The sequence below is a fragment of the Nonomuraea sp. ZG12 genome (genome assembly GCF_052068115.1).
GTDB lineage: Bacteria > Actinomycetota > Actinomycetes > Streptosporangiales > Streptosporangiaceae > Nonomuraea.
The window spans coordinates 1-114,492 of sequence record NZ_JBQHCW010000012.1; the positions used below are offsets into that span (position 1 = coordinate 1).

General features: G+C 70.1%; 100 protein-coding genes, 1 tRNA gene and 1 pseudogene (1 of these 102 only partly in view). 49 read left to right on the forward strand and 53 right to left on the reverse strand.

The genetic code is table 11. The features are described from left to right. Positions 1-949 precede the first annotated feature (949 nt). Positions 950-2,275 carry a TIGR02710 family CRISPR-associated CARF protein gene (locus ACTMTF_RS28610; protein ID WP_441113456.1) on the reverse strand — a complete coding sequence of 442 codons (1,326 nt, stop codon included), beginning with the start codon at positions 2,273-2,275 and terminating at the stop codon, positions 950-952. A 126-nt stretch (positions 2,276-2,401) separates the two neighbouring features. Beyond that, positions 2,402-3,055, reverse strand: coding sequence for a hypothetical protein (locus ACTMTF_RS28615; protein ID WP_441113457.1), 654 nt, complete (start codon positions 3,053-3,055; stop codon positions 2,402-2,404). Positions 3,056-3,328: 273 nt separating this feature from the next. Here ACTMTF_RS28615 and ACTMTF_RS28620 point away from each other — a divergent pair, with 273 nt between their 5' ends. Both ACTMTF_RS28620 and ACTMTF_RS28625 read left to right on the forward strand, forming a co-directional pair. After that, positions 3,329-9,637 carry a DNRLRE domain-containing protein gene (locus ACTMTF_RS28620; protein ID WP_441113458.1) on the forward strand — a complete coding sequence of 2,103 codons (6,309 nt, stop codon included), beginning with the start codon at positions 3,329-3,331 and terminating at the stop codon, positions 9,635-9,637. Between the two features lie 66 nt (positions 9,638-9,703). Continuing rightward, the gene (locus ACTMTF_RS28625) at positions 9,704-10,783 is read left to right on the forward strand and encodes a hypothetical protein (RefSeq protein ID WP_441113459.1); all 1,080 of its coding nucleotides are present in this window, start codon (positions 9,704-9,706) and stop codon (positions 10,781-10,783) included. Between the two features lie 94 nt (positions 10,784-10,877). Here ACTMTF_RS28625 and ACTMTF_RS28630 read toward each other — a convergent pair. Then, positions 10,878-11,603, reverse strand: a pseudogene (locus ACTMTF_RS28630) (IS5 family transposase); the annotation flags it as partial. A 278-nt stretch (positions 11,604-11,881) separates the two neighbouring features. Between ACTMTF_RS28630 and ACTMTF_RS28635 the strand changes: the two are divergent. The 6 genes from ACTMTF_RS28635 (at position 11,882) to ACTMTF_RS28660 (ending at position 16,462) form a co-directional block, all read left to right on the forward strand. Beyond that, on the forward strand, positions 11,882-12,724 hold the full coding sequence (locus ACTMTF_RS28635; protein ID WP_441113460.1) for an IS5 family transposase: 843 nt from the start codon (positions 11,882-11,884) through the stop codon (positions 12,722-12,724). 122 nt (positions 12,725-12,846) lie between these two features. Continuing rightward, a complete protein-coding gene (locus ACTMTF_RS28640; protein WP_441113461.1) occupies positions 12,847-13,716 on the forward strand; it encodes a DNA methyltransferase in 870 nt (289 codons plus the stop codon). Further along, on the forward strand, positions 13,713-14,567 hold the full coding sequence (locus ACTMTF_RS28645; protein ID WP_441113462.1) for a TRM11 family SAM-dependent methyltransferase: 855 nt from the start codon (positions 13,713-13,715) through the stop codon (positions 14,565-14,567). The genes ACTMTF_RS28640 and ACTMTF_RS28645 overlap by 4 nt, the downstream gene beginning before the upstream one ends. A 253-nt stretch (positions 14,568-14,820) precedes the next feature. Further along, complete coding sequence (locus ACTMTF_RS28650) at positions 14,821-15,111, forward strand: hypothetical protein (RefSeq protein ID WP_441113463.1); 291 nt, start codon at positions 14,821-14,823, stop codon at positions 15,109-15,111. Then, positions 15,108-15,311, forward strand: coding sequence for a helix-turn-helix domain-containing protein (locus ACTMTF_RS28655; protein WP_441113464.1), 204 nt, complete (start codon positions 15,108-15,110; stop codon positions 15,309-15,311). The genes ACTMTF_RS28650 and ACTMTF_RS28655 overlap by 4 nt, the downstream gene beginning before the upstream one ends. Beyond that, positions 15,308-16,462 carry a tyrosine-type recombinase/integrase gene (locus ACTMTF_RS28660; protein ID WP_441113465.1) on the forward strand — a complete coding sequence of 385 codons (1,155 nt, stop codon included), beginning with the start codon at positions 15,308-15,310 and terminating at the stop codon, positions 16,460-16,462. The genes ACTMTF_RS28655 and ACTMTF_RS28660 overlap by 4 nt, the downstream gene beginning before the upstream one ends. A 76-nt stretch (positions 16,463-16,538) precedes the next feature. Here the strand turns inward: ACTMTF_RS28660 and ACTMTF_RS28665 are convergent. The 7 genes from ACTMTF_RS28665 to ACTMTF_RS28695 form a co-directional block, all read right to left on the reverse strand. After that, positions 16,539-16,610, reverse strand: a tRNA-Val gene (locus ACTMTF_RS28665). Positions 16,611-16,627: 17 nt separating this feature from the next. Then, entirely contained in the window at positions 16,628-17,575 is a 948-nt protein-coding gene (locus ACTMTF_RS28670; protein ID WP_397003310.1) for an ROK family protein, read from the reverse strand. Positions 17,576-17,625: 50 nt separating this feature from the next. Beyond that, positions 17,626-17,880, reverse strand: a complete 255-nt coding sequence (locus ACTMTF_RS28675; protein WP_441113466.1) for a hypothetical protein — start codon at positions 17,878-17,880, stop codon at positions 17,626-17,628. A gap of 80 nt (positions 17,881-17,960) precedes the next feature. After that, positions 17,961-18,413: a peroxiredoxin gene (locus ACTMTF_RS28680; protein ID WP_441113467.1), complete on the reverse strand. Its 453-nt coding sequence runs from the start codon at positions 18,411-18,413 to the stop codon at positions 17,961-17,963. Positions 18,414-18,450: 37 nt separating this feature from the next. Next, positions 18,451-18,879, reverse strand: a complete 429-nt coding sequence (locus ACTMTF_RS28685) for a DUF3052 domain-containing protein (protein WP_397003316.1) — start codon at positions 18,877-18,879, stop codon at positions 18,451-18,453. Between the two features lie 117 nt (positions 18,880-18,996). After that, positions 18,997-19,404, reverse strand: a complete 408-nt coding sequence (locus ACTMTF_RS28690) for a secondary thiamine-phosphate synthase enzyme YjbQ (RefSeq protein WP_397003318.1) — start codon at positions 19,402-19,404, stop codon at positions 18,997-18,999. Positions 19,405-19,413: 9 nt separating this feature from the next. Next, positions 19,414-19,596 (reverse strand): DUF1918 domain-containing protein, encoded by a 183-nt coding sequence (locus tag ACTMTF_RS28695; RefSeq protein ID WP_397003320.1) that lies wholly within the window; start codon positions 19,594-19,596, stop codon positions 19,414-19,416. A gap of 527 nt (positions 19,597-20,123) precedes the next feature. Between ACTMTF_RS28695 and aceE the strand changes: the two genes are divergently transcribed. The 3 genes from aceE to ACTMTF_RS28710 all read left to right on the forward strand — a co-directional run bounded on the left by aceE (position 20,124) and on the right by ACTMTF_RS28710 (position 25,267). Beyond that, positions 20,124-22,871: a pyruvate dehydrogenase (acetyl-transferring), homodimeric type gene (aceE, locus tag ACTMTF_RS28700; RefSeq protein ID WP_397003322.1), complete on the forward strand. Its 2,748-nt coding sequence runs from the start codon at positions 20,124-20,126 to the stop codon at positions 22,869-22,871. A 148-nt stretch (positions 22,872-23,019) separates the two neighbouring features. Further along, positions 23,020-24,516, forward strand: a complete 1,497-nt coding sequence (locus ACTMTF_RS28705; protein WP_441113468.1) for an alpha/beta hydrolase — start codon at positions 23,020-23,022, stop codon at positions 24,514-24,516. A 10-nt stretch (positions 24,517-24,526) separates the two neighbouring features. Then, positions 24,527-25,267: a maleylpyruvate isomerase family mycothiol-dependent enzyme gene (locus ACTMTF_RS28710; protein WP_441113469.1), complete on the forward strand. Its 741-nt coding sequence runs from the start codon at positions 24,527-24,529 to the stop codon at positions 25,265-25,267. A gap of 171 nt (positions 25,268-25,438) precedes the next feature. Here ACTMTF_RS28710 and ACTMTF_RS28715 read toward each other — a convergent pair whose 3' ends face one another. Together ACTMTF_RS28715 and ACTMTF_RS28720 are read right to left on the reverse strand one after the other, a co-directional pair. Then, positions 25,439-26,164: a helix-turn-helix transcriptional regulator gene (locus tag ACTMTF_RS28715; RefSeq protein ID WP_397003328.1), complete on the reverse strand. Its 726-nt coding sequence runs from the start codon at positions 26,162-26,164 to the stop codon at positions 25,439-25,441. Between the two features lie 55 nt (positions 26,165-26,219). Next, positions 26,220-27,239: a PHP domain-containing protein gene (locus ACTMTF_RS28720; RefSeq protein WP_441113470.1), complete on the reverse strand. Its 1,020-nt coding sequence runs from the start codon at positions 27,237-27,239 to the stop codon at positions 26,220-26,222. Between the two features lie 154 nt (positions 27,240-27,393). Between ACTMTF_RS28720 and ACTMTF_RS28725 the strand changes: the two genes are divergently transcribed. The 9 genes from ACTMTF_RS28725 to ACTMTF_RS28765 all read left to right on the forward strand — a co-directional run bounded on the left by ACTMTF_RS28725 (position 27,394) and on the right by ACTMTF_RS28765 (position 35,503). Further along, on the forward strand, positions 27,394-27,744 hold the full coding sequence (locus tag ACTMTF_RS28725; RefSeq protein ID WP_397003332.1) for a hypothetical protein: 351 nt from the start codon (positions 27,394-27,396) through the stop codon (positions 27,742-27,744). 3 nt (positions 27,745-27,747) lie between these two features. Further along, complete coding sequence (locus ACTMTF_RS28730) at positions 27,748-28,896, forward strand: glutathionylspermidine synthase family protein (RefSeq protein ID WP_441113471.1); 1,149 nt, start codon at positions 27,748-27,750, stop codon at positions 28,894-28,896. Further along, positions 28,893-29,327, forward strand: a complete 435-nt coding sequence (locus ACTMTF_RS28735; RefSeq protein ID WP_397003336.1) for a DUF350 domain-containing protein — start codon at positions 28,893-28,895, stop codon at positions 29,325-29,327. The genes ACTMTF_RS28730 and ACTMTF_RS28735 overlap by 4 nt, the downstream gene beginning before the upstream one ends. Before the next feature lie 71 nt (positions 29,328-29,398). Next, positions 29,399-30,523 (forward strand): PucR family transcriptional regulator, encoded by a 1,125-nt coding sequence (locus ACTMTF_RS28740; protein ID WP_397003867.1) that lies wholly within the window; start codon positions 29,399-29,401, stop codon positions 30,521-30,523. 103 nt (positions 30,524-30,626) lie between these two features. Beyond that, complete coding sequence (locus ACTMTF_RS28745; RefSeq protein ID WP_441113472.1) at positions 30,627-31,523, forward strand: ACP S-malonyltransferase; 897 nt, start codon at positions 30,627-30,629, stop codon at positions 31,521-31,523. Then, positions 31,520-32,476, forward strand: coding sequence for a beta-ketoacyl-ACP synthase III (locus ACTMTF_RS28750; protein WP_441113473.1), 957 nt, complete (start codon positions 31,520-31,522; stop codon positions 32,474-32,476). The genes ACTMTF_RS28745 and ACTMTF_RS28750 overlap by 4 nt, the downstream gene beginning before the upstream one ends. Before the next feature lie 89 nt (positions 32,477-32,565). Continuing rightward, the gene (locus ACTMTF_RS28755) at positions 32,566-32,805 is read left to right on the forward strand and encodes an acyl carrier protein (protein ID WP_049565669.1); all 240 of its coding nucleotides are present in this window, start codon (positions 32,566-32,568) and stop codon (positions 32,803-32,805) included. A 41-nt stretch (positions 32,806-32,846) separates the two neighbouring features. Next, a complete protein-coding gene (gene fabF, locus ACTMTF_RS28760) occupies positions 32,847-34,079 on the forward strand; it encodes a beta-ketoacyl-ACP synthase II (protein ID WP_441113474.1) in 1,233 nt (410 codons plus the stop codon). Beyond that, the gene (locus ACTMTF_RS28765) at positions 34,079-35,503 is read left to right on the forward strand and encodes an acyl-CoA carboxylase subunit beta (RefSeq protein WP_441113475.1); all 1,425 of its coding nucleotides are present in this window, start codon (positions 34,079-34,081) and stop codon (positions 35,501-35,503) included. Before fabF ends, ACTMTF_RS28765 begins: the two co-directional genes overlap by 1 nt. Before the next feature lie 176 nt (positions 35,504-35,679). Here the strand turns inward: ACTMTF_RS28765 and ACTMTF_RS28770 are convergent, their stop codons facing one another. Continuing rightward, the gene (locus ACTMTF_RS28770; protein WP_397003346.1) at positions 35,680-36,174 is read right to left on the reverse strand and encodes a DUF3145 domain-containing protein; all 495 of its coding nucleotides are present in this window, start codon (positions 36,172-36,174) and stop codon (positions 35,680-35,682) included. Positions 36,175-36,349: 175 nt separating this feature from the next. On the opposite strand from ACTMTF_RS28770, the gene ACTMTF_RS28775 reads away from it, so the two are divergent. The 4 genes from ACTMTF_RS28775 to ACTMTF_RS28790 all read left to right on the forward strand — a co-directional run bounded on the left by ACTMTF_RS28775 (position 36,350) and on the right by ACTMTF_RS28790 (position 41,143). Then, positions 36,350-37,363, forward strand: a complete 1,014-nt coding sequence (locus tag ACTMTF_RS28775) for a S8 family peptidase (RefSeq protein WP_441113476.1) — start codon at positions 36,350-36,352, stop codon at positions 37,361-37,363. A 74-nt stretch (positions 37,364-37,437) separates the two neighbouring features. Then, positions 37,438-37,971 (forward strand): RNA polymerase sigma factor, encoded by a 534-nt coding sequence (locus tag ACTMTF_RS28780; RefSeq protein ID WP_397003350.1) that lies wholly within the window; start codon positions 37,438-37,440, stop codon positions 37,969-37,971. Continuing rightward, positions 37,968-38,414: a hypothetical protein gene (locus ACTMTF_RS28785; RefSeq protein WP_441113477.1), complete on the forward strand. Its 447-nt coding sequence runs from the start codon at positions 37,968-37,970 to the stop codon at positions 38,412-38,414. The genes ACTMTF_RS28780 and ACTMTF_RS28785 overlap by 4 nt, the downstream gene beginning before the upstream one ends. A 62-nt stretch (positions 38,415-38,476) precedes the next feature. Further along, a complete protein-coding gene (locus ACTMTF_RS28790; protein WP_441113478.1) occupies positions 38,477-41,143 on the forward strand; it encodes a CHAT domain-containing protein in 2,667 nt (888 codons plus the stop codon). Here ACTMTF_RS28790 and ACTMTF_RS28795 read toward each other — a convergent pair. The 4 genes from ACTMTF_RS28795 to ACTMTF_RS28810 all read right to left on the reverse strand — a co-directional run bounded on the left by ACTMTF_RS28795 (position 41,083) and on the right by ACTMTF_RS28810 (position 46,904). Beyond that, the gene (locus tag ACTMTF_RS28795; protein ID WP_441113479.1) at positions 41,083-41,895 is read right to left on the reverse strand and encodes a sulfurtransferase; all 813 of its coding nucleotides are present in this window, start codon (positions 41,893-41,895) and stop codon (positions 41,083-41,085) included. The genes ACTMTF_RS28790 and ACTMTF_RS28795 overlap by 61 nt on opposite strands. After that, positions 41,892-43,007, reverse strand: coding sequence for an alkaline phosphatase family protein (locus ACTMTF_RS28800; RefSeq protein WP_441113480.1), 1,116 nt, complete (start codon positions 43,005-43,007; stop codon positions 41,892-41,894). The genes ACTMTF_RS28795 and ACTMTF_RS28800 overlap by 4 nt, the downstream gene beginning before the upstream one ends. A gap of 112 nt (positions 43,008-43,119) precedes the next feature. Beyond that, positions 43,120-43,704, reverse strand: a complete 585-nt coding sequence (locus ACTMTF_RS28805) for a DUF5998 family protein (protein WP_441113481.1) — start codon at positions 43,702-43,704, stop codon at positions 43,120-43,122. Between the two features lie 410 nt (positions 43,705-44,114). Next, positions 44,115-46,904 carry a bifunctional acetate--CoA ligase family protein/GNAT family N-acetyltransferase gene (locus ACTMTF_RS28810; protein WP_441113482.1) on the reverse strand — a complete coding sequence of 930 codons (2,790 nt, stop codon included), beginning with the start codon at positions 46,902-46,904 and terminating at the stop codon, positions 44,115-44,117. A 169-nt stretch (positions 46,905-47,073) separates the two neighbouring features. Here ACTMTF_RS28810 and ACTMTF_RS28815 point away from each other — a divergent pair, with 169 nt between their 5' ends. Beyond that, a complete protein-coding gene (locus ACTMTF_RS28815; protein ID WP_397003364.1) occupies positions 47,074-47,970 on the forward strand; it encodes a carbohydrate kinase family protein in 897 nt (298 codons plus the stop codon). A gap of 98 nt (positions 47,971-48,068) precedes the next feature. Here the strand turns inward: ACTMTF_RS28815 and ACTMTF_RS28820 are convergent, their stop codons facing one another. Together ACTMTF_RS28820 and ACTMTF_RS28825 are read right to left on the reverse strand one after the other, a co-directional pair. Beyond that, on the reverse strand, positions 48,069-50,156 hold the full coding sequence (locus ACTMTF_RS28820; RefSeq protein WP_441113483.1) for a RecQ family ATP-dependent DNA helicase: 2,088 nt from the start codon (positions 50,154-50,156) through the stop codon (positions 48,069-48,071). Positions 50,157-50,206: 50 nt separating this feature from the next. Next, on the reverse strand, positions 50,207-51,028 hold the full coding sequence (locus ACTMTF_RS28825; protein WP_441113484.1) for a TauD/TfdA dioxygenase family protein: 822 nt from the start codon (positions 51,026-51,028) through the stop codon (positions 50,207-50,209). A 119-nt stretch (positions 51,029-51,147) separates the two neighbouring features. Here ACTMTF_RS28825 and ACTMTF_RS28830 point away from each other — a divergent pair, with 119 nt between their 5' ends. Next, positions 51,148-53,652, forward strand: a complete 2,505-nt coding sequence (locus tag ACTMTF_RS28830) for a DNA gyrase/topoisomerase IV subunit A (RefSeq protein WP_441113485.1) — start codon at positions 51,148-51,150, stop codon at positions 53,650-53,652. Positions 53,653-53,747: 95 nt separating this feature from the next. Here ACTMTF_RS28830 and ACTMTF_RS28835 read toward each other — a convergent pair whose 3' ends face one another. Beyond that, positions 53,748-54,122 carry a VOC family protein gene (locus tag ACTMTF_RS28835; RefSeq protein WP_441113486.1) on the reverse strand — a complete coding sequence of 125 codons (375 nt, stop codon included), beginning with the start codon at positions 54,120-54,122 and terminating at the stop codon, positions 53,748-53,750. 42 nt (positions 54,123-54,164) lie between these two features. Here ACTMTF_RS28835 and ACTMTF_RS28840 point away from each other — a divergent pair, with 42 nt between their 5' ends. After that, entirely contained in the window at positions 54,165-54,728 is a 564-nt protein-coding gene (locus tag ACTMTF_RS28840; RefSeq protein ID WP_441113487.1) for a thioredoxin family protein, read from the forward strand. Positions 54,729-55,439: 711 nt separating this feature from the next. Here the strand turns inward: ACTMTF_RS28840 and ACTMTF_RS28845 are convergent. After that, positions 55,440-55,799: a hypothetical protein gene (locus ACTMTF_RS28845; RefSeq protein ID WP_441113488.1), complete on the reverse strand. Its 360-nt coding sequence runs from the start codon at positions 55,797-55,799 to the stop codon at positions 55,440-55,442. Between the two features lie 143 nt (positions 55,800-55,942). On the opposite strand from ACTMTF_RS28845, the gene ACTMTF_RS28850 reads away from it, so the two are divergent. Next, positions 55,943-56,434 (forward strand): beta-class carbonic anhydrase, encoded by a 492-nt coding sequence (locus tag ACTMTF_RS28850; protein ID WP_397003380.1) that lies wholly within the window; start codon positions 55,943-55,945, stop codon positions 56,432-56,434. A gap of 446 nt (positions 56,435-56,880) precedes the next feature. On the opposite strand, the gene ACTMTF_RS28855 is transcribed toward ACTMTF_RS28850, so the two are convergent. Then, positions 56,881-58,947 carry a DNA gyrase/topoisomerase IV subunit B gene (locus tag ACTMTF_RS28855; RefSeq protein ID WP_441113489.1) on the reverse strand — a complete coding sequence of 689 codons (2,067 nt, stop codon included), beginning with the start codon at positions 58,945-58,947 and terminating at the stop codon, positions 56,881-56,883. Positions 58,948-59,195: 248 nt separating this feature from the next. On the opposite strand from ACTMTF_RS28855, the gene ACTMTF_RS28860 reads away from it, so the two are divergent. Next, positions 59,196-59,429 carry a DUF7455 domain-containing protein gene (locus ACTMTF_RS28860; protein WP_225277535.1) on the forward strand — a complete coding sequence of 78 codons (234 nt, stop codon included), beginning with the start codon at positions 59,196-59,198 and terminating at the stop codon, positions 59,427-59,429. A 611-nt stretch (positions 59,430-60,040) separates the two neighbouring features. On the opposite strand, the gene ACTMTF_RS28865 is transcribed toward ACTMTF_RS28860, so the two are convergent. Next, on the reverse strand, positions 60,041-60,739 hold the full coding sequence (locus ACTMTF_RS28865) for a GNAT family N-acetyltransferase (RefSeq protein WP_441113490.1): 699 nt from the start codon (positions 60,737-60,739) through the stop codon (positions 60,041-60,043). Positions 60,740-61,164: 425 nt separating this feature from the next. On the opposite strand from ACTMTF_RS28865, the gene ACTMTF_RS28870 reads away from it, so the two are divergent. Continuing rightward, positions 61,165-61,878 carry a YaaA family protein gene (locus ACTMTF_RS28870; protein WP_441113491.1) on the forward strand — a complete coding sequence of 238 codons (714 nt, stop codon included), beginning with the start codon at positions 61,165-61,167 and terminating at the stop codon, positions 61,876-61,878. Positions 61,879-61,928: 50 nt separating this feature from the next. Here ACTMTF_RS28870 and ACTMTF_RS28875 read toward each other — a convergent pair whose 3' ends face one another. The 3 genes from ACTMTF_RS28875 to ACTMTF_RS28885 form a co-directional block, all read right to left on the reverse strand. Beyond that, the gene (locus tag ACTMTF_RS28875) at positions 61,929-63,575 is read right to left on the reverse strand and encodes an RNA polymerase sigma factor (RefSeq protein ID WP_441113492.1); all 1,647 of its coding nucleotides are present in this window, start codon (positions 63,573-63,575) and stop codon (positions 61,929-61,931) included. Between the two features lie 242 nt (positions 63,576-63,817). Next, a complete protein-coding gene (locus ACTMTF_RS28880; RefSeq protein ID WP_441113493.1) occupies positions 63,818-65,911 on the reverse strand; it encodes a SpoIIE family protein phosphatase in 2,094 nt (697 codons plus the stop codon). Between the two features lie 194 nt (positions 65,912-66,105). Further along, on the reverse strand, positions 66,106-66,675 hold the full coding sequence (locus ACTMTF_RS28885) for an HhH-GPD-type base excision DNA repair protein (protein ID WP_397003392.1): 570 nt from the start codon (positions 66,673-66,675) through the stop codon (positions 66,106-66,108). 152 nt (positions 66,676-66,827) lie between these two features. On the opposite strand from ACTMTF_RS28885, the gene ACTMTF_RS28890 reads away from it, so the two are divergent. From ACTMTF_RS28890 to ACTMTF_RS28915, 6 genes are all read left to right on the forward strand, one after another. Beyond that, a complete protein-coding gene (locus ACTMTF_RS28890) occupies positions 66,828-67,052 on the forward strand; it encodes a hypothetical protein (RefSeq protein WP_397003394.1) in 225 nt (74 codons plus the stop codon). A 123-nt stretch (positions 67,053-67,175) separates the two neighbouring features. Next, positions 67,176-68,675 (forward strand): hypothetical protein, encoded by a 1,500-nt coding sequence (locus ACTMTF_RS28895; protein WP_441113608.1) that lies wholly within the window; start codon positions 67,176-67,178, stop codon positions 68,673-68,675. Between the two features lie 10 nt (positions 68,676-68,685). Beyond that, a complete protein-coding gene (locus ACTMTF_RS28900) occupies positions 68,686-69,444 on the forward strand; it encodes a thioesterase family protein (protein WP_441113494.1) in 759 nt (252 codons plus the stop codon). Positions 69,445-69,467: 23 nt separating this feature from the next. Next, complete coding sequence (locus ACTMTF_RS28905; RefSeq protein ID WP_441113495.1) at positions 69,468-70,223, forward strand: LamB/YcsF family protein; 756 nt, start codon at positions 69,468-69,470, stop codon at positions 70,221-70,223. Positions 70,224-70,332: 109 nt separating this feature from the next. Then, complete coding sequence (locus tag ACTMTF_RS28910) at positions 70,333-70,959, forward strand: 5-oxoprolinase subunit B family protein (protein ID WP_441113496.1); 627 nt, start codon at positions 70,333-70,335, stop codon at positions 70,957-70,959. Then, positions 70,956-71,861, forward strand: a complete 906-nt coding sequence (locus tag ACTMTF_RS28915; protein WP_441113497.1) for a biotin-dependent carboxyltransferase family protein — start codon at positions 70,956-70,958, stop codon at positions 71,859-71,861. The genes ACTMTF_RS28910 and ACTMTF_RS28915 overlap by 4 nt, the downstream gene beginning before the upstream one ends. 83 nt (positions 71,862-71,944) lie before the next feature. Here ACTMTF_RS28915 and ACTMTF_RS28920 read toward each other — a convergent pair whose 3' ends face one another. The 9 genes from ACTMTF_RS28920 to ACTMTF_RS28960 all read right to left on the reverse strand — a co-directional run bounded on the left by ACTMTF_RS28920 (position 71,945) and on the right by ACTMTF_RS28960 (position 85,108). Further along, positions 71,945-72,772 (reverse strand): PhzF family phenazine biosynthesis protein, encoded by an 828-nt coding sequence (locus ACTMTF_RS28920; RefSeq protein WP_441113498.1) that lies wholly within the window; start codon positions 72,770-72,772, stop codon positions 71,945-71,947. 132 nt (positions 72,773-72,904) lie between these two features. Next, positions 72,905-74,008 carry a DNA glycosylase AlkZ-like family protein gene (locus ACTMTF_RS28925; RefSeq protein ID WP_441113499.1) on the reverse strand — a complete coding sequence of 368 codons (1,104 nt, stop codon included), beginning with the start codon at positions 74,006-74,008 and terminating at the stop codon, positions 72,905-72,907. A 127-nt stretch (positions 74,009-74,135) separates the two neighbouring features. After that, entirely contained in the window at positions 74,136-75,821 is a 1,686-nt protein-coding gene (locus tag ACTMTF_RS28930; RefSeq protein ID WP_441113500.1) for an ABC transporter family substrate-binding protein, read from the reverse strand. A gap of 18 nt (positions 75,822-75,839) precedes the next feature. Next, positions 75,840-77,960, reverse strand: a complete 2,121-nt coding sequence (locus ACTMTF_RS28935) for a dipeptide ABC transporter ATP-binding protein (protein WP_441113501.1) — start codon at positions 77,958-77,960, stop codon at positions 75,840-75,842. Next, the gene (locus tag ACTMTF_RS28940) at positions 77,957-78,871 is read right to left on the reverse strand and encodes an ABC transporter permease (RefSeq protein ID WP_441113502.1); all 915 of its coding nucleotides are present in this window, start codon (positions 78,869-78,871) and stop codon (positions 77,957-77,959) included. The genes ACTMTF_RS28935 and ACTMTF_RS28940 overlap by 4 nt, the downstream gene beginning before the upstream one ends. After that, positions 78,868-79,872, reverse strand: coding sequence for an ABC transporter permease (locus ACTMTF_RS28945; RefSeq protein WP_441113503.1), 1,005 nt, complete (start codon positions 79,870-79,872; stop codon positions 78,868-78,870). The genes ACTMTF_RS28940 and ACTMTF_RS28945 overlap by 4 nt, the downstream gene beginning before the upstream one ends. Positions 79,873-79,956: 84 nt before the next feature. After that, complete coding sequence (locus ACTMTF_RS28950; protein ID WP_441113504.1) at positions 79,957-82,299, reverse strand: AAA family ATPase; 2,343 nt, start codon at positions 82,297-82,299, stop codon at positions 79,957-79,959. Between the two features lie 64 nt (positions 82,300-82,363). Next, the gene (locus tag ACTMTF_RS28955; RefSeq protein WP_441113505.1) at positions 82,364-83,260 is read right to left on the reverse strand and encodes a haloalkane dehalogenase; all 897 of its coding nucleotides are present in this window, start codon (positions 83,258-83,260) and stop codon (positions 82,364-82,366) included. A gap of 15 nt (positions 83,261-83,275) precedes the next feature. Next, on the reverse strand, positions 83,276-85,108 hold the full coding sequence (locus ACTMTF_RS28960) for a tetratricopeptide repeat protein (RefSeq protein ID WP_441113506.1): 1,833 nt from the start codon (positions 85,106-85,108) through the stop codon (positions 83,276-83,278). 262 nt (positions 85,109-85,370) lie between these two features. Here ACTMTF_RS28960 and ACTMTF_RS28965 point away from each other — a divergent pair, with 262 nt between their 5' ends. After that, the gene (locus ACTMTF_RS28965) at positions 85,371-86,909 is read left to right on the forward strand and encodes an MFS transporter (RefSeq protein WP_397003422.1); all 1,539 of its coding nucleotides are present in this window, start codon (positions 85,371-85,373) and stop codon (positions 86,907-86,909) included. A gap of 26 nt (positions 86,910-86,935) precedes the next feature. Further along, positions 86,936-87,679, forward strand: a complete 744-nt coding sequence (locus ACTMTF_RS28970; RefSeq protein ID WP_441113507.1) for a DoxX family protein — start codon at positions 86,936-86,938, stop codon at positions 87,677-87,679. A 25-nt stretch (positions 87,680-87,704) separates the two neighbouring features. Here the strand turns inward: ACTMTF_RS28970 and sthA are convergent, their stop codons facing one another. The 9 genes from sthA to ACTMTF_RS29015 all read right to left on the reverse strand — a co-directional run bounded on the left by sthA (position 87,705) and on the right by ACTMTF_RS29015 (position 97,370). Further along, the gene (sthA, locus tag ACTMTF_RS28975) at positions 87,705-89,111 is read right to left on the reverse strand and encodes a Si-specific NAD(P)(+) transhydrogenase (protein ID WP_397003426.1); all 1,407 of its coding nucleotides are present in this window, start codon (positions 89,109-89,111) and stop codon (positions 87,705-87,707) included. A gap of 26 nt (positions 89,112-89,137) precedes the next feature. After that, a complete protein-coding gene (locus tag ACTMTF_RS28980; protein ID WP_441113508.1) occupies positions 89,138-91,837 on the reverse strand; it encodes a fumarate reductase/succinate dehydrogenase flavoprotein subunit in 2,700 nt (899 codons plus the stop codon). Then, entirely contained in the window at positions 91,838-92,593 is a 756-nt protein-coding gene (locus ACTMTF_RS28985; protein WP_441113509.1) for an ABC transporter ATP-binding protein, read from the reverse strand. It lies immediately after the preceding gene. Next, on the reverse strand, positions 92,590-93,375 hold the full coding sequence (locus ACTMTF_RS28990; protein ID WP_441113510.1) for an ABC transporter permease: 786 nt from the start codon (positions 93,373-93,375) through the stop codon (positions 92,590-92,592). Before ACTMTF_RS28990 ends, ACTMTF_RS28985 begins: the two co-directional genes overlap by 4 nt. Continuing rightward, complete coding sequence (locus tag ACTMTF_RS28995) at positions 93,375-94,793, reverse strand: ABC transporter substrate-binding protein (RefSeq protein WP_441113511.1); 1,419 nt, start codon at positions 94,791-94,793, stop codon at positions 93,375-93,377. The genes ACTMTF_RS28990 and ACTMTF_RS28995 overlap by 1 nt, the downstream gene beginning before the upstream one ends. 11 nt (positions 94,794-94,804) lie before the next feature. Then, complete coding sequence (locus tag ACTMTF_RS29000; RefSeq protein ID WP_397003436.1) at positions 94,805-95,032, reverse strand: ferredoxin family protein; 228 nt, start codon at positions 95,030-95,032, stop codon at positions 94,805-94,807. Then, on the reverse strand, positions 95,023-95,775 hold the full coding sequence (locus ACTMTF_RS29005) for a GntR family transcriptional regulator (protein WP_441113512.1): 753 nt from the start codon (positions 95,773-95,775) through the stop codon (positions 95,023-95,025). Before ACTMTF_RS29005 ends, ACTMTF_RS29000 begins: the two co-directional genes overlap by 10 nt. Before the next feature lie 158 nt (positions 95,776-95,933). Next, the gene (locus ACTMTF_RS29010) at positions 95,934-96,185 is read right to left on the reverse strand and encodes a hypothetical protein (RefSeq protein WP_397003440.1); all 252 of its coding nucleotides are present in this window, start codon (positions 96,183-96,185) and stop codon (positions 95,934-95,936) included. Positions 96,186-96,236: 51 nt separating this feature from the next. Then, complete coding sequence (locus tag ACTMTF_RS29015) at positions 96,237-97,370, reverse strand: MFS transporter (protein ID WP_441113513.1); 1,134 nt, start codon at positions 97,368-97,370, stop codon at positions 96,237-96,239. Positions 97,371-97,444: 74 nt separating this feature from the next. On the opposite strand from ACTMTF_RS29015, the gene ACTMTF_RS29020 reads away from it, so the two are divergent. The 3 genes from ACTMTF_RS29020 to ACTMTF_RS29030 all read left to right on the forward strand — a co-directional run bounded on the left by ACTMTF_RS29020 (position 97,445) and on the right by ACTMTF_RS29030 (position 98,977). Further along, positions 97,445-97,894 carry a hypothetical protein gene (locus ACTMTF_RS29020; protein WP_441113514.1) on the forward strand — a complete coding sequence of 150 codons (450 nt, stop codon included), beginning with the start codon at positions 97,445-97,447 and terminating at the stop codon, positions 97,892-97,894. A gap of 79 nt (positions 97,895-97,973) precedes the next feature. Further along, positions 97,974-98,420: a carboxymuconolactone decarboxylase family protein gene (locus ACTMTF_RS29025; RefSeq protein ID WP_441113515.1), complete on the forward strand. Its 447-nt coding sequence runs from the start codon at positions 97,974-97,976 to the stop codon at positions 98,418-98,420. Positions 98,421-98,809: 389 nt separating this feature from the next. After that, positions 98,810-98,977, forward strand: coding sequence for a hypothetical protein (locus ACTMTF_RS29030; protein WP_441113516.1), 168 nt, complete (start codon positions 98,810-98,812; stop codon positions 98,975-98,977). 46 nt (positions 98,978-99,023) lie between these two features. Here the strand turns inward: ACTMTF_RS29030 and ACTMTF_RS29035 are convergent, their stop codons facing one another. Beyond that, positions 99,024-99,647 (reverse strand): pyridoxamine 5'-phosphate oxidase family protein, encoded by a 624-nt coding sequence (locus ACTMTF_RS29035; protein WP_441113517.1) that lies wholly within the window; start codon positions 99,645-99,647, stop codon positions 99,024-99,026. A 32-nt stretch (positions 99,648-99,679) separates the two neighbouring features. Further along, complete coding sequence (locus ACTMTF_RS29040; protein WP_441113518.1) at positions 99,680-100,195, reverse strand: winged helix-turn-helix transcriptional regulator; 516 nt, start codon at positions 100,193-100,195, stop codon at positions 99,680-99,682. Between the two features lie 46 nt (positions 100,196-100,241). Between ACTMTF_RS29040 and ACTMTF_RS29045 the strand changes: the two genes are divergently transcribed. Beyond that, the gene (locus ACTMTF_RS29045) at positions 100,242-101,585 is read left to right on the forward strand and encodes an MFS transporter (RefSeq protein ID WP_441113519.1); all 1,344 of its coding nucleotides are present in this window, start codon (positions 100,242-100,244) and stop codon (positions 101,583-101,585) included. A gap of 37 nt (positions 101,586-101,622) precedes the next feature. On the opposite strand, the gene ACTMTF_RS29050 is transcribed toward ACTMTF_RS29045, so the two are convergent. Both ACTMTF_RS29050 and ACTMTF_RS29055 read right to left on the reverse strand, forming a co-directional pair. Continuing rightward, on the reverse strand, positions 101,623-102,720 hold the full coding sequence (locus ACTMTF_RS29050; RefSeq protein ID WP_397003454.1) for a PrsW family intramembrane metalloprotease: 1,098 nt from the start codon (positions 102,718-102,720) through the stop codon (positions 101,623-101,625). A gap of 64 nt (positions 102,721-102,784) precedes the next feature. Then, complete coding sequence (locus ACTMTF_RS29055; RefSeq protein WP_441113520.1) at positions 102,785-103,984, reverse strand: amidohydrolase; 1,200 nt, start codon at positions 103,982-103,984, stop codon at positions 102,785-102,787. Between the two features lie 63 nt (positions 103,985-104,047). On the opposite strand from ACTMTF_RS29055, the gene ACTMTF_RS29060 reads away from it, so the two are divergent. Both ACTMTF_RS29060 and ACTMTF_RS29065 read left to right on the forward strand, forming a co-directional pair. After that, positions 104,048-104,446, forward strand: coding sequence for an ester cyclase (locus ACTMTF_RS29060; RefSeq protein WP_441113521.1), 399 nt, complete (start codon positions 104,048-104,050; stop codon positions 104,444-104,446). 82 nt (positions 104,447-104,528) lie between these two features. Further along, entirely contained in the window at positions 104,529-105,047 is a 519-nt protein-coding gene (locus tag ACTMTF_RS29065; RefSeq protein ID WP_441113522.1) for a TIGR03618 family F420-dependent PPOX class oxidoreductase, read from the forward strand. Between the two features lie 138 nt (positions 105,048-105,185). Here ACTMTF_RS29065 and ACTMTF_RS29070 read toward each other — a convergent pair whose 3' ends face one another. Further along, complete coding sequence (locus ACTMTF_RS29070; RefSeq protein ID WP_441113523.1) at positions 105,186-105,755, reverse strand: TetR/AcrR family transcriptional regulator; 570 nt, start codon at positions 105,753-105,755, stop codon at positions 105,186-105,188. A gap of 89 nt (positions 105,756-105,844) precedes the next feature. Here ACTMTF_RS29070 and ACTMTF_RS29075 point away from each other — a divergent pair, with 89 nt between their 5' ends. Then, the gene (locus ACTMTF_RS29075) at positions 105,845-106,585 is read left to right on the forward strand and encodes an SDR family oxidoreductase (RefSeq protein WP_441113524.1); all 741 of its coding nucleotides are present in this window, start codon (positions 105,845-105,847) and stop codon (positions 106,583-106,585) included. A 162-nt stretch (positions 106,586-106,747) separates the two neighbouring features. On the opposite strand, the gene ACTMTF_RS29080 is transcribed toward ACTMTF_RS29075, so the two are convergent. The 3 genes from ACTMTF_RS29080 to ACTMTF_RS29090 all read right to left on the reverse strand — a co-directional run bounded on the left by ACTMTF_RS29080 (position 106,748) and on the right by ACTMTF_RS29090 (position 110,726). Continuing rightward, positions 106,748-109,564, reverse strand: coding sequence for a vitamin B12-dependent ribonucleotide reductase (locus ACTMTF_RS29080; RefSeq protein ID WP_441113525.1), 2,817 nt, complete (start codon positions 109,562-109,564; stop codon positions 106,748-106,750). After that, positions 109,561-110,016: a transcriptional regulator NrdR gene (nrdR, locus tag ACTMTF_RS29085; protein WP_397003467.1), complete on the reverse strand. Its 456-nt coding sequence runs from the start codon at positions 110,014-110,016 to the stop codon at positions 109,561-109,563. Before nrdR ends, ACTMTF_RS29080 begins: the two co-directional genes overlap by 4 nt. Before the next feature lie 377 nt (positions 110,017-110,393). After that, entirely contained in the window at positions 110,394-110,726 is a 333-nt protein-coding gene (locus ACTMTF_RS29090; RefSeq protein WP_441113526.1) for a hypothetical protein, read from the reverse strand. A gap of 45 nt (positions 110,727-110,771) precedes the next feature. Here ACTMTF_RS29090 and ACTMTF_RS29095 point away from each other — a divergent pair, with 45 nt between their 5' ends. The 4 genes from ACTMTF_RS29095 to ACTMTF_RS29110 all read left to right on the forward strand — a co-directional run bounded on the left by ACTMTF_RS29095 (position 110,772) and on the right by ACTMTF_RS29110 (position 114,057). Then, a complete protein-coding gene (locus ACTMTF_RS29095; protein WP_441113527.1) occupies positions 110,772-111,812 on the forward strand; it encodes a hypothetical protein in 1,041 nt (346 codons plus the stop codon). A 685-nt stretch (positions 111,813-112,497) separates the two neighbouring features. After that, the gene (locus tag ACTMTF_RS29100; RefSeq protein ID WP_441113528.1) at positions 112,498-112,749 is read left to right on the forward strand and encodes a hypothetical protein; all 252 of its coding nucleotides are present in this window, start codon (positions 112,498-112,500) and stop codon (positions 112,747-112,749) included. Positions 112,750-112,777: 28 nt separating this feature from the next. Then, a complete protein-coding gene (gene lexA, locus ACTMTF_RS29105; RefSeq protein WP_441113529.1) occupies positions 112,778-113,485 on the forward strand; it encodes a transcriptional repressor LexA in 708 nt (235 codons plus the stop codon). A 233-nt stretch (positions 113,486-113,718) separates the two neighbouring features. After that, positions 113,719-114,057, forward strand: a complete 339-nt coding sequence (locus ACTMTF_RS29110; RefSeq protein ID WP_441113530.1) for a DoxX family protein — start codon at positions 113,719-113,721, stop codon at positions 114,055-114,057. Between the two features lie 73 nt (positions 114,058-114,130). Here ACTMTF_RS29110 and ACTMTF_RS29115 read toward each other — a convergent pair whose 3' ends face one another. Next, positions 114,131-114,492, reverse strand: partial view of a serine hydrolase domain-containing protein gene (locus tag ACTMTF_RS29115; RefSeq protein ID WP_441113531.1) — the final stretch only. It continues 730 nt past the right edge of the window; 362 of the gene's 1,092 nt are visible here — the last part of the coding sequence; the start codon falls outside the window, past its right edge; its stop codon occupies positions 114,131-114,133.

Sequence of the window (114,492 nt, forward strand, 5' to 3'; positions counted from 1 at the left end):
GGGAGGGTAGGGGGACGGACGTGCCATGACTCGATCCTCTCAAGGAATCAAGTCTCCATCAGACCCGGCGCGGTTCACTGGGTAACAGGTGGGTGGCTCTGGCACTGTCAGGTGGGCGGTACTGGTTTCGAACCAGTGACCCCTCGCTTGTAAGTCAACTCGGATAGTAGCGAAATAAGGGAACCTTGGTCCCTGACCTGCGGTTTCGGTCCAAGCGCGTCCTGACGGATCCACGGGTGGCCGGGGCGATTGTCACCCAGATAGTCACCCAGAACTGCGGTTCCGGCCGCACATAGCCTCACCGCCCCGCTGGACTGCCCTTCTCCGGGACCATGCATTACCGAACTAAACACCGGGAATGCACGAAGACGGACAATCATCACAGGCCACACATGACCCACCGTTACCCTCGGTATATACCCAGCCATGCGCCCGGTCGAGTAATCGGCAGGGCACTGACCTCTACTGGGCGGCATGGACGCAGGCGGTCGTGGCCCTCGACCATTGGGTGAATCAAGAGATCATCGATCGGGCACTGGCGCAGCGGCCGAGGGTTCCACGTCTCAACAATTCAGCAAACTGTCCATTCCGGTCGAGTTGGTGGAGAAGGTACACGGTTCTTCGAGTTCAAGACCTTCCAGCATCCGGACAAGATCACGGAAGGCCTCTCCCATGCCAGCACGGTCAGGCTATGGAAGACCATCGCCAGGGAGCTGACTGATCAAGACCCGAGCAAGCCAATCGAAGCCGACGAGATACACACGCAGTCAGTTCCGATCTCTATCGAGACCGAATTATGTCCAACCCTGGGATCGGCTCCCTGCGCCATGGGCAGCGCTCGAGGGGCGAACGGTGCCCTCGAGCCGCTTCAGGATGTTGAACTCGACGTCGCGGCCCCCATGGAAACCATCCCTAATGGCTGGCCCCGGCTACGCCGCCGATGCCCGAATCACCGGTCGGTGTCCACGAAACGGAGCCTCTGGCACAGAGTCTGCACGTCAGCGGGCGGGCCGTGCAGCTTCCAGAAGACCGTCAGCAGGTGCTTGGCCCGAGCGCTGAGCTTGTCCGACTGGGCGGGAGAGATCGTGCGGTAGCCATGGGCGAGCACCGAATCATTCCGGACCGCGGCGAGGTCGCGCAGGCTCTTGACCGATGACGGCGTGTGCAACCCCGCCTGGCTCATGAAGTCGTCGCCGAGAGCGTATAAGAGCAGCACGGCCGTCTTCAGGTCGACGTCGGTGGGCAGCTCCGCGCTGCCCCGACCGCCGGTGTCGGACATCGCCCTGCGGTAGGCCCGGGTGAGATCGTCGATGTCACCGATCAACCGGTAGTCAGCCTTCTTGCAGCTGAAGCCGGGGAAACGCAGCTCCAGGCGGCGGGCCAGGCAGCCCTCGACGGTCCGGTAGAACAGCAGCGCCGCGAAGTCGTGCCGTCCGATGGCCTGGTAGTGCATGCCCAGGACGTAGAAGCAGACCAGCAGCCTGGTGAGGTCAGGTGGCTCGGTGGTGAGCGAGCGAAGGAACGCCAGTTGCTCGTTGATCCGGTCGTAGGTCTCCGACGTGAGGTCCCGATAGGTGACGAGCGCGCTTTCGACCGTCGCGATCCTGTCGGGCAGGGCTGACAGGTCCAAATCGCACCATGCCCGGTACAGCTCACTGAGCGCACGCATGAAGCGGGCGCGTACGGGTTCGGCGATCTGCTCGCACAGGTCCTGGTACTGAGCGTGGGCGCTGCCGAAGGCCCCGTTCCTGAAGGTCTCCAGCGCGGCCGCCATCTCCTGCTCCCCGAACAGGGCCGTCGGGTTGTCGAGGAGCAGCGGTCGCTCGTCCCCGGGAACGACGCGGCGGAACTCCTGGTCATACTCGCCGTCGAGGTAGCAGATGCCGAGGTTGAGCTGCCAGGCCGCCAGCGCGGCCGCGGCGCTCATGACCTTTTTGCCGCCGGTGATGTCGATCACCGCGGACAACCGCCTGTCGTCCGGCGTCGCGGAGCGGTCCAGCTCCGCTTTGACCTCCCGGTAGACGCCTTGAGGGTCAGTGGGCTCAACGGAGCGGTGTGAGAAGTCCTGGTAGCGAAGCCGCCCAGGGCCGATGACCCGGCTCGCGATGAAGTCCACGCTCGCGTTTGCCTGCTCGGAGTAAATGACGAGCAGGCGACGGGGCCGGATCAGCTCGTAGGCGAGGATCGTGGTGAGCGGTGAGAAGCCGCTCATGCTGATCAGCAGATCGACCGGGCGGCGCAGTGCGCTGTTGCGTCGGCGAACCCGCGTCACCATGTCGTCGAGCATCGTGTCGAGGAAGAAGGCCGTGGCCTGATCCGAGGGGGAACCCCACCCCAGGTTTCCTCGCCGCGCAGGATCTCGCGAATCTTGACGTCCGCCTCGGTGGAGTTCATGTCTTTCCTATTCGCTGTCGGAGGGATCGGCCGGAGAGACGTCCACATCGCATCGCTGGCACGGCCCTTCGGCGCGGCCGCCCTCGTTTCCGCACCTCCCGCAGTTCGGACAGATGTAGACGGTGAACTGACCCGTACGCTGGCAGGAGATGGCGAGAATGCCGTGACCTGGCGCTTCGACTGGGCCGGGATAGCTGCTGAGCTGGGTCCTGCGCAGCTGAACAGTGGGGAATGCGGCCTGGCACCATCGGCAGGTCTGTGTCCCCCAGTCGTTTCTGCACCGGGCGCAGACGATTCGGAACGTGCTTTCTCTCGCGTTGAACTGATGCCCCGCTTCCTCTTTCTCCCCGCACACCGGACATGTGCTGAGCCGGTCCAACAGGCCGAGGGCAATCTTGAGATCCTTGCGGAAGGTCGCCGCCGCGCGTTCTCGCTCCCGCCGCCTGGCCAGCGCCGCCGGCTCGTCCGACCACGCCTTCAGTAGGCCGGAGACCTGCTCCAACTCAGCCTGAGTTGGCGGCCGGCGCAACGTCACCCGATCACGTTCGTCGCCGCCGAGCCACGCACCGCGCCCTCTTAAGATCTCCTCCCTCATCTCCGCCGGGCACCGGACCGCAGGCGGATAGGCGGCCGCATCGGGCGCGATCAGCGCCCACTGCACTGCCCGCACACTTTCACGTGGCCGGATACACCAACCCAGGCCTGTCGCTACAGCGCACCCTTGCCATCTCCACAGATCCGATGCTCACGGAAACCACCTTTCCCGTCACCGAAAAGGATCTTTACAGAGATCACGACACGTGTGATGATCACTCCGTTTTGCACATCTGTTCGAAAGGCTGGAGTGAACACTTCACGAACAGCGTCCGGCTTATCCAGCCAGACGCGCCGCCGCGCTGCCCTGATCGCGGCTCTAACGCTGCCGCTCTCACTGATGAGCGCGCCGGCGATCGCCCAGGACCCCACGCCATCCCCCACCGCCACAACACCGCCGCCAAGCACCCCCACCACGCCCACCGACAAGGCGCTGGCGCAGGCCAAAAAGGACAACCGGCGCGTCGAGATCGAGCCGCTGCGCTCGGAAAGCGCCACGTACTACGCCAACCCGGACGGCAAGACGGTCCGGATGGAAATGCACACCCAGCCGATCCGCGTCAAGGACGCCGACGGTAAGGGCTTCGCCCCGATCGACACCACCCTCGTGGAAGCGGACGGTTCGATCAAACCCAAGGTCGCGAAGGGCGATCTCGTCCTGTCCGCGGGTCGAAACAAGACCCTGCTCAAAAGCCGGACAGCGGACGCCACAGCGAAGATCGCCACGCCGTCGGCCCTACCCGAGCCCAAGCTGAACGGCAACACCGCCACCTACCCCGACGCCTACGGCAAGGGCCGCGACCTGGTGGTGACCGCGAACCCGACCGGCTTCCGGCAGCAGATCACCATCGCCGAACGGCCCACCGGTCCAGTCTCCTTCCGGGTGCCGGTGGACCTGCCGTCGGGCCTGTCGTTCAAGAAGAACGCCGCCGATCAGCCCCTCATCGTGAGCAAGGACGGCAAGACACTCACCGAGGTGCGGCCGACCCTGCTGCAGGACGCCACCGCCTCCGACGCAGGCGCCCCGATCGACGCGGGCAAGATCGGCAAGGCCGCCGTCACCCTCGGCGAGGACGGCAAAACCCTGGTGTTCACACCGGACACGGCATTCCTGGCCGACCCGGCGGTCACCTACCCGGTGACGATGACCGCCGCCGCGGACGACTGGTGGGAGACCGACACCAGCGAATCGAACGGCATGGACACCTTCATCAACGACGTTGACTACCAGGACAGCTGGGCCGGCTTCACCCTCGACCGGATCCTGGCCGGCAAGTCCTACGCCTCCAACGTCGCCAAGCGCTGGCGCAGCTACCTCAAGTTCCCCGACGTGCCCGACGAGTTCGCCGGCAGCACGGTGGAGAACGCCGACCTGATCCTGTGGAACCACCTGTCCAACGACTGCGGGCCGCAGGTCGGCTCCGGCATCACGGCGCGGCAGATCACCTCCTTCTGGGACGAGACATCGCTTCACTGGGACGACCAGCCGTCCGTCACCAACGTGGGCGCGGACACCGAGTACGGCGCATACAGTCCCGACTGCTCCGGCTCGATGGCCTACGAATGGGACCTAATCCATTCGGTCGACGACATCGTCCAAGCGTGGGTCGACGGCGAAACCAACTACGGCATCCGGCTCACCGCCGGCAACGAATCGGACCTCAGGAACTGGCGACGCTACCGGACCTACGAGGCCGGCGGCTGCACCACGGAACCGCGGGAAGAATGCAAGGGCACGCTCCACCCGCCCATCCTCACGGTCGACTTCAAGCTAGCTAAGAAGCCCCAACTCGGCGTTTTGATGCTGGATGCTGGCGAATCCTTCCCTGCCACTCATGGGGAGTTCAACCAACTGGTCGCCGACGGACGAGTAGGCAACACCCTTCCTGAGCCTGAGCCCGTAAGTCATCCTCAGGCTCAGGATTACCTGGTCAACAGTGACCAGGATTACGTCGCTCCTCCCGAAGAGGTGGAGACGCCGCTCCCTCCGCCGGAGGACGAGGTGACAGCACGCTGGTCGTTCGACGAAGGCAGTGGCACAGCAGCCGCTGACAGTTCAGGAAACAATCATCATGCGACCGTCAACGACGGCATCGCGTGGACTCCGGGAGTCAGTACCTCCGCGCTCACCAACGTCGGTGTCAGCAACCCAACCGCAGCCGAACCGATCGCTCAAAGCCTGCTGCCCGCCCGCGTTATCGCCTCCCGTAAGGCTGCAGTTCAGGGAGTAAAGGTCGAGGTTCCGGAAGAGACAACGGAGACCAGCATTACGTACGCCGACCCTGGCGGAAAGTCGTTTACGACTGAGGTCCGCTCAGGGCCAGTCCGAACTAAGCGCAACGGCACTTGGATACCGATCGACACCACCCTGAGCGAGCAGGGCGGAATACTGAAGCCTAAAGCAATGGTGGTCGGTGCCACTCTCGAAATCTCCTCGGGAGGTATGGACCCGTTCGTGACGATGACCGCCGACGGGCGCTCATACGCGTTGAGCTGGCCGACGCCACTGCCCAAGCCGACGGTCAAGGGCAGCGTGGCCACCTACACCGATGCCGCCGGTGTCGGGGCTGACTTGGTGGTGACGGTGTTGCCGACCGGGTTCCGGCATGACGTGGTGCTGCGGCAGCGGCCGTCGAAGCCGCTGGAGTTGCGCATCGGTGTGCAGACCGGCGGTTTGACCTTGTCGGAGGGCAAGGGCGGGCGTCTGCTGCTCACCGCCGGTAAGGGCAAGAAGCCGGTAGCCTCGGCGCCGCAGCCGGTGATGTGGGATGCCAGCGCCAAGGGCCGGCGGCTGCCCAAGGCCAGGCACGCGAAGATCGCCACCGACGTGGTCACCAAGGACGGCCGCACCGAGCTGGTGCTCAAGCCCGACCACGCCTTCCTGACCGACCCGGCCACCACCTATCCGGTGCGCGTGGATCCGACCACCACGCTGCCGTTCAACGATGACATCGAGCTCTACTCCGAGATGGACGCCGGCCAGACGGCCGACCCGACCCTCCCGTACATGCTGGCCGGACGACTGGGTAGCGGCCTGTTTCGGGTACATCTGCGCTTCGACACCACAGCGCTGGCGGGCACCACGGTCACCGACGCCAAACTGTCGCTGCTCAACATCGACGCCCCCACCTGCGGCCCCCAGGTCGGCGCGGGCATCCAGGTCCGCCGCCTGACCTCGGCGTGGGACGAGAACAACCTGCACTGGGCCAACAAACCGACCTCCACCACCGAAGACGCCCAGATCAACAGGGCAGCCTGCGAACCGACACCGATGCAATGGCCCGTCACCGCCATCGCCCAGGACTGGGCAGGCGGCGCCGCCAACCACGGCCTCGTGCTGCAACACCCCAACGAGGCCAACACCAGCGACAACTACCGGCTCTTCCCCTCCTCCGAAGAGACCGACTTCAACTCCCCGCCCACGTTGACCATCACTACCAGCGGCCCCGCCTCCACGCCCACTTTGAGCGGCCTGGGAATCTCTCCTGCGCAGAACGTGGATGGCACCACCGTGGCCACCTCGCTCATTCCGCAGCTGTCCGCAACCGTTGCCGACGCCATTGGCGGTACGCTCACCGGCGAATTCGAGGTCGAGCACGATCCCGCCGCACCTGCCGGACAGGGCAGCGGACAGATCTGGGCAGGCAGTTCGTCTGCGGTCGCATCTGGCACGCAGACGACAGTAGCCGTGCCCGCAGGGAAACTGGCCGACGGATGGATGATCCGCTGGCGAGCTCGCGCCGTCAACGGCAGCGCTTTGACAAACTCGGCCTGGACGGCATGGCAGCTGGCCACCGTGGATGTACCAAATCCGACCGTGAATGCGTTGCAGGTTACGCCTGCGCAGGTGGTGGACGGTACAACAACCACCACAAGCCTCACACCGGCATTGCATGCGACGGCTAACGACCCCGCTGGTCAGCCGCTGCGAGTCGAGTACGAGGTTGACCATGATCCCGCCGCGACCGGCCAGGGCAGCGGACAGATCTGGACCAGCGGTGTCGACAATGTCGCATCCGGTGCGCAGGCCACCATTACTGTCCCGGTCGGAATGGTGACCGACGGATGGAAGATACGCTGGCGTGCTCGGGCCGTCAATGCGGCCACAACCGTCAGTTCGCCTTGGGCTCAGTGGCAAAATCTAACCATCGACATCCCAGACCCGGTGTCCGAACCAACCGTTGGCGCGCTCCAGGTCACCCCATCTACACAGGTGGACGGCAAGACCATCACCAACACACTTACTCCAGCGCTGCTCGCGCAGGTCAACGACGCGGTTGGCGGCAATCTGCGGGGCGAGTTTGAGATCGAGCACGACCCGGCCGCACCCGCTGGTCAGGGCACCGGGCAAATCTGGATCGGAGGTGTTGACAACGTTCCGGCTGGAACCCAGGCCAACCTCTCTGTTCCTGCTGACAAACTCACTCATGGATGGCTGGTGCGGTGGCGTGCTCGTGCCGTCTCGGCCAGCGCGGCGTCTCCGTGGTCGGGCTGGCAGCATCTGACTGTCAATGTGCCCAGCCCCACGGTAACTAACATGTCGCTTACTCCATCAGTGGTAATCGACGGTACGGTGACCACCACACTGATCCCCACGTTGAAGGCCACCTTCACGCACCCGGATGGTCAGTCCATGCGGGCCGAGTTTGAGATCGAGCACGACCCGGCCGCACCCGCTGGTCAGGGCACCGGCCAAATCTGGGCTGGTGCTCTCGACAATGTCGGCTCCGATACCATCGGCGAACTTGCCGTCCCGCCAGGAGAGCTGACAGAAGGATGGAAGGTTCGCTGGCGTGTAAGAGCAGTGACAGCTGACCGCTCCTCGGATTGGGTGGCTTGGCAGCAGGTCACGGTTAAGACGACTCTGCTGGAAGGCGGGCCGTTCGCGCAGACGAATGGTTCGGTTCTTTCCAGCGGCTCGGACTTCACTGTGGCAGCCTGGCTAAGGGTGAGCGACAAGGACGGCACCTACACCGTTCTAGAGCAGAGGGGCGTCCACCAGGCTCCCTTCCACCTCGGCAACGACCCCGAACATGGTCTGGTGTTCACCTTCACCAGCGCCGACGATCCGGCAGCAGCGGTTGAGGGGGTGAGGTCCGCGGTTGAGCCGCCGGTCGACAAGTGGTTCCACGTGGCTGCCACGTACACAAATGGCTCACGCATGGCCAGCCTCTACCTGAACGGGCAGAGTATCGGCAGCACATCCCTCACCTTCACGCCTTGGCACGCCTCCAGCGCAATGACACTGGGCACCGCGATCACCGGCACGTTGGACGAGGTCTGGGTGTACGGCAGGGAACTTCTCGCTGATGAGGTGTTCGCCCTCATGGACGGGAGCGCAGTTGTCCCAGAAGCATCCGATGGCGACTCGACTGCAAGGATCGCGGCCGATCCTCCGTGGACCTACGACAGGATCAATGCGGCAACGTGCAAGAAGGACTGGGGGGGTGGTAAGCGTGAGTACGGTTTGTTGAAGAACCGGTTCAGCGGCTGCTTCCGCAACTCCGTCTTCGTCTATGAGCCGGATGAGTCGGATCAGCCGGCCGACCTTTACGACAACGAAGGCGGCTGGCAAGGTAGTTTAATGTTCATCGCCAAAACATATTCTGGGCGCCGCGGGATCGACAGCGGAGCAACCACCCGTGATATTTGGTTCGAGGTCTACATGGACCACGCCTTCGACGCATGGGACAATTGGGGCGCGGTAAGTGATGTCGAACTTACCGTAGGCATGAGCGTGGCAAGTAATCAAAGCTCCTGCAAACATATCACCTCCTTCAATGGAGACCCCCAGCGCAATAACATTACCAAGACCATGAAGGAATGGTTCGAGTTCTTCGACCCTCCCCAGAATGAACCCAAGCATGTAGGCACTTTCCGGTTCCGCGCCGCTCCCGGAGACGCGCCTTTAGTGCGTAGAGATCGTAGCGGTGCCGATGTCGACAACACCGAAAAGATCTCCAACTGCGTCTTCGACCAGTATGCGAAAATTTCTCATACTGAAGACGCGGAACGCATTAAATGGGTATATGGCGCAGCCAGAAAGGATGCTGTCATCAGATGCGACACTGCCGATAGCAAGCAGGTATCGCGCACCACAGGCGGCTGCATCCTCCCAGTAATCCCTTCCATCGAATGGCGCATGGGCCGGGGATATGACAAGGCAACAACTCATTACTGGAAGGCCTGTTACGATAAGTTAGATACATTCCCAAAAAATCCAGCAAAAATAATCCATGGCTGTGCGATAAACGGGACCAACCGCCCTCCCGAGGATCAGTACCTATGGCGAGTTGGCCCACCCAGAAAGGACAACAGCAACGGCCGGGCTGTCACAAGGTGTCGAAGCCTGTGGCCCAGCTATGGAAATAACAGTCAGGACTGCGACGAGTATCCCTTCCAGTCCGCAGGAAACCGCACCGCTGAGGGCGACAAAGCGGGCAATCTCTCCGTCTGCGCGATGTCCTCCGACCATAACCAGATCGCCGGAAACCTGCTGGGACGCCTGTACAACAATGACAGGATTCTGTACGAAGATGTGATGTTCAACAGATTCCCCGGCAAGCCGGTTCCGCTTCCTAGGATGGAAGACTTGTGCTGGCCGGGGAACATCGATGAAGATTCTAGCTACTACGATGGCGTAGGCTAGAAATTAATCGCCTGCCGTCGTGGAAACGCCTTCCGTTTCCACGACGGCTCATTTATCCCCTCACAGATGAATGGCTCATCACCCATGAATTTTCATGATGCCGTCACCCACTACACAGACCTCATCCAATCCAGCGCACCGTTCGGGGAGGCGCTAGCCTGGACCGTCATTCGCCCTCTCGGGAAGCCCATACCCCTCGAAAATATCGCAACGCGACTGACCGGCGGCGCGCATCCGGTGCTGGTGGAGTCCGATGAGGAGTTCACCGAAGAGGCCGGGTTCCTGGAGGGCAAAGCTGTCTACCTGGGGCAGGCAGGTACCGCGACCATGCTAGTTGAGCCCGGTGGGTTCAGCTATGCTGGTAGGGAGCAGGTTATGGCCTGGCTCAGCCATGACGCGCAGGTTTGGCACCTGGCGTGGAACATCGCTGGCACGAGAGGGCTGTCGTACGCAGCATACGGACAGTGGCTCGCTCGGATTCCCACACTTGACCCGGGAATGCTGTATGGAGTCGATCCAGATGCGGTGGCAGAGGAAGCGGCAGCATTGAAAGAGGTTGCCGACGCTCCCTGGCCGGCCACAAAGGCGACCGCAATGGCGATCGTTGAAGCACGCACCGGCGCGCGCCTACCCATGGACTGGTTCGACCGGCCTCGCCAAGTAGCGATCGTCGATCCGCTCATCTCCGATGATTGCCCCCCACTCGGCTTGTGGCATTACGAACCGGATATGAATGCCAAACTCCATCTGGCGTCCCGGGAGCACCGGCGGGCGGTACTGCTGCGGACGGTCAACGTTCTCGTCGAGCGTTTCAATCTTGGCTTGACTGCGATCACCCGCGCTGTGCGGGCGGTACACGACGGACGCCCCCTTGACGTCGCCCTACTGGAGGAGATACGGAAAGAAGGGGAGACCCTCGGTGAGCGATGGGCCGGGCGCGGCTATGCCGTCCGAGAGGAAGACGAAGACACCTGGCGGCGATGGGTGGCAGCCAACGCGGTCCGCCACGGCCTGCGCTCTCTCGATAGGGGAGCCGATTTCCTCGACTGCCTCACCTATGCCAGATTCGCGCTGTCGGAGGAATGGCCCGAGATCAGAACTTGGATTCGCGAGTCAATACGCGAGGGCGACGAGGCTGCTCAGTAGACCTTCGGTCACCATCTGAAGTGCTCTTTGACCTCAGGCTCGCTACTTCGGATTATGTGGTGATCAAGGTCCGCCGTCTGACGGAGAGGGCGCAGCGCCGGTGTAAGCAGCGGCGGCCGGCCGGCCAGGAGACGGTGCGCTCCGCCACCCGGCGGTGACGTCCCAGCCGTTGGCTGGACTCGATCCCACGGCGGGCGATGCGCGGGATGATGCCCCGGCCGCGCAGGAAGGTGCACAGATGGGCGTAGTTGTAGCCCTTGTCACCATGGAGCTTGGCCGGGCGTCGCCGTCGCGGCCCGCGGCGGGAACGGATCGGCGGGATGCCGCGCACCAACGGCTCCAGCGCCAGACTGTCGTGGACGTTGGTGGCGCTGATCGCGACAGCGAGGGGCAGACCGGTGCGCTCGGTGATGAGGTGGATCTTCGACCCTTTCTTGCCGCGATCGAGCCGATTCGGACCTGTCGGCTCCCCCCCTTTGACAGCCCGCACGCTGACGGAGTCGATCGCACACCGCGACCGGTCAAGCTCTCCCCGGGCGCCGAGTTCGTCCGGCATGATCCGGTACAGCTTGGCCCACACCCGCGCTGCGCTCCACCCGGTGAAGCGGCGGTGCACCGTCTGCCAGGAGGCGCCGAACACCGGCGGCAACTGCCGCCAGGCGCACCCGGTGGTGGCCACGTACACGATCGCCGCCAGGATCACCCGATCCTCGGCCCGCCGCCGCCCGCCACCTTGCGGCCGCGTCGGCGCCGGCGGGACCACCCGCTGAAACAACTCCCACAACTCATCGGGCACCAGTCGCTGAAGGAACGCATCCACGATCGACCTAACGACCGACCCCCAAATGAGTCACGGTCTAAGTGGGTGTTTGATCCTTTGAGGTGATGCTTAGCCTGATATGTCCGTCCGATTGCGTGCCTCGTTTGCGTGCTTTCGAGAGGTATAGGTACGGCGGGATTCGATGAGCAGACCACAGAACGCCGGTCTCATCCTGGAAGATCCTGTCTCATCCCAAAATGCCGAACTCGTCACCATGCGTAGCAGCAAGTTGACGCTGAGGGCTGGGCAGACGATGGCGAATGAGGTACGCCGGAAGCATGGCCGAGCAGCAGCGCCCCTACCCCAGCGACCTGTCCGACGCCCGGTGGGAACTCGTCGAGCCCGTCCTGAGCGCCTGGCGCACCGAGCGCCGCGGCAAGGGCCTGGACATCGGGCGCCCCTGCGAGCACGACCTGCGCGCCATCCTGAATGCCATCGTCTACGTCGACCGCACCGGCATCCCCTGGCGCTACCTACCGCACGAGTACCCACCCTGGCAGACCGTCTACGGCTACTTCGCCCACTGGCAGACCGACGGCATCTTCTCCCAGCTCAGCGGCCTCCTCCGACGATTAGTACGCACCGGCGAAGGACGCGACCCCGACCCGAGCGCCTGCGTCATCGACGCCCAAAGCATCAAGACCTCCACCAACGTCCCCGCCCACAGCCAGGGCTACGACGCCGGCAAGAAGATCGCCGGTCGTAAGCGCAGCATCGTCACCGACACCCTCGGCCTGCTGGTCGCCGTGCTGGTCACCGCCGCCGGCGTCTCCGACAGCGCCGCCGGCCTGCCCCTGCTGACCCAGGTCGCCGCGGACAACCCGGCCATCACCAAGGCCTGGGCCGACAGCGCCTACCGCTCCAAGGTCATCGAAGGCACCGCCGCCCTCGGCATCGACGTCGAAGTCGTCCAACGCGACCCCACCACCAGAGGATTCACCGTGCTCCCACGCCGCTGGGTCGCCGAGCGGACCTTCGGCTGGCTGATGCTCCACCGCCGCCTGGTGCGCGACTACGAGACCCTGCCGGCCCGCTCCGAAGCCATGATCCACAATGCCATGATCAACCTCATGACCCGCCGCCTCACCCGCGAATCCACCCCAACCTGGCGAAGCACCTGAAATACGAACCAGTCAGAACTCCCAGGATCAAACACCCACTAAGAACGTGAGCGGTTCCAATCAGCGCCGATCAGCTGGTGTTTCAGTGCATGGGAACGGGTGACCGTCACGGGTCACCGTAGATGAGCAAGAACGAAGCACCGCGGCCGAAGGACTCGCGGGATGCTGAGAGGCGGTTGGTGCCGCTCTCGGTGTGGCTGTGTTCCGACACCGCGCCCGCAGGAGCTAGTGTCAAGGATCGTCCGCCCGCTACCGACGCGGTATGCGGGCGACATCGCCAGGCCGTTGGGCGAGAGCTAGCACGGCATCTGATCGGCACCTGCACCCGTTCGGGTGGAATCGTCGCCGATGTCTTCACGACAAGTGAGACAGTGCTCGTCGCGGCGGCTGAAATGGGGCGGCTGGGGATCGGGTGTGTTCCGCGTTTGCCGGTCGCCCAGCACCTCGTTGGCCGCCTGCGGGAGGAGCTTACGGCGGATCAGCGGGCGGCGGTGAGAATGCGCCCGCACGGGCCGCACGCGCTGCGGGAAGCACTGCTCGGGCTTGAGGGTGGGGTTGAGCTGTTGATCGCGGCGCTTCCGCCGTACCCGGAATTCGGACGGCCGGTCGACTCGGCGGGGGTCTCCTGCCCCGCGTGTCGAGCGGAGCAGCCGACGCTCGGGGGGACGCAGCTGGGCCGGTTCCTGGAGGATGCGCGGCATGTTCTCGCGCCGGGTGGTCACCTAGCGGTGATCACAACGGCACGGTACGAGCGGGGCAGGCTGGTGGATGTCGCACCGGGGATCATCCGGCACGCGGCGCGGGCCGGGCTTACCTACCTTCAGCACGTCATCGCGCTGCGTGTCCCAGTCGAGGGTGACGCGCTCGTGGTTCAGTCTGGGCCGGCGGAGCTGGCGCAGCTTCGCCGTGCCCAGTCTGCGGAGCTGCCGCCGGTGGTGTCGGTGCACGCGGACGTCTGCCTGTTCACCCGCTCCGCCGGAGGTGTCCGATGAACGAGAACATTCTGTCGTCGGTGCTGGTCACCGGCCAGTTGCAGTCGCGCGTTCAGCGGCGTGGCCGGTATGTCGCGGAGTCAATGCGGCATCCGGGCAAGATGCTCCCGTCGATCGCCGCCCAGGTCATCTCCGCGTTCACCGAGCCGGGCGAGCTGGTGGTGGATCCGATGTGCGGGATCGGGACCACGGTGGTGGAGGCGATGCATCTGGGGCGGGAAGCGGCGGGGATGGAGTACGAGGCGGACTTCGCTGGCATCACCGCCGCCAACATCCAGCACGCCCGCTCTCAAGGGGCGACGGGGAATGCTCTGGTGACCTGCGGGGACGCGAGAAACATCGCAACCGTGTTCACGAGCCTGCGGGGCAAGGCCGCGCTGGTGCTGACCTCCCCGCCCTATGGGGCGCATACACATGGGCACATCCGCTCCGGTAGTCGAGACGGTGGCGGGCCGGTCGAGAAGTGGAACCACCGTTACTCCACCGACAAGGGCAACCTTGCGCATCGGCGTCTGCCCGAGCTGATGGAGGGCTTCGGGCGGATCCTGTCCGGTTGCGGAGAACTGCTGCGGCCAGGCGGTGTTGTCGCGATCACCATTCGGCCGATCCGGGTCGACGGGCAGCTCATCGACCTTCCCGGCCAGGTCATCGCGACAGCAGAGGAGGCCGGCCTGGTGCTCACGCACCGTATGGCGGCGTTGCTGTGCGGGCTGCGTGACGGCGGGTTGGTGAATCGGGCGTCGTTCTTCCAGATGCTGGACGCCTGGAGGAACCAGGAGAAAGGGCTGGCGGTGTGCGCCGCGGCCCACGAGGACCTGCTCATCCTGCGGAAGCGGGGTGGCGAGGGGTGAGGGTCTCGCTCTCCGGCAACCGCTGACGCAGGAGCACACCGAGGAGGAAATCCTCCAGTTTCAACAGGCCGTGCGTACAGCCGTCAGCGGCTGGACGAGCAGGAGGCCGTGTCCAGACCGTCGTTGACATTGATCGTCGAGACGAGCGGTCATGTAGGACCACCGGGGGTGGTGGGCCCGTAGGGCCCGGACCGGCCACCGGTGGACGCGGGGACCCGTTCGGAGCCGGAGCGAGTCGTGAACAACGCGGCTGGTGAAGCCGCGTTTGGCCGTGCCGTCCATGGCAGGCGTACCGCTGCGGATCCTGCTCGACGCCGCTGCCCGCAACCAAGAAGCCACAGACCGTGAAGGAGTTGGTGAAATGACGATCGGGTTCGGCTTCTACAGCCGAGTGTCGACCGAGAGCAACCTGGTCCCGGAGGCGTCATGGGGCTGGCGGTTGCGTCTGAAGGACCGCACCTCCAGCAAGACAATCATGGCCGTGTACATCCGCCAGCGGGTCTCCCTGGCCCGCTCGATCGCAACGCAGCTGGGGCACGAATGACGCCACCGTATCCACCGGAGCGGCGGCTATATCGCGTGCACGAGGCCATGGCCCTACTCAGCATGAGCCGCAGTGTGATCTACGAACTCATCCGATCAGGCCGGCTGAGGTCCGTCACTCAGGGCCGTACCCGGCTGATCCCAGCGGCGGCCATCGCCGAATACATCGATCTTCTTGAACGCGAAGCGAGGGCATCATGACCACACGACGGAGCAAGGGAGACGGCGGTCTGCACTGGGACGAAGAGCGACAGCGCTGGACCGCCACGGTGACCCTCGGCTACACCGCCGCCGGGAAACGAATCGTCAAGAAGGCCCGCGGCAAGACCAAGACGGAGGCCAAGGAGAAACTCAAGGAGATCCTCCGGGAGCACGAGGACGGCTCGGCCGTCGCACCGACGAACTACACCGTGCGCGAGGCCACCCAGTACTGGCTCGAACACGGGCTGGGCGGACGGTCGGCAAGCACCGTCCGGATGTACACGACCTATGCCGAGACGCACGTGATTCCCGCTCTCGGCGCACGCAAGCTGCGTGACCTCTCCGTGGAGGACGTGGACGAGTGGCTCGCAAGCAAGCGGGACACGCTCAGCATGCGATCACTCAAGCTGATCCACGCCATCTTGAACCGGTCGATCAAGAATGCGATGCGACGTGACAAGGTGAAGCGGAACGTCGTCGATCTCTGTGAGATCCCCGAAGGGCGGGCAGGCAGGTCGTCCAAGGCGCTGACACTCCCCCAGGCTCAAGCGATCATTGACGCCGCCACGAAGGCGACCCCACGCATGCGGGCCTACCTCGTACTCTCGCTGTTGATCGGCGCCCGGACAGAGGAACTACGGGCGCTCACCTGGTCGCATGTCGTCGCCTACGACAGGAAGTCGGAAGCCTGGCTGCCGGTGAGCGAGGCCGGCTGGGAGCACGAAGAATTCGCGACCTACGTATGGCGGTCCGTACGGGCCAAAGGCGACACCAAGACGGTGAAGTCCCGGCGATCGCTCAAGCTTCCTCGCCTCTGCGCGGAAGCGCTGCGCGAACTTCACGAGGAACAGGACGACACTTCCGGGCTGGTCTTCCGGACCCAGAGCGGCAACGCGCTCACCGCGCACAACGTGCGGCGGGACTTCCGTAAGATCCTCGACCGCGCCGGGCTCATCGGCAAGGAATGGTCACCGCGCGAGATGCGGCACAGCTTCGTCTCGCTGCTGTCGGACTCCGGAGTCCCGATCGAGGACATCTCCCGCCTGGTCGGCCACCGAAGCACGGTCGTCACCGAGACGGTCTACCGCAAGCAAATCCGGCCGGTTCTCATGCAAGGGGCGGAGGCCATGAACGTGATCTTCACCGCATAGTGACCCAGCCCGCATAGTCACCCAGTTAGTGACCCACAGCCCGTTTCCTTGATCGGAAGCGGGCCGTTTCCGCAGGTGGGCGGTACTGGTTTCGAACCAGTGACCCCTCGCTTGTAAGGCGAGTGCTCTACCCCTGAGCTAACCGCCCCTGATCGGCACTACACCTTACGACACCAACGGCGCCGACCGCACCTCCACTTCCCACCCCGCCCCCAGTTCAGGCCGCCCCGCCGCCCGCCACCCCAGCAGCGCCGCCCCCAGCATCCCGGCGTCCACCCCGAGGGCGGCGGGAAGCAGCGGTGGCGCGTCACGGAAGGCGAGTCGCTTGACGAGGCGCGTACGAACCGGGTCAAAAAGCGCGGGCCCCGCTTCGGCGAGCCCTCCCCCAAGGACGATCATGGACGGGTCCAGCAGGAGGGTGTAGGTGGCCAGGGCGAGCGAGAGGGCCTCCACGGCCTCGTCCCAGACCTCGATGGCCACCGGGTCGTCGGAGGTGACCACCTGCTCGGCCCGTACGTCCTCCAGGCCCGCGCGCTGGCTGTAGCGCCTGCCCACGGAGGCGGCCGACGCATAGGTCTCCAGGCAGCCGAACTGGCCGCAGGCGCACTGCTCGCCGTCGGGGAAGACGGGGATGTGCCCGATCTCGCCGCCCCAGCCGGAGGTGCCGCCGTACGGCTCGCCGTTCACGATCATGGCGCCGGCGATGCCGGTGCCGATGGGGAGGAAGAGGAAGTCGGCGACCCCTCGTCCCGCTCCGAGGACGTTCTCGGCGAGGCCGCCGGTGCGGACGTCGTGGCCGAGCATGACCGGGGCGTCGAGGTCGGTGAAGTCCTTGGCGGGGATGTCGCGCCAGCCCAGGTTGGCGGCGTAGATGGCGGTGTCCTCGGAGACCAGGCCGGGCACGGCCAGGCCCACGCCTGCGGGCGTGCCGTCGCCCGAGGTGGCGAGGTGGCCGATGAAGTCGCGGATGGCGGTGACGACCGCCTCCGGGCCCTCGGAGCGGGGGGTGTGCCGCCGCTCCGACAGCAGCACCGCGCCCGACTCACTGACCAGGCCGCCCTTCATGGACGTGCCACCGACGTCCAGCGCGACGACGAACGAAGTAGAGGACACGGAACGAGACGATATCGCAGCTCAGCAAATGTCCGGAAAGGCCCAGGGTGTCAGGCGCGGCCGAGCACCCTGTTGAGTGCGGCCTCCACCTCGGCCGAGAGCCCCGATAGCCCCGGGGGCGTGCTCAGCTCCAACCCCACGAGGGAGTCGGAGCGGGCCGGCCGTACGGAGCCGCACGAGCGGCACTCCACCTCACCGAGCCGGCAGATCAGCGTCGTGGACCCGCAGGTCTCGCACGCCTCCAGGTCCAGGCCGTGCAGTCGCTGGCAGTCCGGGCAGATCAGCACCTGCGTCTCGCGGCGCACGCCGCGCTTCCATGGACTGGCGCCTCGGACCGGATCGGTCTGCCGGGCCCCGCAGCGGTAGCAGGGCATCGTTGCCTCCGTTACGAAATGTCGGCGAGTGCCTTGAGGTAGTCGGCGACGTCACGCGCCTGGCCGGTCGGGTTGACCACCGACCAGCGGATCACGCCCTCGCCGTCGAGGATGAAAGTCCCCCGACGCGCGACGCCCTTCGCCTCGTCGAGGACACCGTACGCCCGCGCGACCTGTCCATGTGGCCAGAAATCGGAGAGTAGAGGGAAAGAAAAACCCTCCTGATCCGCCCAGGCACGGTGGGTGAACAGGGAGTCCACCGAGACGGTGAGCAGCTGCGCGTCGGCCTGGAACGCGCGCAGCGCTGTCAGCTCACCGTGACATACCCCGCTGAAGGCAAGCGGGTAGAAGACCAGCACGACCTTCCTGCCCCGGAACTGAGAAAGTCTCACCGGAGTGCCGTGCTGGTCCCGCAGCTCGAAATCCGGAGCCTGGGCACCGACCTCGACAGGATGCGCGTTCACGCGTCTCATCCTGCCGTACGCCTGACGCTCGTGCTCCTTACCGCCGGCCCTTCGGCGCGACGAGCCTGGTCCCTGACCAGTCGGGCGCGGCGGAGATGCTGCTGGTCTGTGAAAGACCGGCGGTCGTGGCATCCTCCCCGATGTCGCTCGGCTCCACGTGGCCGTCACGCCCGGCCTTTGGAGTCAGCAGCCAGATCTGACCGCCCTCGGCGAGTGCTCGCATCGCGGAGGTCAGAACGTCGAAGAGGTCTCCGTCGCCGTCACGCCACCACAGCAGCACCACGTCGACGACGTCGTCGGTCTCTTCGTCCAGCAGATCGTTGCCGGTGAGGCTCTCGATGGAATCCCGAAGCTCGTCGTCGACGTCCTCGTCCCAACCGATCTCCTGCACCACCTGACCCGCCTTGAGGCCAAGTCGTTCGGCCAGGCCGCGCTCGCCCTGCGCCTGACCCGCGGTCGCGCTCACGTTTATCCCTCCTGCTTGAGTGGCCCCGCTTATGCGGTTTATCGCTTCGGGACAGTCCACACGCTGTGACCCTCGGTCGTCAACGGTCGCCACGGGTACGGCCGTACTCGGCCAGAATCAATCCGATAGAAACGACAGCCGAACCTGGCGTTGCCGGTTGTCGACATTGAGGTCCACGAGGGCCACTGATTGCCACGTGCCCAGGGCCAGTCTCCCACCCAGGACGGGGATCGTGGCATACGGCGGGATCAGCGCGGGCATGACGTGCGACCTGCCGTGCCCTGCCGAGCCGTGGGCGTGGCGCCACCGGTCGTCGGCGGGCAGGAGTTCGCCCAGCGCTGAAAGCAAGTCGTCGTCGCTGCCGGAGCCGAGCTCCAGCAGCGCGACTCCGGCCGTCGCGTGCGGGACGAAGACGTGCAGCAGCCCGTCCTCGCCCTGCGTACGGACGAATTCCGCGCATTCGCGGGTGATGTCGTGCACCGTCTCCCGTGAACCTGTGGCCACCGAGATGAGTTCAGATCTCACACGGAGATCCTATGTATGCATGACCACGGCGTCAGGGCCGGGAAACACCAGCGTGGTGTGCCCGTCGTCGAATCGCACCAGGTACGGAGGCCCGCCGCCGGGGCCCTGGATCTCGATGATGATTCCGCTCCGGTCCCGTTCGCCAACGGTGTTCCCGTGCACCACGAGCCGGTCGCCAAGCGTCGCCTTCATACCTCCAGATTCGTACGTCGAGTGCCGTACGAGAAGAGGCCGGCCCTCCCGGAGGCGACAAGGATTGATGACCAAACCGTTACCGAGCCGGCCGATTCCTGCGAGTCTGCTGGCAAGTTCCGCGCAAGGCGGAATGCCGGGCCGTCACGCGGGCAGGACGAGACCGTGGACCCCGGTCCCCACGACGTCCCCGCGACGTCCCGCGACCGGGGCGGCACCCCGGAGCGCCTGATCAGCGGGGGCGCGGCTAGACTCCGGCGGCCCGGATGTGACGCCCGAACCGGGCCGGGGGATACTCGAAGACGTGTAGGCAAAATTTCGTAGCTTTTCTGTTCTTGTTAAATTGAGATGCGGCGGTAACCTAGGCCGTGATTCGTCCTACCATCGGTGGACTAGGCCACCTGTGACACCCCTGCCTGCAGGGGCACCCTGGTTACTCGCCAGTAGAGATGCACTTTCTACGACTAGCGACCAGGATGGAAAGCGACCCAGACCAGACATCAGTCATCCTCGGAAGGCGAGACCCAGTGGCTTCCGGACGCCAGCGTTTCTCGATCATCAGCGACGGCCTACCCAGCCAGCTGCCTGATGTCGACCCCAGTGAGACCAACGAGTGGCTCGAGTCCCTCGACAACGTCGTCAAGACGGAGGGCCGCACGAGAGCCCGTTACCTGATGCTCCGCATGCTGGAGCGGGCCCGCGAGCACCAGGTCGGCGTGCCGGGCCTGCGCAGCACCGACTACATCAACACGATCCCGCCGGAGCGTGAGCCCTGGTTCCCCGGCGACGAGCACGTCGAGCGGCGCATCCGGGCCTACATCCGCTGGAACGCCGCGATCATGGTGACGCGCGCCAACGCCCGCACCAACGTGGGCGGCCACATCGCCACCTACGCCTCGGCCGCGTCGCTCTACGAAGTGGGCTTCAACCACTTCTTCCGCGGCAAGGACCACGGCGAGTCGGGCGACCAGGTCTTCTTCCAGGGCCACGCGGCGCCGGGCATCTACGCCCGCGCCTTCCTGGAGGGCCGGCTCAACGAGGGGCAGCTCGACGCCTTCCGCCAGGAGCTGTCGCACGGCTTCCACGGCCTGCCCTCCTACCCCCACCCGCGGCTGATGCCTGACTTCTGGGAGTTCCCGACCGTCTCGATGGGCCTGGGCCCGATCGGCGCGATCTACCAGGCGCGGTTCAACCGCTACCTGCTCAACCGCCAGATCAAGGACACCAGCCGCAGCCACGTCTGGGCGTTCCTGGGCGACGGCGAGATGGACGAGCCCGAGTCGCTCGGCGCGATCGGCCTGGCCTCGCGCGAGGAGCTCGACAACCTCACCTTCGTCATCAACTGCAACCTGCAGCGGCTCGACGGCCCCGTACGCGGCAACGGCAAGATCATTCAGGAGCTGGAGTCCTACTTCCGGGGCGCCGGCTGGAACGTCATCAAGGTCGTCTGGGGCCGCGACTGGGACCCGCTGCTCGCCGCGGACGTCGACGGCGTGCTGGTCAACCAGATGAACACCACCCCCGACGGCCAGTTCCAGACCTACTCCGTCGAGTCGGGCGGCTACATCCGCGACAACTTCTTCGGCGGCGACCCGCGCCTGCGCAAGATGGTCGAGCACCTGACCGACGACGACATCCGCAAGCTGTCGCGCGGCGGCCACGACTACCGCAAGGTCTACGCCGCGTTCAAGGCCGCCCGTGAGCACGTCGGCCAGCCGACGGTGATCCTGGCCCAGACCATCAAGGGCTGGACGCTCGGCAAGGACTTCGAGGCGCGCAACGCCACGCACCAGATGAAGAAGCTCACCAAGGCCGAGCTCAAGGAGTTCCGCGACCGGCTCTACCTGCCGATCCCCGACTCCGCGCTCGAAGGCGAGCTGCCCCCGTACTTCCACCCGGGCGAGCACGACCCCGAGATCGAGTACATGAAGGAGCGCCGCGCGGCGCTCGGCGGCGTGCTGCCCAAGCGGGTCATGCGCGCCAAGCCGGTCAAGCTCCCCGGCGACGAGATCTACCAGGGCTTCCGCAAGGGCTCCGGCAAGCAGCAGGTGGCCACCACGATGGCCTTCGTCCGCGTGCTGAAGGACCTCATGCGCGACAAGGAGATCGGCCACCGGTTCGTGCCGATCATCCCGGACGAGGCGCGCACGTTCGGTCTCGACGCGATGTTCCCGACGGCGAAGATCTACTCCCCGCACGGCCAGAACTACGAGGCCGTCGACCGGGAGCTGCTGCTGTCGTACAAAGAGGCGGTGCAGGGGCAGATCCTGCACGAGGGCATCACCGAGTCGGGCTCGATGGCCTCGGCGATCGCGGCCGGCTCGGCCTACGCCACGCACGGCGAGCACATGATCCCGATCTACATCTTCTACTCGATGTTCGGCTGGCAGCGCACCGGCGACCAGATGTGGCAGATGGCCGACCAGATGACCCGCGGGTTCCTGCTGGGCGCCACCGCCGGCCGCACCACGCTCAACGGCGAGGGCCTGCAGCACGAGGACGGCCAGTCGCCGCTGATCGCCTCGACCAACCCGGCCGCGATCTCCTACGACCCCTCCTGGGCGTTCGAGGTGGCGTACATCGTCCAGGACGGCCTGCGGCGGATGTACGGCGAGCAGCCGGAGGACGTCTTCTACTACCTGACCGTCTACAACGAGCCCTACCTGCAGCCCGCCCAGCCCGCCGACCTCGACCTGCAGGCGCTGCTCAAGGGCCTCTACCGGTTCGCCGAGGGCCCGCAGACACAGGGGCCGAAGGCCAACATCCTGTCCTCGGGCGTGGCGGGCCCGTGGGCGATGGAGGCGCAGCGGCTGCTGGCCGAGGACTGGGGCGTCTCGGCCACCGTCTGGTCGGCGACGTCCTGGGCGGAGCTGCGCCGCGAGGCGCTGGCCTGCGACGAGCACAACCTGCTCAACCCGGACGCCGAGCCGCGGGTGCCGTACGTCACCCAGGCGCTGTCCCAGGCGTCGGGGCCGATCGTGGGCGTCAGCGACTACATGAAGGCCGTGCAGGACCAGATCGCGCAGTGGGTGCCGGGTGACTGGTCCTCGCTGGGCACCGACGGGTTCGGCCTGTCCGACACCCGCTCGGCGCTGCGCCGCCACTTCCACGTGGACGCCGCCTCCATCACGCTGGCCGTGCTGACCAGCCTGGTCAAGCGGGGCGAGCTCGACGGCGAGGTGCTGCGCGAGGCGATCGCCCGCTACCACCTCAAGAACGGCGTGACCGAGGCCGGTGGCGCCGAGAGCAACGACACGCAGTCGATGGGCATCTGACACGGGCATCTGACCCGACCGTCACGGCGGCCCCTCGCGAAGAGACTTCGCGAGGGGCCGCTGTTGTACGCGTCGTCACCCTCACTTACGTGAACGCTCACGTATTGTGGGCACTACCTCCCCCTGTGCCGATGAGGGGAAGAGTCGTATGCGCCGCGTCCTTGCCGCTGCCGCCCTGGCCGTGACGGCCACCGCCTGTGCGAGCCCGGCCAAGCCTGCCGCCGATGTGGTGCCCGAGACGGAGAAGATCGCCTGGGGTCCTTGCACGGATCTCACCCGTCCCGACGGTGAGCCGCCGGCCCGCCAGGATCCCACCGTGCGGTGCGGGAAACTCTCGGTGCCCCTGGACTACGGCGCGCCGGACGGCGAGCGGATCGACCTCGCGTTGATCAAGCTCGCGGCGACCGACAAGAAGAACCGGATCGGCTCGCTGCTGTTCAACTTCGGCGGCCCGGGAGCCTCCGGCGTGGACACGCTGGACCAGGCGGCCAAGTCGCTGTCGGCGCTGCGCGCCCGCTACGACCTGATCAGCTTCGACCCGCGCGGCGTCGAGCGCAGCTCCGGAGTACGCTGCGGCAGCCCCGCCGACCTGGACGCCTACACCGCGATGGACACGCTGCCCGTCAATGCGGAGACCCGCGCGAAGGTCGACGCGGCCAACAAGCGGTTCGCCGAGCTGTGCGGCCGCGACGCGGGCGAGATCCTGCCGTTCGTCGGCACTGCCAGCGCCTCCCGCGACATGGACCGCATCCGCGCCGCCCTCGGCGAGGAGAAGCTCAACTACGTCGGCATGTCGTACGGCACGCAGCTCGGCGCGGTCTACGCCACGCAGTTCCCCGGCAACGTGGGCCGGATGGTGCTCGACGCGCCGCTGGACCCGAGGGTCGGGTTCAGGGAGCGCACGCTGGCCCAGACACGAGGCTTCCAGAGGGCGTACGAGAGCTTCCTGAAGGCGTGCGTCAGGGAGCGGTGCGAGGTCGGCGAGAGCGTCGCCGCCGCCAACGCCAACGTGGAGCGGCTGATGAACCAGCTGACCAAGCAGCCGCTCAAGGTGAGACAGCGGGAGCTCACCCAGGGCCTGGCGGTCACCGGCGTCGCGGCCGCCCTCTACTCGGAGCTCACCTGGCCGCTGCTGGGCAACGCGCTCGGCCAGGCGCTCCAGGGCGACGGCTCGGCACTGCTCTACCTGTCCGACTCCTACACCGGCCGTCGCCCGGACGGCACCTACTCCACGCAGATGACCAGCTTCCCGGCGATCACCTGCGTGGACACCACCGAGCGTCCGAGCGAGGCCATGCTGCGGCGCACGCAGGACGCCGCGATGAAGATCTCGCCGCTGTTCGGCAGCGAGGGGTCCGGCGGGCTGTGCCGGGTGTGGCCGGCCAAGGGCAGCGACGAGGCCACCCGGGTGAACGCGACCGGCTCGGCGCCGATCCTGGTGGTGGGCGGCAAGAACGACCCCGCCACCCCCTACCAGTGGGCGCCCAAGCTGACCGCGCAGCTCAAGACGGCCACGCTCGTCACCTACCAGGGCGAGGGGCACGGCGCCTACCTGTCGGGCAACAAGTGCGTCGCCCGGCTCGTGGACGATTATCTGATCAAGGGCAAGCTGCCCGAGCGGGGCGCCAGTTGCGCGGCCGCCTAGGCTCGGCCGGGTGACGGACTACTTCGCGCTCATCGAGAACGAGACCGCGCGCCTGGCCAAGCTGACCACGGCGCCGGAGACACCGCTGCCGACCTGCCCCGGCTGGACCCTCGCGGACCTCATCACGCACCTCGGCACGCTGCACCGGTGGGTGACCCACCTGGTGACGACGCGCGCCCAGGAGCCCGTCCGGTCGCGGGACGTGCCCAACGGCCTGGCCGAGGGCGAGCACGGCGACCAGGCGTGGCTCACCTCCGGGATGGCGGAGATGGTCCGGACGCTGCGCGCGACCGACCCGGACACGCCGCTGTGGACCTGGGGGCCCGGCGGCCGGGCCGGCTGGTGGGCCCGCCGGATGGCGTACGAGCTGGTCGTGCACCGGGTCGACGCCGAGCTCGCGGCCGGCCTCGAGCCGGTCGTCGAGCCGGCGGTCGCGGCCGACGGCGTGGAGGAGTTTCTCGGCAACCTGTCGTCCGCCGGCTGGGTGACCAGGCGCCTGGCCGCGCTGGACGGCATGGCGGGCGCCACCTTCCACCTGCACGCCACGGACACGCAGGGCGAGTGGACGTTCGTCCCGGCCGCCGACGGCGGGATCTCCTGGGAGCGCGGGCACGCCAAGGGGGACGCGGCGGTGCCCGCGCCGGCCGCCGACCTGCTGCTCCTGGTGTACGGACGCCGCCCGGCCGACGGGCTGACCGTGCACGGCGACCGGGCGCTGCTGGAGCGGTGGCTGCGGACCGCCACGCTGTGAGCCCTGGACGCGCCGCCGCTCGGCGGTCGGCGGCGAGTCCAGGAGCAGACCGGTCACTCGCGAGAGCGGGCCCGGGGCGCGGGGAAGGCATGTCCCCCGGCCCGCGACGCGTTCGACACAGGCCATGATGCGACACCGGCGCGACAACCCTATGTCGGTGTTTTAGAACAATTAATCGAGAACGGCGCCGTGCACCACCATCTCGGGCACCTCGGTCGCGAACCCTTCCAGCGGCCGCTCCGGGCAGCGCTCGGCGGTGACGGCCGCCGCGGCGATCCGGTCGAACCGGAAGACGCGCACGTCGTCACGCAGACGGCACCACGCCACCAGATACCAGAACCCGCCCCGGCCACCCAGGAACACGCCCGGCTCGACGTCACGGGAGGTCAGCGCCCCCTTGGCGTCGGCGTACTCCAGCCGGAGCACGCGGCGGCGCAGCAGCGCCTCCTCGATCGCGCGGGAGACTCCCTCCGCGCCGAGCGGCCGGATCCCGCCGGCCGGCTCGGGCGGCTCGGCGACGAGCACCCGGCGGGCCAGCTCCCTGGCGAGCTCCCCCTCGGTGCCGGGCATGGCGGCGACCACCTTGCGTAACGCGCTGCGCGCCTGCCTGCCGAACGGCTGGTCGCCCGCCCGGCCGAGCGCCACGGCGATGGCCACCGCCTCGGCCGGGGTGAAGTTGAGCGGCGGGAGGGACATCTTCTTGTCGAGGGTGTAGCCGCCGGTGCGCCCGGCCTCGGCGTAGATCGGCACCCCCGACTCCTGCAGCGCGGTGATGTCGCGCTCGATCGTGCGCACGCTGACCTCGAACCGGGCGGCGAGCTCGCGGGCCGAACGGCGGCGCGGCGCGATGGCGCGCAGGTCCTCGACGAGCGCGTAGAGCCGGTCGGTGCGGTTCACATCTGCGACGGTACGCCCGGCCACCGACAATCGCGTGCGCGCAGGCGATACAGCGTCATCGCGTCCAGGTCAGCAGCTCCTCCAGCGGCCAGGTGTTGACGATCCGCGCCGGCTCGATCCCGCAGCGCGCCGCCCGCTCGCAGCCGTGCCGCTGCCAGTCGAGCTGGCCCGGCGCGTGCGCGTCGGAGTTGACGGCGAAGACGCAGCCCTGCTCGTAGGCCTGGCGCAGCAGCCGTTTGGGCGGGTCGAGCCGGTCGGGCCTGGAGTTGATCTCGACCGCCACGCCGAACCTCCGGCACGCCTCGAAGACGATCTCGGCGTCGAACTCCGACTCCGGCCGGCGCTCGCCGCGCGCGCCACCGGCCCGCACGACCCGCCCGGTGCAGTGGCCCAGCACGTCCACCCGCGGGTCGGCGATCGCCATGACCATCCTGCGGGTCATCTCGGGGCCGGGCATCCGCAGCTTGGAGTGCACGCTGGCCACCACCACGTCCAGCCGGTCCAGCAGCTCCGGCTCCTGGTCCAGGCCGCCGTCGAGATCGATGTCGACCTCGACGCCGGTCAGCACGCGGAACGGCGCCAGCCGCCGGTTGAGCTCGTCCACCCGGTCGAGCTGCTCGCGCAGGCGAGCCGCCGGGAGACCGTTGGCCACCTTCAGGCGCGGCGAGTGGTCGGTCAGCGCCAGGTACTCGTGGCCGAGCGCCATCGCGGCGCCGGCCATCTCCTCGATCGGCGAGCCGCCGTCGGACCAGTCGGAATGGCTGTGCAGGTCACCCTTGAGCGCGGCCAGGAGCGCGGCCGTCTCGTCGTCGAGGTCGGCCCCCTCGGTGGCCCGCATCCTGCGCAGGTAGGTCGGCACCTGACCGGCCAGCGCCTCGGTGATCACCAGCGCGGTCACCTTGCCGATGCCCGGCAGGTCGGCCAGGCCACCCGAGTCCGCCAGCCGTACCAGCTCCGCGCGGGGCAGGTCGGCGACGACCGAGGCGGCGCGGCGGAAGGCGCGCACGCGATAAGTGGGCTCTCCCGCCCGTTCCAGGAGAAAGGCGATCTCCTGGAACGCCTCGACCGGTTCCATACGTTCATGAATACCAAAGGCTCGGCTCGTCGATTGATGCCGGAGGCCACCACCGATAGTCTGTCCGGCCGGAGAGAGCAGGAGCTAGATGGCCCACACGCCACCCCCACCCCACCAGCCCCACCGCCCGAAGAAGCGGTCGAAGGCGTCCAACGTGATCACTCTCACGGTCATCGGCGTCGTCTCGGTCATGGTGGTCGGCTACTGCGCCGCCACCCAGAACGACGAGGAGGTCACCGCCGACTGCGTCGACATGAACACGCAGTTCGACGACGGCTCCTACCAAGTGGTGGACGAGGACCTCTGCGACGAGGACGACGACGGCAACAGCCACTACTACGGCGGTTCGCGCGGCGCCTACATCTGGTACTACGGCGGCACCCGCGTCGGCACCCGGGTGCGGGCGGGCACCAGCTACCGCCCCTCCGACGTCGCCATCAAGTCCCGCGCCGGCCGCGAGATCCAGCGAGGCGGCTTCGGCAGCTTCCGCACCGGAGGAAGCTGACCCGTGCGGCGCGAGCGAGGCACTCCCAGGGACGACTGGGAGAAGACGATCGAAGGCCAGGGGCTCGCCTACCACCGTGCGGCCCACCCCGAAGGCCTGAGCAGGCCCTACTGGGACGAGTCCGTCCACTACGCCTTCTCCCTGCAGGAGGTGGAGTCGCTGGAGGAGCAGGTCGAGGAGCTGCACGGCATGTGCCTGAGCGCCGCCGAGCACGTCGTCTCGACGGGCCGCTTCGCCGACTTCGCCATCCCCGAGTGGGCCGTCGCGGACGTGACGCGCTCCTGGGAGCGCCGCGACCCCTATCTGTACGCCCGCTTCGACCTGCGCTACGACGGCACCGGCCCGGCCAAGCTGCTGGAGTACAACGCCGACACGCCCACCTCGCTGCTGGAGTCGTCGGTCGTGCAGTGGTTCTGGCTGAAGGACACCCACCCCGGCGACGACCAGTGGAACTCCATCCATGAGCGGCTCATCGACCGCTGGCGGGAGCTGCCGCTGCCGCCGGGGCCGATCCACTTCGCCTGGACCAACCGGGATGAGTCGGGCGAGGAGGCGATGACGCTCGCGTACCTGCAAGAGACAGCCGAGCAGGCCGGCCTGCAGACCGTCGCGGTCGCCATGGAGGACATCGGCTGGGACTCCCTCAACCGCCGCTTCGTCGACGTCGAGGAGCGGATGATCCGCTCGGCCTTCAAGCTCTACCCGTGGGAGTGGATGCTGGCCGAGCCGTTCGGGCGCCACGCTGTGCGCCACGGCACCTGGATCGAGCCGCTGTGGAAGGCGCTGCTGTCCAACAAGGCGCTGCTGGCCGTGCTGTGGGAGCTGTTCCCCGGCCATCCCAACCTGCTGCCCGCCTACCTCGACGGCCCCCGCGACCTGACCTCCTACATCGCCAAGCCGCTGCTCGGCCGGGAGGGCTCCTCCATGCGGATCGTCACCCCGTCGGGCGGCCAGGAGACGCCCGGCTCCTACGGCCAGGAGGGCTTCGTCTTCCAGGGCTTCGAGGCGCTGCCCGACTTCGACGGCCAGCGTCCCGTGCTCGGCGCCTGGGTGATCGCCGACGAGGCCGCGGGGCTGGGCATCAGGGAGACCACCGGGTTGATCACCGACGACACCTCGTCCTTCGTACCTCACCGAATCGAGCAATCATGAACGCCCTCCTGGAGATCCTCGTCCGCGGCGCGGGCGCCATCGCCTCCTACGCCGCCGTCGGCGTGATCCTGCTGATCGTCGGCTTCTACGTGATCGACCTCGCCACGCCAGGAAAGCTGAGCGAGGTCATCCGCAACGAGCGCAACCCCAACGCCACATTGCTGGCGGCCTCCGCGATGGCCGCGATCGGCCTGATCGTGGCGGCCTCCATCTGGTCGTCCGGCGGCCGGCTCGCCGAGGGCCTGGCGGGCACGGCGGTGTTCGGCCTGGTCGGCATCGTGGTGCAGACGCTGGCGATGCTGCTGTTCGACCGGGTGGTGGGCATCTCGGTCCGTGACCTGGTCAAGGAGCCCGAGCTGCAGCCCGGCGCCCGCCTGCTCGCGGTCACCCACGTGGCGATCGGCCTGATCACCGCCGTCGCGGTCATCTAGCCGGACCTGGCACTCTAGAAGGTGTGACAGACCGGACCCGGGAGGACACCACTCGCAGGCTCGAGCGCGCCATGGGCTCGCTCGGCACGGCGGCCATGTCCCGTATGGACGACCAGTTGCCGTGGTTTCGAGCGCTCAGCGCCGAGGATCGCTCGTGGGTGGGCCTGGTGGCGCAGGCCGGGATCGCCGCGTTCGTGGAGTGGTTCCAGCACGCGGGCGAGGACCGGCCCACGCCCAGCATCGAGTTCTTCGGCACCGCGCCGCGCGAGCTGAAGCGGTCCATCTCGCTGCAGCAGACCGTCGACATCGTCAGGGTCGTCGTCCAGGTGGTGGAGGCGCAGACCGACGAGCTGGCGGCGCCCGGCGGCGGCGACCAGCTCCAGCAGGCCATGCTGCGCTACACCCGCGACGTGGCCTTCGCCGCCGCGCACGTCTACGCCCGCGAGGCCGAGGCGCGGGGGGCCTGGGACGCCAGGCTGGAGGCGCTGATCGTGGACGCCCTGGTGCGCGGCGAGGTCGACGACGGCCTGCACTCCTGGGCGGCGGCGCTCGGCTGGACGTCCTCCCCGGTGGTGGTCATCGCCGGCCACGCCCCTGACGGCGACCCGCGCGCGGTGATCGACGGGCTGCGCGAGCGGGGCCGCCGCATCGGCATGGACCTGCTCGCCGGGGTGCAGGCCGACCGGCTGATCGTGATCGTGGGCGGCGCCACCAGTGTGAACGACGCGGCCAAGCAGGTCGTGGCCCGCTTCGGCGAGGGCCCGATCGTCATCGGCCCGGAGGTGCCCGACCTGCACGCCGCCGCCCGGTCGGCCAGGGCCGCGCTGGCCGGGCTGCAGGCCGCCTCCGGCTGGCCGGACGCCCCCCGCCCGGTGCACGCCGAGGATCTGCTGGCCGAGCGGGCGCTCGACGGCGACGGCGACGCCCGGGAGCAGCTCATCGAGAACGTCTATCTGCCCCTCGCCGGCACCCCGCTGCTCGACACTCTGGCCACCTACCTGGAGCAGGGCACCTCGCTGGAGGCCACCGCGCGCCTGCTGTTCGTGCACCCGAACACGGTCCGCTACCGCCTCAAGAAGATCACCGAGCTGACCGGCTACCAGCCGACGGAGGGCCGCTCCGCCTTCACCCTCCAGGTGGGGCTCATCCTGGGCAGGCTCGCGGAGAGCGCGCAGACGTGGCGCGCCCTAACGTAGGACTACCGAAACCCCTATTGTGGGCTTCCTACAAATCACCGTGGACAAAGTTCGTTCACATCTTCATCAGCGTGTCGGACATCTACAGGGCAGGGTTGAGTTCGTGCTTGTACTCGTCGCGCCAGGCCAAGGCGCCCAAACTCCTGGCTTCCTCACACCGTGGCTCGAGCTGCCCGGTCTCGCCGACCGGCTGGCCGCCTGGTCCGAGGTCGCCGGCCTGGACCTGATCGCCTACGGCACGACCGCCGGGGCCGACGAGATCCGCGACACCGCGATTGCCCAGCCGCTGCTCGTGGCCGCCGCGCTGGCGTCGGCCGAGGCGCTCGGCGTGACCCCCGACCTCCTCGCCGGCCACAGCGTCGGCGAGTTCGCCACGGCGGCCCTGGCCGGGGTGCTGACCCCGGAGCAGGCGCTGACCCTGGTGCGCGAGCGCGGCCAGGCCATGGCCAAGGCCGCCGGAGTCACCCCGACCGGCATGACGGCGGTGCTGGGCGGCGTGGAGGCCGAGGTGCTCGCCGCCCTCGACAAGCACGGGCTGACGCCCGCCAACGTCAACGGCGCCGGGCAGATCGTCGCCGGCGGCACGCTGGAGCAGCTGGCCGCGTTCAAGGACGACGCGCCCGCCCGCGCCCGCCTGATCCCGCTGTCCGTGGCCGGCGCCTTCCACACCGTGCACATGGCCCCGGCGGTCGACCAGCTGCGCGAGGCCGCCCAGCACGTCGAGCCCGCCGACCCGCGGGTCAGGCTGCTCTCCAACGCCGACGGCCAGGTCGTGACCGACGGCGCCGAGCTCATGCGCCGCCTGGTCGCACAGGTGAGCAGTCCCGTCAGGTGGGACGCCTGCATGACCTCCATGGCCGATCTGGGCGTCACCGCGATGATCGAGCTGCTGCCCGGCGGCACGCTGACCGGCCTCGCCAAGCGCGGCCTGCGCGGCGTGCGGACCGTGGCACTCAAGACCCCAGATGATCTCGACGCCGCCAGGGAGCTGACCCAGTGAGGATTCTCGACACCGCGCCCGGTGCGAAGGTGCTGGCACTCGGCCACTACCAGCCCTCCCAGGTCGTCACCAACGACGACCTGGCCAAGACCATGGACACCAACGACGAGTGGATCCAGTCGCGGGTCGGCATCAAGGAGCGCCGGGTCGCCCCCGACGGCGAGACCCTCGAGGACATGGCCACCCAGGCGGGCGGCAAGGCGCTGGCCGCCAGCGGCCTGTCCGCCGCCGACATCGACCTGGTGATCGTGGCGACCTGCACGCTGGAGAGCCAGATCCCCAACGCCTCGGCCGTCGTGGCCCACCGCCTCGGCATCGACTCGCCGGGTGCGTTCGACGTCAACGCGGCCTGCTCCGGCTTCTGCTACGCGCTCGCCGCCGCCGACGCCGCGGTCCGCGCCGGCTCGGCCACGAACGTCCTCGTCATCGGCGCGGAGAAGCTCTCACAGTGGCTCGACTGGACCGACCGCTCGACCGCGGTGATCTTCGCCGACGGCGCGGGCGCCGCGGTGGTCGGCCCCTCGGACACGCCAGGCATAGGTCCGGTCGTCTGGGGCAGCTCGGGTGACAAGTCCGAAGCCATCAGGATCCCCGACCGCCACGACTCGCTGCGCCAGGAGGGCCAGACCGTGTTCCGGTGGGCCACCACCGCGCTGCACCCGGTCGCCAAGCTGGCGTGCGAGCGCGCGGGCGTGGACCCGTCCGAGCTTGCCGCCTTCGTCCCGCACCAGGCCAATTTGCGCATCATCGAGTCCATCGCCCGTAAGCTGGGCGCCGACAACGCCGTCGTCGCCCGCGACATCGTCACGGCCGGCAACACCTCCGCCGCGTCGGTCCCGCTCGCGCTCTCGCGCATGCTGGAGCGCGGCGAGGTCCGCTCGGGCGGGCTCGCGCTCATCCTCGGCTTCGGCGCCGGCCTGACGTATGCGGGACAGGTCATCGAGATTCCATAGGATCGCGTACGGCACACGCGCCGTACGCATGTCAGAGCTTGTACGGCGACGCCGTGCAGAACCCAGGAAAACTAAGGAGAACTAGCGACATGGCTGCCACCGAGCAGGACATCCTCGAGGGCCTCGGCAAGATCATCAACGAGATCACCGGCATCCCCGCCGCCGAGGTCACCCCCGAGAAGAGCTTCGTGGACGACCTCGACATCGACTCCCTGTCCATGGTCGAGATCGCCGTGGCCGCCCAGGACGAGTTCGGCGTCGAGATCCCTGACGACCAGCTCAAGAACCTGAAGACGGTCAAGGACGTCCTCACCTTCATCCAGAACTAAGTGATCCTCTCTGCCTGCTGATTCGACAAGGAGTGCGAAACGTGAGTGCAAACCGGGTACGTGTCGTCGTCACCGGGCTCGGCGCGACGACGCCCGTCGGTGGAGACGTCAACTCATCCTGGTCGGCGCTCCTCGCCGGTCAGTCGGGTGTCAGGACCCTCACCGAGGACTGGATCGACACCGTCCCCGTGACGTTCGCGGGGACGGCCGCGGTCGACCCGGCCGAGGTGCTGCCGCGGCCCGAGGCACGACGCCTCGACCGCAGCGAGCAGTTCGCCATGGTCGCCGCGCGTGAGGCGTGGCAGGACGCGGGTGCGCCCGAGGTGGCGCCGGAGCGGCTGGGCGTCGTCGTGTCCAGCGGCATCGGCGGCATCAACACCACCCTGTCCGCCTACGACACCTACAAGGAGCGCGGCTGGAACCGGCTGTCGCCCTTCACGGTGCCGATGCTCATGCCCAACGGCCCCGCCGCCTGGATCGGCCTCGACAGGGGCGCCCAGGCGGGGGTGCACGCCACGGTGTCCGCCTGCGCCTCCGGAGCCGAGGCCATCGGCTACGCGATGGACATGATCAGGGCCGGCCGGGCCGACGTGGTCGTCGCCGGCGGCACCGAGGCCGCCATCCACGGCCTCAACGTGGCGGCCTTCGCCGCCGCCCGTGCCATGTCCACCCGCAACGACGACCCGCAGGGCGCTTCGCGGCCGTGGGACCGCGACCGTGACGGGTTCGTGCTCGGCGAGGGCGCCGGCATCCTGGTGCTGGAGTCCGAGGAGTACGCCAAGGCCCGCGGCGCGCGGATCTACGCCTACGCCTGCGGTGTCGGCTACTCGTCCGACGGCTTCCACATCACCAACCCCGAGCCCGAGGGCCGGGGCATCAGCATGGCGATGACGCACGCGCTCACCGACGCCGGGCTCACCGGCCGGGACGTCAAGCACGTCAACGCGCACGCCACCTCCACCCCCGCCGGCGACGTCATCGAGGTGCAGGCCGTGGCCAAGGCCATCGGCACCCACCCGCTGGTGACCTCGACCAAGTCCATGACCGGCCACCTCCTGGGCGGCGCGGGCGGCATCGAGTCCGTCTTCACCGTCAAGTCGCTCCAGGACCGCATCGTCCCCGCCACCATCAACCTCGGCAACGTCGACGACGGCATCGAGGTGGATCTGGTGCACGGCGCGAACCGGGCGCTGCCCGAAGGTGACATCGCCGCCGTCAACAACTCCTTCGGCTTCGGCGGCCACAACGTGACCGTCGTGTTCCAGGGGGCCTAATGACCGTGCTCGACGACCGAGCACCGAAGGAGGGCTCCGATCCGGAGCCTGCCGATCCCCGGGACCCGGCCGTACGCCTGGCCGCGCTGCTCGACGAGGGCTCGCTGCGGCTGATCACCTCTGAGGACAAGAGCGGCGTGCTCGCCGCGATGGGCCGCGTCGAGGGTGTCCCCGTCGTCGCGTTCTGCAGTGACGCCCGTTTCCAGGGCGGCGCGATGGGCAGCGAGGGCTGCGAGCACATCGTGCACGCCTACGACGTGGCCGTCCGCGAACGGGTGCCGATCCTCGGGATCTGGCACTCCGGCGGTGCGCGACTCGCCGAAGGCGTCGAGTCGCTGCACGCCGTCGGCCGGGTCTTCGCCGCCATGACCAAGGCGTCGGGGGTGGTGCCGCAGATCTCCGTGGTCGTCGGCGCCGCCGCCGGTGGCGCCGCCTACGGCCCGGCGCTGACCGACCTGGTGATCCTCGCCGACTCCGGCCGCATCTTCGTCACCGGCCCCGACGTCGTACGCAGCGTCACGGGCGAGGACGTCACCAGCGCCGCGCTGGGCGGCCCCGAGCCGCACAGCAAGCGCAGCGGCGTCGTGCACATCGTCGCCGAGACGGAGGCCGACGCGCTGCTGCGGGCCCGCCGGCTCGCGGTGCTGCTGGGCCACCAGGGCCGGGTGCGCGCCTCGGCCGTGGACGAGGTGGACTTCTCCACGCTGCTGCCGGAGTCGGCGCGGCGTGCCTACGACGTCAAGCCGCTCGTCAACGGCCTGCTGGACGAGCCGGGCATCGAGCTGCACCCCAAATGGGCGCCCAACATCGTCACGTCGCTGGGCCGCCTCGGTGGCCGGACGGTCGGCGTGATCGCCAACAACCCGATGCGGCTCGGCGGCTGCCTCGACGCCACGTCCGCCGAGAAAGCCGCTCGCTTCGTCCGTATGTGTGACGCTTTCGGAGTCCCTTTGGTTGTCCTCGTGGACGTGCCGGGTTATCTGCCCGGCGTCGGCCAGGAGCACGACGGCGTAGTCCGGCGGGGTGCCAAGCTGCTGCACGCGTTCGCCGAGGCGTCGGTGCCGCGCGTCACGCTGGTCACCCGTAAGGCCTACGGCGGCGCCTACGTCGCCATGAACTCCCGCGCCCTGGGCGCCACCAAGGTGTTCGCCTGGCCGACCGCCGAGATCGCGGTCATGGGCGCGGTCGCCGCGGTGCGCGTGCTCAAGCGCAGGGAGCTGGCCGCCGCTCCGGAGGAGGAGCGGGCCGAGCTGGAACAGCGGCTCGCCCGGGAGCACGAGAAGCTCGCGGGCGGGCTCACCCGCGCGCAGGAGCTGGGCGTGATCGACGAGGTCATCAAGCCGGAGGAGTCCCGCGGCGCGATCGCCAAGGTCCTCGCCCAGGCCACTCCTGCCAGGGGCGCGCACGGGAACATCCCGCTGTGATCCAGTGACACTAAGGGCCCCGCACCGGTAAGAGGTGCGGGGCCCTTTCGCATGGCCTCGGATCTTCGGATGGGTCTCCGTACGGGTCTTCCATGGGTCTTCGGATGGGTCTTCGGATGGGGCTGCTCGGGTCGTCGCATGGGCGGGCTCGGGTGGTCGCGGTCGAGGGGCGCACCTCAGACGGCGGCGTGCAGCCAGCGCACGGGAGCGCCGTCGCCCGCGTAGCGGAACGGCTCCAGCTCCTCGTCCCACTGCTTGCCGAGCAGTTTGTCCAGCTCGTCCTCCAGCACGGAGCGCCCCTGGGCAGCCGTCAGCATCACGGCGCGCAGCCGGTCCTCGGGGATCAGGATGTCGCCGGCGGCGCCGATGACCGCGCTGAAGGCGCCGAGCGTCGGCGTGTAGGCATGCCGGGAGCCGTCGACACCCGGCGAGGCGTCCTCGGTGATCTCGAACCTGATGCGCTGCCACCCCATCAGGGAGGAGGCGATGGCCGCCGCGATGCCCGCGCGACCTTCCCACTCCGCCTGCGCCCGCACCACGTTGGGTGCCGCGGGTTGCGGGGTCCAGGTCAGGTCCACGGGCACGCCTAGGACGCCCGCGACCGCCCATTCGATATGAGGGCACAGCGCGGGCTGAGCCGAGTGGACGTACAGCACGCCACGAGCAGACACCGGACCTCCCGATTCGGTACGAGGTGCGCCTTCCCCAACGGCCTCGTCCTGGGATGATCACAAGTGACTAGGGAGAGACTACCGTCGGTTGTAATCGGACACCAGAGGGGGGCCATACCAAGTTGGTGCGCGTGTGGCATGTGACAGCTGGGCAAGCTGGGAAAGATACCCGCTCATGGACATCGAACCAGTCGGCGCGGCGCTCATCCGCCCAGGCCAGATCCTGACGGATCGCAGCGCGCTGTCGGCCGCCGCACGCTGGACCCAGGCGGTCTCGGAGGCCGACGGGGTCTGCGTCATCCACCTGACGTCCGGGGTGGACCCGTGCGAGCTCACCAGGGATCTGCGCGAGCACGGTTTCCGGGCCTCGCCCAATCACGTCCTCGTCGGCCAGCCCCTGTTCTTCGGCGGCCCGGCCACCAGGCCCTTCCCCTGCCCGCCGGTCACCTATCGGCCGGGCAGGGCCAGGTCCCAGGTGGTGGTGGGGCTGGTCGACACCGGCGTGGCCGCGCATCGATGGTGGGCCGACAGCGACTGGTACGCCCGGATGGGCGCCGAGGACGCCGACGCGACCGAGGGCTCGCAGGCCGGGCACGGCACGTTCCTGGCGGGCCTGCTGACGCGCGGGGCACCCGGCGCGTGGCTGCAGGTGAGCCGGGTGCTCAACGGCGACGGGGTGGGCGACGAGGCCACCGTGGTCCGGGCGCTGCACCGGATGCGCGACCGGCCGCCACAGGTGCTCAACCTGTCCTTCGGCGGCCACACCTTCGACGACAGGCCGCCGCCCCTGCTGGCCGACGCGCTCGCCGAACTGCAGGACACGGTGGCCGTCGCGTGCGCCGGCAACACCGCCTCGGAGCGGCCCTTCTACCCCGCCGCGCTGGCCGGCACGATCGCAGTGGGCGCCGTGGACCACACGCTGGAGCGCCGCGCGCCGTTCTCGGCCCACGGCTCGTGGGTGGACGCCTGCGCGCGCGGCGAATGGCTGTCGAGCAGCTTCCTGGAGCGGGGCGAGTTCGCCGGCTACGCCTCCTGGAGCGGCACGTCGTTCGCCACGGCCATCGTCGCCGGGGCCATCGCCGACGCCGCCCGGGACCTGCCGGTCAAAGAGGCGGCGCTGCGGGTGCTCGACCCCCGGGAAACCCGGCAAATTCCCGATCTGGGAGTTCTCGTCCCCTCGATTCTGTAGAGTTTACGCTCAGTCCTCGGACGATCACGGGGAGGCAGATTCGCCTCTCCGTCCGGGTCGGAAAGGAGGCCGTGATGCAGGACCCACGCGATCCAGCGGAGCTGCTCTCAGCCGCGGCCGACGGCGACCAGCGGGCCTGGGACGAGCTCGAGTCCAGGTTCGGCCCGCGCATGTGGGCGGTCACCCGCGCGTGCGGGCTGGGCGAGGCCGACGCGGCGGACGCGGTCCAGGGCGCCTGGCTGCGCCTGCTGGAGCATCTCCACAGCATCAGGGAGCCGGCGCTGGTCGGCGCCTGGCTCGCGACGACCGCCCGGCGCGAAGCGCTCCTGCTGCTGCGCAAGACGCCGCTCGGCCTCGGTTTCGAGCCGGCCGACGCCCCCGACCCGGCGTCCGCCGTGCTGGAGGCCGACGGCAACCGCCTGCTCTGGCAGACGGTCTCCGCTCTGCAGGAGCCGTGCCGCACCCTGCTCCACCTCGTCGCGACCGACCTCGGCAGCCGCCAGATGGCGACGCGGCTGGGTGTCCCCGTCGGTAGCGTCGGCCCGACCAGGGCCCGGTGCCTGGAAAAACTGCGCACCCTGATCTCACTACAGGAGACGGTGCAATGATCAACGACGAGTACTTTCTGGCGGCCCTCAGGCTCGCCTCCGGCAACGATCCGATCCCGGGCCATGTGTCCGCCGCGGCGCGTGACGTCTTCGAGCTGCGGGTGCCCCGGGCGGTGACCGCCATGCCCGCCGAGGGCGCCACGGCTCGCGGCGTGCGCGGGACGGACGCCCCGCAGTCGGTCCGGTTCGTCGCCGCCGGGCTCACCTTCGACCTGGAGGTGACCGTGGGCGACGGGCTCATCGACGTGGTCGGCCAGGTGTTCCCGGCTCCCTGCGAGGGCAGCCACGTCGAGGTCCGCACCCCTCATCTGACGCTCACCAGGAGCCTGGCCGACAGCGGTCAGTTCGCGGCCACCGGCCTGCCACCGGGCTGGCTCAGCGTGGTCTGCCACCGCCCCGGCCAGGAGCCCGTCCAGACCAGGTGGGTGCGCGTCCGCCCGTGAGAGACCCGGCCGGGCCGCGCCTGCCCGCCGCACCAGCAACCGAGGCACACATGGCGACACCGGTGAGACATCAACCGCCCGGCCGTTCCCCGGACACCGCCCTGCTCGTGCGGGCCGCGGAGATGGCCGTGCTGCGGTCGGTGGTGGATCCCGGTCAGGCCCTCGACGCCGGCCGCACCATCCTCAAGGCGGCCGTGGCGGCCGGATCCGCCGAGGCGGAGGCCGTCGCGCTGCGGGCCATGGCGCTGGCGGCGCGTGAGCTCGGCGATCTCCCCGGCGCGGAGGAGTATCTCCGGCAGGCCGTCCACACCGTGGGCGCGCCCGCCGAGCGGCGCGCCCAGGCCAGACTCTCGCTGGTGACGGTACGGACCGAGCGCGGCCATCCCCTGCAGGCGCTCCGGGTCGCCGCCCTGGCCTGGGCCTACCTGTCGCCGCTCGACCGGGCCAAGCTCGACACGCAGCGGGCCGTCGCCCTGGCCCACCTGGGCCGCTACCAGGAGGCCATCGCCTCCTGCGACCGGGCGCTGCAGGCCCTGGCCGCCGCCCCCGGCACCGTCGACGACCGCCGGTTCCTGGCCGGCGGCCTGCTCAACCGGGGCCTGGTGCACGCCTACCGGGGCGACTGGGACGACGCCATGCGCGACATCAGCACCTGCCAGGAGATCGCCCGGCACGCCGGGCTCCGCCACCTGACCCGCCTGGCCGCCGCCAACCTGCCCTTTCTCGCGGTACGGCGCGGCGACGTCGGCGGCGCCTTCACCCACTACCGCGCGGCCGAGGACACCCTGTTCGGCTTTCCTGAGCGGCTGGCCACGATGCGCGCCGATTTCGCCGCCGCGCTGCTGGCCGCCCACCTGCCCGGCGAGGCCCGGGCCCTGCTGAGCCTGGCCGTGCCCGATCTGGAGAAGACCGGTGCGCACGTGGCGCTGGCGGAGGCGCGACTGAAGCTGGCCCAGGTGGAGCTGCTGACCGGTGACCCGCACGAGGCGATGGCGGTGGCCGAGCGTGCCATGCGGGAGCTGTCGGCGCAGGATCGGCGGTCATGGCTGCCCCTGGCCCGTGAGGTCGTGCTGCGGGCCAGGCTGACCCTGGAGCCGCCGACGCCCGCCCTGCTGGCCGAGCTGGTCATGTGCGCGACCGAGTTGGAGAAGGACACCGCCCACCTGGCGGAGGCGGCCGCGCTGCGGCTGGTGGCGGCCGAGACCGCGCTGGCCGTCGACGACCATCCGGCCGCGTCGGCCCAGCTCGCCCGGCTCACGGCGCACGCCAGGCGGTGCGAGCGCTGGACGCCCGCGGGGACCCGGCTGACGCCCCTGGTCTCCGACTCGGACACCAGCCGCCTGGCCCAGGCCTCGCAGGTGCCGGCTCCCGTACGCCAGCACGCGCTCGCGCTGGAGGCGGCGCTGCAGGAGGACGTCCATGCGGCGTTCCGGGCGGTTCGCGAGGGGCTGGCCGAGGTGGGTGACCGGGCCGACGCCTTCGACGATCCGTCGCTGCGCGCGCACGCCGTCAGGGCGGGTGAGCGGCTGGCGGCGTTCGGGCTGCGGCTCGCGGTGCGTGACGGGGGCGCCGAGGAGGTGTTCGAGTGGGCCGAACGCTGGCGGGCGGTGGCCGCTCCCGCGCACGCCTGCTCCCCCGCGGTCCTCGACCAGGTGCGGGCCGCGCTGGGCCGGGCGGCGCTGGTGGAGTTCGTCCCCGACGGGGAGTCGCTGGTCGCGGTCGTGGTCACCGGGGAGCGGGTGACGCTGCGGCGGCTCGGCGCCCTGCTGCCGGTGACCGAGGCCCTCATCCGCCTGCGCTATTCACTCCGCCGATCCAACCTCCGAGACGGCTTCCTCACCGAACGACCGACCGGCGAGACCGCCGAGCATCCCACCGGCAGCGAAGCCGCCGGGCATCCCGCCGCCGAGGACGACGTGCGGCCGATCAGTGTGCGTCATACGGCCGAGCCCGCCGCCGAGTTGGAGCGCCTGCTGCTGCGGCCGATCGACGCCGAGATCGGGGACCGGCCGCTGGTGCTGGTGCCCACCGGGGTGCTGCACACGCTGCCCTGGGCCACGCTGCCCACCCTGCGCGAGCGTCCGGTGAGCGTGGCCGTGAGCGCCGCCGCCTGGCTCGGCGCCACCCGCCGTGCGCCCGTCACAGCGCCGACCACGGTGATCGCGGCGGTCGGGCCGGGGCTGGCGCACGCCCGCGAGGAGGTCGAGCGGGTGCTCGCCTGCCATCCTCACGCGCGTGAGGTGCCGGCGCGGACCGGCCCGGTGCTGGCCGCGCTGGAGTCCGCCGACGTGCTGCACCTGGCCGCCCATGGGGTGTTCCACGCGCGCAGCCCGCTGCTGTCGAGCATCACGCTGGACGACGGCCCGCTCATGGCCTACGACCTGCTGGGCATGTCACAGGCGGCCCGGCTCGTCGTACTGTCGTCGTGCGATTCCGGGATGGCCCGCACGCCCACCGACGGCGCGCCGCTCGGGCTGGCCGGCACGTTTCTGGCGCGGGGCGCGGCGTGCGTGGTCGCCGGGCTGGTGCCGGTGCGCGACGAGGACGCGCTGGCGCTGATGACCCGCTTCCACGAGCTGCTCGCGGCGGGCCACCCCCCGGCCACGGCGCTGGCGGACGCCTCGGCCAAGACCGGGGTGCTGGGGTTCGTCTGTTTCGGCGCGGGCGATCAGCCGGTGGCGACCGGCCTGGAGGGGTCGGCGACCCAGTTGGACCACGAGCCCACGTAGAGGGCGGCCGGCCGGCCCGCCACCTCCAGGGCGAGCACCTCATGGGCGGCCGTCACGCCGGATCCGCAGTAGGCGCCGGCCGGGACGCCCTCGCCCACTCCGAGCTCGGTGAAGCGGGCCCGCAGCGTCTCCGGGGCCAGGAACCTGCCGTCGCTGCCGACGTTGGCGGTGGTGGGCGCGTTGACCGCGCCCGGGATGTGGCCGGCCACCGGGTCGATCGGCTCCACCTCGCCGCGGTAGCGCTCCTCGGCGCGGGCGTCGAGCAGCACGCCGGACGCGGCCAGTGCCGCCGCCCCGTCCGCGTCGAGCATCGGCATCCCGCCCGGGACGGCGGTGAAGTCACCGGGTGCGACCTCGGGCTCCTCCTTGGTGACCGGCAGGCCGGCGGCGATCCAGGCTCCCAGACCGCCGTCGAGGACCCGTACGTCCTGATGCCCGTAGTAGCGCAGCAGCCACCAGGCGCGCGCGGCGGCCGTCGCGCCCGAGTCGTCGTAGACCACCACCGGCCGCCCGCCGGACACGCCCAGCCGTCGCATCGCCTGCTCGAACGCGGCCGCGTCGGGCAGGGGATGGCGGCCGGCCGCTCCGGGCGCCGCCGTCAGGTCGGCATCGAGGTCGCAGAAGACGGCGCCGGGCAGGTGCCCCTCCCGGTACATGCCGACGCCGGGCGGCCCGCCGAGCCGCCAGCGCACGTCGAGCACGCTCGCGCCGTCGAGCGCGGCCAGGTCGTCCGGGATGATCAGCGGGCTCATCGGGTGGATACCTCCAGAAGTGGCACGTGCTGCTCGGCCACGGTCATCGAGCCGTGGTAGCCGGTGAACAGGGCCTCGATCGGATGCGCGGCCGGGGCGACGATGGCCAGATCGGTGTAGGGGACCGCGATGACGTCGCCGATGCGGCCCAGCCAGTCGGCGCGCACCCGGGGCCCGAACCAGCCGGACTCGACCGCCTCCTCACGGGAGACCACCCAGGCGCGGCCGCGCAGCATCTCGCCCCAGGCGTCGAACACCTCCACGGCGGCGCCCGGCTGAGCGTAGACATGCCTGGCCCTGGCCTCACCGCCCAGCATGGCGACCCCGAGCGTCAGCTCGGGCGTCGCCTCGGCGTCGAGCTTGTCGAGCGCGTTGACCATCCCATGGTCGGCCGTCACGAACAGCGCGGTGCCCGGCGGCAGGCCCTCGGCCAGCCGCTCGGCCATGGCGTCGACGATCGCGAGCTGCGTCAGCCACTCCGGGCTGCCCCAGCCCGTCATGTGACCGGTGGCGTCGAGGTCGCCGTAGTAGACGGTGACGTGGGCTCGCGGGCGCGCCAGCTCGGCGAGTGTCCGCGCCACCCGCTCGTCCACCGTCTCGGCCCCCACATAACGGACCCCGCGATAGACGGCCTCGGTCAGCCCGGTGCCCTCGTAGGCGGCGGGCGCGACGTAGACGGGCTCGATCCCCGCCGCCGCGGCCCGCTCGTAGACCGTCGCGCTCGGCTGCCACTCCAGCGGGTCCATCGCCATCCCGGTCCAGCGCAGGCAGTTGAACAGCCGCCCGGCGCCGGGCACGGCGAGCATCAGGCCCATCATCCCGTGCTCCCCCGGCGACAGGCCGGTGCCGAGCGAGCACAGGCTCGTGACGGTCGTCGCGGGGAAGCCGGCCGTCAGCGTCCGGCCGGCGATGGCGGCCAGGAACGGCGCGGTGTCGGCGTGCGCGCGCAGCAGCTCCGCGCCGAGCCCGTCCACGATGAACAGGCAGGTGCGCGCGGCGGGCGCGATGGCCAGCGGATTGGGCTCGTCCAGGCCCAGCGCCGCGAGCAGGGAGCGGGCGAGATCGGGCAGCGCCGCCCCGCCGTACGCGGGCACCAGCGGTCCGATCTCCATGGCCCGATCCTATCCGCCCGCCCCCGCCCCGGCCATGAGCGCGAACCCGCCCAGGTCGTACGTTCCCTCCGCCCGGCCGGGCAGGCGGTCCTCCGATCGGTGGGACGGGACCTCAGTGCACGGCGGTGGCTTCGGACAGGGCCTTGGCGAACGACAGGACGTGGGCGACCGCCTCCGGGCCGTCGGCCGCCTCGCTGACGCGCAGCGAGAGGTCGTCGGCCGTGATGGCGCCGGTGTAGCCGTGGTCGGCCTCGCAGTTCTCGTCGCCGCAGGTCGCCGGCTCCAGATCCACGTGGGAGATGGCGCCCCAGCCGATCGTGAGCGTCACCTCCGTCGGGGGGACGCCGGGGACGTAGGAGGCGGGGTCGGGAACCACGCGGGTGACCGCCACCGACTGGATCCGGCTGAGCCGGACCGCCTCCGACGTGGTGGAGGCGTGCGCGGTGGACACGCCCTCCACGGCCGGGTGCTCGTCGGTGTGGCAGACCAGGAGCCTCGAGGTGGACAGAACCAGGACGGTGACGTGCCTGCGCACCTCCATGGCGGGATCGAAGGTGGCCTCGTGGTGGACCACGAACGCGGTCACGGCCTCCTTGCCCAGCGCGGATTCGACCGCATCGGAGACGAGGTCGGGATAGTAGCCGCTGCGCTCGATGGCTTCACGCAGGCCCGCGGCTGAGACTCGGGTTTCCCTCATGGACCCAGTTTGCCAGGGCGACACAGTGCAACCACCCGCCGGATATAACGCTCTATAACGTCTTTTACCTGACGAAAACCTGACGTCGTGGCTGTCCGCCCATCCAGGGACGCGCCACGGCAGGAGGGCGGGGGCGTCCAGGAGCCGGACCCCGACGACGGCGATCGCCGTCCGAGGCCCGGTGAGGGCGGCCAGGCCGCCCCACGACGCGGTGGCCACCGCCATGGCGGTCCGGGTGGTGCTGGTCCAGCCGGTCAGCACGCGGCACACTGTACCGCCTCCGGCGCGTCCCGATCCGTGAGCCGCCGTCAAGGCGGGGTGCGGGTCCGACTTCGCCTGCGAAGGCGACCGTCGAAGCGGGAGCCGGGCTGACCCAGCCTGCGAAGGCGACCGTCGAAGCGGGAGCCGGGCTAACCCAGCCTGCGGGGGCCGCCGTCGAGACGGGGGCCGGGTGGGGTGCGCAGGGTCGCCCGCGCGTCGAGGACTATCACCCCGGACTCCCCCACCAGGACCTGGTCCAGGTCGAGTCGGCACAGCTCGGGCAGGTCGTGGCCCAGGCGGCTCACCCTGGTCAGGAGGTCTTCGAGGGCATCGACCGCGACCGGCGGGTAGCCGTACTCACCGAACAGCAGCGGCGCGGCGCGTACGGACCGCACCAGGGCGGCGGCGTCCTCGCGGGTGAGGGGAGCCAGGCGGAAGCCCTGGTCGAGCAGGAGGCGCGCGGTCACCTCGCCCAGCCCGAAGGACACGACCGGCCCGAACGCGGGATCCTCGATGACGCTCACCACGGTCGGCACGGCGGGCTGCGGGGCCATCCGCTGGACTGCCAGCTCCACGTCCTCGCCGAACTGCTGGGCGAACTCGGCGTACGCGTGCCGTACGCTCTCGGCGTTCGGCAGCCCGAGCCTGACGGTGCCGGCGCGGCGCGAGGCGTCGGGGCCGGCCACCTTGAGCACCGCCGGCCAGCCGAGCCGTCCGGCGGCGGCGACCGCCTCGTCGGGCGAGCGCACCACCTCGGCGGGCCACACGGTGACGCCGTAGCAGGCGAGCAATTCGGCGGCGTCGACCCGCACCGGCGGCCCCGCCTCGGCGAAGACGGGCGCCTTGGAGTAGGCCCCGGCATGCTCGGCGACGCTCACACCCAGCGAGCCCGGAACCAGGGGTGGAGCCGGAGCCGGAGCACTGTCCGGGACAGCATCGGCCTGCGACGGAGCCTGTCCGCCGTCGAGGCCGGTGGCGGCAGTCGACGGCTGAGCGGGGGTCAGCGCTTCGTTGGCGAGGGCGCGGGCGCGGTCCGTGTCGATGTCGTCGAGGTCCGGCGGCGGGAGGGCGGGCCGGGCTCGCCAGGTGGCGTAGCGGACCGCCAGCGCCAGTGCCCTGACCGCCTCCTCGGGCGCGGCGTAGGAGGGGATGGAGCCGCGTGCCGGGACCGGGCCGCCGGTCTGCAGGTAGGGGTGCATGCCGAGGTGCCCCTGGAAGGTCGCGAGCACGGGCTTGGCCGAGCCGTGCGAAACCTCCAGGAGCCGGGCGGCCACGGCTGCGGCGTCGCCGGGAATGGGCGGCATGTAGATGACGACCGCCGCGTCGACCTCGGGTGCGGCCAGCTCGCCCGCGAGTGCCGTACAGAACTCCTCGGCCCCGGCCGCCGGGCCGAGGTTGATCGGCGCGCGGGGCTCCAGCCCCGCCGCGACACACCCGTCGGCGGCGAGCAGGCCGAGCGCGTCGGAGTTGGTGATCAGGGCGACGCGCGGTCCGGCGGGCAGCGGCTGGTAGGCCAGGAGCTGGCCGACGTCGAAGAGCTGGATGAGGTCGTCGACCCGGATCAGCCCGGCCTGCTCGAACAGGGAGCTGATCGCCGAGTCGGGCAGGCCGAGCTCCTCGGCGGAGTGACCGACCGGGGTGCCGCCGCTCTTGACCACCACGATCGGCTTGGTCCGCGAGATGCGCCTGGCCAGCCGGGTGAACTTGCGCGGGTTGCCGAGCGATTCGAGGTAGAGCAGGATCACCTCGGTCGAGGCGTCCTCCTCCCAGTACTGCAGCAGGTCGTTGCCCGACACGTCGGCCCGGTTGCCCGCGGAGACGAACGACGAGATGCCCATCCCGCGCTCCTTGACCCGCTGGAGCAGCGCGGTGCCGAGGGCGCCCGACTGGCTGAAGAAGCCCACCCGGCCCCGGCCCGGCACGGTGGCGGCGAGGGTGGCGTTGAGCTTGACGGCGGGGTCGGTGTTGGCGATGCCGAGACAGTTGGGGCCCACCACGCGCAGGCCGTAGGAGCGGGCGATGCGGGCCAGCTCGTCCTGCCTGCCCCGGCCCTCCTGGCCCGTCTCGCCGAACCCGGAGGAGAGCACGATCAGGCCGTGCACGCCCTTCTCGGCGCACTCCTTGACCACGTCGAGCACGCCTTCGGCGGGCACGGCGACGACGGCCAGGTCCACCTCGTCGTCGATGGCGGTCACACTCGGGTAGGCGCGCACGCCGGCCATGGCGCGCACCTCGCGGTGCACCGGGTAGACGGGGCCGGTGAAGTCGGCGGCGAGCAGGTTGCGCAGCGCGGTGTGGCCGACGCCGCCCGGGTCGCGGGAGGCGCCGATGACGGCGACCGAGCCTGGGGTGAGGAGCCTGGCGATCGAGCGGGCCTCGGCCCGGTGCTCGCGCGCGGTGGTCACCTCGGCGGCGGTCTCGGTGGGGGTCAGGTCGAGTGTCATGCGTACGACACCGTCGGCGAACCGGGTCTCGGCCGTGTAACCGGCCTGGCGCAGCACGCCCATCATCTTCATGTTGGCGGGCAGCACGTCGGCGACGAACCGCTCGATGCCCCGCTCGCGGGCGGTGGCGGCCAGATGTTCGAGGAGCACCGAGGCCACTCCCCTGCCCTGGTGGGCGTCCTCCACGAGGAAGGCCACCTCGCCCTCGCCCGGCGCGGTCCGGTCGTAGCGGATGACCGCGACCATCTCGGTGCCGATGGTGGCGATGAGGGCGACCCGGTTGAGGTAGTCGACGTTGGTGAACCACGCGACTTCCTTGTCCGACAGTCGCGGGCGCGGCCCGAAGAACCGGAAATAGATTGATTCGTCGGACAGGCGGGAGTAGAAGGCGCGCAAGCGGTCGGCGTCGGCGGGCCGGATCGGACGCACGTGGGCGGTGCCCCCGTCGGCCAGGACGACGTCGGCTTCCCAGTGGGCCGGATATTGTGCCTCCACAGTCACGAGCGTAAACCCGCATCCCACATGCCAAGAATTCCGGGGCGTTTTGGGCAACGCTTGTGCATCGACTCAGGCCTGGTGTCCTGGGTCCGCCCCACGAGCAGCCCGGAAGCTGTTAGTTTTGCCGTGGCCAGGCTCGATCCGAAGGCAGCAAGGTGGTGGCATCATGACGCGGGTCGTCGTGGTGGGCGATCTCATGACCGACGCGGTCGCTCGCGCCCGTTATGCGCTTGCCCGTGCGAGCGACACCCCGGCGATCGTGACCATGCATGGTGGCGGCTCCGGGGCCAACATTGCCTCGTGGCTCGCGGTCGAAGGCGCCGAGGTGGCCTTCATCGGCCGCAGAGGCGCCGACATCACCGGGCGTAACCGCGACATGGAGCTGATGGGCTATGGCGTGGACGCCAGGCTCGTCATGGATCCTGAGCGGCCGACCGGCACCTGCGTGGTGCTCGTCACGCACAAGGGTGAGCGCACCATGCTGTCCGATCCCGGCGCCAACGCCGCGCTCCTGCCGGAGGATCTGCCGCGCGACCTGTTCAACGGCGGCGGCGGCCACCTGCACCTTTCCGGCTACACGCTGATCAACGAGGGCTCCCGCGACGCCGGCCTCGCCGCGCTCGACATGGCCCACCACTCCGGGATGTCGATCTCCGTCGACTGCGCCTCCTCGGCGCCTCTTGAGCGTACGGGGGCCGAGCCGTTCCTTGAGTGGACCAGCGGCGCCAAGCTGCTGTTCGCCAACATCGACCAGGCCAAGGTGCTGACCGGCCGGGACGACCCCGAGGCCGCCGCCAAGGTGCTGACGGCGTGGTTCCCGCAGGTCGTGATCAAGATGAACGCCGAGGGCGCGCTGTGGTTCGGCAACGGCCGGCCGGAGCCGGTCCGGGTGCCGGCCGAGCCGGTGGACCGGATCGTTGACGGCACGGGCGCGGGCGACGCGTTCTGCGCCGGCTTCCTGCCGCCGTGGCTGGCGGGCAAGCCTCCGGCGGAGGCCCTGGGCGCCGGCTGCAGCCTGGCGTCCAAGGCGATCGTGCACCTGGGAGCGCGTCCGCGCCTCTAGCGCCCGCCCTTCCGGACGACGACGCCTCTGACGCCCGGCTTCCGGACGGCCCCGCCGCGTGGCCGGGCCGTCCCGTTCACGCGCACGTACATCGTTGATCAGGACGTGGTGGCCAGAGCCAGCGGCAGGACCGCGGGGGCGCCCGCGTGGCGGATCAGGGCGGCGGCGAGCGTCATGGTCCAGCCAGTGTCGATCCGATCGTCGATGAGCAGCACCGGCCCGCCGCACGCGGCCACGGCGGCGCCCACGTCCTTGGGCATGGCCAGCGTCCCCCTGACGGCCTGGACGCGCTTGGCGCTGTTGAACTGCCGGCCGGGCGGCCCCGCGCGGTAGCCGAGCTCCCCCAGGTAGGTGAGCCGGCCGACCTGGGACAGTCGTTCGGCGAAACCGCGGACGAGCTGGGGCCGCGTCGAGGAGGGCACGCTGACGACGCCCACCGGCCGCTCCCGCCAGTCCCAGGCGGACAGCACCTGCACCACGGCCTTGAACATGTCGTCGGGCATCGGCCCGTCGGGGGCGTTGAACAGCTCTCGCAGCCGGTTGCCCCAGCCGATGTCGGTCAGCCGGCCCAGCGCCCTGCCCTGCTCGGCGCCGAGGTCGGGCTTGATCCGGCCGGACAGGTCGGACAGCCCGGTCGGCCACTGCCTGCGGGCGTCGATGTCGACGCCCGGCCTGCTCAGCCGCTCGCGGGCGCTCTCCACGGCCGGGGCCGCGATCTGCGGCGAGCGGTGCAGGCCGGTGCAGTTGTCGCAGCGCCCGCACGGCTTGGCGGCCTCGTCGTCGAGCCGCTTGCGAAGGTACTCCTCGCGGCACTCGGTGGTCGTCAGATAGCCGAGCATGGCGTCCTGCTCGGCCTTGCGCTCGCCGGCGATGCGGGAGTAGCGCTCGGCGTCGTAGTCCCACGGCCGGCCGGTCGCCTCCCAGCCGCCCTTGACCCTGCGCACCGCGCCGTCCACGTCGAGGACCTTGAGCATCATCTCCAGGCGGTTGCGGCTCAGGTCGACGGCCGTCTCCAGCGCCGGGGTGGACATCAGGCCCCGCTCCTCCAGCGTCTGCAGCACGGCCCTGACGACCGGCTCGGGCGGGAAGGCCAGCGAGGTGAAGTAGGCCCAGATCTCGCGGTCCTCGGTGCCCGGCAGCAGGATGACCTCGGCCCGCTCCACGCCGCGACCGGCACGGCCGACCTGCTGGTAGTAGGCGACGGGCGACTGCGGGGCGCCGACGTGGACGACGAACCCGAGGTCGGGCTTGTCGAAGCCCATGCCCAGGGCGCTGGTGGCGACCAGCGCCTTGATCTTGTTGTTGAGCAGGGCCTCCTCGGCCTCCAGCCGTTCGGCCGGATCGGTCTGCCCGGAGTAGGCGGCCACCTCGTGGCCCTGCTCGCGCAGGTAGCCGGCGATCTCGTGGGCGGCGGCCACGGTCAGGGTGTAGACGATGCCGGAGCCGGGCAGCTCGCGCAGCGTCTGCGCCAGCCAGGCCAGCCGCTGCTCCGCCGTCGGAAGCCGTACGACACTCAGGTGGAGGCTCTCACGCTCCAGCGCGCCGCGCAGGACCAGGGTGTCCTCGCCCATCTGCTCGGCCACGTCGCGGGTGACGCGGGCATTGGCCGTGGCGGTGGTGGCCAGCACCGGGATGCCGGGCGGCAGCTCCTCGAACAGGGTGGCGAGCCTGCGGTAGTCGGGCCGGAAGTCGTGGCCCCAGTCGGAGATGCAGTGGGCCTCGTCGACGACGACCAGGCCGGCGCTCTCGGCCAGCTCGGGCAGCACGTTGTCGCGGAAGTCGGGGTTGTTGAGCCGCTCGGGGCTGACCAGCAGCACGTCGATCTCACCCTCGGCCACCTGGGCGTAGACGTCCTCCCAGGCCTCGGGGTTGGCGGAGTTGATGGTGACGGCCTTGATGCCGGCGCGCTCGGCGGCGGCGATCTGGTTGCGCATGAGGGCGAGCAGGGGCGAGATGATGACGGTGGGCCCCTCGTCGAGCTCGCGCAGCAGGGCGGTGGCCACGAAGTAGACGGCCGACTTGCCCCAGCCGGTGCGCTGCACGACGAGCACCCGGCTCCGCTCGACGACGAGGGCCTCGATGGCCTTCCACTGGTCCTCGCGGAGCTTGGCGTGGTCGCCGGCCAGCGCCCGCAGCCGGGCCTCGGCCTGTTCGCGCAGCATCGCCGCGTCCGGGGCTTCAATCATGCGTCCTTGTTACCAGGTTTCCCCGACGTTTCGCGCCAGCCGGCGGACGATCAGCCGTCGGCGTGCTCCGGGAAGGCGTTGACGGTGACCCGGTGCATGCGGCGGCGCTCGGTGTAGTCGGCCACCGCGTAGTGCTGGGTGGGGCGGTTGTCCCAGAAGGCGAGGGTGCCGACCTGCCAGCGGAGCCTGACCTGATACTCCGGCGAGCGGATGTGGTCGATGAGCAGCGGCAGCAGCGCCTCGTTCTCGCGGTCCGTCAGGCCGACCAGGCGGGTGGTGGAGGCGCGGTTCACGAACAGCGCCTTGCGCCCGGTCTCGGCGTGCACGCGGACCACCGGGCGCTCGATCGGCGGCCACTTCGCCTGGATCTCGGCCAGGTCGAAGGGGTGTCCCTTGGAGATCGCCTTCTTCATGGACATCGTGATGTCGTGCACCGCGGTCAGCTCGTCGCACAGGCGCTGGATGGCGGGTGAGAGCGTCTCGTAGGCCAGGTAGGTGTTGGCCCAGCAGGTGTCGCCGCCCACGCTGGGCAGTTGGAGGCAGCGCAGCAGCGAGCCCATCGGCGGGGTCGGCTCGAAGGTGTTGTCGCTGTGCCATTCGTCGGCGCCCTCGCCCTTGGGCGCGGTCTGGTCGAGCACGTGGATGGGGCTGGTGGCGTCCTTCTTGAACGCAGGATGGTTCAGGGTGCCGAAGTTGAGCGCGAACTGGACATGCTGCTCGTCGTCGATGTGCTGGTCGCGGAAGAACAGCACCAGGTGCTTCAACCAGCCCTGGCGCAGGATCTCGACCTCTTCCCGCTCCAGCGGCTTGCGCAGATCGACCCCGGTGACCTCGGCGCCGATGTGCTTCGTCACGGGATGGAACTCGATCATGACGCCTCCGTGGGGCAGCGGGAAGGGAGCCTCCCGGGCAACGTAACGCCCAAGCAATTGCTTGGTCAAGACGTCGGGATCGGCGTTGAAGTCGCGGGCACCCGGCTCTCTTCGGCACAATGTTCGACATGGCCCGACGCACGACTGCACCCCCGCCCGAGGACTTCGAGGAGCGGATCGTCGATATCGACGTCTCCTCGGAGATGCGCACGAGCTTTCTCGAGTACGCCTATTCGGTGATCTACCAGCGAGCGCTGCCCGACGCTCGCGACGGGCTCAAACCGGTGCAGCGTCGCATCCTCTACTCGATGAGCGAGATGGGACTGCGCCCCGACCGGGGGCACGTCAAGTGCTCCCGCGTCGTCGGCGACGTGATGGGCAAGCTCCACCCCCACGGCGACACCGCGATCTACGACGCCCTGGTACGGCTCGCGCAGCCGTTCTCCATGCGCCTGCCCCTGGCCGACGGCCACGGCAACTTCGGCTCGCCCGACGACCTGCCGGCCGCCATGCGCTACACCGAGGCCAGGCTGGCCCCGGCGGCGATGCTCATGGTGGAGTCGCTCGACGAGGACACCGTCGGCTTCAAGCCCAACTACGACGGCCAGGAGACCGAGCCCACGGTCATGCCGTCGGCGTTCCCCAACCTGCTGGTCAACGGCACCACCGGCATCGCGGTCGGCATGGCCACCAACATGGCGCCGCACAACCTCGTCGAGGTCATCGCCGCCGCCCGCCACCTGATCAAGAAGCCGGACGCGACGCTCGACGAGCTCATGAAGTACGTTCCCGGCCCCGACCTGCCGACCGGCGGCACGATCACCGGCCTGCAGGGCGTCCGCGACGCCTACGAGACCGGGCGCGGCACCTTCCGCATGCGGGCCAAGTGCGCGGTGGAGCAGATCACGCCGCGCCGCAAGGGCATCATCGTCACCGAGCTCCCCTACAACGTCGGCCCCGAGCGTGTCGTCACCAAGATCAAGGAGTTGGTGACCAGCAAGAAGCTGCAGGGCATCGCCGACCTCAAGGACCTCACCGACCGGCACAAGGGCCTGCGCCTGGTCATCGAGATCAAGAACGGCTTCATCCCCGAGGCCGTGCTCGACGAGCTCTACCGCCTGACGCCGATGGAGGAGACCTTCGGCATCAACAACGTCGCGCTGGTCGACGGCGAGCCCCGCACGCTGGGCCTGCGCGAACTGCTCCAGGTGTACGTCGACCACCGGATCGAGGTCGTCCGCCGCCGCTCCGAATACCGCAGGCGCAAGCGCGAGGAGCGCCTGCACCTGGTCGACGGCCTGATCGTCGCGCTGCTCAACATCGACGAGGTCATCCAGGTCATCCGCTCCTCGGACGACTCCTCCCAGGCCCGCACCCGCCTGATGGAGGTCTTCAGCCTCACCGACATCCAGGCCGCCTACATCCTCGACACCCCGCTGCGCCGCCTGACCCGCTACGACAAGCTGGAGCTCGACAGCGAGAAGGAGACGCTGACCGAGGAGATCGCGGCGCTGACGGCCATCCTTTCGTCCGAGACCCGGCTGCGCCAGGTCGTCTCGGGCGAGCTCGCCGAGGTGTCGAAGAAGTACGGCACGCCGCGCCGTACCGTGTTGCTGGAGGCGTCCGGCGCCACCCGCACCGCCACGGTGACGCTGCAGGTGGCCGACGACCCGTGCCTGGCCCTGCTGTCGTCCACCGGCCTGCTGGCCCGCACGCCCGACGCCTCGCCGCTGCCGGGCGAGGGCGACCGCACGGCCCATGACGTGCTCGTCTCCGTGGTCCGCACGACGGTCAGGGGCGAGGTGGGGGTGGTGACGTCGCTGGGCAGGCTGATCCGCGTGCAGGTCGTGGACCTGCCGACCCTGCCGCCGTCGGCCAACCCGCCCTCGCTGTCAGGCGGCCATCCGGTGTCGGAGTACGTCTCCCTCCAGCCTGACGAGAAGGTGATCGGCCTCGGCTCGCTCGATCCCGACAGCCCGGGGCTGGCGATCGGCACCGCCCAGGGCATCGTCAAACGCGTGGTGCCTGACTACCCTGCCAACCGCGACGACTTCGAAGTGATCACCCTCAAGGACGGCGACACCGTGGTGGGCGCGGCCGAGCTGGACTCCGAGGAGCACGACCTGGTGTTCATCAGCTCCGACGCCCAGCTCCTGCGGTTCCAGGCCGCCCTCGTCAGGCCGCAGGGCAGGCCCGCGGGCGGCATGGCGGGCATCCGCCTCGACGGCGGGGCGCACGTGGTCTGGTTCGGCGTGGTCGACCCGTCGCTTCCCGCGCAGGTGGTCACGGTGGCCGGCTCGTCCACCGCCCTTCCCGGCACACAAGTGGGTGGCGGCAAGGTCTCCGACTACGTCGAATACCCCGCCAAGGGGCGCGCCACGGGTGGCGTCCGCACCCAGCGGTTCCTCAAGGGCGAGGACGTGCTGCTGCTCGCCTGGGCGGGGGCCGCGCCCGCCAAGGCGGTCTCGTCGGTGGGCAAGCCGGTGCCGCTGCCGGACGAGATCGGCCGCCGGGACGGCTCCGGCGTCCGCCTCACGCACACCATCGGCGCGATCGGCGGCGCCCTCGCGGCCGGCCCCACGGCCGCACCACTCCCCGCTCTCCAGGAGGACGATCAGGACTGATCCGGCTCTTCCCACGGCGGCTCACGCACCCCGGCCTGGAGGTCCGCTCCAGGCCGGCCCTTGACCGTCAGTGCTCGACCGTCAATCCTCGACCGTCAATCCTCGACGGTCAGGCAGAACGGGTGGCCGGCCGGGTCGAGGTAGACGCGGAAGTTGTCGTCCTCGCTCGGCTGGACCTCGCTCTTGGTCGCGCCGATCCTGAGCACCTGCTCCTCGGCCTTGTCCAGGTCCTCGACCATGGTGTCGATGTGGAACTGCTGGGGACGCTCCCGGCTCGGCCAGACCGGCGGCTGATAGCCCTCCACCCGTTGGAATGCCAGCCGCATCGGTGACCCGATCTCGGTCACCACCACCCAGTCGTCCTCGTCGTAGGCGACGGGCCACCCCAGGAGCCGGGAGTAGAAGTCGGCCAGAGCGCGCGGGTCCGGGCAGTCGATCACGGTCGATCGAAACTCCGCGATACCGTTCATCACACACCTCCGAAATGATGGGGACGGGGGACAATAGGAGGCATGGCTGCCAACTCGTTCATGGTTCCTCTGGGCACACCTGCGCCTCCGTTCGATCTCACCGCCGTCAGCGGCGGCAGCGTTTCGCTCGCCGACCTGAAGGGCTCCCCAGCCGTCCTTGTGGCTTTCCTGTCCAATCACTGCCCATATGTCCGCCACATCGAGCATGGCCTCGGCGAACTGGCGGCCGGCTACGGCTCCCGGCTGTCGGTCGTGGCGATCTGCAGCAACGACAGCGTGAACTACCCGGACGACGATCCGACACACCTGGCCGAGCAGGCCGCCCGTGCCGGTTTCACCTTCCCGTACCTGCTGGACGACACGCAGGAGGTCGCCAAGGCGTACCGGGCCGCCTGCACACCCGACTTCTTCCTGTACGACGCGGAGTTCCGGCTGGTCTACCGTGGTGAGTTCGACGGGTCCCGCCCGCGTAACTCCGTCCCGGTGACCGGCTCCTCCCTGCGAGCCGCCATCGACGCCGTACTCTCCGGCGCTCCCGTTCCCGAGGACCAGGTCCCGTCCATCGGCTGCGGCATCAAGTGGAAGCCCGGCAACGACCCCACCTGACGCCCGCCCCACGCCCCCGCGAGAGCGCCCGTACGGAATCCGTACAAGCGCCCCCAGAGGCCTCAAACCACCCTCGGCATCCTCGGGGCCTCACGAGGGGCGCGGGGCGTTCTCCGGGGCTGTGAGGGGCGCGGCGGCCCCTTCAGCGGCCACCAGACCGACCGCGAAGGCCCGCAAACCCTGCCGCCTTGCGCCTCCGGCGACGTCCCCAGCACTTTCACCGCAGAACCAGGCATTCACCGCAGACCCTGACACGCCCCTCCAGTACGACAGGCAGGCTGACCTACCGAGCTCCCCGCCAGCCCTACTCCGACGGCACCGTAAGGGCGACCCTGAGGGCCGACCAGGCACGCGCCCAGATGAGAGGCGCGGACACACCGGTTCCCTCGCCTGCCGTACTTCGGCGACGCCCGGGCGGGCTCCAGCGCGAACTCGGGGCACATTCGGGAGAGGGCGCGGCGAAATCACGTCAGATGAGCGGGACGCGCCACCCAGTTTCCTCGCCGGCCCTCCTCCGACGACACCGAGAGGGCCGAACCAAGTACGCGCGCGGGAAGGGCTCGGTGACGCGTCGCCGACTCCCTCACCGGCCCTACCTCTGCGACGCCGGGATGGCGGGCTACAGCGCGAATTCGGCCGCCCTACCCCACCCCCCGAGGAACGCCGGGAGAGCGGCGGGCACACGAACTCGGGGCGGGCACCGGCGTGTTCTCAGGTGGGCCGGAAGGACGTGCTGCCGTATTGCTCGTCGGTGCGGTCCGGCGATGCGGTGATGGCGGCGGGCAAGGACAGCAGGAGGTCGTGGGGCTCGCCGCCCTGCCAGGTGCGGATGAGGCGGTTGCCCGCGTCGCCGGGGTCGAAGTCCTCGCAACCGAGCGGCCCGTAGCAGCCGGCCTGGTCGAGCATGAGGATGACCGGGTCGTCGTCGGGCAGGCTCGCGGCATAGGCCGCCGCGTCGAGCAGGGCCAGGGCTCCTCGGGCGTTACGGCCGCCGTCATTGGACTCCACTCGGTCCAGGCGGCGCCTGGCCTGGCCGCGCAGATATGCGGCGAGCGATTCGGACCTGCTCAAGACGACCTTCTTCAAGGGATGCACAACACTTTGGGCTATGACATCATCACGTAAAGTTAGCAGAGTTGGTGGGACGTTGGCCAAGTCCCGCCAGTCGCACCCCGCACAGGCTTACGAAGGAGGCATGAGGGATTATCTGTGACATGGATGCGTTCGACGACCTGTTTGCCGCCAATGCGACGTTCGCCGGAGTCTTCGAAAACTCCGGCCTCACCGGCACGGCAGCACGCGGCCTCGCCGTTGTGACCTGCATGGACTCCCGAATCGACCCACTCGGCCTGCTCGGCTTGCAGCCGGGTGACGCCAAGATCCTGCGTAACGCCGGCGCCCGTGTCACCGACGACGTGCTGAGGACCCTGGTCCTGGCCGTCTATCTCCTGGGCGTCGAACGAGTCCTGGTCATGCCCCACACCGACTGCGGCATGTCCAAGGTCACCGATGCCGAGGTCCACGCCCTGACCCAGAGCAAGGGCGTCGACACGCGCAGCCTGCAGTTCCACACCGTTCCCGACCAGGACGCAGCCCTCCGCTACGACCTCACCCGCATCAAGTCGTCCCCGTTCCTGCCGGAAGATCTGCCCGTGGCCGGCGCCATCTACGACGTCCGCACCGGCGAACTCCTGCCCGTAGCCTGACCAGCTCTGCGGTAACACAGAGCTGGGAACAACGGCCGGGGCGGACAGGGAACACAATCCCGCCCCGGCTCCACGGGACCACGAAGCCAGGCCACCCGACCCGCCGGACCAGGAAGCCCGATCACTGCCCCGGACAACCCCGCTTGATCACTGCCCTGGCCCTGCCGGACGACGCCGCTTGACACCACACCGGCCATACCGGATCCAGAGCCTGATCGCCGTCCTGCCATACCTGACCGAGGGATTCGAGCATCGACCCGGGCCTTGCCCGGCAACGCCGGTGGATCGACGCCTGCAGCGGCTACGCCTCTTGAGCTGACAAGGTTGCCGGGCGCCCTTCTCGCATCCGGCAGGCAGAGGCCTCCCGGTCACGAAATCCACGGCGTCCCGCACGAGCGGAACCCGCTCACCTCGAGAATGACCGGCCCCTCAGGGAGCCGGCACGATCATGCGTCGATGTGGTCGCGGTCGACCTCGGCGGCGCTCTTGACGATGAACTCGCGGCGCGGCGCCACATCGCTGCCCATCAGCAGGCTGAAGATGTTCTCCGCCTCCTGGACGTCCTCGATGCGGACGCGGCGCAGGATGCGGTGGCGCGGGTCCATGGTGGTCTCGGCCAACTGGTCGGCGTCCATCTCACCGAGGCCCTTGTAGCGCTGCACCGGGTCCTTCCACCGCTTGTTACGCCGCTCCAGGTCGCGCAGGACCTTCTGGAGCTCGGCGTCGGAATAGCAGTAGATGTACTTGTCCTTGCCCCGGCCCGGATTGGTGAGCTCGATGCGGTGCAGCGGCGGGACCGCGGCGAAGACGCGCCCGGCCTCCACCATGGGCCGCATGTAGCGGTGGAACAGGGTGAGCAGGAGGCAGCGGATGTGCGCGCCGTCGACATCGGCGTCGGCCATCAGGATGATTTTGCCGTAGCGGGCTGAGTCGAGGTCGAAGGAGCGACCGGACCCGGCACCGACCACCTGGATGATGGCCGCGCACTCGGCGTTCTTGAGCATGTCGCTCACGGACGCCTTCTGCACGTTGAGGATCTTGCCCCGAATCGGCAGCAGAGCCTGGAATTCCGAGTCACGGGCCAGCTTGGCGGTGCCGAGCGCGGAGTCACCCTCGACGATGAACAGCTCGCTGCGGTCGACGTCGTCGTTGCGGCAGTCGACGAGCTTGGCCGGGAGGGCGGAGTTTTCCAGGGCGCTCTTGCGACGCTGGTTCTCGCGGTGCTCGCGGGCCGCGACGCGGGCCTTGGCGGCGGCGACGATCTTCTCCAGCGTGGCGCGCAGCTGCTGCTTGAGCCCGCGCGGCGGGTTGACGAACAGCTCCTTGAGCTCGCGGCTGACCACGTGGGAGACGATGCGGGTGGCGGCGGAGGTGCCGAGGACCTCCTTGGTCTGGCCCTCGAACTGCGGCTCCGGCACCCGCACGGTGACGACGGCGGTCAGCCCTTCGGAGATGTCCTCCTTGTTGACCGGGTCGTCGCCGTTCTTGAGCAGGCGGGTCTCGCGCAGCTGCTCGTTGAGGGTGCGCACCAGGGCACGCTCGAAGCCGGTGACGTGGGTACCGCCCTTGGGGGTGGCGATCACGTTGACGAAGGAGCGGACAGTGGTCTCGTAGCCCTTGCCCCAGCGCACCGCCACGTCGACGGTGAGCTCGCGCTCGACATCGGTCGACGTCATGTGGCCCTGGTCGTCGAGGACCGGCACGGTCTCGTGGAAGTGGCCGACGCCCTGCAGCCGGAGCACGTCGCAGACGGCCTCGTCGCGGGCCAGGAACTCGGTGAACTCGGAGATGCCGCCGTCGAAGCGGAACTCCTCCTCGACGCGCTCCTCCTGCCTGCCGTCGATCAGGACGAGGGTGAGGCCGGGCACCAGGAAGGCGGTCTGGCGGAGCCTGACGTGGATCTCGTCGACCGACACCTCGGCGTCGGGCAGGAAGATCTGCTTGTCGACCCAGAAGCGCACCCGCGTGCCGGTGACCCGGGTGGCCACCTCGCCGCCGTCGCGCAGGCCGGACTTCTTCTTGAACTTGGCGGTCGGCCCATCGCCGTCGAACACGCCGGGCACGCCGCGGCGGAAGCTGATCTCGTGGATGTGGCCGTCGCGGTCGACCTGGACGTCGAGGCGCGCGGACAGCGCGTTGACGACCGAGGCGCCCACACCGTGCAGGCCGCCGGAGGCGCCGTAGGAGCCGCCGCCGAACTTTCCGCCCGCGTGGAGCTTGGTGTAGACGAGCTCCACACCCGCCAGGCCGCTCTTGGGCTCGATGTCCACCGGGATGCCGCGGCCGTTGTCGCGCACCTCGATGGAGCCGTCGGGATAGAGCTCGACCTCGATGCGGTCACAGTGACCCGCGAGTGCCTCGTCCACCCCGTTGTCGACGATCTCCCAGAGGCAGTGCATGAGCCCGCGGCTGTCGGTGGACCCGATGTACATGCCGGGTCGCTTGCGTACGGCCTCAAGGCCCTCAAGCACCGACAGGTGACGAGCCGTGTAACCCGCCTCCACTAGCGTCACTCCGGCTCCCCTGGTCTCAAGTCATCGAACATGTGTGCGCAGCCTACCGCTCTTCCCCTATGGACGCGTACAAGCTTGCCATGACGGCACGTTTGCCGTTACCAGCGGGCTGATCATCAATACTTTCGGACACATTCTGCTCTGGGCGTAGAGAGGGGGCGGTTGGGAACGTCCACGTCCGGTTAGATGTTGTCCAAGTGACTGACGCCAGATCCTCGCTTCGGCGGGGGTGACCCGAAAGGCGATACGTGACTGGAGCTCTTGCCCCCGTTAAGCCGCTGACGGCCCTCGACCGCTGCGACCGTTGCGGTGCCCAGGCATACATTCGCGCGACCCTGCCCGTTGGCGGGGAGCTGCTGTTCTGCGCCCACCATGGGCGTCAGCACATTGCGGCGCTGCGCGAAAAGGGCGCCGACATCTTGGACGAGTCGGCACGTCTCAGCGAAACCCCTTCATTTACCGGCCCCAACGACGAGCGCTAACGCGTCCGTCGTGATGACATAACCACATATAGCGTTACAGAACGGCGATCCCGGCAACCCGGGGTCGCCGTTCTGCTTAAAACCAAGATCCATGCTAGGGCAGCGGTAGCGTCAACACGCGGATCCCGTACAGGACGCGCGGGTTCTATACCGATCTACGGGTCTGCACTGACGTGCGGATGCCGTACTGAGACACGCAGGTCTGTACTGACATGCGAGAGCCGTACTGAGACACGCAGGTCTGTACTGACATGCGGTAGCCGTACTGAGACACGCAGGTCTGTACAAACATGCGGGAGCCACGCCCAGACACGCTTGTTCCACCCAAGAAAGTCGGGTCTGCACCGAGCTGCGGCCCTGCCGCGCGCATAGGTGCGCGCGGTGTCTGAGGCCGCACAGGTCCGCGCGCGTCCGGCTGACACCCAATCCGTGCGGGCCCATGTCGACGTGCGTGCCTGCACCCCGTACGGATCCGCACGAGGTTTCATCCCGTCGAGCAGATCCGGGAGCCTAGGAATCCGTGCGGCCCGTCCCAACATTCCGGTCCTGGGTCGTACGGATCCGTGGGGGCCCTGCGTGCGGGTCTGCGGGCTGTGAGAGGGCTTGTGCGTTCAGCGGGCGCGGTAGTGGTACTCGCCCTTCACCGCGAGCCCCTCGCTGCCGTACAGCGCCCGTGCGCCCTGGTTGCGGGACGTGACCACCAGGTACGCCGAGGTGCCGTCGAAGTGCCGGACGAGGGCGCGCAGGACGCTGCGGGCCAGCCCGCGCCGGCGAGCACTGGGCAGAGTGGCCATGCAGTAGACGCCCAGCATGTCGCCCTGCGGCACGCCGCGCCCCACGGCGACCGGCACGCCGTCCTCCTCGACGGCGGCGTACCAGGCGGGCACGCCCGTGCAGATGCGTTCCGCCTCCGCCAGCCCGCTGCCGTAGCGGCCGTCGACCGCCCACCACGTCTCCAGCCACCCCAGCCACGGCCGTTCCTCGACCCGCACCTTGTCCAGGACGGGCTCGCGCACCACCGGCCCGGCCATGATCACAGTCGGATCGACCACCTGGTACCCCCGCGCCGCCAGCTCGCCGTCGAGGCCGGGGGTGGCGCCGGGGCCGATGGAGAAGACACAGGGCAGCCCGCGCCGGGCGTAGAAGGTCTCGGCCTCCGCGATCGCCCCGGCCAGGTCCGCCGGGCTGCCCAGGGGCAGCACGGAGTTGGCCCGCTTGGTCACCCCTCCGGCGTGGCGCAGGACCCAGCCGTCGTGCGGGCGCTGCTCGTAGGCCGGCCACGCCTCATGCACGAGAAGGTCGAAATCCACCCCGAGAGCCTAGCCGACCTGCGGTGAGCGAAGTCGACCCCGGTAACGGCGAGCGACCTTCTTCCAGGGGACGGGCGGGTCAGGGGAATCGTCCAGGTGGGCGGTGCCGGCCGTTGGGCTGCGGGGCGCCCGCATTCAACCTTCCCGTCAGATTCCCATGGAAATGTTGAACGCGGACGGTCCACGAGTTCTTCGCCCCCGATGGCCTGTGACGCGCGTACGCGACGTGCCCCGGCAAGCCCCGATCCGGCCCGAACCACCCACGGCCACGACCCGAATCCGATCACCCTGCGTAACAGTGGCCCGCCTACAAAGATTTCATAACTCGTACCGCCGGCGTCCTGACCGACCGTTCACTCAGAGGACGGCGGCATCTTCGGGGCCGAAGCTGTGACCAGGAGCTTTGCCCAATAGGCTGCATCACTGTGCTGATTCTGCTGCCGCCGTCGGAGGGCAAGGCGTCCGAGGGAGCCGGTCCCGCCGTCGAAGGGCTGTCGTTCCCCAAGCTCGACCGGCATCGCAAGCGGGTGATGAGCGCCCTGATCAAGGCCTCACGCCGCCGCGACGCCCATCAGGTGCTCGGCCTGTCCCCGGGTCTGGCCCCCGAGCTGACGAAGAACCTGGCCATCCGGCAGGCGCCCACGCTGCCCGCCGGCGAGCTGTACACCGGCGTGCTCTACGACAACCTGGCGCTGGCCGGGCTGGGCCCTGAGGCGCGGGCCAGGGCGGAGGAGAGCGTGCTGATCTTCTCGGGGCTGTGGGGGGTGTTGCGCATCGGTGACCGGATCCCGCCCTACCGGCTGTCCATGGGCGTGAGTCTGCCGCCGATGGGCGGGCTGGCGGCGTTCTGGCGGCCCGCGATCACCGCCGAGCTGGACCGGCTGCCCGGCCTGGTCGTGGACCTGCGATCGGCCACGTACGCGGGCGCGTGGCGGCCCGGCGAGCGCGGCGTGTCGGTGCGGGTGCTGAAGGAGGGCAAGGTCGTCAGCCACATGGCCAAGGCCACCCGCGGCGAGATCGCCAGGGCACTGCTGGAAAGCGGCCTGAGACCGTCGACGCCGGACGAGCTGGCCAAGGCGCTCGACGATCTCGGCTACGCGGTGCGGCCCGCGCCGGGCCGGCTCGACATCGACATTTGAGCAACAAAAAAGGGGGCAACGAGAGTTGCCCCCTTTTTTGAACGCGATGCCTAGTCCAGGTAGTCGCGCAGGACCTGCGAGCGGGACGGGTGACGGAGCTTGGACATGGTCTTCGACTCGATCTGCCGGATGCGCTCGCGCGTCACCCCGTAGACCTTGCCGATCTCGTCCAGCGTCTTGGGCTGACCGTCGGTGAGACCGAACCGCATCGACACCACACCCGCCTCCCGCTCCGACAACGTGTCGAGAACGGAGTGCAGCTGCTCCTGCAGCAACGTGAAGCTGACGGCGTCGGCCGGGACGATGGCCTCAGAGTCCTCGATGAGGTCGCCGAACTCGCTGTCGCCCTCCTCACCCAGCGGGGTGTGCAGGGAGATCGGCTCGCGACCGTACTTCTGGACCTCGACCACCTTTTCGGGCGTCATGTCCAGCTCGCGGGCGAGCTCTTCCGGCGTGGGCTCGCGGCCCAGGTCCTGCAGCATCTGCCGCTGGACGCGGGCCAGCTTGTTGATCACTTCGACCATGTGGACCGGGATGCGGATGGTCCGCGCCTGGTCCGCCATGGCACGCGTGATCGCCTGCCGGATCCACCAGGTGGCGTAGGTGGAGAACTTGTAGCCCTTGGTGTAGTCGAACTTCTCGACCGCGCGGATCAGACCGAGGTTGCCCTCCTGGATCAGGTCCAGGAAGAGCATGCCGCGGCCGGTGTAGCGCTTGGCCAGCGAGACCACGAGCCGGAGGTTGGCCTCCAGCAGGTGGTTCTTGGCCCGGCGGCCGTCCTCGGCGATCCACTCCAGCTCGGCCCTGACGTCGACCGGCAGGTTGTCGATCTCGCCGCCGCCGAGTTGCTCCTCGGCGAACAGGCCCGCCTCGATCCGCTTGGCCAGCTCGACCTCCTGCTCGGCGTTGAGCAGGGGGACCTTGCCGATCTGCTTGAGGTAGTCCTTGACGGGGTCGGCGGTGGCACCCGCGGCCGCGACCTGCGCGATCGGGGCGTCATCGTCGTCGTCGGTCAGGATGAGGACCTCGTCCTCACTCTTCTCGACGACCACCGCGGCGGCGACCTCCGCGACCTTGGGCTCTTCGGGCTCCTCGTCGGAGTCGCCCTCGGTGTCGGAGTCGCTCACCGCGATCTCCACATCGTCGACGTCGATGTCCTCGAGGTCCTCCAGCACGACGTCAGCGTCGAGCTCGATTTCCTCGTCGTCGACACCGTCGGCCGACTTGGGCTTGGTCTCGGCAGGCCCGGCGCTGTCCGGCTTGGCCTTCTTGGCCGGTCCGGCACTGTCTGCCTTGGCCTTCTTGGCGGCCGGCGCGGCCTTCTTGGCAGGAGTCGGCTTCTTGGCCGCCGGCTCGGCTTCGGCGGTGCCCACGACCGCGGTGACGGTCTCAGGCTGCTGCTCCTTGGCGGCTGCGGCCGCTTTGGTCTTGACGGGGGCGGCTGTGCGGCGCTTTGCTGGACGCGACTTCTTCGGCGCAGCCGAATCCGCGGCGGTCACCACCACGGTCACGCCCTCTTTGCTGAGGTTCCGCAAGAACGCGGCGGCGTGCGACATGGGGATGTCGGCCTCCTCGAAGGCCTGGCGGACATCCTCAGACTCGAGGAAACCCTGCGAGCGCCCACGCTCGAGCAGTCGCTGAATGACGGGCTCGTTCAGCTCTTGTGGCTTCGAGCGAGTCGAACTTGCAGGCGACACGAACACCTCTCGAACGAACGCGTGGCGACAATGGACCCAGATGCCCGCTGGGGGGCTGTTGCCTCTCTCAGAGATCGGTGAGGCCGTGCGGACCGCTACGGACCTGCCCAGCATTCTGGCACGACCTTGCGATCCATACGGCCACCTCCCGGCGGTTGACCTCCACCCTAGGCCGACCCAAGTAGTAGTGCGTACGTAAGGGCGGCACTGATACCCGAAAGCAACCCTTATGACTGATTCATTCAGTCACTCTTCGTGGCAGGCGGCACGTGAATGGCCAGGGCGGTAACGTCATCATCCTGTTCATATCCCGACAGCATCCGGTCAACCAGGAAGTCCAGCAGCATGTGCGGACTTCCGACCACCTCAGGCGGCGCTTCGGTCACAACACTGCAAATCTCTGCGAGTCCGGCATCCAGCCCGCGCTTGCGGTTCTCCACCAGTCCGTCGGAGTAGAGCACGGCGGTATGGCCGGGCGGCACTACGAAGCGGAACTGCCTTCGGCTGGTCGGCCAGCCTAGCGGAGTGCCCGGCTCGGCGTCGCAGAGAATCGCCGTGCCCTGCGGAGAGACCAGGACGGGTGGCGGGTGACCCGCGAGCGCCAGCGTGCCCTCACCGGTGACCGGCTCGACCACCATGTAGGCGAGGGTGGTGACCTGCTCTTCCTCCTCGGTCGCGTCGAAGACCCTGTCGAGGCCCGTCAGCACGGCCGCGGGCGGCGGGTTGGTCAGCGCCAGCGCGCGCATGGCGTTGCGGATGCGGCCCATGCCGGCCGCGGCCTTGACGCCCTTGCCCATGACGTCGCCGACGACGGCCGCGACCCGGCCGTCCTGCAGCACGAAGGCGTCGTACCAGTCGCCGCCGACCTGCACGTGGCGGCTGCCCGAGCGGAAGCGCTGGGCCAGCTCCAGGCCCTTGATGACCGGCAGGCGGTCGGGCAGCAGGCTGCGCTGCAGCGTCTCGGCGGTGCGGTGCTCGCGCTCGAACAATGTGGCGCGCTCCACCGCCAGCGCGCACTGGCCGGCCAGCGCCTCCAGGAAGACGCCGTCCTCCTGTGAGATCTTCTGCGGCCTGGTGAACGAGAAGCGCAGCGCGCCCAGCGCCCGGCCGGCGGCGAGCAGCGGCAGCCCCACCCAGGCCCGCTCGTCGCTGTTGGCGAGGTAGGTGGTCAGCACGTCCTTGTCGCCGCCCGCCTCGAGAAGCTGCAGCTTCAGGCTGACGGGCGACTCGGCGAAGAACGGCCTGCGACTGTTGACCGCCATGGTCATCACGCTGGTGTGAGACAGCGGGATCTCCTCGCCGGAGGACCCGGACGCCTCGGGGACGCCCTCGCCGTTGATCAGCTTGAGCGCCGCGCGGTCGGTGTCGAGCAGCGCCACGGCGGAACGGTCCGCGGCCAGCGCGGTGCGGCCGACGTCGATGATGACCTGCACCACCTGCTCGACCGTGAGCGCCTCGGCGAGCTGGGCGGTGGCGCCCTGCAGCCGGGCGGTGCGCAGGGCGGCGGCGCCGAGCTGGTCGGTCAGCCTGCCGCGCATCTCCTCGGCCTCACGCTGGGGCGTCACGTCGGTGTTGGCGCCCACCCACTCCACGACCCGGCCGTGCCGGATGATCGGCACCGCGCGCACCTCGAAGTGGCGGAAACCGCTGGCCCTGGTGCGCACGCGGTAGTTCCACTCGAACATGGTCCGGCCACGCAGCGCCTCCTTCCAGGCCTCTTCGGTCTGCTGGCGCTCCTCCTGGTGGACCGCCTCCAGCCAGCCGTAGGCGAGATACTCCTCCAGGCCCTGGCCGGTGATCGCGCGCCACTGCGGCGCGTCCTCGACCACCGTGCCGGTGGGCGAGGTGATCCAGACGAGCTGCGACTGCGCCTCGACCAGCGAGCGATAGCGCTCCTCGCTGCGGCGCAGGTCCTCCTCGACCTGGCGACTCTCGGTCACGTCGAGCCCGAGCATAGCGACGGCCAGCAGCTCGCCGGACTCGTCGTGCACCGGGGAGAACGACATCGACCAGTGGCGGTTCTCGCCCTCCGGCGAGCGCACCCGCACGCGCCGCTCGGCGACCGGACCGCCACTGCCGATGACCGTCTGGAAGCTCTGTGTGACGACCTGACCGATCTCGCCGGTCAGCGCCTCGGCCGAGGCGCGGCCCAGCAGCCGCTCGGCCGGGACACCGACGACGTCGGTGAACACGTCGTTGACCCGCTGGATGCGGCCGTCGACGTCGAAGAAGGCAAAGGCGAACTCTGCCTCGGACAGCAGGCCCTTGAGGAGGGCGGAGTCTGAGATGTCCACATCCGACTCCCGGGGACGGGGAACGGAGGTCTCGGCGCTCATGGTCGGCACCTCCGTCGCGTGCCAGGGTCTCCCACGCGGCACATCTCCATAATCGTGTATCGGCGTAGCGCAGCTCCGGGCGACCGGATTCTGCAGTACATCATCGGCGATGGGCATGCGCGGACGGAAGCCCCGGCCGCCATACGGTCAACGCATCCTGTCAAAATCGCTCCACGTTGCGCAGCAAGATCAGGCTACTTGGCCTTCGCCGCCTGCTTGGCCTCCTGTTTGGCGGCTCGGACCCTGACCAGCGTGTCGGCGTCGACCACGTCGGCGACCGACCGGTAAGCGCCCTCCTCGCCGTAGGGACCGGCGGCCTCTCGCCATCCTGGCGGTTGGACCCCCAGCTGTTTGCCCAGCAATGCCAGAAAGATCTGGGCCTTCTGCTTGCCGTAACCCGGCAACTCCTGCAGCCGCTTCAGCAACCCTTTGCCGTCCGCCACGTCTTCCCAGAGCCGCTCGGCCTCGCCGTCATAGTGCTCGACCAGGTAGGCGGCGAGTTGCTGCACGCGCGCCGCCATCGACTTGGGGTAGCGGTGGACCGCCGGCTTTGCGGCCAGCAGCGCCACGAACGCCTCAGGATCATAGGAGGCTATCTCTTCGGCGGTCAGTTCGTGCCCGAGCCGCTCAGAAATGGTGTAGGGCCCCGTGAACGCCCACTCCATCGGCACCTGCTGATCGAGCAGCATGCCGATGAGCAGGGCGAGCGGGCTGCGGCCGAGCAGGTCGTCGGCCTCGGCGCGCTGGGCGAGCTGGATGCGCATGGGAACAGCTTCGCACGAAAGCCGTTCCCGAGAAGCGAACAAAGGCGTTGCGGAGGCTTGACAGTAGCCCGAGAAAAGATGAAATGGGAGCGCAAGTCGCCTGCGTCCATTCCTGGGGGTTTGCCCCGGGCGTACGGAGGAATCTCACATCTATGCTCGCTCTGGCCACACGCTTGCTCAAGGAACCGGTCAGTCTCAGACTGGCCGAGGAGTTCCTGACCGTGCCCGTGGACACGATCGACAGGTGTGTCGACGACGTGTGCGCCTGCGCGCATCACCTCGGCATCACGGCAACGCCCGAGATCGTCGAACGGATCGCCCGCGAACACCTGCTCGCGATCGTCAACTCCGCGCCACCGCCGCGGAGCCCTCGATAACATCGAAGTCACCAGGCCGCGTTCTACGCACCGTTTACGCCTGGAATGCGAGAGAGTGAGGGCGTGCGCCGACACCGACGAGACCCCCGGGAGAGCACCCCGCCCGACGATGTGTTCAAGGAGATGGTGCAGGCGGCCCGTGAGCTGCTTGCCGTACGCAGCCCGCTCGACGCGGAGCTGATGGTCTCCGACATGGTCGGCGCCTGGTGGGGCAGACCGGTGCGGGGCGGCGACGTCGAACAGGTCCTCGGCGAGGGGCTCGTCGACTACGCCGCCAAGGCCGGCACCCCGGCGTCGCTGACGCTGCTGATCTGCCTGGCCTATCTCGGCACGTCGCGGCAGGGCGCCAAGGCGGAGGGCGCGGCGCTGGCGATGATGGAGTCGGGCGTGGCGCGGCCGGGCTGGGCGGACCGGGTCGGCGCGGTCAAGCACACCGGCTGCTACGTCTCCCGTGACGCCTACGGCGACCAGGACACGGTGATCTGCACGTTCGCCTACCGCTGGAACGAGAACGAGACCCCGAGGCACGGCCAGGACCGCCACGCGCTCGTCATGGTCGTCGACCACAACATGTCCGGCATGGCGCGCGACGCCTGGGTCTCCTCCCACGTCGACAAGCTGCTGGAACAGGCCAGGGCCGAGGCGGTCGGCAACCCGATGCTGCTGTTCGAGGAGATCGAGCCACAGCAGGCCAGGGCGCTGCTGGAGTCGGCCATGAAGGCCACCAAGGAGCCCAAGACGCCGCCGCCCGTCAGCGACAGCTACAGCGCCTACCACGCCTTCGCCCGCGCCCGGCTGAAGGCGCTGCCACCCGGCCGCAAACGTCCCGCGCCGCTGCACATCGAGGCCCCGTACAGCCGTGAGCGGCGGGCCATGCTGGCGGCGGAGTTCCTCGCCTCCGACGCGGCCGAGCACCTGTCGGACCCGTCGGCGGCCTCCCGGTGCGCCGACCACATCATCGACTACGGCTGCGAGCAGGACTTCAGCAGGCCGCTGCGGGTCAGCCCGACCAAGTGCGAGACGTTCCTGCTCGACTGGCTGCCCCGCAAGGTGATGCTGTCGGTGGCCGAGCAGGAGGCCATGCCGCACGTCCTGGCCGCCTGGGTCCGCTTCGCCGCGCACCGCACCGGGCTGCCCGAGACGGGGCTGAAGGCCACCCTGGACGCGGTGTGGGAGGCCATCGGCAAGTTCCCGGAGGCCTACCGGGACCCGACGTCGTTCGGCCTGGACCGCCCGCTGCTGGAGCGGCTGCTGCCCGACGGCGACCTGTCCGCGCTGGCCAGGCGGGCCTTCGCGTTCCCGTTCCTGCAGGGCACGCACAACGGCGTCGACCTGGACCGGCTCAACCCCGCCGACGAGGCCGACAGGCGGGTGCTGCTGGAGATCGACCACGGGGGCACGCTCGACGAGGAGCACCTCGCCTGGCACGAGGAGATCGCCACCCGGATGTGGGAGGGCGATCCGCCGCAGCTCTGGGAGGCCGCCCAGCGCCTGCTCGACCTGGGCCACGACCGGCACGACGTGCTGCACGTGCTCATGGAGATCGCCGAGCGGATCGGCGACCATCCGGCGGAGCTGGCGGCGGCCCTCGACGACATCGCCGACATTCCCGACGAGCTCTAGATTCGACCGCATGTCGATGTACACCCGCCTGGCCCCCGGGCGCTATCAGGCAGCCGAGCACACCCAGGGCCCCTGGGACCCCGCCACGCAGCACATGGGACCGGTGACCGCGCTCATCGCGCACGAGCTGGCGATGACCGCCCCGCGCCCCGGCCTGGAGCTGTCCAGGCTCGCCGTCGACGTGTTCGCCCCCGTGCCCGTGGGTGAGCTGGAGGTCCGCACCGACGTCGTACGGGATGGAAAGCGGGTGCAGTGCCTGTCGGCGGCGGTGTTCTGCGGCGGACGCGAGCACGCCAGGGCCTCGGCCTGGCGCATCCGCGAGGCCGCCACCCCCGCGACCCCCGCGCAGGCCCCGCCGCCCCTCCCCGACGCGCCCACCGACAGCTGGCTGTCCACCGGCTTCGGCTACGGCAGGGCGACCGAGTGGCGCTTCGCCCGCGGCACGCCCATGGCGGTCGGGCCCGCCGCCGCCTGGGGAAGGCTCAGGATGCCGCTGGTCGAGGGCGAGGAGATCACGGCCACGGAGCGGCTGGCGCTGTTCGCCGACAGCGGCAACGGCATCAGCTTCGCCCTCGACTTCGACACCCACCTGTTCGTGAACGTCGACCTCACGATCTCGCTGTTCAGGTCACCGGCCGGGGAGTGGATCTGCCTGGACGCCGAGACGGTCATCGGCCCGTCAGGCCGCGGCCTGACCCGCTCGATCCTGTACGACCAGAGCGGTGAAGTGGGCACCGCGACTCAGACCCTCTTCGTCGCGCCGAGGTAGTCCCTACCGCCATGATGGAGTCCATGGTGATCGACCTCAACGCGGACCTCGGCGAGGGCTTCGGCATCTGGCGGCTCGGCGACGACACGGCGCTGCTCGACATCGTCACGAGCGCCAACGTCGCGTGCGGATTCCACGCCGGCGATCCGGTGACGATCAGGCGCACCTGCGCGGCCGCCGTCGACCGCGGCGTGACGATCGGCGCGCAGGTGTCCTACCGCGACCTGGCGCACTTCGGGCGCCGGGAGATGGAGGTGGAGCCGGAGGAGCTCTGCGCCGAGGTGCTCTACCAGCTCGCCGCCGTCGACGGCATCGCGCGGGCGATGGGCGGCCGGGTCTCGTACGTGAAACCGCACGGCGCCCTCTACAACCGGATCTGCCGCGACCGGGAGCAGGCCGCCGCGGTGATCGACGCGGTCGCCGACTACGATCCGTCGCTGCCGGTGCTGACCCTGCCCGGGTCGGTCGTGCACGAGGTGGCGGCGGCCGAGGGCGTCCCCACCGTCAGCGAGGCGTTCGCCGACCGCGCCTACACCTCGGCCGGCGCTCTGGTGTCGCGGCGCGAGCCCGGCGCGGTGATCCACGACCCCGAGGCGGTCTCCTCCCGCGCCGTCCGGATGGCGGTCGAGCACACGGTGACGTCCGCCGACGGCCGGCAGGTTCCGGTCTCGGCCCGCTCGATCTGCGTGCACGGCGACACGCCGGACGCTGTGAGCCTGGCCCGCGCCGTGCGCGACGGCCTGCTGGAGGCCGGAGTGGTGCTGCAGGCCTTCGCATGACCACGCCACCGCGCCAGGACCGGGCTCTGGTCCGGCGCCGGCCGGGTCTGGGGCTGGTCCAGGCTCCGGCTCGGGTCGCCGGCTGGGCTCGGGATCGGGTGGTGAGGGGGTGATTCGGCGGGCCGGGGAGCATGCGCTGCTCGTGGAGACCGGGGCGCTGGACGTGTCGCACCGCCTGGACGCCGCGCTGCGGGCCGATCGGCCGGAGGGGGTTGTGGAGGTCGTGCCCGGCCCTGAGACGGTCCTGGTGGTGGCTCCCGGAGCCGACCAGGGCCGGTTGCGGGCCCGGCTGGGTGAGCTGCTGGCCGGCTGCGCGGAGAGCGGGAAGGGCGGGGAGCCCGCGCCCGGTGCGCGGGCGGACGTGGTGACGATCCCGGTGATCTATGACGGGGAGGATCTCCAGGCGGTGGCCCGGATGGCCGGGATCTCCGCCGACGAGGTGATCGCCCGGCACACCGGCCGCGAGCTGGTGGTCGGATGGCTGGGGTTCTCGCCCGGGTTCGCCTACCTGATCGGCCTGGACCCGGTGCTGCACACGCCCCGGCTGGAGACGCCGCGCACGTCGGTGCCCGCCGGTTCGGTGGCGATCGCCGGCCCCTACTCCGCCGTCTACCCGACGGCCTCCCCCGGCGGGTGGCGGCTGCTCGGCCGTACCGGATCGCGGGTCTGGGACGTCACGGCCGACCCGCCGACGCCGTTCAGCCCCGGCACGCGCGTGCGGTTCGAGGCGGCATGATCGAGGTGCTCGCGCCCGGTCCGTACGCGACCGTCCAGGATCTGGGGCGGCACGGCCACGCCCACCTGGGGGTGCCCGGCTCCGGAGCCGCCGACGCGGCGAGCCTGCGGCTGGCGAACCGGCTCGTCGGCAACCCCGAAGGGCTGGCGGGGATCGAGCTGACGTTCGGGCTGGCACGGCTGCGATTCCTGGCCGGGGCATGGGTGGCGCTGGCCGGGGCGCCGTGTCCGGTGTGGAGCACGGCCCGCGATCCGGGGATGGGGGCGCCGTTCTGGGTTCCGGAAGGGGGTGAGGTGCGGCTGGGGGCGCCTTCGTGGGGACTGCGCACCTACCTGGCCGTTCGCGGGGGGATCGCGGTGGAGCCGGTGCTGGGCAGCCGCTCCACCGACTCGCTGTCCGGCCTCGGGCCCCCGCCTCTGCGCCCCGGCATGGTGGTGCCGGTGGGAATGCGGCGAGGGGGGCCTGAGGAGGCGGCTGAAGAGGAGCCTGTGGAGGTGGTCGCGGGATTGGGGGACATCCGGGTGGATCTGGCGCCGCCGCGGCCCCCCGGGGCGGCTGTGCTGCGGGTGCTGGCGGGACCGCGCGAGGACTGGTTCGTGCCCGGCGCGCTCGCGACCCTGTGCGCGGGACCGTACGAAGTGAGTCAGGACAGCAACCGCGTGGGGGTGCGGCTGCGCGGCCCCGAGCTGGCGCGGGCCAAGGAGGGCGAGCTGCCGAGCGAGGGCATGGTCACCGGCGCGGTGCAGGTGCCGCCGAGCGGGCAGCCGATCGTCTTTCTCACCGACCACCCGCCCACGGGCGGCTACCCGGTGATCGCGGTGGTGTCCGAGGCCGCCCTGGCCATCGCCGCCCAGCTCAGACCGGGCGACGAGGTCCGCTTCAGCACCCGGCTCCCCCGTTGAACGGGCGAGCGTCGTCAAGACTCGACGCGACCACCGACGGGCGCGGCGTCAGGGCTCCGGCGTGACCGCCGGTGGCCTGGTTGTCAGAGGTCGACGTGGCCGGTGACGCAGGTGACGGCGGGGCCGCCCACCCAGACGTCCTGGCCCGCTGAGGTGATGTGGATCTGCCCGGTGCGGCCGAGGGCCGTGCCCTGGCGGGCGGTGTAGGGGGCGGTGACGCGGCCGGTGCGCAGCAGCCACTGGGCGACGGAGGCGTTCAGGCTGCCGGTGACCGGGTCCTCCGTCGTGCTGCCCCCGAGGGGGAAGAACGCTCGCACCTCGTAGGCGTGCGGCGATCCCGGCGGGTAGAGCCCGACGACGCCGATGTCCGCCGGGACCGACCCCGGCTTCAGGGCGAGCACCGCGTCAGCGTCCCTGAGCAGGAGCGCCACCCAGCCGGGGCCGTTGTCGGCCCACTCGGCGTCGACGATCTCGTCCCTGCCGATGCCGAGTGCCTGGGCGAGCTCTGCCAGGAGGCCTTCCTCCACCGGCCCCGACCGCAGCAGCGGCGGCGCGGCGAAGGCGTGCCAGGCGCCCTCGTCGCGGATGCGGACCAGCCCGGCGCCGCACTCCTGGACGACCGTGCGCGGGTCGCGGGGGACGCCGCCGGTCTCCAGCCAGGCGTGGCAGCTGCCGAGCGTGGGATGCCCGGCGAAGGGCAGCTCGCTGGAGGGGGTGAAGATGCGGACCCGGTAGTCCGCCTCGGGCGTGGTGGGCGGGAGCAGGAACGTGGTCTCGGACAGGTTGGTCCAGTTGGCGAACCGCGCCATCTCCTCGGTGCTCAACCCGGCGGCGTCGAGCACGACGGCGAGCGGGTTGCCGTGGTAGGGCGTCTCAGTGAACACGTCGACCTGGCGGAACGGGCGCAACATACGGCCAAGTGTCCCACGATCGCCCTCCCAGCCCCAGGCGATCCACGCTGGGTCCACGACCTCGCCCACCGGTTCCCTCGGCGAACCCGCCCTGCCTATGGACGACTCCTGCTGGGCCCCGACATTCTCCGCTCAGTGCGGAGGCCGCAGCAGCGACTCGATGCGGGTGACGGCCGCCTTCAGCTGGTCCGGTGGCACCGGCTCGAACAGGTCCGTGGCGACCTGACCGTCCTTGGCCTCCCACACTCCCGTGACCCTCCCCCGGTAGATCACCACAGGGGAGATCCAGCCTGCCTGTCGGCTGACCTTCGTCTTCACCGCCGCCGGGATGAGGGCCTCCAGAGCACGGGGCGCGGCGAGGATGAACTGGTCGAAGCCCGGCAACAGGTGCACCTCGTCCGAGGGCCGGGTGGCGGTCAGCGCGTCCAGGTGAGCGGTCAGGGCCAGCGGGGTGCGGCCGTCGTCCGCCTCCACCTCGGTCAGCTCGGGCGCGAGGTCCCGAAACCATCCCTTGAGCACGGCCTTCCTGGCGGTGCCGCCGAAGAGCCAGGCGTCGAACATCTCGGGCGTCGCCGGCCCGTGGGCGGCCAGGAACGCGCGCGCCACCCGCAGGCCCGCCTCCTCCTGCGGCGGCAGCTCCGCCGGCCAGCCGCGCAGCCAGTGACGCGGCGCGGTGAAGGTGACCCTGCCCTCGCTGGGCGGGCCGTAGCACAGCTCGCCGAGCCTGCTGAGTGGCTTGAGCAGCACGCCCCAGCCGGAGGTGAGCGCCTCCCGGAGATGGGTGTCCCCGGTCAGCCCGACCACCGCGTCGACCAGCTCCTGCCTGGTCTTCGGCACGTCGCCGAGAACCTGCGGGACGGCCTCGATGATCGCGGCCATCTCGGCGGCGGTGACGCCGTGGCCGCGCTGCCAGGACCCCTTCTCCCAGAACCGGAGCGTGCTGAGGGCAGAGCAGTGGTCGGCCAGGTCGCCGGCGGGCACGAGGTGCAGGGTGCCGCCGCGCATGAGCCAGGTCTTGACGAGAGTACGGTCGGCCCACAGGGCCCGGTCGACGCCGCCGGGGTCGGGCTCGGCGCTCCTGACCGCGACGGCGAGCTGGGCGGAGGAGGGCACCTGCGCCTGCACACCGCACAACCTGCCGGCGACCTCCACGGCACCGGAGGCGCCGGGCCCGCTCACGAACTGCCTGCGCAGCCGCCAGGCCAGGATCTGGGGCCAGGTCACCTGAATAGTCACCCGCCCACTTCTACACGCCGACACCGACAAACCAGCAGAGGGGTGATGCCGACACCGACAAACCAGCAGAGGGGTGATGCCGACACCGACAAACCAGCCCGGTGGGGAACGCCGGCAGGTCGGACCGTCAGCGGAGGAAGCCGATGTCCTGGTAGCGGAGCCGGTGGAAGCCGCGGGCGCCCACGTTGGCCAAGGTCTCCTTCACCGCCACCAGCTGCGGCCGCTGGTAGAGCGGCAGGACGCTCGCCTGCTGCCAGATGAGCTTGTCGGCCGCGTTGGCTTCGGCGCGCGCCTGCTCCGGGTCCAGGTTCTGGGCCGCCCGATCCATGGCGGTGTCGATGGCTTCGGACCCGACGCGGCCGAAGTTGGCGTTCCACGTCGTGCCGTCGGGCGAGTTCGCGTACACGCCGTAGCTGCTGGACAAGGGGTACGGGGTGCCGATGTAGGCGAACGGGGTGATGTCGAAGTTGCCGGGGATCACGTACTTGCTGAAGAAGTCGTCGCTCGGCACCACCTGGAGGGAGAGCTTCACCCCGATCCGGGTGAGCATGCTCTGTGCCAGTTCGCCCTCGGCCTTGCTGAGCTGCACCCCCGACGGGACGACGAAGCGCAGGTCGAGCGGGCGGCCGTTCTTCTGCCGTACGGAGCCGGTCAGCTTCCAGCCCGCCTGGTCGAGCAGGCGCTTGGCCCGTTCGGGGTCGTAGGCGCCGAGGTCGCCGGCGTTGTCCTGGTAGCCCTGCTGGGTGTTCATGAAGAAGTGGTTGTTCAGCGGCGTGCTCGGCCAGTCGAGGCCCTGCAGGTCGGATCGGGCGATGGCCTGCCGGTCGATGCCGAGCTGGACGGCCTGCCGAACGCGCACGTCCTGCAGCAGGTCGCTGGAGGCGTTGAAGGTGAGGTGGCGGAAGTCGGGGCCCGCGGCCTGCCGCACCTGCGCGCCGGGGGTGGACCGGGCGCGGGCGTAGTCGGGCGCCGAGGTGCCGACGTCGGCGATGTCGAGTTCGCCGTTGCCGAACATGCCCATCAGCGAGTCCTGCTCGGCGGCGCGGTAGATGATCCGGTCGAGTTTGGCCCGGTCGCCCCACCAGTTGTCGTCGCGCACGATGGTGATGGTCTTGGCGGTCTGGTCGAAGCCGCCGAACGTGAACGGCCCGGCCGTCACGGGGATCTCGTTGAGCCAGGCGGTGTTGAAGGCCTCGGCCGTCTTGTTGGTCGAGGCGGGCAGCAGCGGGCTGAAGAGCGCCTTCCAGTCGCCGAAGGGCCTGGCGAACGTCACCACGACCTCGTGGTCGTTCCGGCCCCGCGTCACCTTCGAGATGTCCTGGTAGCCGGTGGAGGAGACGATGTGGAAGTCCGGGTCGCCGCCTTTCAGCGCGTGCCACTGGGCGTGGTAGTCGGCCCAGGTGATGGGCTGCCCGTCGGACCATCTGGCCTCGGGGTTGAGCCGGTAGGTGACGACCTGCTTCGGCGCCCGCCGGGTGACCGTGGCGTCGAGGAGGTAGTCGCGGTTGACGGTGATCCGCGCCTTGTCGTCGGAGACGAACGGCGACGGCAGCAGGGCGTCGCTGATCACGGCGGCCATCGCGAGGTTGCCGTCGACGTGGTTGCGGTTCCACTGGGAGGGGAACTCGCTGATGCCCCAGCGCAGTGTCCCGCCGTCCTTGACCAGGGGACGGGGCTGCGGGTTGATGTCGGACGCCTTGATCGTCTCATCGCCGCCGCCGGGCCCGCCGCTGCCCCCTCCCGGGCCGCCTCCGCCGCATGCCGTCAGGGACAGCGCGACGGTCACGGCGACGGCCAGGCGAGGTGCTTTCATGGGCGGGCTCCTCCGGATCTAGACGACTGCGAGCTTCTCGGCGTAGTGGCAGGCAGCGCCCTGGTCCTCGCCGAGGGTGCGGATCTCGGGTTCGGCGTCCACGCACAGGCTGCGCTCCGCACCGGTCAGCACCCCGGCGAACTTCGGGCATCGGGTGCGGAAGCGGCAGCCCGACGGCGGGTGGGCCGGGTCCGGCAGGTCGCCTTCGAGCAGGATCCGCTCGCGGGCGCGTTCGCGGACCGGGTCGGGCAGCGGGATCGCCGACAGCAGCGCCTGGGTGTAGGGGTGGGCGGGGGTCCCGTACACGGCCTCGACCCGGCCGATCTCGGCGATCCTGCCGAGGTACATCACGGCCACCCGGTCGGCGAGGTAGCGCACCACGGCCAGGTCGTGCGCGACGAACAGATAGGACAGGCCCAGCCTTGCCCGCAGCGCGTCGAGCAGGTTGATCACGCCGGCCTGGATCGACACGTCGAGCGCGGAGACGGGCTCGTCCAGCACCAGCAGCCGGGGCTCCAGCGCGAGCGCGCGGGCGATGCCGATCCGCTGCCGCTGGCCGCCGGAGAAGTCCTGCGGGTAGCGGGCGGCGTGGGAGGGATCCAGGCCGACCAGGTCCAGCAGCTCGGACACCCTCGGCCCCGGCGCCTGCCTGCGGTGCGTGCGCAGCGGCTCGGCCAGGATGTCGTAGATCGTCATGCGGGGGTCGAGGGAGGCCAGCGGGTCCTGGAAGACCACCTGCATGTCACGCCGGATCGCGGTGCGCTGCTCGCGGGTGAGCCGGGCGGTGTCCCTGCCGAGCACCACGACCCGCCCCTCCTGCGGCTGGGCCAGCTCGAGGATCTGCGTCAGCGCCGTGGTCTTGCCGGAGCCGGACTCGCCGACCAGGCCCAGGGTCTCGCCTTCGCGGATGTCGAAGCTGACGCCCGCCACCGCGTGCACGGTGCCGACCCGGCGCTTGAGGATCGCGCCCTTGACCACCGGATAGTGCTTGACCAGGCCGTCGACCTCCAGCACCCGCCGCCGCCCGCGCGCCACCGGCCACCCCGCGCCATCCGCTGCCGGCCGGGCCACCCCGCCGTCACGCGCCCACGGCCGCACCGCGCCGTCTCCGCCCGCCCACGGTCGTACCGCACCGTCTTCGTCCGCCCACGGTCGTACCGCACCGTCTTCGTCCGCCCACGGTCGTACCGCGTCCCAGCGGATGCAGGCCGCCTGGTGCCCCGCCCCGACCTCGAACAGCGGCGGCTCCCGGTCGTCGCACGCCTCGACCCGCATCGGGCAGCGTGGCGCGAACGGGCAGCCGGGCGGGAGCGCGGCGGGCGCGGGCGGGTGGCCGTCGATCGGCACCAGCGCCCGCCGCCCGCCGGCGTCGACGCGCGGCACCGAGCCGAGCAAACCCACGGTGTACGGCATGCGGGTGCGGTAATAGACGTCGTCCACGTCCCCCACCTCGACCGGGCGGCCCGCGTACATCACGAGCACGCGGTCGGCGAAGCCGGCCACCACCCCGAGGTCGTGCGTGATCATGACGATGGCCGCGCCCGTCGTGCGCTGCGCCGTCTTGAGCACCTCCAGCACCTGGGCCTGGACGGTGACGTCGAGCGCGGTCGTGGGCTCGTCGCAGATGATGACGTCCGGGTCGTTGGCGATGGCCATCGCGATCACCACGCGCTGCCGCATGCCGCCGGAGAACTCGTGCGGGAAGGCCAGCGCCCTCTTCCCCGGGTCCGGGATGCCGACCAGGTCGAGCAGGTCGACGGCCTTGACCAGGGCCTGCTCCTTGCTGACCTTCTGGTGCACGCGCACGGCCTCGGCGATCTGGTCGCCGACCCGGTAGACGGGCGTGAGGGCGGACAGCGGGTCCTGGAAGACCATCGACACGGTCTTGCCCCGGAAGGCCGTCAGCTCCCGTTCGGGGGCGCCGATCAGCTGCCTGCCGTGCAGCCGGACCGAGCCGCCGACCCTGGCCCCGCGCGGCAGCAGCCCCATGACGGCGGCGGCGGCCACCGACTTGCCGGAGCCGGACTCGCCGACGATGCCGAGCACCTCGCCCTGCCGCACGGTGTAGCTCAGCCCGCGCACGGCGCGTACGTCGCCGAAGGAGACCTCCAGGCGCTCGACCTCCAGGACCGGGCTCATCGTGACCTCCTGGCGGTGGGGTCGAACGCGTCGCGCAGCGCGTCACCGACGAGGTTGACCGCGAGCACGGTGATCACGAGCAGCCCGGCGGCGAACCAGAACGTCCACGGCGCGTAGACGGCGGTCCTGGAGCCGTCGGCGATGAGCGTGCCGAGGGAGACGTCGGGCGGCTGGATGCCGAAGCCGAAGTAGGACAGAGAGGTCTCGGTGAGGATGGCCGCGCTGACGTTCAGAGTGGCGTCGACGATCAGCAGCGACGACAGGTTGGGCAGCACATGAGAGAAGATGATTTTCATCGGTGGCACGCCCATGAAGCGGGCCGCCTGGATGAACTCCCGCTGCTTCAGCGAGATCGTCATCCCCCGGGTGATCTTCGAGGTGACCATCCACAGGAACAGCGCCAGCATGAGCACGAACAGCGGCCACTGCCCGTCGCCGAACAGCGGCGACATCATCGCCAGGATGAGGAAGGCGGGCAGCACGAGCAGCAGGTCGGTGAGCCGGCTCAGCACCCGGTCGGTCCAGCCGAGGAAGTAGCCGGCGAAGGCGCCCACCAGGGCGGCCAGCGCCGTGGACACCAGCGCCGCGAGCAGGCCGACGAGCAGCGACCGCTGCATGCCGCGCAGCGTCATCGCGTAGACGTCGGCGCCCGTCTGCGAGGTGCCGAACCAGTGGCCGGCCGACGGCGGCCGCAGGAAGGCCAGGAAGTCCTTGTCGGTGTAGGTCCACGGGCTGAACAGCGGCCCGGCGAACGCGAGCGCGAACATCAGGGCGAGCACCGCGAACCCGATCCGCCCCTGCCGGGAGGCGAAGAACCGCCCGGCCACCACCCTGAGCCGGGAAGGCGGGGCGGCCCGAGCCGTGGCGGACCCGGTGCGCTCCTCGGCGAGCTCCTCCTCCGACAGCGTCATCCGGCGCCCCTCACCCGGGGATCGAGCACCCGTGGATCAAGCACGGCGTGCAGCAGGTCGGCGGCGAAGGAGGCGCAGAGCACGGCGACCGCGGCGAGGCAGGCGATGGCGGCCACGGTGTTGACGTCGTTGGTGAAGATCGAGCTGATCAGGCGCTCCCCCAGCCCGTGCCAGCCGAAGATCTTCTCGGTGAAGGTGGCGCCGGTGAGCAGCGCGCCGAAGGTGAAGGCGAAGTAGGTCACCACGGGGATCAGCGCCGTCCGCAGCCCGTGCCGGATGAGCGCTCTGCGCCTGCTCAGCCCTTTGGCCATGGCGGTGCGGACGAAGTCGGCGCCGAGCACGTCGAGCATCATGTTGCGCTGGTAGCGGCTGAACACCGCGACCAGCCCGAGCGACAGCGTGATCGTCGGCAGCACGAGATGCTGCAGCCGGTCCAGCAGCGAGCCCCAGAACCCGGCGTCGAGCCCCGCGGTGTACTCACCGCCGACCAGGAGCACCCGGTGGCCGAAGACATGGTCGTTGACCCAGGTGCCGGCCAGGATCGCCACGTTGGCCAGCACCACCACGGGCACCGCGAGCAGCACGAAGGCCAGGGCCGTCGACAGCCGGTCGAACCAGCCGTACTGCCTGACCGCGGCGTAAGCGCCGCAGAGCACGCCGAGCACGCTCCCGCACACCAGCCCGAGCAGGACCAGCCGGAAGGTGACGCCGGCCCGCCGCGCGAGGTCCTCGTTGACCGGCGAGCCCGTCACGCTCCTGCCGAAGTCGCCGCGCAGCACCCCGCCCGCCCAGGTGAGGTAGCGCTCCAGCAGTGGGGTGCGGTCGTTGAGGTTGAGCACGGTGAGCCGCGCGTCGACGACGGCGGGCGGCGGCTTCGGGGTGCGGTCGGCGTAGTTGGAGCGCGGGTCGAGCGCGCCGGCCGCCAGCAGGTAGGCGAGGCTGACCGCCACGGCCACCAGCAGCACGGAGCCGAGCAGCCTGCGGGCCAGGAACCCCGCCATCGCCCCTCCTCACACACTCTGTGTCGCCATATTGCTACACCAAGTGAGCATGTGGGCGCACGCATGTGCCAAAGAGGTGTCTGGTTAGCGTCCGGAAAGTTCGTCCACGGCGGTGCGGACGTCGTCGCTGGTGATGGTGGTCAGCTCGGCGGAGCTGGTGGACTCGCCGGTCGAGGCCAGCGCGGCCAGGCGCACGTCGCGGCGCATGGCCGCGCGCTCGAACAGCGACCTGGCGAACCTGCCGTTGCCGAGACCGTCGATCAGCCGCTCGTCGCACACCCAGGCGAAGACCTCGTCGAGGTCGCTCAGCGCGTCGTCGTCGAAGCGGTCGCCGGCCTCCTCGGCCAGCAGCACGGCGATCTCCGACAGCTCGGCCGGGGAGTAGCTGGGGAACGTCACCCGCTGGCTGAACCTGCTGGCCAGGCCGGGGTTGGTGGCGAGGAAGGCGTCCATCTCGCGCTGGTAGCCGGCCAGCACGATGACGAGCCGGTCGCGGTCGTCCTCGGCCCGCTTGAGCAGCGTCTGCACGGCCTCGGCGCCGAACGCGTCGCCGCCGGAGTAGCCGGGGTTGACCAGGCTGTAGGCCTCGTCGATGAACAGCACGCCGCCCAGCGCCCGGTCCACCAGCTCATTGGTCTTGATCGCGGTCGCGCCGAGATGCTGGCCGACCAGATCGGCCCGGTGCGCCTCCACCACGTCGGGCCTGGCCAGCAGGCCGAGCGCGGCGAAGACGCGGCCGACGACCCTGGCGACGGTGGTCTTGCCGGTGCCGGGCGGGCCGACGAACACGAAGTGGCGGGTCTGGGCCGGAGTGGGCAGCCCGCGCTCCTGCCGCATGCGGGCCACCTGGAGCTGCGCGGCGATCGCGTGCACCTGCCGCTTGACCGGCGCGAGCCCGGCCATCCTGTCGAGATCGGCCAGCGCCTCCTCCAGCGTGGGAGTGGCCACGTAGCCCCGGAAGCGCGCGGTCAGCTCGTCGAAGGCCTTGGTCACGTCGGCGGTCGTGGTCGTCACCAGGTCCTCGGTGGTCGGCGTGCCGCCCGCGCCCACCACCCGCACGTCGCGGGCCTGGGCGGCCGCCTCGACGAGGCTGCGCGCGAACCTGGCGTTGCCGAGCTCGTCGACGAGCCCCCGCCGGTGTACGTCCTCGAACCGGGCGAGGAGCTTGACCTTGGCCTCGGGGCCCATCGCGTCACCACGGCGGCGCTGGAGCAGCTCGGTGATCTCGGCCAGCTCGCCCGCCGAGTAGGTGGGGAAGCGCACCCTGGTGGCGAACCTGCTGGCCAGGCCGGGGTTGCTGGACAGGAACGAGGTCATCTCCTGCTCGTAGCCGGCCAGGATGATGATCAGCCGGTCACGGTCGTCCTCGGCCCGCTTGAGCAGCGTCTGCACGGCCTCGGCGCCGAACCGGTCGGGCTGGCCGTCCCCGGAGTTGACCAGGCCGTAGGCCTCGTCGATGAACAGCACGCCGCCCAGCGCCTTGTCCACCAGTTCGTTGGTCTTGATCGCGGTCGCGCCGAGGAACTCGCCGACCAGGTCGGCCCGCTGCCCCTCGACCACGTAGGGCGTCTCCAGCAGGCCGAACGCGTAGAAGATCTTCGCGAGGGTGCGCGCCACGCTGGTCTTGCCGGTGCCGGGCGGGCCGAGGAAGACGAAGTGCCTGGTGGGACGCCCAGCGGTGTAGCCGGCCTCGGCGCGCAGCCGGGACGCCTCGATGGAGGCGGCGATCGAGCGGACTTGCTCCTTGACCGGGGCCAGGCCGATCATGCTGTCGAGCTCGGCGAGCGCCTCCTCGACGGAGATCTGGGGCAGCGCCGGCTGCTTGTCGGGGGCCGGCTCCGGCCTGCCCTCACGCGCCCGTACGCGTACCTGCTCCTCGGCGCTCATCTCGGACCTGGCCCTGCGGGCGAGCAGGAAGCGGTAGCCGAGGACGGCGGCGGCGGCGCCGTAGGCGACCCAGACCGCGAGGTCGGCCGAGACCAGCGAGAGCGCGGCGGCGAGCGCGCCGGCGGCCACGAAGGCGAGCAGCGCGGACACCCACGGCGTCACCCAGCGGATCAGGTGGGCGCCGGCGGCCACCGGCAGGGCCAGCACGAGCAGCAGCGTGGGGGCCATGGACGGAACCGGGAAGAGCATCATGAAGACGGGGAGCAACACGCACCAGCCCACGACGACCAGCGCGGTCGCGGCGGCACGCGGGAAGCGCAGGGTGAGCGCGACGAAGCAGAGCACCGCCCCGGTGATCAGGAAGGTGTTGACGAGGTCGCCGCCGAGCGCGGCGGCCAGGCCGACCGCGCCGATCAGGACCGCTACGTACAGCACGCGCCGGACGGCCGGTGGAAGCCGGAAGTAACGCTGCCGCACCTGTTCGAACAGATCCCGCATCGCGGCCCGTCCCGCGGTTCGGGTCCTGCTGGACTCCTGCATCACGCCTCCCCGGTCCGCCCCTGGTTATACCGCACCGGACCGTCGGTTGGGCGGACCTGACACGCTAGGTGGAGGTCACGAAAGCCGCTATGTGCCGCCCGAGTTCGGTGCCCGCGTCCTCCTGGAGGAAGTGCCCCGCGCCGTTGATCACCGGGTGGGCCCGGCCCGCCGCTCCCCGCATCGACCTGCGCAGAATGGGCGCCATGCCGCCGGTGATCGGGTCGCTGTCGGAGAAGACGACGAGGAACGGCCGGTCGAGCGTGGTGAGGATCTGCCAGGCGGCGCGGTTCGCGGGCGCGGCCGGGTCGTCGGGCGTGGCGGGCACGAGCGGCGGCATGGCTCGCGGTCCCGCCTTGTACGTCTCGTCGGGGAAGGGGGCGTCGTAGGCGGCGCGGACCTCGGGCGGCAGCTCGGTGACGCAGCCGGACTGGACGAACCGGGCGATGTCCAGGGCGGGCGCGCTGATCACCGCGTCCTTGAACCGGTGCCACACCTCGGGCATGGGAATGTCACCGGTCGGCAAGCCCGTGTTGGCGGCGACGATCCTGGCGACGCGATCGGGATGCTCGGCGGCCAGGCGCAGGCCGATCAGGCCGCCCCAGTCCTGGCCGACCAGGGTGACACCGGTCAGGCCGAGCGCGTCGTACAGCAGGGAGCGGGTCCACTCCACGTGCCCGGCGTAGCTGTGGTCGCCGACGTCGGCTGGCTTGTCGGAGCGGCCGAATCCCACGAGGTCGACGGCGATCGCGCGCAGCCCGGCCGCCGCGAGCTCCCGCATGACGTCGCGGTAGAGGAACGACCAGGAGGGCTCGCCGTGCAGCAGGACCACCGGCTCCCCGTCGGCGGGCCCGGCCTCGACGTAGGCCATCCGCAGGCCGTCGGGCACCTCGGCGTAGCGGGGTTCGTAGGGGAAGCCGGGCAGGCCGGCGAAGCGCTCTTCGGGCGTGCGCAGAACTCGCATAGAACAAGATTCTAGCTAGCGGCGCTGATGCCGCCCGGGGAACTCCCCGACGAGCACCTTCTTGGGAGTGACACGCAGGACGTCCGAGCCGGCCAGCGCGACGCCCCGCACCTCGACCCAGTGCCTGCGCTGCAGGGGGTCTGCGGCGAACACCGACACGCTCGGGTCGGCCTCGATCGCCTCCCACGCCTGCGGCCCGGCGATCACCTTGAGCTCGCCCGAGGCGGTGATCGTGGCCACCGCGCCCACCACCCTGGGCCCCAGGGCGTCGCCGTAGGCCAGCACGACGGTCCTGGCATAGCCGAACGCCTGCCGCGCCTGTGACGTGAGCACGACGGTCGGCTCGGCCCCCATGGGCAGCTCACACATGATCAGCGAGGCGCGCCACGGGCCGGGCACCCCCTTCCACCAGGACCGCGCGGTCCGCAACGCGAACACGGCCGCCACCGCGCCGAGCGCGCCGAATCCCACCCGCCACCCCCAGACCAGCCCGAGCCCGCCCCCGGCCGCGCACCCCACCGCCGCCAGCACGGTCAGCCCGCCCGCGACCGCCACCCAGCGGTCGCGCCCGTGCCGGGTGGCGCGCCAGGCGCGCAGCATCGGGTACGGCACCGCCAGCGCCACGACGGCGGCCCGCGGCTCCACCACCAGAGCCGCACACCCCAACGGCACCAGCACCGACCAGGTACGGCCGAGCAGAACCCACAAGGTCACCCCCGCGTTCCGCCGCCCCGCACGCTCCCCCGCACCGACATCCAAGGAACGCTCGCCCATATCCGTACGCCTTCGGACCTCTCCAGGACGCTCACCCGCGTCCCCGAGTTCCGCACGCCCTCCCGGGCTGAGACCCTCGGGACGGTCCCCCTCGTTCCCGGGCGTCGTGCGCTCGGTGGCGGCCTGTTGGAAGTGGGTCAGGGCGCGTAGGGGGTGGCCACGCCAGGTTTCCGCGAGTGCGCGTACGGCGGCCAGCGCCGGCCAGCCGAGCACCGCGAGGCCGCCCAGCCCGGCCCAGAGCAGGCCCGCCCAGGGCAGCCCACCGGCCGGCAGGCCGGGCACCACGGCGATCCCCGCCGGCGCCGAGGCCAGCGCCAGCCACCCGGCGAACGCGACGACCGCCACGACGCCGCCCGCGACCGGCGCCCCGAACCACGGATCGCGCCCCAGCATGGCCGGCACCCAGGCCCACGCCCGGACCCGGCGGGCCTGCCGTACCGTGAGCGCGGCCAGCAGCACGAGCACGGCCAGGCCGCCCAGCTCCGCCTGCGGCCCCCGGTCGAAGACGAGTGCGGCCACCGCGACGGCGGCGGTCGCGACGGCGACCAGCAGGCGGGTCTGGCGGGACCACACCTCCAGGGCCCTCCTGGCCCAGCCGGTCTCGCGGGGGTCGATCGGCCAGGCCGGGTCGTGGTGCGTCCTGGACCGCTCCCAGCGCAGCAGCGTCAGGCCGAGGTTGACGTGGGCCTGCGGGTGCAGCGGGTCCAGGCGCAGCGCCTGGCGGTATCCGCGCGCGGCCTCGGCGTGCTCGGCGCGGAGCAGGTCGAGGTCGGCGACCAGGACGTGCGTGTCCGGCTCCTCCGGGGCGAACCGCGCGGCGAGCGCGGCCTGCTCGGCGGCCTCGTCCCAGCGGCCGGGGACGTGGCGCAGCACGGCGCCCAGGCGCAGGCGGGCCGCCCACGAGCCGGGTGCGAGGAGCACCGCCCGTTCGGCGGAGTCGACGGCGTCCGGCAGCCGCCCGATGCGCTCCTGCGCGAGGCTGACCAGGCGATAGGCCCACTCGCTGGCGGGATCGAGGTGGGTCGCGGCGCTGGCGGCGGCCAGGGCGCTGTCCGCGCGACCGGCGGATAACATGGTGACGGCTTGGGCGCACCAGTCACGTGGCGACCGGTCGGATGTGCCGCTCTCGCCATCCGTGCCGTCGGTCCCCACGACAGCCATGATCGGTCGACTGATGGACGCTGAATAGATCCCGACATATGGCTGTATCTCTCTAGAGAGGTATCGACCGCCGGTGGATCATTCGATACCGCTACACCCATTGCGTGACATGGCCTAAGCTGCCACGCAAGTTCATGTGGGCCTGCTGTGAACTGATCGGCCTGCAAGGAGGTCCATGACCGTCACACAGGCCGCTCGCATCGCACGGCGCCCCGATCCCGAGCAGCGGGACAACCGCTGGGTCATCCTGGCCCTGCTCTGCTTGAGTCTTCTGCTCATCACCGTCGACGCCACCGTGCTGCACATCGCGGTCCCCGCCCTCACCGCCGCCCTGGAGCCGTCGGCGGTCCAGTTGCTGTGGATCGTCGACGTCTACTCGCTGGTCGTGGCGCCGCTGCTGATCATGTTCGGCACGCTCGGCGACCGCTACGGGCGAAAACGACTCGTCCTCGCGGGGTTCGTGCTGTTCGGCGTCGCCTCGGCGGCGGCGGCCGCCTCCACCACCCCGCTGGCCCTGATCCTCTCCAGGGCGCTGCTCGGCGTGGGCGGCGCGATGATCATGCCGGCCACGCTGTCGCTGATCCGGCAGGTGTTCACCGACCGTCGCGAACGGGCCATCGCCCTGGGCGTCTGGAGCGCGGTCGCCGCCGCGGGGGCCGCGCTCGGGCCGCTCGTCGGCGGCCTGCTCGTCGGCTGGTGGTGGGGTGCGGTCTTCCTGATCAACGTGCCGATCCTGCTCGTGCTGCTGCCCGCCGCAGCGCGCCTGCTCCCGGACTCGCGGGAGCGGAGCGAGCGGCCCTGGGACGGGCTGAGCGCCGTCCTGTCCGTGCTCGGCATCCTGGCGCTCGCCTTCGGGCTCAAGGAGGCGGGCTCGGGCAGCCTGATGCCGCTGGGCGCCGCCGTGGCCGTCTTCTTGAGCGGGGTGGCGCTGCTGGTCTGGTTCGTCAGGCGGCAGACCCGGCTGACCACGCCGCTGCTGGAGGTGGGCCTGTTCCGGAGCCGTGAGTTCACCACCGGCGTGGCCGGCGTGCTGTTCGGCGTGTTCGCGCTGGTGGGCCTGCAGCTCATGCTGGCGCAGTATCTGCAGCTCGTGCTCGGCGACAGTGAGGTACGCGCCGCGCTCCGGATGCTCCCGCTGGTGCTGTCGGCCATCGCCGGAGGGCTGGCCGCGGCGCACATCCTGCCCAGGATCGGCATGCGGGCCACCATGAGCGGCGGCCTCGGCCTCGTCGCGCTCTCCCTCATGCCCACGCTGACCTGGGGCGTCGAGGGCCATCCCGTCATGCTCGCGTGCTGCTTCGTGGGCATCGGCTTCGGCGTCCAGGTCTCCCTGCTCGCCGCCTCCGACACGATCATGTCGTCGGCCACCGAGTCCCACGCCGGCGGCGCCGCCGCCATCGAGGAGACGGCCTACGAACTGGGCGCCGGCCTCGGCGTCGCCGTCCTCGGCACGATCACCACGATCGTGTACGCCCCCGCCCTGCGCACCGTGCCGGGGGTGCCGGAGCCCGGCATGGACCAGGCCAGGCAGTCGCTGGCCGGCGCCGCCCACGTGGCGGACCAGGTGGGCGGCAGCGCGGGCAGCGCCCTACTCGACGCGGCCCGCTGGGCCTTCGTCAACGCCCTGCACACGACCGTGGTCGTGAGCGTCATCCTGCTCAGCCTGACCGCCCTGGCCGTGGCCACGCTGCTCCGTCGTGATAGAGGTGTGTGATGTCCCGATCAGGGCAGACAACAACCGTGAAGCAGACCCTGCGTGATCTCGCCGCGATCGTCGCCCGGTTAGGTGTCGGCGGCATCTTCTTCGCCAACGGCTGGCGCAAGCTCGAGATCGGCCTGACGCAGACCGGCGTGCAGTTCCAGGGGCAGGGCGCACCCGCCCCCCGCGCCTGGGCCACGATCACCATGCTCACCGAGCTGATCGGCGGCGCGCTGCTGATCGCGGGGCTGATGGTGTCGGTGACGGGGCTGATCCTGTTCGCCGAGGCGGTCGCGGTCCTGTGGGTGGCGCCGCCGCTCAATCCCATCACCCTCAACGAGCTGATCCTGCTGGGCGCGGCCTCGCTGCTGCTGGCCGTGGTGGGCGCGGGGCGGATCTCCGTGGACCACATGGTGGTGATCAGGCGCAGGGAGTCGGAGGCGGCCAGCGAGTTCGCGGCCGACCATGAGGCCGACGCGGTGATCGCTTCCTTGCGCGAGCCGTCGAAACCGGCCGCCGACCCCGTCACGAAGACCTCCGACGCCGGGACCGCCGCGACGAAGGACGCCACCAAGGACACCACCAGGGACGCCGCCAAGAAGGAGCCGCCCGCCAAGGCGGCCGACCCGGACGTCTCGCTGGAGGACACCGCTCCGCACGCCAGGCCGCGCCGTACGGACTCCGCCCCGGCCCCCTCCGACGAGCCCGCTCAGGGCGACACGCTGGTGGCGGGCCGCAAGAAGCCGCCGGCCCGCGGCCGCCGCACCACCTCGGGCGGCGACTAGCCGGTCGCGGGCGCGGCGGCGGCTGTCACAGGTCGGCGGTCAGCCGGGCGATCACCCGCATCTTGTTCGTCGCGTCCAGCGCCGCCACCTTGTACGACTCCGCCAGGGTCGGGTAGTTGAACACGGCGTTGACCAGGTAGTCGACCGTCGCGCCACAGCCCATGACCGTCTGCCCGATGTGCACCAGCTCGGTGGCCCCGGTGCCGAACACGTGCACGCCGAGCAGCCGCCGGTCCTCGGTGGAGACCAGCAGCTTGAGCATGCCGTACGAGTCGCCGATGATCTGTCCTCTGGCCAGTTCGCGGTAGCGCGAGATGCCGACCTCGAACGGGATCTTGTCCCGGGTGAGCTCGTCCTCGGACTTCCCGACGAAGCTGATCTCCGGGATGGTGTAGATCCCGATCGGCGCCAGGTGGTGCATCTCCCCCACCGGTTCGCCGCAGGCGTGCTGGGCGGCCAGCCTGCCCTGCTCCATCGAGGTCGCGGCCAGCGCCGGGAAGCCGATGACGTCGCCCACCGCGTAGATGTGCGGGACCGTGGTGGCGTAGTTCTCGTCCACCGCGATCCGGCCCCGGTCGTCGGCCTCCAGCCCGGCGGCCTCCAGGCACAGCTCGGCCGTGCGGCCCTGGCGGCCGGCCGAGTACATGACGCAGTCGGCGGGGATGCGCTTGCCGCTCTCCAGGACGGTCAGCGCGCCCCGGGACCTCCGCTCGACGGCGGCCACGGTCTCGCCGAACCGGAAGGTCACCGCGAGGTCCCGCAGGTGGTACTTCAGCGCTTCGACGATCTCCAGGTCGCAGAAGTCCAGCATCCGCTCGCGCCGCTCCACGACGGTGACCTTGGTGCCGAGCGCCGCGAACATGGAGGCGTACTCGATGCCGATGACCCCGGCGCCCACCACCACGAGCGTCTCGGGCACCTTCTCCAGATGCAGGATCGCGTCGGAGTCGATGACGGTCTTGTCGTCGAACTCCACGCTGGCCGGGCGGGCCGGCGAGGTGCCGGTGGCGATCACGATCTTGTCGGCCGTGATCTTCTTCTCTTCCTCGTCGTCGACGACCCCGATGGTGTGCGGGTCCAGGAACCGCGCGGTTCCCTGCAGGAGGGTGACGTGGTTGCGGCCCAGCTGGCTCCGGATCACCTGGATCTCCCGGCCGATCACGTGCTGGGTGCGCATCCCGAGGTCGGCGACCGTGATCTCGTCCTTCACCCGGTAGCTCGCGCCGTACAGCTCCCGCTGGTTGAGTCCGGTGAGGTAGAGGACCGCCTCGCGGAGCGTCTTGGACGGGATGGTGCCGGTGTTGATGCACACCCCGCCGATCATGTTGCGTTTCTCGACCACCGCCACTCGTTTGCCGAGCTTCGCCGCGGCGATGGCCGCTTTCTGCCCGCCGGGACCCGTACCAATGACAACCACCTCGAAATCGGCCACATCGCCAGTGTGCTGGCTGCGGGCGATCAGGAGAAGGGCTGCGCCCCGGTGTTCGCCGGCCGGTCGTCGAGCGCTTTGCGGGCGTAGGCGCGGACGTCGGCGTCCGGGTCCGACAGCGCGGCCCGGAGTGCGGCGGCGGCAGGGGGCGCCGTCGACCATCGGGTGAGCGCGAGCACGGCCGCCTTGCGTACGTCGAGGTTGGCGTCGGCGAGCGCGGCGGCGAGCGGCGCCACCGCGGTCCGCCGGTCCGAGGCGGCCAGGCAGCGGGCCGCGCCGACGCGCACCTCCCAGTCGGGAGCGGTGAGCCCGCGCAGCGCCTGCTCCTCCAGCGGGGCGCCGACGGCTCCCGACGCCTCCAGGGCGGCGGCTCTGACCAGCGGGTCGGCGTCGTCGGCCAGGAGGGCCAGCACGGGGGACGGCTTGCCGATGAGGCCGAGGCCCTTGGCGGCCCAGACCCGGACCTCGCGGGACGGGTCTGCGGCGGCCGCGGCCACCCGGTCGGTCTCGTCGAGCGAGACCAGCCCGCGGATCGCCTCGATGCGCACCCGGCGGTCGGGGTCGGCCATGCCCGCGCCGAAGAGGTGCGCGTCGCCGAGCCGCAGGGCGCGCAGGACGTCCAGGCCGGTGGCTCTGACCAGGGCGTCGGCGCTGGTCAGGCGTTCGGCCAGGGCGGCGCCGAACGCCGGGGTCGCGGGCAGGACCTCGACCAGCTCCCGGAGGCCGGCTGCGGCGGCGCGGCGTACCGTGCCGTGGTCGTCGGCGAGCGCGGCGACCAGGGCCGCGCCCGCGCCTTCGGGGACGGTCTCGGTGAGCGTGGCGATGGCCGCACGGCGGACCTTGGGGTCGGCGTCGGCCAGGTAGGGGGCGAGCCGGTCCACCGTGGGCTGCTCCTCGGCCAGCCGGTTCAGCTCCAGGATCCGGGGCGAGCGCCCGACCGCGGTCCGCTCCGCGCTGGCGGCCGTGACGCGCCGGATCGCCGTGGCGGCCTGGGCGCCGAGCGGCACCGGCTCGCCGCCGGCCGGCGTGAACTCCGGCACGGGCACGAGGTACGGCTCCACCGGCCGCTTGACGAACTCCATCGCGCCGTCGGACCGCCTGCGCAGGTTCAGGTGGTACAGCCAGGCGGCGTCGTCGCGGGCGGGCAGGTCGGCGCGCTCGTGGTAGAGGCCCCAGCGGCTCTCGGTGCGGGTGAGCGAGGCGCGGGCGGCCATCTCGGCGCAGTCGCGGATGAAGTCCACCTCGGCGCAGCGCATGAGCTCGTGCGGGGTGCGCGCGCCCATCGAGGCGATCTCGTCGCGCATCCGCTCGAAGGACTCCAGCGCGATCTCCAGCTTGGCGCCGGTCTTGGGCGGGGCGATGTAGTCGTTGACGAAACGCCGCAGTTTGTACTCCACCTGCTGCTGCGGCGGCCCGTCGGGGTGGCGCAGCGGGCGGTAGATCAGCTCGTGCGCGTCGGCGATCTGGCCTTCCGGCAGCGCGTCGGCGGTGCCGTCGTGCCGGTTGTGCGCGGCGGCGTGCGCGCCGGCGAGGTCGCCGAACACGAACGCGCCGATCATGTAGTTGTGCGGCACGCAGGCGAGGTCGCCCGCCGCGTACAGGCCGGGCACCGTGGTCGCGCCGTGCTCGTCCACCCACACCCCGGAGGCGGAGTGGCCGCCGCACAGGCCGATCTCGGAGATGTGCATCTCCACGTCGTGGGTGCGGTAGTCGTGGCCGCGCCCGGCGTGGAAGGTGCCGCGGGTGGGCCGCTCGGTGAAGTGCAGGATGTTCTCCACCGCGCTGATGGTCTCCTCGGGCAGGTGCGTGAGCTTGAGGTAGATGGGCCCGCGGGCCGAGTCGATCTCGGCGGCCACCTCCGCCATCATCTGCCCCGACCAGTAGTCGGAGTCGACGAACCGCTCCCCCTTGCTGTTGACCTGGTAGCCGCCGAACGGATTGGCCACGTACGCGCAGGCCGGGCCGTTGTAGTCCTTGATCAGCGGGTTGATCTGGAAGCACTCGATGCCGCTGAGCTCCGCGCCCGCGTGGTAGGCCATGGCGTATCCGTCGCCGGCGTTGGTGGGGTTCTCGTAGGTGCCGTACAGGTAGCCGCTGGCGGGCAGGCCGAGGCGGCCGCACGCGCCGGTCGCCAGGATGACCGCCCCGGCCGAAACGGTGACGAACCGGCCCGAGCGGGTGTCGAACCCGGCGATCCCGGCCGCCCGGCCGTCGACGGTGAGCACTCTGACCGGCATGACCCGGTTCTCGATGCGCACCTTCTCCCGGATGTCGCGGCGGCGCAGCACCCGGTAGAGGACCTTCTTGACGTCCTTGCCCTCGGGCATCGGCAGGACGTAGCTGCCCGAGCGGTGCACCCTGCGCACGGCGTACTCGCCGTACTCGTCCTTCTCGAACTTCACGCCGTAGCGTTCGAGGCGCTTGACCATCTCGTGGCCCCGGGTGGCCGTCTGGTAGATCGTCTTCTGGTTGACGATCCCGTCGTTGGCCCGGGTGATCTCGGCGACGTAGTCCTCGGGCGTGGCCTTGCCGGGGATGACGGCGTTGTTGACGCCGTCCATGCCCATGGCCAGCGCGCCGCTGTGCCGTACGTGCGCCTTCTCCAGCAGCAGGACGCGGGCGCCCTGCTCGGCGGCGGTGATCGCGGCCATCGTGCCGGCGGTGCCGCCGCCGACGACGAGCACCTCGCACTCCAGGTGCAGGCGGTCCTCGATCGAGGGGATCTCCATCTACAGTTCCTCCAGAATCCTGGCGCGCAGCTCGCCCCTGTCGGCGGCGGGGTCGCGTGGTCCCGGCACCTCGATCACCGAGCGGACGCCCTGCCGTTCGAGCACCACCACCCGGTCGGCGAGCAGCAGGGCCTCGTCCACGTCATGGGTCACGAAGACCACGGTCGCCCGGGTGTCGCGCAGCACGTCGAGCAGGAGGCGCTGCATCTGGGCGCGGGTCTGGGCGTCGAGCGCGCCGAACGGCTCGTCCATCAGCACGGCGCGGGGCGCGCCGACGAGGGCGCGGGCGAGCTGGACGCGCTGCCGCATGCCGCCGGACAGCTCGCGCGGCAGCTTGTTCTCCGACCCGGCGAGCCCCACCCGGCCGATCCAGGCGTGCGCCGCCGCCGCGCGCTCGCGCCGGGGGATCCCGCGGATGCGCAGCGGCAGCTCGACGTTGCGCCTGACGGTCCGCCACGGCAGCAGACCGTCGTCCTGGAAGATCATCGCGCGGTCCCCTGACGTGGCCGCAACCTCCGCGCCGCCCGCCAGCACCTTTCCGCTGTACGGCCTGAGCAGGCCCGCCAGCGACCGGAGCAGCGTGGACTTGCCCGACCCCGAGGAGCCGACGACGACCAGCACCTCGCCGGGGACCACCTCCAGCTGGATCTCACGCAGGATCAGCTCGGGCCCGTAGCCCAGGGTCAGCGACTCCAGGGTGAACCCGAGTCCGGCCTGCGCCCCGGCCGTCCTCTCCTGCCGGGCGAGCGTCGTCATGCGGTGCTCCCTTCCGCGCGGGGCAGCCAGCGGGTGGCCTTGCGCCCGATGAGTTCGATGGCGGCCGAGGTGAGCCAGCCGAGCAGGCCGATGGTGGCCATCCCGACGATCACCGCCGGGTAGTCGACGAGCGTGTAGGACTGCCAGGTGCGGTATCCGACGCCGAACTCGCCGGAGATCATCTCCGCGGAGATCACGCAGATCCACGCCACGCCCATGCCGACGGACAGCCCGCCGAACAGGCCGGGCAGGATGCCGGGCAGCACGACGTTCCAGAGCACGTGGCGACGGCCGCCGCCGAGCGTCCTGACGGCGTCCTCCCACAGGGTCGGCAGGGCGCGCACGGCGTGCCGGGTGCTGACCATGATCGGGAAGAAGGCGGCGACGAAGGTGATGAACACGATGCCCTGCTCGTCGGTAGGGAAGAGCAGGATCGCCACCGGGACCAGCGCGATCGCCGGGATCGGGCGCAGGGCTTCGAGCAGCGGCAGCACCACGTCGCGGGTGGGGGCCGAGCGGGCGACGGCGATGCCCACGGCCAGGCCCACGACCGCGGCCAGGCCGAACCCGGTGAGGATGCGCACCAGGCTCTGCAGCAGGTCCAGGTAGTAGACCGAGGTGGCGAGCCGGCGCGCGGCCTCACCGGCGATCTCGTCCAGCGTCGGCAGCCGGTCGAAGGCCAGCCACAGGCGTGCGTCGGTGACGGTGAGCACCTGCCACAGCCCCGCCGCCGCCAGGAGCGAGGCCACCTTGACCACCCCGCTCCACCGCCGGGCGCCCATCAGGTGTCCCCGCCCTGCTCGGCGGCCTTGAGCGCGGCCTCGTAGGAGATCGGCTCGGCCTTCGGGTGGTCCTCGCGGTAGGCGTCGGCGCCGTCCTGCGTGGTGAAGGGCAGGAACCGGGCGTTCGCCGTGGCGCCGGGGTCGCGGAGCCAGACGGAGTCGGCGGCGAACCACTTGGTGCCGGTGACCGTGTCCGGGACGTACGCGGCCCGTACGGTGTCGCCCGCCTTGGCGATCTGGCGCAGCAGGCAGGTCGGCGTGGCGGCGGGCCGGGTCGTGGTGGCGCCGGCCGGCCACAGCTCGGAGGCCGTCCTCGGATCGTCGACCGGGCCGCCGCAGACCGGGTCGGTGCCGGTGATCGCGGCGGGGTTCGTCAGCCGGGCCACGTCGGTGTCGTAGGCCGCGCCGTACGCCTTGCGCAGGTAGGTGTCGTTGACGAAGGCCGGGACGTCCACCCCCGGGAAGTCGGTGCCGATCCGCTTGAGGAACGGCACGTCGTGCTCGTGGGCGGCCTTGAGCTGTGGCTTGAGCGTGACGTCGAAGGTGGAGATGCCGCCCCGCCCGTTGTAGAGGTAGACGACCTCGGCCGGCAGGCCGGTCGTCCGCGCCACGGACTCGGCGGCCTCCAGGGGGTGCTCGTGCAGGTAGCGGGTGGCGTCCATCTGCGCCTTGAGGAAGGCGTCCACCACCTCGGGGTGTTCCTCGGCGTACGCCTCGCGCAGCACCACGCCGTGGAAGGTGGGCACGTCCAGCGCGGAGCCGTCGTAGATCAGCCGGCCCTTGTCCTGGAAGACCAGCAGGCCCGGCCAGGCCACGAACTGCGCGTAGCCCTGGACGCCGCCGGATTCGAGCTGTGAGGAGCCGACCGCCGGCTGGTGGTTGACGATCTCGGTGTCGGCGGCCGGATCGAGGCCCGCCCGTTCCAGCGCCTGGACGAGCGTGCCGTGCCCGGCGGAGCCGACGCTGGCGGAGATCTTGGCGCCCTTCAGGTCGGTGAGGGTCTTCGCCGTGGAACCGGGCGGGACGACGACCATGTTGAGGCCGCCGCGCAGGTTGTAGCCCGTGATGGAGACCAGCTCCGTGCGGGCCGCCGGGATGTGCTGGGTGCGGGAGGCGTTGATCAGCAGCGGGTAGTCGCCCATCGAGCCGATGTCGATCTTCCCGGCGACCATCTTGGCCGTGATGGGGGCGCCGGTCTCGAAGTCCTGCCACTCGACGGCGTACTTGTCGCCGAGTCGCTTCTCCAGGTAGCCGAGCGAGCGCAGCAGCGTTCCGGCGGTCACGGTGTTGATGGTCTTGGACTGGTAGCCGACGACGACCGTCGTCCTGTCCTGCCCGCCCGCCTGGCCGGACGCGGGAGCGGCGACGGTGCAGCCGGTCGCGGCCAGCAGGGTGAGGACCGCCAGGGTCACGCGCATCGGTCGTTCCTTCATCGCAGCAGGTAGGGGATGTTGATGGTGACGGCGTCGACGGGGCACCTGGCGGCGCACGGGCCGCAGTACCAGCACTCGTCGACGTGCATGTACGCCTTGCCCGTCTCGTCGCTGATGGCCAGGGAATCGAGCGGGCACGCCTCCACGCAGAGCGTGCAGCCGTCGATGCAGAGTCCCTCGTCGATGGTCACGGGGACCTCGACCCGCTGGGTGATCAGTGCCATGGCTTCTCCTCCGGTTCGCGGTTCAGATGACCGCGCATGGTCAGCCGGTCGCCTCTGAAGCGGATGAACTCCAGGTCGACCGGCCGCCCGTCGGCCAGGTGCGTGAGCCGCTCGACCATGAGCAGCGCGGCGCCGCGCGGCGCGTCGAGGGCGGCGGCGGTGTGCGGGTCGGCGTTGACCGCTTCGAGGGTCAGCTCGGCCGTGCCGAGCGGCTGGCTCGCGATCTGTTCGAGCAGCACGAAGATGTCGTTGTGCACGAGATCGGCGTCGAACAGCGGCTCGCCGACGTCGCGGACCAGGTAGGTCAGGTCCAGGGAGAGCGGCAGGCCGTTGAGCAGCCGGAGCCGTTCGAGGTAGATGACCTGCTCCCCGGTGGGCAGGCCGAGCCGGTGGCGGACCGTCGCGGGCGGCTCGATCAGGGTCATCGTCCTGACCTGGTTGGTCACCTCGCCGTGCTCGTGCAGGGTCTCGGCCAGGCCGAGCAGCCGGTGCAGGCCGTGGGGATACTTCTCGCCCGCCACGGTGGTGCCCACGCCCGGGGACCGCTCGACCAGCCCCTCCTCGCGCAGCAGGTGGAGCGCCTCGCGCACGGTGTTGCGCGAGGTGTGGAACTCACGGGCCAGCGCCGCCTCCAGCGGCAGCCGGCCGTGCGGGAACTGCCCGAGCACGACCTGCCTTCTCAGCAGATCGGCCACCTGCCGGGCACGATCGGCCCGGTGCCGCCGCGCCACCACCCGTACCATCCCTGCCTCCCGGCCGTCTCGCCTGTGCTGCCGGGAATCAACCTACTAATCAGGTAGGAAAAAGGGAATAACGAGGAGATTGCGCCAGGTGGACGATGGCGCGACAGGCCCTCCACCAGGCGTTCCGACTTCTGTGTGGCAAGATCTGCCACCTGTTCTCAGGCGGACGCGCCCGCCATGATCCGGTCGACGATGCCACGGGTGCCCTCCTGGCGGGCGCAGTGGGCACAGCAGTACCAGTGCTCGCCCGACTGGACCCCGTGGCCGATGACCTTGGTGCCGCAGTGCTCGCAGATCGGCGCCATGGCCTGGATGGCGCACTGGAAGGAGTCGAAGGTGTGGACGGCCCCCTGAGCGTGCACCTCGAAGGCCATGTCGTAGTCGTTGCCGCAGGTCTCGCAGACGGCCATGGTGATCCCCTCTTTCGTGGACTCGCCGATGGGCTACCCGGTGGCAGGGATTCATCTCCTCAACGAACGGCCATATTCAGGCCGCGAGAGCGCGGCCATCGCCAGCAGCGGGAGGGCGAACAAGCCCAGGCAGGCGAGGGCGCCGGGCAGGCCGAGCCACGCCGCCAGCGCCGCGACGAGCAGCGGGGAGGCCACGAAGGCGGCGTAGGAGATGGTCGACACGCTGGACACCAGCGCTCCGGTGGGGTCGCCGGCCGCGGCACGGCTGAGCAGGGCGGGCACCAGCGGGCCGAGCGTGAGCCCGGTGAGGGCGAACCAGGCCAGCGAGGGCCCCGGCGAGTCGGCCAGCCCCGCCAGGACGATGCCGCCGCAGCCGCCCGCTCCCCCCACCAGATACAGGGTGCGCGGCGTCAGCCGGGGCAGCGCCTGGGCGATGAGGCGACCGGCGGTGAGCGCGGCCATGTAGGCGGCGGGTGCGGCGCTGGCCAGCAGGACCGAGGCGCCCTGGTGGTCCTCGAGCAGCAGCACCGACCACTGCTCGACGGCGTTCTCGATGGTGAGCACAGCCGCCAGGAGCCCGCCGAGCAGCAGCGCGGCGGTCCAGCGGCGCGGCCGGGCGCCGTCGCCCGGCACGGGCGGCAGGCCCCGGCCCATGGGCAGGAGCGTCAGCGAGGCCGCCGCGACCACGACGACCACGCCGATCACCAGCAGTATCGCCTGCGTCTCGACACCCTGCTCGCGAGCCAGGCCGGTGGCGGGCGCGGCGGCGATCACCGCGACGGGGAAGGCGGCGTGCACCGGCTGGAACAACCTGCGCCCGCTCTCCCGCTCGGCCCGCCCGGTGGCCATGTTGAGCGTGACGTCGAGCGCTCCGCTGGTGGCGCCGACGACCAGCAGCGCCACGGCCAGCTGCGGGGCCGAGGCGACCTGGCCGACGGCAACGATGCTCAGCGCGAAGACCACCGTGGAGGTGAGCAGCGCGGATCGTTCCCTGCCGGAGGCCAGCCGGCCGACCAGGGCCATCACCGGGATCGCCCCCACCGGCGTGCCGATCAGCGCCAGCCCGAGCTCTGCCGTGGAGACCCCGAGCTGCTCCTTGACCGCCGGCAGCAGCGCCGACCAGGAGCCCCAGAAGACGCCCCAGGCCGCGCAGACGGCGATCAGCGGCGCGGCATTTATCTTCACGAACGCTCCACTGTTCGGTCAGTTCCCAGTAAAGTCGGTCGACGTCCTGTAAGTCCCCCTGCGAAGGGAAGCTCGTGCTCACGAGAACGGTCATCGCGGCCACTCTGGTCGCCGCCGGGATCGCCGCCACCCCCGCGCCCGCCTACGCCGCCTCCGCGGCCCAGTCCCCGGAGAGCATCTGCGGTCCCGGCTTCCACCGGGTCGCGGACGGCCACCGCTCGATGAAGACCCGCGCCGGCGCGGTGTTCGGGCATGTGTACCTCATGTTCAACAAGCGCGGCGGGAAGAACTGCGTCGCCGCGATCAAGACGGCCTACCGGGGGACGCGTACGGTCACGGGCGCCGCGCTCAACATCCGGGGCGGCGCCAAGTCGGTGGACGTGCGCGAGTATCGCTACTACGCCGAGACCGGCCACCTCACGGGAGCCTGGAAGTGCGTGAAGTACGCGGGCTGGACCAAGGACCCGCGCGGCCGGGTGGAGGCGTGGGGCGGCCGAGCCTCGTGGGGTAACTGCGCGGGCTAGAGGATTCTCCGCCGAAGCTGTCACAACGAGCGGCCCTGCCCCGTCCTCCTTGAGTAAGCACCACATCAAGGAGGTTCCCATGACACAGCGGCTCAATGTGGCGGCGCTCGCTCCGGAGGCCTACAAGTCGTTCATCGCCGTGGAGGCGTACCTGCACACCTGCGGGCTGCCCCTCGGCACGCTGGGGCTGATGAAGCTGCGCGCCAGCCAGATCAACGGCTGCGCCCTCTGCGTCGACATGCACAGCCGTGACCTGAAGAAGGCCGGCGAGGCCGACGAGCGGATCTGGTCGGTGGCCGCCTGGCGGGAGGCCACCGTCTACAGCCCCGCGGAGCGGGCCGCGCTCGCGCTCACCGAGGAGGCGACCCGGCTGGCCGACCGCGCGGCCGTGCCCGACGCGGTGTGGCAGGAGGCGGCCGAGCACTACGACGAGCAGCAGCTCGCGTCGATGGTGGTCGCGATCGCGATGATCAACGCCTGGAACCGGATCGCCGTCACGACCAGGACCCCTCCCGGCGCCATGTGACCAACGGTGGGCGGCACGGCTCCGTGTCGCCCACCGTCACCGGGCCCAGCAGCCTGCTCATCACCGTGCTCATCACCGTACGAAGACGTACAAATGCATTGAGCGTCCGCGTGTCGCCGGTTAGGTTGGCGCCCAGGGCAACCCGTCGCCAAGCCGCTGTCAAGCGGCGCGGCGCAGAGTGGGCCCAGGGCGAGCACCGAGAGGGGGCAGACCATGAGACGCGTGAGAACCGTCAAGACGACGAGCAAGCGGCGTCCGGACCGTGGAACAGACCTGGACCTGCGATCTCCGTCGGGCCGACGTCTTCCCTACTGATCTGATCCTTACACCGAACATACAGGGGTATCTGTAGATAACATAAGTAACAGGATTATCACGGGGGGGCTCACATGAACAGGCTGGTAGCAGTCGCACCGCACGTCGTCAGGCACAAGGTCCGCGACATCCGCTCGGCGGACCGGCGCAGGACCACCGCCGATCCGAAGGTCGTCGACCTGCGCGCCTACAGCGGCCGCAACGTCATCCGCTTTCCCGGTGGTCCCACTCCCGCCGCCTAGGAACGTTCCAGGCCGGTCGGCGCCCCGTCTTCACGGGCGCCCGGCCTCAGCCGTAGAGCTTCTTGCTGTAGGCGGCCTCGGCGTAGTACGCCTCCAGCTCGGACAGGGTCTCCTCGGTCGCCTGAACGTCCTTGATCAGGGTGGCGTTCGAGGGCAACGCGTCGGGAGCCCAGGTGCCGGGCTTCCAGACCCCGCCGCGCATGAACGCCTTGGCGCAGTGGAAGAAGATCTGCTCGATCTCCACGACGAGCGCCAGGCGCGGCCGGTGACCCTTGACGATCATCTCGTCGAAGAACGGCGCCTCCCTGACCAGCCGGGCGCGCCCGTTGACGCGCAGGGTCTCGTCGCGGCCGGGGATCAGGAAGATCAGGCCGACCCGCGGGTTGGCCAGAACGTTGTGGAAGCCGTCGGCCCTGCGGTTGCCGGGCCGGTCGGGGATGGCGATCGTGGTGTCGTCGATGACGTACGTGAAACCGGCGGGGTCGCCCTTGGGCGACACATCACAGGCGCCGTCGGCGTCCGAGGTCGCGATCAGGCAGAACGGTGAGGCCGCCAGCCACTGCCGGTCACGCTCGTGCAGGCGCACCCGCTCCTTGGTGACCGCCCGGGGCATCACCTCGCCCAGCAGCTCGCGCAGCTCGGCCTCGGACTCGATCTCCACCCAGCTCATCTGAACTCCCTTCGGGGGCTGCCGCGATTATGTCAGGGCAGGGGCTCCAGCATCCGGTGAGGAGCGCGCAGGGCCACGCTCACCGGGTCGTCCCGATCGGCCTCCAGGCCGGGGCCGGGCCGTACCTCCACCTCGTCGAGCGGGACCCACACCTGGCAGGCGGGACAGCGGGCGGAGTCGAGCCTGGAGCCGCAGGCCAGATGGCAGAACAGCCGGCGCGGGCCGGTCTCCGACAGGTGTCGCTCGCCCCACTGCGCGAGCGCCAGCAGGGGCACCCAGAGCTCGCGGCCCATGGGGGTCAGCACGTACTCCTCGCGCACCGGCGCGTCCTGATAACGGCGTTTGCCGAGGACCCCCGCCTCCACCAACGTCGTCAGCCGCCGTGACAGCACCGCCCTGGGGATGTCGAGGTGGGCCAGGAAGTCGCCGTAGCGGCGCACGCCGTACATCGCGTCACGGACCACGAGGAACGTCCACCTCTCGCCGATCACTTCCAGGGCCTTGGCCAGGGAGCAGTCCTGACCTGCGTAGTTCTTGCCGAGCGCCATGGAGACCATTTTAGTTCATTCATTGAACCGTGATACCGTCCACGTCATGAGTTCAATGACCGAACTGACGGTGCGGCGGGGGACACTCGCCGTGGCGTCAGCGGCCCCGCTGCTCGTGCTGACCAACTACACGTTGCCGATGGTCGCGCTGCCGCAGACCGCGCGGGATCTCGGAGCCGGGCCGACCGGACCGGTGTGGATCCTCGGCTCGATCGCCCTCGGACTGTCGGCGCTGCTGCTCGTCTCCGGCGGGCTCGCCGACGACCGCGGGCGCCGGCGGGTGCTGGTGATCGGGACCGGCGTGCTCGCCGCCGCCGGCGTCGTGGCCGCGCTCAGCACATCCCTGCCGATGTTCGTGGCGGCGCGGACCGTGCAGGGCGGCGCCAGCGCCGCGATGCTCGCGGCCAGCCTGGGCATCGTGGGCCACGCCTTCCCCCCAGGCCCTGGACGGGTGCGCGCCACCGGCGTGTACGGCGCCATGATGGGCCTCGGCACGGCCGTGGGACCGCTGCTGTCGGGACTGCTGGCCATGGCGGTGAGCTGGCGGGCGGTCTACTGGCTGATCTCGGCCGCCGCGCTGGCCCTGGCCGTGGCGTCCGCCCGGATGCTGGAGGAGTCCCGCTCCCCCGCGCCGCGCCGCTTCGACGTGCCCGGCGTGGTGCTGCTCACCCTCGGCACCGCGGCGCTGCTCACCGGCGTGACCGAGGGACGGCTCGGCTGGTCACGCCCGGTGGTGCTGGCGGCCTTCGTCGCGGCGGCGCTGCTGATCGGGGCGTTCGTGCAGGTCGAGCGCCGGCGTCCGGAGCCGCTGCTCGACCTGGAGCTGCTGCGCCGACCGGCGTTCCTGGTGGCGACCGGCGGCGCGCTGGTCGTCGGCGCCGCGGTGGTGGGGCTGCTGTCCTACCTGCCGACCGTGCTGCAGATCGCGCACGGCCTGAAGCCGCTGGAGACCGCGCTGCTGTTCGGCATCTGGTCGGGCTCGTCGTTCGCCGCCGCGCTGCTGGTCCGGCGGGTGCGGCTGGAGACGGCCGCGCGGCTGGCGCTCGGGCTGGCGCTGAGCGCGGCGGGGTTCGTGGCGCTGCTCGGCGTGGGCGTCTCGCTCTGGCCGCCGCTCGTGGTCACCGGGCTCGCCGTCAGCGGGATCGGGTCCGGCTTCATCAACTCCTCCATCACCCACCTGGCCATCGAGAGCGTGCCTCCGCACCGGGTCAGCATGGGATCGGGCGCGAACAACACCGCCCGCTACGTCGGCTCCTCCCTGGGAGCGGCCGGGGTCGCGGCCACCATCGGCGGATTCGGCTTGCAGGCGGGCACGACGGTCGCCGTGGCGGCCTGCGTCGCGCTCACCACGCTCACGGCCATCGCCGCGCTGGCCACCCGCCACCGCTGAGCCGTCACCACGGCGGACCCTCGCCACCGCCGGGTCGTCACCACCGCCGGGCCTGGGCCATCGCCCCCAGCAGCGCGTCACGCTCGACCTCGAACCGGCCCGCGTCCATGCCCTCGCGCTCGGTGCGCAGGTGCAGCATGGTCAGCTCGGTGGCCGCCTGCTGATAGTCGCTCATGGCCCGGCCCAGCCTGGCGCGCCTGGCCCACTTACGGGCCGCCCGCCGGGCCGGAAGAGTGGACAGCATGCGGATGTCCGGCGGCGTGACCAGCCCGGTCTGCTCGTATCCGGGCAGGTAGACGGCCATCTTGGCGACGAAGTGCTTGCGCTCCCTGACGGTGATCACGATCAGCAGGATGAGCGCCACCATGATCACCAGGTACGCGCCGCCGAGCGCCGGCAGCGACCCCATCGTGGCCGCGCCGTTCCACAGGCCGTGCAGCAGGACCGCGCCCAGGTAACCGAGCGGGATCGCGGCGAAGCGGAAGGCGTTGCGGCGGGTGAGCGCGTAGGCGACGCCCACCCCGATCAGCGAGGTGTAGACCGGGTGGCCCAGCGGGTCGATCAGCCCTCGGACGACGAAGAGCTGCACGGCCGCCTCCAGGCCGTCCTTCCCGTAGGCGATCAGGTAGTAGCCGACGTTCTCCACCACGGCGAAGCCCAGCCCGGCCATCGAGGCGTACACGATGCCGTCGGTCAGCCCGTCGATCTCCCGCCGCCTGCGCAGGAGCAGCAGCAGCGCCGAGCCCTTGAGCGCCTCCTCGATCACCGGCGCCAGGAACACCGTGCCCACCACGTTGACCTGCTCCGGCCCGTATCCCGCCCGAGCGAAGAGTGCCTGCCCGGCGATCGTGAGCACGATCGCGATGACCACCGCCACCCCCGCGCCCCAGGCGAACGCGAACAGGAGGTGGAGCTTCGGCTCCGGCTCCAGCCGGTCCAGCGAGAGCACCGCCGCCAGCAGCACCGGCAGCGGCGTCACCGCCAGCGCCGCCGCCACCCCGAACCCGACCGGCCCGCCGTCCAGCAGCAGCGCCACCAGCACGACCAGGGCCAGCACACTGGAGATCACCAGGCCGATCAGCAACGCCTTGCTGGGGCGCTGATCGAGCATCGACGTTCGGGCCGGAACGGTCATCGCGGAGCCTTCCTTGTTCTCGGGCTCCCACTGTGACGCAGCCGCATCGACGCCCGCTTGCCGATCACTTGCGAAACTCGTTGTAGAAGGGATCGACGACCCCCTCCGGGTACGAATACACCGCCCGGCCCGACACGAACACCCTCAACGCCCGGCTCATCACGTCGAGCGGATCGCCCGACCAGATGACCACGTCACCGTCGAGCCCCGGCCGCAGCGCGCCCACCCGGTCGTCGATCCCCATGATGCGAGCCGGGTTGACGGTGATCGAGCGCAGCGCCTCCGCCGCGTCCAGCCCCTCCTTGACCGCGAGGGTGGCCTGGTGGACCAGGAAATGGATGGGCACCACGGGATGGTCGGTGGTGATCGCCAGCTCGACCCCGGCGCGGGCCAGGATGCCGGGGTTGCGCAGCGAGCGCTGCCGCAGCTCCACCTTCGACCGGCTGGTGAACAGCGGGCCGATGATGACCGGGACACCGCGCTCGGCCAGCAGGTCGGCCAGCAGATGCCCCTCGGTGCCATGGTTGATCACCAGGCGGTAGCCGAACTCGTCGGCGAGCCGCAGCGCGGTCGCGATGTCGTCGGCCCGGTGCGTGTGCTGGCACCAGGGCAGCTCGCCGTCGAGGACGCGGACGAGCACCTCCGACGTGGCGTCCCGGTCGAACGGCTTGCCCTCCTCCTCGGCGGCGGCGCGCTTGGCGCGGTAGTCCTGGGCCTTCATGAACGCCTCGCGGATCACCGCCGCCACGCCCTGCCGGGTGGACGGCAGCTTCTTCTGGTCGCCGTACACGCGCTTGGGGTTCTCGCCGAGCGCGCTCTTGACGCTCACCGGCTCCCTGATCAGCATCTCGTCGACGGTCCTGCCCCAGGTCTTGATCGCGACCGTCTGCCCGCCGATCGGGTTGGCGGAGCCCGGCTTGATCACCGCCGTGGTGACACCGCCGGACAGGGCGTCGGCGAAACCCAGCTCCGCCGGGTTGATGGCGTCCAGGGCGCGCAGCCGGGCGCCGTTCGGGTCGGTCATCTCGTTCGTGTCGCGCCCGGCCCAGCCCTCGGCCTCCTCGTGCACACCGAGATGGCCGTGCGCCTCCACGAACCCGGGCAGCACCCATCCTCCCTGCGCGTCCACGACCGTGAAGCCCGGCGGCACCTCGACCTCGCGGCCCACCTCGACGATCTTCCCGTCCCTGATCAAAACGGTGCCGTCGTCGATGGAGTCGCCGTCGACGGGCACCACGTGCCCATGGGTGATCGCGAGATTCATGGCCCACAACCTACCCGGGCGGCCGTCAGGTGAGGGGACACGCCTGCCGGGTACCCGCAGGAGATGACCGCCGAACTGTACGAGCGCTGGCTGCTCGAGATGTGGAACGGGGACTTCCGGCTCGCGCACGACCTGGTCGGCCCCGGCTTCGTCGGCCACTGGCCGGGGATGGACGTACACGGGCCCGACGAGCTGATCGCGACGATGGAGCAGGGGCACGCGCCGTTCTCCGGCGTCACCGTCACCCTCGACGTGGGCCCGATCGTGGACGGGGCGACCGTGGCGGCGCGGTGGACGTTCGCCGGCTCCTACCGGGGCGGCCTGCCGGGCGCGATGGCGCCGGTGGGCACCGGGATCGCCTTCAGCGGCCACGACATCCTCCGCGCCGAGGGCGACAGGTTCGCCGAATACTGGGTGATCTCCGACACCCAACACCTCTCCCGGCAACTCGGCATGACCTGACCGCCGGCCTCCCCCCGGCAACGCCACACGTGCTGACTACTCCTACTACTGTGGGTCGATAAGTCGGGATAAAGGAGGATGTGTGACCCACGGTCCCGGGACAGGCCCGGCCCCCCGCGCGCTCCAGGACGCGGAGCTCGCCGACCTGCTCGCCCACCAGCGCTTCGGCGCGCTCGCGACGCAGCAGAGCAGCGGCCACCCCCACCTGTCCACCGTCGCCTACACCTGGGACCCCGAACGGCAGGTCGTCAGGATCTCCACCATCGCCGACCGCCTCAAGGTCCGCCAGCTCCAGCAGGACCCGTACAGCGCCCTGTACGTCGCCAGCGACGACTTCTGGTCCTACGCCGTCGCCGAGGGCAAGGCCGAGCTGTCCCCGGTGAGCACCGAACCCGGCGACGAGGCTGGCCTCGAACTGCTCGCCATGCAGCCGAACGCCCCCGCGGACCAGGAGGCGTTCCTCCGGCAGATGGTGCACGACCGGCGGATGACCATCCGCCTCCAGGTCACCCGTCTGTACGGCACCGCACTGGACGTCACCGGCGAAACGTCCCCGTCGGCCCTGCTCCCAGAAGGCCTCGCGGCCCACCCACCCTGGTGACCCACCGCTCCGACCGTCAGCTATGCGACCCGTACCGACAGTGCTATACCCGCGTCTACTGGGGCAGAGCACTTATTCGAAGGGTGCGGTATTCCTCGCCGCCGGACGGGCTGCAACGCCTCCGGGCCAAGGCGTCCCTTAAGGAGGGGAAGCCGGCTCTCCACGACGGCGCAATCCGTCGAGGATGACGCCGAGCAGGTGCCGGGCTCTAGTGTCCCACTCGGCCTGCTCAAGGCGGGTCAGATAGCCGATGAGCAGAATGACGTCACGGGCGTCGACGTCGGAGCGGATGACCCCACCGGTCTTCCCGGCGTCGAGGAGCATGGTCAGCGCGTCACCGATCGGGCCGAGGCCGTGCGCGGAGAGGTCCCGCCACACCGATGCCTCGATGGCGGCGAACACTCCGCGTTTGATCTGCGCGTACTCGACCACCCGGTCAAACCAGCGGGCCAGCGCGGTGAGCGGATCGTGCTCGGCGAGCAGCGCCGGAGCCGCCGCCACGAGCTCACCGACGTCCTCTCGATAGACCTCGACGAGGAGATCCTCGCGGGTCGGAAAGTGGCGGTAGAGCGTGCCCTGGCCGACCCCCGCCTGTTTGGCGATCGCATTGAGCTTGATCTCGTCCGCGTCCGCGATGGCCGCTCGTGCGGCTTGGATGATCCGTGCGCGGTTGTCGGTGGCGTCAGCGCGGCGGCGGGTGGAGTCCATTCGTCCCTCTACTCGTTCACCTATACGGACACGTGTCCGGTAAGCTGCCAGCCATACGGACACGTGTCCACTTTAATGGAGGGACCCCCATGACAGCCATCGACGGCAAGGTCGTCGCCATCACCGGAGCGAGCAGCGGCATCGGCGAAGCCACCGCGCGCCTGCTCGCCGAGCAAGGCGCGGCCGTCGTCCTCGGCGCCCGACGGACACAGCGCCTCGACGAGCTCGCCCAGGACATCCGCGACCGCGGCGGACGCGCCATCGGCTGTGCCACGGACGTCCTCCGGCAGGAGGACCTCGAACGACTCGTCGGCGAGGCCGTGGCAGAGTTCGGTCGGCTCGACGTGTTGGTGGGCAACGCAGGCATCGCCAAGATCGGGCCCGTGGCCGACCTCGACGTCGACGGCTGGTCGGCCATGATCGACGTCAATCTCCGCGGAGTGCTCAACGGCATCGCCGCCGCCCTGCCGGTGTTCCGCCGGCAGGGCGGCGGCCACCTGGTGACCACGGTGTCGACTGCCGGCCTGACGATCACCCCCACGATGGCGATCTACGCCGCGACCAAGAACGCCGTCCGCACCCTGCTGGAAGGTCTGCGGCAGGAATCGACCGACGGTGTCCTGCGCACGACGGCCGTGTCGCCGGGCTTCGTCCGCACCGAACTCGCCGACTCGATCGACAACACTCAGGTCCGCGAGCAGATCCTCAGCAACATGGGCAAGATCGGCATCGCGCCAGAAGCCGTCGCCCGCGCCATCGCCTTCGCCATCGAACAGCCCCACGACGTCGAAATCGGCGAAATCACCATCCGCCCGACCGTCCAGAACTAACCGCCATCCTTGCGCTCGCCGGTCCGAATCCCCTGGTCACGGGCGCCTGTTCGTGTTGCGTCAAACGCGACGATGTCGTGCCGTTCGCTCCGAGAGCGGTGGTGCCGATTCGCTCGGTCCCACCGCTCTCAACAGCAGATTCGCGCCTGAAGGTGCTCAGCCTCAGCTGCAGCCGCTGGTGGAGCCGCAGCCCTCGCAGACGTAGCAGCTGCCCGCCGGGCGCATCTTGGTGCCGCATGTCATGCAGAGCGGTGCGTCCGCCGTGAAGCGCTGGTGGCTCTCCAGCGTCAGCTCCAGCTCCTTGGCCGCCTCCGGCCTGGGCCGCTCCTCGATCGGCGCCGACTGGGCCAGCGCCTCGCGGTCGACCGTGTCCTGCAGCGCCGCCGGGTCCTCGCCGCGCTGCTGCGCCGCCCGCTCGGTCATCGAGAAGATCCCCAGCGCCGCCCGCTCGTCGTAGGGCAGGTGGTCCAGCGCCAGGCGGCGGAAGATGTAGTCCATCACCGAGGTCGCCATCCGGATGTCCGGATCGTCCGTCATTCCGGCGGGCTCGAAGCGCATGTTGACGAACTTGCTCATGTACGTCTCGAGCGGCACGCCGTACTGCAGCCCGATCGAGATCGCCACCGAGAAGGCGTCCATGACGCCCGCCAGCGTCGAGCCCTGCTTGGACATCTTGAGGAAGACCTCGCCGAGCCCGTCGTCAGGGTAGGAGGAGGCGGTCATGTAGCCCTTGGCGCCCCCCACCGTGAACCGGGTCGTGGTGCTGGGCCGCTGGTTGGGCATCCGGCGCCGGGTCGGCCGGTTGACCTCGATGACCTTGACCTCGGGCTCGGCCTCGGCTTCGGCCTTCTTCGACTCGTTCTTCGAACCGCCGACCGACAGCGGCTGGCCCACCTTGCAGTTGTCGCGGTAGACCGCCAGCGCCTTCAGCCCGAGCTTCCAGCCCTCCATGTAGACCTGCTCGATGTCGTCGATTGTCGCCGACTCCGGCAGGTTGACGGTCTTGGAGATCGCGCCGGACAGGAACGGCTGCGTGGCGGCCATCATCCGGACGTGACCCATGGGCGCGATGGCCCGCTCGCCCATGGCGCAGTCGAACACCTCGTAGTGCTCGGGCCGCAGGCTGGGGGCGTCCACGACGTGTCCGTGCTCGGCGATGTACTCGACGATGGCCTCGATCTGCTCCTGCTGGTAGTGCAGCTGCCGGAGCGCGCGCGGGATCGTCTGGTTGACGATCTGCATCGACCCGCCGCCGACGAGCTTCTTGAACTTGACCAGCGCCAGGTCCGGCTCGATCCCGGTGGTGTCGCAGTCCATCATCAGGCCGATGGTCCCGGTGGGCGCGAGCAGGCTCGCCTGCGCGTTCCGGTAGCCGTTCTTCTCGCCGACCTTGAGGCACTCGGTCCACTGGCGCGTCGCCTCGGCGTGGATCTTGGCGTCCACGGTGCCGACCGTGCGCAGGTCGTCGTTGGCGGCGGCGTGCTTACGCATGACCCGCTTGTGCGGCTCGGCGTTTCGGGCATAACCGTCGTACGGCCCCACGACCCCGGCCAGTTCGGCACTGCGGCGGTAGGACACACCGGTCATCAACGACGTGATCGCCCCGGCCACCGCGCGGCCGCCGTCGGAGTCGTACGCGTGGCCGGTCGCCATGAGGAGCGCGCCCAGGTTGGCGTAGCCGATGCCGAGCTGGCGGTAGGCGCGGGTGGTCTCGCCGATCTTCTCCGTCGGGAAGTCCGCGAAGGTGATCGAGATGTCCATCGCCGTGATGATCAGCTCGGTCAGCTTGACGAAGCCGGCGATGTCGAAGGAGTTGTCGTCGTTCAGGAACTTCAGCAGGTTGATGCTGGCCAGGTTGCACGAGGAGTTGTCCAGGTGCACGTACTCGGAGCAGGGGTTGCTCGCGGTGATGCGGCCCGTTTCCGGGGTGGTGTGCCAGTCGTTGATCGTGTCGTCGTACTGCACGCCGGGGTCGGCGCACTCCCACGCCGCCTTGGCCATCTTGCGGAACAGGTCACGCGCGTCGACGGTCTCGATCACCTCGCCGGTCAGGCGGGCGCGCAGGCCGAACTGGTCGCCCTTCTGGACCGCCCGCATGAACTCCTCGGAGACGCGCACCGAGTTGTTGGCGTTCTGGTACTGCACCGAGACGATGTCCTTGCCGCCCAGGTCCATGTCGAACCCGGCGTCACGCAGCGCGCGGACCTTGTCCTCCTCGCGCGCCTTGGTCTCGATGAACTCCTCGATGTCCGGGTGGTCCACGTCGAGCACGACCATCTTGGCCGCCCGGCGGGTGGCGCCGCCGGACTTGATGGTGCCCGCGCTCGCGTCCGCGCCACGCATGAACGACACCGGGCCGCTGGCCGTACCGCCGCTGGAGAGCAGCTCCTTGGACGAGCGGATGCGGGAGAGGTTGACCCCCGACCCCGAGCCGCCCTTGAAGATCACGCCCTCTTCCTTGTACCACTCCAGGATCGACTCCATCTGGTCGTCCACGGAGAGGATGAAGCAAGCGCTCACTTGCTGAGGTGACTGGGTGCCGACGTTGAACCAGACCGGGGAGTTGAAGGCGAAGACCTGGTGGACCAGGGCGTGCTTCAGCTCGTGGTCGAAGATCTCGGCGTCCTCCTCACTGGCGAAGTAACCGTGCTCCAGCCCCGTCTTGGTATAGACGCCGACCACGCGGTCGACGAGCTGCTTCAAACTCCACTCGCGCTGCGGCGTGCCCACGGCGCCGCGGAAGTACTTGGTGGTCACGATGTTGGCCGCGTTGACCGACCAGAACTCGGGGAACTCGACGCCCCGCTGTTCGAAGTTGATCGACCCGTCGCGCCAGTTGGTCATGACAACGTCGCGGCGCTCCCACGTGATCTCGTCGTACGGGTGCACGCCGGGCGTGGTGAAGATCCGCTTCATCTTCAGGCCCTTGCGCGGACGCTTGCCCCCGCGCGCCACTGAACCACTGGACGTCTCCGTCATGACTCCCCCTTCTCCGCCTTCAACTGTTCGATCTCGGCCTCGAAATCCGCCAGGCTCTCGAAACCGCGATACACCGATGCGAAACGCAAGTACGCCACCTCGTCGAGCTCGCGCAGCGGCCCGAGGATCGCCAGCCCCACCTCGTTGGCGGCGATCTCGGCCGCGCCCCTGGCCCGGATGGCCTCCTCGACGCTCTGCCCGAGCTGGGCCAGGGAGTCCTCGCTCACCGGCCTGCCCTGACAGGCCCGCCGCACGCCCGCGACGACCTTCTCTCGCGAGAAGGGCTCGGTCACCCCGCTGCGCTTGTTCACCATGAGCAGTACGGTCTCCTGCGTGGTGAACCGCCGCCCGCATTCGGAACACGTCCGGCGACGCCTGATGGCCGCGCCGTCCTCGGTGGAACGGCTGTCGATGACCCTGGTGTCGGGATGGCGGCAGAACGGACAGTGCACGCTTACGCCTCCTCGAACCGGGGTCACCACCGGCGCGAAACCCGCGTCACCATAGGCTCTCGCACGCGCCCTGGCTCGCCAGGGTGCGTTCGCGGAAACACTAGGTGTGGTGAACTACATCGGTGTAACTACTAGATGTTGTGGTCCAACCGTAGGAGGGTGCGACCATGAACGCAAGTTGGAAACCGCCTGAACGCGGAACGCGCTGATCAGCCCCGGCCTTCCCTCCCGCCTCGGGCGTGTCGCCCCCCTCACGGGCTCGCGTGTCACTCGCGTTGCTGTACGTCGCGTCGGTGAACTCCACTCACAGGGCTGCCATAGGCAACGCCTGTCAAAGAGCGGCGATTACCTGGCGTCCCTGCGGGCCGGAGAGTCGATCACCAGGCACTCCACTTGTGGATCTCCACCCAAGGCTGACTCACACGGGCCGGTCCGGCGGACGCGTGACCCGCCGCCAGGGTCCCGAGCCAGAACCCGGCCAGCGACAGCAGCGCCAAGGCCATCACCAGCACGGCCCTGCCCCGGCGCGTGAGCCGCACCGGAGGCGCCTGGGGCGGCTTGGGTGTCTGGGGCGGCTTGGGCGCCGCGCTCTGGACGGCGCCGGACCTGCGGAGCCCTGACACGGCATGCGGCCTGCCGCCCCTCCTGCGCGCCGCCCCCCGGATCGCCATCAGGTCGTAGACCTCGGCGCCACTCCCGGAGTCGGCCACGCGCCCACCCTCCCGGCTCTGACCTGAGGCCCGCAACGGCCCTCGGTGAGCCTTCACACCCGGCCGACGCCCCCTGCCGGCCCCCGCCGTCTCACCGCCACGCCCCACGGGCGTCGCACCCCGCACCGGCCGCCCGCCATCCGCCATCTGGTCGTACGGCCCATCACCGCCCCGCCCACCCCGCCGTCCCCCGGTGCGCCCCTCCTGAGCCGCACCCCGCCCTCCGACCCGCCCACCATCGCGCCCCCACAGCCCGGCCCGCTCCCCCGGAACCGCACCGCCCTCACCCTGAACCACGCCCCGCTCCCCCTGAACCGCACCACGCTGACCCTGGGCCGCACCGCGCTGGGCCTGGGCCGCACGGCGCTCACTCCCGCCCGAGCCACGCTTTCCAGCCCACCCAGCCCACCCAGCCCACCCAGCCAGTCCAGCACGCCAACCGCCGGCCCGCTCGCCGTCGCGCGCCTGCATCTCGGCCCTCTCGCCGTCACGCGCCCGCGTCGTCTTCCTCCCGTCCTGCACCCGCGCCCCGACACGCTCATCCCCGACCGCACGCCTCAGCCCAACCCGCCCATCCGCACGGGCACGACTCAGCCCAACCCGCTCATCCCCACCGGTACGCCTGGAAGCAGCAGGCTCACCCCTGCCTACACGCGGCCGTCCGCCCTCCTCGCCATCGCGCACCCGCACACCGGAAAGCCCATCCCCGACTGCACGCCGCAGCCCAGCTTCTTCATCTCGACCGGCACGCCTGGAAGCAGCAGGGTCACCCCCGCCTCCGGCCGACTCACCGTCGCGCGCTCGCCTCTCGGCTCGCTCTTCTCCGGCCACACGCCGCCTTCCGACCGCCTCGCCTCCGCGCGCCCGTACCCTCGCCCGCTGATCATTGGTACGCCTCGGCGCCTCGGGCCGTTCATCGTCCCGCCGGGGTGGCACTGTCAGCTCATCACCGCGCGCACGGGCTTCGCCCCGCCTTTCCGGTACGCGTACGCCGGCCCGCTCGTCAGCACGAGCAGGCCGCGCTCGCGGCGACGGCGGGAGGGCGTCAGAGTCCGCGCGAGGCGGAGGCACGAGCCGCAAGCGTGACCTCCCCGCAGATGCCGCCCGGCGGGTACCTGCCCCAGCAGCCCGGCGCGCACCTGCCCCAGCAGACGGAACGCTCTCCGCGCGACCTACCGATTTTCCGGCCTCCCCGGCACCGCCATCCCCGACCCCGCGAACCCCGGTACGGGGGACAGCGTCGTCCGCAACGTCGTGGCGACCCTCCTCTGACGACACCTCGTCGCCCGGCGCGCCACCCTTCGGCCCCCGCTTGCCCAAAGCACCCCCGCTCGTGACACGCACACCCTCACTCGGAGCATCCTCGCCCAGAACACCCCCATTCGAAACGCACAGGACCGGAACTGTCACGGCCGGATTACCCGCCGCAGAGACGCTCCCAGCCGTTTCCGAGAGGCCCCTCCTCACGACAGTCATCCCCCGGTCGACCTCTCCGGTCAGGCCCCCGCCCGGGACGCCGCGCCCCCTGCTACCACTCCCAGAGCCTTCATCCCCGCGACCGTCACCCTGAGTCATATCGCCCCCCGCACGCCTCCTGCGGGCACCACCGACCCCCGCAGCTTCGCTCCGAATCCGCCCATCCACAGGACTCGAACACGTCGCCGCCACTTCACCGGAAATATCGCCCGTACAGACACTCGTCCGGTCTTGATCGGAAATGTCCGAGCGGCCGTCCCTCCCCTGGACAGCCTCCATCACAAGGGTGAGACACTTGACGTCGTCGCTGGTCGGGTCTGTGTTTGTCGTCGCTCGCACGATTGACCTCCCGCCGTCGTGGCCCGAGAAACGCCACATAAAGATCGGCAAATCGAACACGATGTCGATCGAACTCCCGTACGATGTTGTACACCACGCTGCAAGCAATTTCGAGGAAGACTCGAACAATTGTTTGAAAATGATCTTCAACAGCGATACGGTCGCTGTGTGCGACATCGGGACCACGGACCGGGAGGCCTGCCGGTGAGGCGGGCCATCGGGCGAGGAGGCAGAGCATGAGCGAGCGGGATGACGCAAACGGGGTCACGGACCTCGCGGTGCGCCGGCGTGACTCCCTGGGGCTGACCCCCAGGCAGCGCAAGATCCTCGAGGTGATCCGCGAGTCGGTGCAACGGCGCGGCTATCCGCCCTCCATGCGTGAGATCGGCGAGGCCGTGCAGTTGACCAGCACGTCGAGCGTGTCGCACCAGTTGACCGCCTTGCAGCGCAAGGGCTATCTGCGGCGTGACCCGCATCGCCCACGTGCATTGGAGGTTCGCCTGCCGGGCGAGCCGGTGCTCTGGGTCGACCCCGACGCGAGCAACGACGAGACCCCGGTCAGCAGGCCCACCGCCGCCTACGTTCCGCTGGTCGGCCGCATCGCCGCCGGTGGTCCGATCTTGGCCGAGGAGAGCGTGGAGGACGTCTTCGCCCTCCCCAAGCAGCTCGTCGGCGAAGGCACGCTCTTCCTCCTGCAGGTCGCCGGTGACTCCATGATCGACGCCGCCATCGCCGACGGCGACTGGGTCGTGGTCCGCCAGCAGCCGGTGGCCGAGAGCGGTGACATCGTGGCCGCCATGATCGAGGGCGAGGCCACGGTCAAAACCTTCAAGCGCAAGGACGGCCACGTCTGGCTGGTCCCGCACAACGCCAACTACGAGCCGATCCCCGGCGACGAGGCCAGCGTCCTGGGCAAGGTCGTAGCAGTCCTCCGCCGCCTCTGAGGCCGGCTTATCCCACTGACACCCAGCATCGGTGCGGCTTTGCGCCGCACCGACGCTAGGTCTCATGGGTACGGCAATTCCGGGAGCAGGCCTGTACCTAGGTGCACCCTGTCCTGCACCCAGCGTGATTCCTCGGGTGAAGCCCGGTCCGTAACGTCGCCGGTATGACACTCATCGAAGCGAAAGACCTCCGCAGAAGTCGCGCACGCAACATCGCTCTCTGGGTGCTTCACGTGCTTGCCGCAGCCTGCTTCCTCCTGGCGGCCGCCGGTAAGCTGACCGGTGCCGAGCCGTCCGCCTCCACCTTCGAGGCGCTCGGGTGGGGCGACTGGTTCCGCAACCTGGTGGGCGTGCTTGAGATCGTCGGGGTCGTAGCGCTTTTCATCCCCTTGCTGACAGGGCTCGCCGCGCTGGCCTTCGCCGTGCTGATGGCCGGTGCGGTCGCGACCGAGGCGTTCGTGACCGGTGGCGGCGTGGTCCTGCCGTTGATTCTCCTCGTGGTGTCCGCGGTGATCGCCTGGGGCCGCCGAGACAGCATCGCCCGCCTGCGGGCTCTGGTCACCCGGCGGTAGTACGAAGCCGACCATTGGGCGGGGACCTTCCCAGCGGCGACGCGTCATTGGCCCGGCGCATCCGCAGGGAAGCTCAGCGGATCCCGGCGAGATGGCCGGCCAGGATCGTGGTGACCGACAGCGCGGTGTCGAAGTTCGGGACGAGCCGGTTTTTCGTCAGCGCGAAGGCGACACCCCGCGCGGGGTCGGCGTAGGCGTAGCTTCCGCCGCCACCCGGCCACCCGAATGCCGTGCAGTTCTCCTCGGCAGAGGCACCCATCCTGCCGATCGGGAAGCCCAGCGCCATCCGCGCCGGAGTGCCGAAAACCTGATCCACCCCCTCGAACGCGAGCGCGGACAGTTCCGCCAATCGCGCAGAGTCCACGAGCCTGCCCTGCAGCACGGCGTTGTACATCGCAGCAAGGCCATGCGCCGTAGCGATACCCACCGACGGTA

Bases quoted from the DNA above. Each gene is read 5' to 3' on its own strand.
- ACTMTF_RS28735 (WP_397003336.1), top strand. From the start codon at position 28,893: ATGAACGCCCTCCTGGAGATCCTCGTCCGCGGCGCGGGCGCCATCGCC.
- ACTMTF_RS28960 (WP_441113506.1), bottom strand. From the start codon at position 85,108: ATGTTATCCGCCGGTCGCGCGGACAGCGCCCTGGCCGCCGCCAGCGCC.
- ACTMTF_RS29045 (WP_441113519.1), top strand. From the start codon at position 100,242: ATGAGTTCAATGACCGAACTGACGGTGCGGCGGGGGACACTCGCCGTG.
- ACTMTF_RS29060 (WP_441113521.1), top strand. From the start codon at position 104,048: ATGACCGCCGAACTGTACGAGCGCTGGCTGCTCGAGATGTGGAACGGG.
- ACTMTF_RS28945 (WP_441113503.1), bottom strand. From the start codon at position 79,872: ATGGCGGGGTTCCTGGCCCGCAGGCTGCTCGGCTCCGTGCTGCTGGTG.
- ACTMTF_RS28850 (WP_397003380.1), top strand. From the start codon at position 55,943: ATGGATGCGTTCGACGACCTGTTTGCCGCCAATGCGACGTTCGCCGGA.
- ACTMTF_RS28640 (WP_441113461.1), top strand. From the start codon at position 12,847: ATGAGCAAGAACGAAGCACCGCGGCCGAAGGACTCGCGGGATGCTGAG.
- ACTMTF_RS28990 (WP_441113510.1), bottom strand. From the start codon at position 93,375: ATGGGCGCCCGGCGGTGGAGCGGGGTGGTCAAGGTGGCCTCGCTCCTG.
- ACTMTF_RS29025 (WP_441113515.1), top strand. From the start codon at position 97,974: ATGACACAGCGGCTCAATGTGGCGGCGCTCGCTCCGGAGGCCTACAAG.
- ACTMTF_RS29055 (WP_441113520.1), bottom strand. From the start codon at position 103,984: ATGAATCTCGCGATCACCCATGGGCACGTGGTGCCCGTCGACGGCGAC.
- ACTMTF_RS28885 (WP_397003392.1), bottom strand. From the start codon at position 66,675: ATGCGCATCCAGCTCGCCCAGCGCGCCGAGGCCGACGACCTGCTCGGC.
- ACTMTF_RS29075 (WP_441113524.1), top strand. From the start codon at position 105,845: ATGACAGCCATCGACGGCAAGGTCGTCGCCATCACCGGAGCGAGCAGC.
- ACTMTF_RS29040 (WP_441113518.1), bottom strand. From the start codon at position 100,195: ATGGCGCTCGGCAAGAACTACGCAGGTCAGGACTGCTCCCTGGCCAAG.
- ACTMTF_RS28895 (WP_441113608.1), top strand. From the start codon at position 67,176: ATGGTGCAGGCGGCCCGTGAGCTGCTTGCCGTACGCAGCCCGCTCGAC.
- ACTMTF_RS29005 (WP_441113512.1), bottom strand. From the start codon at position 95,775: ATGGTACGGGTGGTGGCGCGGCGGCACCGGGCCGATCGTGCCCGGCAG.
- ACTMTF_RS29010 (WP_397003440.1), bottom strand. From the start codon at position 96,185: ATGGCCGTCTGCGAGACCTGCGGCAACGACTACGACATGGCCTTCGAG.
- ACTMTF_RS28755 (WP_049565669.1), top strand. From the start codon at position 32,566: ATGGCTGCCACCGAGCAGGACATCCTCGAGGGCCTCGGCAAGATCATC.
- ACTMTF_RS28785 (WP_441113477.1), top strand. From the start codon at position 37,968: ATGATCAACGACGAGTACTTTCTGGCGGCCCTCAGGCTCGCCTCCGGC.
- ACTMTF_RS28950 (WP_441113504.1), bottom strand. From the start codon at position 82,299: ATGCAGGAGTCCAGCAGGACCCGAACCGCGGGACGGGCCGCGATGCGG.
- ACTMTF_RS28920 (WP_441113498.1), bottom strand. From the start codon at position 72,772: ATGTTGCGCCCGTTCCGCCAGGTCGACGTGTTCACTGAGACGCCCTAC.
- ACTMTF_RS28625 (WP_441113459.1), top strand. From the start codon at position 9,704: ATGAATGGCTCATCACCCATGAATTTTCATGATGCCGTCACCCACTAC.
- ACTMTF_RS28985 (WP_441113509.1), bottom strand. From the start codon at position 92,593: ATGACGACGCTCGCCCGGCAGGAGAGGACGGCCGGGGCGCAGGCCGGA.
- ACTMTF_RS28620 (WP_441113458.1), top strand. From the start codon at position 3,329: ATGAGCGCGCCGGCGATCGCCCAGGACCCCACGCCATCCCCCACCGCC.
- ACTMTF_RS28905 (WP_441113495.1), top strand. From the start codon at position 69,468: ATGGTGATCGACCTCAACGCGGACCTCGGCGAGGGCTTCGGCATCTGG.
- ACTMTF_RS29030 (WP_441113516.1), top strand. From the start codon at position 98,810: ATGAACAGGCTGGTAGCAGTCGCACCGCACGTCGTCAGGCACAAGGTC.
- ACTMTF_RS28795 (WP_441113479.1), bottom strand. From the start codon at position 41,895: ATGAGCCCGCTGATCATCCCGGACGACCTGGCCGCGCTCGACGGCGCG.
- lexA (WP_441113529.1), top strand. From the start codon at position 112,778: ATGAGCGAGCGGGATGACGCAAACGGGGTCACGGACCTCGCGGTGCGC.
- ACTMTF_RS28660 (WP_441113465.1), top strand. From the start codon at position 15,308: ATGACCACACGACGGAGCAAGGGAGACGGCGGTCTGCACTGGGACGAA.
- ACTMTF_RS28765 (WP_441113475.1), top strand. From the start codon at position 34,079: ATGACCGTGCTCGACGACCGAGCACCGAAGGAGGGCTCCGATCCGGAG.
- ACTMTF_RS28610 (WP_441113456.1), bottom strand. From the start codon at position 2,275: ATGGTGACGCGGGTTCGCCGACGCAACAGCGCACTGCGCCGCCCGGTC.
- ACTMTF_RS28965 (WP_397003422.1), top strand. From the start codon at position 85,371: ATGACCGTCACACAGGCCGCTCGCATCGCACGGCGCCCCGATCCCGAG.
- ACTMTF_RS28720 (WP_441113470.1), bottom strand. From the start codon at position 27,239: ATGGAACCGGTCGAGGCGTTCCAGGAGATCGCCTTTCTCCTGGAACGG.
- ACTMTF_RS28775 (WP_441113476.1), top strand. From the start codon at position 36,350: ATGGACATCGAACCAGTCGGCGCGGCGCTCATCCGCCCAGGCCAGATC.
- ACTMTF_RS28805 (WP_441113481.1), bottom strand. From the start codon at position 43,704: ATGAGGGAAACCCGAGTCTCAGCCGCGGGCCTGCGTGAAGCCATCGAG.
- ACTMTF_RS28915 (WP_441113497.1), top strand. From the start codon at position 70,956: ATGATCGAGGTGCTCGCGCCCGGTCCGTACGCGACCGTCCAGGATCTG.
- ACTMTF_RS28635 (WP_441113460.1), top strand. From the start codon at position 11,882: ATGGCCGAGCAGCAGCGCCCCTACCCCAGCGACCTGTCCGACGCCCGG.
- ACTMTF_RS28815 (WP_397003364.1), top strand. From the start codon at position 47,074: ATGACGCGGGTCGTCGTGGTGGGCGATCTCATGACCGACGCGGTCGCT.
- ACTMTF_RS28780 (WP_397003350.1), top strand. From the start codon at position 37,438: ATGCAGGACCCACGCGATCCAGCGGAGCTGCTCTCAGCCGCGGCCGAC.
- ACTMTF_RS29000 (WP_397003436.1), bottom strand. From the start codon at position 95,032: ATGGCACTGATCACCCAGCGGGTCGAGGTCCCCGTGACCATCGACGAG.
- ACTMTF_RS28840 (WP_441113487.1), top strand. From the start codon at position 54,165: ATGGCTGCCAACTCGTTCATGGTTCCTCTGGGCACACCTGCGCCTCCG.
- ACTMTF_RS28930 (WP_441113500.1), bottom strand. From the start codon at position 75,821: ATGAAAGCACCTCGCCTGGCCGTCGCCGTGACCGTCGCGCTGTCCCTG.
- ACTMTF_RS28935 (WP_441113501.1), bottom strand. From the start codon at position 77,960: ATGAGCCCGGTCCTGGAGGTCGAGCGCCTGGAGGTCTCCTTCGGCGAC.
- ACTMTF_RS28890 (WP_397003394.1), top strand. From the start codon at position 66,828: ATGCTCGCTCTGGCCACACGCTTGCTCAAGGAACCGGTCAGTCTCAGA.
- ACTMTF_RS28995 (WP_441113511.1), bottom strand. From the start codon at position 94,793: ATGCGCGTGACCCTGGCGGTCCTCACCCTGCTGGCCGCGACCGGCTGC.
- ACTMTF_RS28695 (WP_397003320.1), bottom strand. From the start codon at position 19,596: ATGAAGGCGACGCTTGGCGACCGGCTCGTGGTGCACGGGAACACCGTT.
- ACTMTF_RS28645 (WP_441113462.1), top strand. From the start codon at position 13,713: ATGAACGAGAACATTCTGTCGTCGGTGCTGGTCACCGGCCAGTTGCAG.
- ACTMTF_RS28880 (WP_441113493.1), bottom strand. From the start codon at position 65,911: ATGAGCGCCGAGACCTCCGTTCCCCGTCCCCGGGAGTCGGATGTGGAC.
- ACTMTF_RS28705 (WP_441113468.1), top strand. From the start codon at position 23,020: ATGCGCCGCGTCCTTGCCGCTGCCGCCCTGGCCGTGACGGCCACCGCC.
- ACTMTF_RS28825 (WP_441113484.1), bottom strand. From the start codon at position 51,028: ATGATCGAGTTCCATCCCGTGACGAAGCACATCGGCGCCGAGGTCACC.
- ACTMTF_RS28800 (WP_441113480.1), bottom strand. From the start codon at position 43,007: ATGGAGATCGGACCGCTGGTGCCCGCGTACGGCGGGGCGGCGCTGCCC.
- ACTMTF_RS28835 (WP_441113486.1), bottom strand. From the start codon at position 54,122: ATGAACGGTATCGCGGAGTTTCGATCGACCGTGATCGACTGCCCGGAC.
- ACTMTF_RS28955 (WP_441113505.1), bottom strand. From the start codon at position 83,260: ATGCGAGTTCTGCGCACGCCCGAAGAGCGCTTCGCCGGCCTGCCCGGC.
- ACTMTF_RS29070 (WP_441113523.1), bottom strand. From the start codon at position 105,755: ATGGACTCCACCCGCCGCCGCGCTGACGCCACCGACAACCGCGCACGG.
- ACTMTF_RS28655 (WP_441113464.1), top strand. From the start codon at position 15,108: ATGACGCCACCGTATCCACCGGAGCGGCGGCTATATCGCGTGCACGAG.
- ACTMTF_RS28980 (WP_441113508.1), bottom strand. From the start codon at position 91,837: ATGGAGATCCCCTCGATCGAGGACCGCCTGCACCTGGAGTGCGAGGTG.
- ACTMTF_RS29080 (WP_441113525.1), bottom strand. From the start codon at position 109,564: ATGACGGAGACGTCCAGTGGTTCAGTGGCGCGCGGGGGCAAGCGTCCG.
- ACTMTF_RS28900 (WP_441113494.1), top strand. From the start codon at position 68,686: ATGTCGATGTACACCCGCCTGGCCCCCGGGCGCTATCAGGCAGCCGAG.
- ACTMTF_RS29035 (WP_441113517.1), bottom strand. From the start codon at position 99,647: ATGAGCTGGGTGGAGATCGAGTCCGAGGCCGAGCTGCGCGAGCTGCTG.
- ACTMTF_RS28940 (WP_441113502.1), bottom strand. From the start codon at position 78,871: ATGACGCTGTCGGAGGAGGAGCTCGCCGAGGAGCGCACCGGGTCCGCC.
- ACTMTF_RS28820 (WP_441113483.1), bottom strand. From the start codon at position 50,156: ATGATTGAAGCCCCGGACGCGGCGATGCTGCGCGAACAGGCCGAGGCC.
- ACTMTF_RS28740 (WP_397003867.1), top strand. From the start codon at position 29,399: ATGGGCTCGCTCGGCACGGCGGCCATGTCCCGTATGGACGACCAGTTG.
- ACTMTF_RS29050 (WP_397003454.1), bottom strand. From the start codon at position 102,720: ATGACCGTTCCGGCCCGAACGTCGATGCTCGATCAGCGCCCCAGCAAG.
- ACTMTF_RS28830 (WP_441113485.1), top strand. From the start codon at position 51,148: ATGTTCGACATGGCCCGACGCACGACTGCACCCCCGCCCGAGGACTTC.